Origin of the sequence: Bacillus sp. FSL R5-0654, assembly GCF_038008745.1 — a bacterium.
Taxonomy (GTDB): Bacteria; Bacillota; Bacilli; order Bacillales; family Bacillaceae; genus Bacillus; species Bacillus safensis.
In genome coordinates this window covers 516,225-630,572 of record NZ_JBBOZV010000001.1, presented here as the reverse complement: position 1 = coordinate 630,572, position 114,348 = coordinate 516,225, and the positions used below count along the sequence as shown (strand labels likewise).

Genomic DNA, 114,348 nt, shown 5'->3' with positions numbered 1-114,348 from the left:
CTCGAAAAAATGATGGGATATGCATGTACCCTTCCTCCTTTTTGATCAGCTCAATGTTTTGGTCATAATGAAATCCATTTGCTCTTCGTCCCCCATGAGAAAGGCGTGCACCCCTGTTCGAACAAACCCAAGCTTTTGATAGAAAGCGATGGCCGCACTATTGTGCTCCCACACCCCAAGCCAAACATCCCGTTTATGATGATTTTTCGCAATTTCAATGGCTTGATCGATTAAATATCTGCCTAATCCTTGCTTTTGAAAGGATTGCTTAATATAAATTCTTTCAATCTCTAACGCTTCACTCCCCATCTCTTCTGATTGGGCATCATCCATATTGATCTTCAAACATTGAAAAACCCCACTCCTGTTTTGAAGTGGGGTTTTAACTTGTTCCTTAATTATCACGCTTTTTCGACCCAAACAATCCGAACACGACCCCCAGTGCAACAATTATCGCCACCCAATTTCTCAGGCCCACATGATCACCGCTTTTCTTTTTAATATGCTCTCTTATTAAAGAGTTTTTACAGTTGAGTAAAAGTAGGTCGCTTTTTACTACTCTCATTAATTATGATTCAAAAATATTTGTAAATCACTAAAACCTTTGTTTTGTATCTTTTCAATAAAGAGTTCAATACGTCTATTTTTTTGAATTTCATTTTCCATACAGTAATCAAGAAAACCTATTAACACTTCTCTTGTCATCATAATCCCCTCGATCTCTTTATTTACTAGTTTACTGCTAAGAGTTGTAATGGATTTAAGTTTTTTATCTCCTGATAACTTACCGGATGTGACATATCCATAAAAAGATAATTTCTTTCCTTCATATTGAAGGTAATTCGGAATATACTCTGAGGCCATATAATTAGCTAGATTTTGTGAAAGAGCAAAACCATTTGGATAATACTTTGTATCGATAATACCACATTTGTCCTCGTATTTTAGTAAGATTTCAATCTCTGTCTTTTTCCCATTTGCTTTTGGCTGATATAAGGCTTCAAAGCCGATAGCTTCAAAGATTTTCAATGTTTCTCTTTCAAATTCTGCTGGTGTTAGTTCACCAAGATATCTTTCCACAAACTCTTCAGGTATGCTTGCAAATTTGTATGTTTCAGAACGAAGCCTATCTACAGCTTTCCGAGCTTCATTCGGCCCTATAGCTGGAATAAAATACGAAAGCAGTTCTTCACGTACCAATTCAGATGCATTTGGAATACTATTTAGAACAGATTCAATTTTCCTCTGCATCTTGACATTGTTACTCGCAGGTTTCTCATCCCCAAAATCGCTCACTTTATAACTATCTACATCAAGTCCATTATTTTGTGCCATACGTTCGATTGAAATTAGATATCGTGTGTTATAAGGATACCGTCTATCATAGTAATTTAAAATACTCTTTGCTTCTCTCGCTAATGCAGGATCAGTCTTCAATAATGCCTCTCCACGTTGATACTCCACAAGCGCAGTGTACTCGCATAATAGCATAAACGTATGTGCAACATCAGAATGTGCCTGGTAATAATCACGTGCTGCTTTGTCATTTCTATCGCGATGGTCATATTCAACAGCAATCTTTTGCTTCATCATCTCCTTTTCATTCTCACATGCATTACGATAAGCAATAATCTTTTGAGCTGTTTCTTCTAGTTGACTGTCCTGCTGTGCCGTCAGAACAAAATAGGTGATTTCTTCTTTTGTCACCCGGTAATTTAAATCAGGCCGCTGCACAAGCTTAACCAAAAATCTAGCGGGACGTATGCGGAAGCTCTGATCGAATTTGGGACGGAAGCCAGCTTCCATAAAGTAAGCGTTTGGAATCTGAAGTGTTAAAATCTGCTTTTTTACGTTCTCATATTCTTTTATCCCTTTAATCATTGCCTGTCCCGATTTAGTTGGTTTAACTAGACCATCACTATTTATATAGCAGTAGGCAAAAGTCTTTAACATAGCACACCAAGTACGGCCTCCTGATCCATCAGCACTAATATTGTTCCTCTTTAATCCTTTTGAGGCTAATACCGCCTCATAGTGTTTATGTACTTCCCTATTTCCCTGCCATTTTACAGTAAACATTTGCGTTGCTTCAGCCAACGCTTTTATGGCTTCCGCATGAAATTGCGGATCTCTTTCTGGTCTGGTAATGAACCATACTTTTCGTTCTGCCAATTCCCCATCCTCCTTACAATTTTCATTGTAATGCACTTAGAATACCTTTTCTTGCTTTTAAGCTTTTTTGATCTATAACCTTTCCAATCTTTTAATTGTAAGTCTAATTATTTTTTTGCCTGCACAGTTAAACTTAGTTAATCTAATTTTAATACAATTCCTGAAGGACTTATATGGAAAAAAATAAAACACTGTATAATTATCGAACATAACACTAGTGTTATCGTATCTATGACAGCTAAATTGCCTCAACTTGAGTTTTATTCTTTAATAAATGAGTACATATCTAATGTAGTTTATTTATAGTAAAAAATCGCTAATTTTATAAAGCATTTCTTTAAGACTTTATTTTTTTTCTAAAACGTGTAAAATAAATAGCGTATTAGTATGCAAGAACATACTTTCGTAAAAACGTTGATTATATAAAAATACGAGAAGAGGTTTTGTTATGATTTTTAAAAAGGGAGAACTATTTAATGGACCCGGCGGCCTCAGTCTTGGCGCTAAATTGGCAGGATTTACACATCCTGAAACGGGCAAAGAATGGCGTATAGAGCATGTTTGGGCAAACGACTTTGATCCAAATGCATGTAGCACATTTCGTTACAATATTTGCGGTGATTTAGAAGATCAATCTGTCGTTTGCGGACCAGTTCAGCAACTTCCTATTGGCGATAAAACCGTTCTAGAGGAAATTGATTGTTTCGCGTTTGGATTCCCATGCAACGATTACAGCAATGTTGGTGAAAAGCAAGGATTAAACGGTACATACGGTCCTCTTTATTCTTACGGGGTAAAAGTGCTGGAAGAATATCAGCCGAAATTCTTTGTAGCAGAGAATGTTGGTGGACTCCAAAGCGCTAACGAAGGAAAAGCATTCATCAAAATCTTAACAGAGCTTGAGGAGTGCGGATACAAATTAACACCTCACCTGTACAAATTTGAAGAATATGGGGTCCCACAAGCACGGCATCGCATTATCATTGTTGGTATCAGAAATGACTGGGCTGCAAAAGGTGTAGAGTTCAGAGTGCCGGCACCAACTACACTAGCCTCTACAGACTATGTTACGTCTAAGCAGGCAATTACTGAGCCGCCGATTCCTGAAGATGCACCCAATCACGAAATACCTAAACACACTAAGAAGGTACAGGAAATGCTGAGCTACATTCCGCCCGGTGAAAATGCCTGGTATGCTGGAATTCCAGAAGACCTTCAGCTTAATGTAAAGGGAGCACGCCTAAGTTCAATTTACAAGCGTCTTGACCCGGATCGACCGGCTTATACAGTGACTGGCAGCGGGGGCGGCGGAACACATATGTATCATTGGAAAGAACTTCGTGCGCTTACAAATCGGGAACGTGCCCGCCTGCAGACATTTCCAGATGACTTTGTATTTCAGGGAAGCAAAGAAGCAGTAAGAAAGCAGATTGGCATGGCAGTACCAGTTAAGGGAGCAAAAATTGTATTTGAAGCCATTTTGAAATCATTCGCTAAAATAGATTATGAATGGATAGAGCCTGCGAAAAAGCTGCAGCTTGAAAATTTACGCGGACAGAGAAAGGTAACAATTGATGAAGTAGAGAATTCACAAGAAAAACCGGTTGGAAAATTAGATAACCAAATAGAACTGAATATATAACACAAAAAAGACGGCACCGATACTAAGGTCCCGTCTTTTGAGCTTGCCTTATAAATGCTTCAATTTCTCCGACTGTTTTATCGAAATTCTCCTTAAATTCATGTTCCCAGATCCTCTTATAATTCCATCCGCGTACCTTATAATAATCTCTTACCTCTTCATCTCGTTTCCTGTTTCGTTTGAGCTTTTTATCCCAGTATTCCTGATTGCTTTTTGGACGATTTCCGTGTATCTCGCAGCCATGCCAAAAACAAGAATCGATGAAAATAACAACCTTATATTTTTTTATGGAGATATCCGGTTTACCAAAAAGAGTCCGATCGTTTTTACGAAAACGTATACCTCTGTGCCAAATTTCTTTAGAAATTCGATTTTCTAATTTTGACTGAGAACGGATTGCCTGCATATTTTTCCGTCGCTGCTTCGGAGTTAAGTTATCTGTCACTCTAAAACCTCTTTTATATTGGATTTAAAGTTTAAACCATTCGCTCGAATTAAAAAAAATACCTGTTTTAATATTATTAACAACAAAAACCCCTATATTTCAAGGGGTTTTCGAGGGTGTTACATCATGCCGCCCATTCCACCCATGCCGCCCATATCCGGCATTCCGCCGCCTGAGCCGCCTTCTTCTGGTTTGTCAGCAACGACTGCTTCAGTTGTTAGAAGCATTGCTGCTACAGAAGCTGCGTTTTGAAGTGCAGAGCGAGTTACTTTTGTTGGGTCAACGATTCCTTTTTCGATCATGTTTACCCATTCGTTTGTTGCTGCGTTGAAGCCTACGCCAATTTCTTCGTTTTTCAAGCGCTCAACGATAACGGATCCTTCAAGACCTGCGTTGTGAGCAATTTGACGAATTGGCTCTTCAAGAGAACGTAGAACGATGTTCACACCTGTTTGAACGTCACCATCAGCTTCGATTGAAGCGACTTTGTTGTATACATTCACAAGTGCTGTACCACCACCAGATACGATACCTTCTTCAACTGCTGCACGAGTTGAGTTCAGTGCATCCTCGATGCGTAGTTTACGCTCTTTAAGTTCTGTTTCAGTTGCAGCACCAACTTTGATGACAGCGACGCCGCCAGCTAGTTTTGCAAGACGTTCTTGTAATTTTTCTTTATCGAATTCAGAAGTTGTTTCTTCTACTTGAGCACGGATTTGGTTCACACGTGCTGCGATTTGAGCAGAATCTCCTGAGCCCTCTACGATTGTTGTGTTTTCTTTTGTCACAACGACTTTAGAAGCGCGGCCAAGCTGACCGATTTCAGTTGATTTCAGGTCAAGTCCTAGGTCTTCTGTGATTAATTCTCCGCCAGTTAGAACAGAGATGTCTTCAAGCATTGCTTTACGACGATCACCGAATCCAGGAGCTTTTACTGCTACTGCGTTGAATGTACCACGAAGTTTGTTCACAACAAGAGTTGCAAGTGCTTCGCCTTCTACATCTTCAGCAATAAGCAATAATGGTTTTCCTTGTTGTACAACTTGCTCAAGTACAGGAAGGATTTCTTGAATGTTTGTGATTTTTTTATCAGTGATTAAGATGTAAGGATTTTCAAGAACTGCTTCCATCTTATCAGAATCAGTCACCATGTATGGTGAAGCATATCCGCGGTCAAATTGCATACCTTCAACCACTTCTAGCTCAGTTGTGAATCCTTTAGATTCTTCAATTGTGATAACTCCGTCGTTACCTACGCGTTCCATTGCTTCTGCGATTAGGCTGCCGACTTCTTCGTCTGCTGCAGAAATAGCTGCAACTTGAGCAATTGATTCTTTGCCTTCAATTGGTTTAGAAATCTCGTGCAAGCCTTCAAGTGCTACTTTCACTGCTTCTTCGATCCCTTTACGAACGCCAACAGGGTTTGCACCAGCTGTTACGTTTTTCAGACCTTCACGGATCATCGCTTGAGCTAGAACTGTTGCAGTCGTAGTACCGTCACCAGCTACGTCGTTTGTTTTGCTTGCAACTTCAGCCACAAGTTTTGCACCCATGTTTTCAAATGCATCTTCTAATTCGATTTCTTTTGCGATCGTTACACCATCATTTGTGATAAGTGGAGAACCGAATTTTTTCTCAAGAACCACGTTACGTCCTTTAGGTCCTAAAGTTACTTTTACAGCATCTGCAAGTGCATCTACACCGCGTAACATCGCGCGACGTGCTTCTTCACTGAACTTAATATCTTTTGCCATAATTACGAAACCTCCTCAGTCTTTTTAAAAATTTATCTCAATGTTTTTTATGTGATTAACCAATGACAGCTAAAATGTCGCTCTCACGAAGGATTAAATATTCTTTGCCTTCATATTTAACTTCAGTGCCTGCATATTTTGAGAAGATAATGCGGTCGCCTGTGCTTACTTCTAACGCAACGCGCTCACCACTTTCAAGTACACGCCCTGAACCTGCTGCAACAATTTTACCTTCTTGCGGTTTTTCTTTTGCAGAATCCGGTAAAACAATACCGCTAGCGGTTTTTTCCTCAGATTCAACGAGTTCAATGATTACGCGATCGCCTAATGGCTTTAACATAAGAAACAACCTCCTCAATTTTTATATGTAGTCTTTTTTAGCACTCATCACCAGCGAGTGCTAACACATTTATTATAATAAAGAATGTCTTCTGCAATTTCAAGTGAAAACCTTTAAAAATTTTTACGCTTTTACGATTCTTTTTTGGTCTCAGATTCTTTCCTTTTCATCGAAAAAGGAGACTTGTGTTACAATAAATCTAGTTCTTTTAGTAAAGGGGTTTTCGTTACTTGAAAAAACAATATTGGTACATCATCTTAACGTATATATTGGTGCAGGTTTCTGCGTTTCCTTATGTGCTCATTATGAAATGGCTGGGATTCATTCAATCACCGATGACTCAAACAGAGCTTTCAAAATTATCAGGAACGTGGACAATCATCAGTTTTTGTATCGGATTGATCATTATTCTGCTCATCCTTCGAACCGTCCCAAAAGCTTCACTGCGAAATGAAGCGCCAGTTTCAATCGGTTCTGCTATCGCATGGATCATTGGCGGTTTCTTTCTTTCTCTCTTTGCACAATCGATTGCGGGGGCGATTGAACAATATGCATTCGGCATTGGCCGTGAGTCAGAAAATACGCAAACCATTTTATCCATTATGGATGCCGTTCCTTGGCTTGTGATCGTCATCGCCCTGATTGGTCCAATCTTAGAGGAAATCATTTTCCGTAAAATCATCTTTGGTGTGATTTATGAAAAAACGAATTTCTTCATTGGAGCACTTGCCAGTTCAGTGGTTTTCGCTGCTGTACACTATGATTTTCCCCATATCTTGCTCTATACCGCAATGGGCTTTACCTTTGCCTTTTTATATGCGAAAACAAAACGAATCATTGTTCCAATCGGCGCTCATATGCTGATGAATTCACTTGTTGTTCTTGTGCAGATTGAGCCAGTGAAAAAAATGATTGAAGAACAATCTCAAACCATGCAAATGATTATTGGAGGCTTTTTCTCATGAGAAACCCAGTCGTATGGGGCATCATTTATTTTGCCGTAGGTGTCGCTTTCACCTATATGGCCATTCAAAACCCAGGTGACATGTGGTCATTTTACAGCATTTTGCTGATGGTGTTTGCGGCCTATAATATCAATATCGCGCTTAAAATGTTTGCCTTCTCTGTCAAACTCAAAAAACAGCAGCAAAAATAAATCAAAAACCATTTTCCGCGGTTGGAAAATGGTTTTTTTATGGAGGATGTATCTTTATGGAACATGAAAAACTTCGCATCTTCAATGATCAACATGAAACGATTGGAGCTGCCGCTCGTTCAGATGTCCACGCCCAAGGTCTTTGGCATGAAACATTTCATTTCTGGCTTCTTAAAAAAGAGCATGGCACCGTATATCTCTATTTTCAGCTAAGAAGTCCCGCAAAAAAGGATTTTCCTTCTCTGTTTGATATCACCGCAGCGGGCCATCTTCTCGCAGATGAACAGCCTTCTGGTGGCTTAAGAGAGGTAGAAGAAGAGCTTGGTCTTTCCATCCATTTTGAGGACCTCACCTTTGCAGGTGTCATACAGGATGAAATCCATATGCCTCCGTTTATCGACCGTGAGTTCTGCCATGTGTACCTTTATATGTATCAAGAAAAGTACATGGAAGTTTATCTACAGAAAGAAGAAGTCGCTGGTCTGTACAGAGCCAAGCTGCTTGATGCACAGCAGCTGTTGACAGGAACTTGTGAAAGAATTCGAATCGAGGGCTTTCAAGTTGATGCAAACGAAGAACGACGTGAAGAAAGCATCGAAGTGGGTGTTCATGATTTTATCCAGTATGAGCACGCCTATTATGAGCACCTCTTTCATGCGATCAATCAATTTCTTTCACAATAGAAAAAGCATCGTGATCCTCATTGGATCATGATGCTTTTTTATGAGACATAATGACTTTCTTTCTCCTCTGTTTGCTGCATTTTGCGGTAGGTCACTCTTGAAATGATAATGCTCACTTCATATAAAACGAGCATTGGCAAGGTGACCATGAGGTGAGAAACAAGCTCTGGCGGTGTAATGAGTGCGGCAATGACAAGGAGGACAAAATAGGCATACTTCCGTATTTTTGATAAAAACATCGGTGTGATGATGCCAAGTCTTGTGAGAAACATCAACACGACGGGCATCTGAAACAAAAAGCCAAATGGAAGTGTTAACTGCATCAGAAATGTAAAATACTCATGAATCCCAATGACTTGCTCTACATTTAAATCATTCGACATTCGCATCATAAAGTCGACGACAAACGGAAACAAAATAAAATAAGAGAAAGCCACACCGCTCAAAAATAAAAGCAGTGCAATCGGAATGTAAGCAAGTGTCACCTTTCTTTCTTTCTCATATAAGCCTGGACTCACAAACGCCCACAGCTGATATAAAATAACGGGACACGTCAAAACCAAAGCAATGACAAATGCGAACTGCATAAACACGTACAGTGGATCTGTAAGCTTAAATGCGTTCAGCGTAAGTGTTGCCGCTTCATCGGTATTTTGTAAATACACAATGACCGGCTTAGCGAGAAAAAAACCAGCCACCATAAAGGCGACAAAAAACATCGCAATGATCACTAAACGTTTTCGCAGTTCCACAATATGCTCCATAAGCGGCATATCTTTGACATTCATGAAGCTCATCCTATTCTACTGATCTTCTTTTTTCTTTTTTTCTTCCTGATCATCAGCTAAGCCTTTTGTGGCATTTTTGAATTCACGTAATGTATCTCCTGCTGCTCTTCCTAATTCAGGAAGCTTTTTCGGCCCAAAAATAATGAGCGCTACAATCGCAATCAGAATCAAACTCCCAGGACCGATCGGACCCATTTGCTCCACCCCCTTTACCCCTTTTCGTCAGTCCTCCTGCGTAACAGAGTAATGCTTTAAGAAATACACAAGAGACTGAAGTTCAACCGCCAAATCTATATGATGAATTCGAATGTGTTCCGGCACATTCAATCGAGCCGGCGTAAAGTTAAGGATTCCTTTGATGCCAAGGGCAATCAAACGATCTGTAATGGATTGAGCTGCTACGGCAGGTACTGTCAAAATCGCAACAGGGATATCTCCTACCTCTTGAACATGCTCTTCAAGCTTATCCAAATCATAGACAGGCACGCCGCCTATCTCACTTCCTATTTTACTCTCATTGACGTCAAAAGCCATTGAAATTTTTGTATTATTATTTTTTATGAAATTATAGTGTAAAAAGGCAGTCCCTAAATTCCCGACACCGATGAGCATGACATTGGTCATTTCATCTTGGTCAAGGGTCTTTCTGAAGAAGGTCAAGAGATAATCGACATTATAGCCGTACCCTTTCTTCCCAAGTGCACCAAAGTACGAAAAATCTCGGCGAATGGTAGCAGAATCCACTTTGACTGCATCACTAAGCTCTGCTGATGACACCCTTTGTTTTCCTGATGCATGCAGATTTTTTAAAAAACGGTAGTATAGCGGCAAACGTTTGGCTGTCGCTTGTGGAATTTTTGACTGATCTATATTCATATAAGGTCCTCCAACTTAAATATCAGATGCTCTGTGAAAATCACCGTTTTTCCCGCCTGTCTTTTCAATTAGATAGGTAGGACCGATGATCATGCCTTTATCAATCGCTTTGCACATGTCGTAAACGGTCAGTGCACATACTGAAGCAGAAGTGAGCGCTTCCATCTCCACACCCGTACTTCCTTTTGTTTTTACCTGCACTTGTATGTTCAGGATGTGCGCATTTCCGTCTTCCTCCCAATGAAAGGAGATATCCACGCCTTTTAGTGCAAGCGGATGACACATTGGAATGATGGTAGATGTTTGCTTTGCTGCCATGATGCCAGCAACCTGTGCAACAGACAGCACATCCCCTTTTCCAATTTCACGTTGCTCTATTTTATGAAACACTTCTTTTATCATACGAACACTTGAAACAGCAACGGCGGTTCTCACTGTAGACGATTTGTCACTAATGTCGACCATCTTTGCTCTTCCCTGTTCGTTAAAGTGGCTAAATTGACTCATCTTTCAACGCTCCCTCACTCAAATGATACACTATTTTTTCCTATCTGTCTTTCATTTGAATATGGCGATTGTATGTAACATTTGCCGGTTTACTGCTGATAAGCTACACTTAACATATTATAGCAGAGGTGAAGTTACATGATGATTCTACAAGTGAATCAGCTGTCCAAATCGTTTGGCGCTGATACCGTTTTAACGAATATAAAATTGGAAGTCAAAGCAAGGGATCGCATTGCCATTGTAGGTCGTAACGGCGCAGGCAAATCCACGCTTTTGAAAATCATTGCCGGTCAAATGTCTTACGAGCAAGGTGAGATCATCAAACCAAAAGACCTATCGATCGGCTATTTAGCACAGCATACCGATGTGACGTCTACACGTACGTTAAAGGACGAATTATTATCGGTTTTTGATCATTTAAAAGTGATGGAACAAGAGATGAGAACCATTGAGGAGAAAATGGCTTCTTCCACAGGTTCTGAGCTGGATGTCTTGATGAAAACCTATGACAGGCTGCAGCAGGAATTTAAAGATCAAGGCGGCTATCAATATGAAGCAGATGTCCGCTCCATTCTACATGGACTCGGCTTTAGTCATTTTGAAGATGAGACAACCGTCCAATCCTTAAGCGGCGGTCAGAAAACCCGTCTAGCGCTTGGAAAGCTCTTATTAATGAAACCAGAACTCTTAATTCTGGATGAGCCGACCAACCATTTAGATATTGATACCTTATCATGGCTGGAGCAGTATTTGCAAAATTATACAGGTGCCATTCTCATCGTGTCCCATGACCGCTATTTCTTAGACAAAGTCGTAAACCACGTCTATGAAGTCTCAAGAACTTCGATGAAAAAGTTTGCAGGGAACTATAGTAAGTATCTTGAGCTGAAAGCAGAGCAGCTCGAGCGGGATATGAAACTATACGAAAAGCAGCAAGAAGAGATCTCAAAGCTTCAGGATTTCGTGGATCGCAACCTGGCAAGAGCTTCAACCACAAAGCGCGCTCAAAGCAGGCGCAAGCAGCTCGAACGGATGGATCGTTTAGATAAGCCTTTAGGTGACGAAAAATCCGCAAACTTTCATTTTGATATTACGAGACAAAGCGGCAATGATGTGCTGAAGGTACATGATCTCGATATTCGTTATGATGAAAAAACACCGCTCCTATCCTCTCTTTCTTTTCAGATTAAACGCGAGGATAGTGTGGCACTCATTGGTCCTAACGGGATCGGGAAATCAACCCTTTTAAAAACGTTAACGAACACATTAACACCAGTAAAAGGCGACATCACTTTTGGATCTCATGTCACGATCGGCTACTATGACCAAGAGCAAGCCAAACTGACATCCTCGAAAAAAGTGCTCAATGAGCTTTGGGATGACTATCCTCATATGAATGAAAAAGAAATTCGGACATGTTTAGGAAACTTCCTTTTTTCCGGTGATGACGTTTTAAAGCCTGTCCATGCATTAAGCGGTGGAGAAAAAGCACGCCTTGCACTGGCAAAGCTGATGCTCCAAAAAGCCAATTTTCTTATTCTTGATGAGCCGACAAACCATCTGGACTTAGATAGTAAGGAAATTTTAGAGAATGCACTAATCGATTATCCAGGAACCATCTTATTTGTCTCGCATGATCGTTATTTTATCAATCGTCTTGCTACGAAAGTATTTGAGCTGTCGCCTACAGAAACAAGAGAATATCTCGGTGATTATGACTACTATCTTGAAAAGAAAAATGAACAATTAGAGCTGGAAGCACTTCAAGAAAATGAGCCGCTTAAAAAACAAGCTGCACAGCCAGCAGAAAAGGCAAAGCTTTCTTATGCGGAAGAAAAAGAACTGAAAAAGAAAGAAAGACAAAAGCAGCGCAGAATCGAAGAAATTGAAGAACGCATTGCTGTCGTCGAAGACAAGCTCGGTGAAAATGAACAGCTGCTATGTGATCCTAATATTTTTCAAGATCACGAGAAGGTCCAATCCATTCAAACAGAAAATGATACGCTCAATCAAGAGCTGGAATCACTTTTTGCGGAGTGGGAAGAGCTTTCAGAAGCTTAAAGAGTGCCCTAAAAGGTACTCTTTTTCTTTCAAAGAAAATTTATTATCCACAATGATACCCACAATAACTTCTTGATTATTCTTAAACACATTAGACTTATCCACTTTATCCACAGAGTTTTAATCACATATCCACAAAAAAGATCATATTTATACACATCCTCTTCATTTTAAAACAAAATTTTCTAACAATTGTGGATATATAACGTTTACATGTGAATAAATCGCTTTCATAAAAAATAAAAACCCCTGTCATCCACAGGAGTTTTTATTCATATGAGACTAGCGGCAATCCTGGCTGGCCATTCATCGCCATATCGCTTCTGATTCCTTTTTCAAACGCAATGGTTCCAGCGGCAGCGATCATGGCTGCATTGTCTGTGCAAAGAGATAATGGCGGAATAATGACTTTCACTTCTGGCAGCTTCGTAAATGCTGAGGTTAAAGCTTTTCTTAGTCCTTTATTGGCAGCGACTCCTCCAGCTAGAACGACCTGCTTCACGCCATAGGCTTCAGCCGCTTTCAATGTTTTCCCAACAAGCACCTCAATGACGCTTGCTTGAAAACTTGCGGCCAAATCCTCTGGGGCAATCGTTTCTCCCTTTTGTGACGCATTGTGTAAGGTATTGATCACAGCTGATTTTAAACCACTGAAGCTAAAGTGATAAGACCCTTCTTCAAGCCATGCACGAGGAAGCTTAATTGTCGGCTCTCCTTCATGTGCTAACCGATCAATATGAGGTCCGCCTGGGTACGGGAGACCCATCGTCCGGGCCACTTTATCGTACGCTTCTCCAGCTGCATCATCTAAAGTTTCTCCGATGACCTCAAAAGATCCATGCTCCTTCATTAAAACAAGCTCAGTATGTCCGCCGGAGACAACAAGAGCTAAACATGGGAACTCCAATTCATCAACAAGCTGGTTTGCATAAATATGCCCTGCAATATGATGAACACCAACAAGAGGAATTTGATGGGCAAAGCTCAGTGCCTTTGCTGCATTGACACCAATCAGCAAGGCACCCACGAGGCCAGGTCCTTCTGTGACAGCAATCGCATCTAAATCCTTAAAGCTCATACCCGCCTGTGCCATCACTTCTTCTAATACGATGGTGACTTGCTCCACGTGATGCCTTGAAGCAATTTCGGGTACAACTCCGCCAAATCGTTTATGACTGTCTATTTGCGAGGCCACCACATTCGCCACGATTTCATTTCCATTTTTGACAATGGACGCAGCTGTTTCATCGCAGCTTGTTTCTATACCTAATATGAATCGATCTGTTTGTTCACTCATTTATATTCACCCACATGACTAATGCATCTTCTCCATTATCCGTATAATAATTCTTTCGAATAGAAGCTGGTCTGAAACCGAGCTTTTCATAGAGGGATTGTGCTGGTGTATTTGAAACCCGCACCTCTAAAGAAAGATGATCTGTCTTTTTTTCTTTGCAAAATTCCATGACATATCGAAGCAATGCTTCCCCGTAGCCTTTTCCTCTATGTTCAGGGAGAATCGCAATGTTCGTAATTTGTGCATCGTCCATGACAATCCAGACCCCGCAATACCCAACAGGCTGCTTATCTTCTTCAATGAGGAAATAATGGCTGTATTGGTTATGAAGAATCTCATAGACAAACGATTCCTTTTTCCAAGGCGCTGTAAACGAATGCACTTCAATCGTATACACCTCTGGAATATCCGCTACTGTCATTTGTCGTATCTTTGCTATGTGAAGATTATTTTTGTCCTTCAAGCCATTTCACTTCCGCTTCTGCCAAACGAATATAGTTAGGAACAAGCTGATGGACATCTTCAGCAGGACGATCTGCGCCTAAAAATGCAAGCACTGAAGGTCTTGGGTTATGAAATGTCCCATCTGCCAGTACAGCCGTTTCTCCTAAAATAGAGCGAATGCTCTCTACATGAAGATGCACATCTTGTCCAAGAAATAGAACAGGCTTTCCTGCCTGCTTCAGTTCATGAAGCCAATCCGTGAGCAGGATATTTTGATCTGGTTCGACCTCTTTGATCTTACCCTTTTCAAACGAATAAAGTCCGGTATAAACTTGTCCTCTTCTCGCATCAAATAGAGGTGAAATATACCCATCAAAATATTGACCATTTGCCGCAAGTGTTTCTAAACTCGAAACAGCCGATATCGGGATAGACAGCGTCCAAGAAAGTGTTTTTGCTATGGTGACCCCGATTCTGACGCCAGTGTAAGAACCAGGTCCTTTTGCCACAACGATTTTGCTTAGTTCGCTTGGTGATACACCACATTCTTTCATCAATGCTTCAACAGTGGGCATCGCTCGGACGGAATGGTTCTTTTTTAAGTATGTGATGCTCTCGCCTATTACAGTGAAATCTCTTACAAGAGCAATTCCTAGTGTATGGTTTGATGTATCAATGGCCAGTATGGTCAAATTTTTTCATCTCCTTACAAAGGGTCTCATAACGCTCCCCTTTTGCATCAAACGTGAGATGCCGTTCTTCTTCACGTTCTGTTCTCAGCATTTCAATTTTTAAATAGGAAGAAGGCAATTGAGGTTCAATAAGATGTGCCCATTCAACCAAGCATACACCTTCACCCTCAAAATATTCTTCGAGGCCGATCTCTTCTTCTGCATCTTCCATGCGGTACACGTCCATATGATATAGTGGCAGTCTGCCATCGGTATATTCTTTAATAATTGTAAAGGTGGGGCTGTTGACGATACGGGTAATTCCTAAGCCTTCCGCAAAACCTTTTGAAAAAGTGGTTTTGCCTGCACCTAAATCTCCTTCTAATGTCAATACATCGCCTGGCATCACAAGTTTGGCCAATGCAGCGGCAATTCGTTTCGTCTCATCCGCACCTTTTGTCGTCCATGTTAATTTCACCGTTGATGTCACCTCATTTCTTAAAATGATTATATCCTTTTTTCATTAACATTGTTTGTTGATCATTGTCTTTTAACATAACACTGGCTGCTTGATCATCTTTGACTTGTCCAATACGTGTGACCTGAATGCCTTCTTTTTGACATTGCGATTCAAAGCTTTCCCAATCACATTCTGGTATCGTACCAGTTAAAACAAAATCTTCTCCACCAAACAACACCCATTCAAGCCAGTCTTTGCGCAGCACCTGTAAATCTGGATGAATTGGAAGCTTATCAGCTTCTATCTCGATCATCACACGGCTCGCTTCGGCTATCTCATTCAACTCACTCGCTAATCCATCACTCACATCATTCAAGGTGACCCGCGGGAAACTTGAACAAATGTGTCCAGCAGCAATATGAGGCTGAGGCATTTTATGACGCTTAAGAAAAAAATCAGCATCGACCGCCTTAGAAGGAGCTGCTTCGTTCATTAAGATTGATAACCCAGCAGCTGATGAACCGAGTTCACCTGTGACAAAGACAACGTCTCCAGTCTGAGCACTGTGACGATAACAAGCTGTTCCCTTTGAAACCTCACCAATGACCGTCACGGTAATGACAAAGTCACTGCGGGTGGCCACTGTATCTCCACCAATCAAATCCATATGATAAGAGTCAGCCAACGCTTTCATTCCCTCATAAAGCTCCGTAACAATTGTCTCATCACCATGAGGCGGGATCGCAATTGAAACAAGATAATATTTTGGGGTCCCTCCCATTGCAGCGATGTCACTAACATTGACTGCCAGTGCTTTAAAGCCAACTTCAAATGGTGTTGAAAAGTCAAAACGAAAATGAACATGCTCCACCATTGTATCAACACAAACGACCTCTTCACAATGTGAATGAGGTTGATAAACACTTGCATCATCACCGATGCCCATGATCAAAGAGCGCTGATATGTATCTTTTGGTGTGATTCGGCGAATAAGATCAAATTCATCCATAAAAAGACAGCCCCTTCTTGCAATCAATTGGTTAAGTAGACATGAGGTCAAACACAGTTAGTATTAGTGTAGCGAATATAAGTCTCAGTTCCAACTAAAAATGATATAAAGAAAGCCTGGTGTGAAAAAACCAGGCTGAGTTGAAGTAATCTATCTTTTCTTTCTTATAGTGTAGCCAAACACATATCATTTCATTGCATCTTGGGTACTTCTAGAAAGAAAAAGACATAAAAAAAAAACGAAACTATACGTTTTCGTTTACAAGTCATAAAAATGGCGGTCCGGACGGGACTCGAACCCGCGACCTCCTGCGTGACAGGCAGGCATTCTAACCAACTGAACTACCGGACCATTTTGGTTGCGGGGGCAGGATTTGAACCTGCGACCTTCGGGTTATGAGCCCGACGAGCTACCGAACTGCTCCACCCCGCGATGATATAAAGATAACAAGCTTGGCGGCGTCCTACTCTCACAGGGGGAAACCCCCAACTACCATCGGCGCTGAAGAGCTTAACTTCCGTGTTCGGTATGGGAACGGGTGTGACCTCTTCGCTATCGCCACCAAACCTGATGGAGAGAATGTTCTCTCAAAACTAGATAACAATGTTCATGCTTCACAATAGAATATAGGTTAAGTCCTCGATCTATTAGTATCTGTCAGCTCCACGTGTCACCACGCTTCCACCTCAGACCTATCAACCTGATCATCTTTCAGGGATCTTACTTCCTTGCGGAATGGGAAATCTCATCTTGAGGGGGGCTTCATGCTTAGATGCTTTCAGCACTTATCCCGTCCGCACATAGCTACCCAGCGATGCCCTTGGCAGAACAACTGGTACACCAGCGGTGCGTCCATCCCGGTCCTCTCGTACTAAGGACAGCTCCTCTCAAATTTCCTGCGCCCGCGACGGATAGGGACCGAACTGTCTCACGACGTTCTGAACCCAGCTCGCGTACCGCTTTAATGGGCGAACAGCCCAACCCTTGGGACCGACTACAGCCCCAGGATGCGATGAGCCGACATCGAGGTGCCAAACCTCCCCGTCGATGTGGACTCTTGGGGGAGATAAGCCTGTTATCCCCGGGGTAGCTTTTATCCGTTGAGCGATGGCCCTTCCATGCGGAACCACCGGATCACTAAGCCCGACTTTCGTCCCTGCTCGACTTGTAGGTCTCGCAGTCAAGCTCCCTTGTGCCTTTACACTCTGCGAATGATTTCCAACCATTCTGAGGGAACCTTTGGGCGCCTCCGTTACATTTTAGGAGGCGACCGCCCCAGTCAAACTGCCCACCTGACACTGTCTCCCTGCCCGATAAGGGCAGCGGGTTAGAAGGTCAATACAGCCAGGGTAGTATCCCACCGATGCCTCCACCGAAGCTAGCGCTCCGGTTTCCAAGGCTCCTACCTATCCTGTACAAGCTGTACCAACATTCAATATCAGGCTGCAGTAAAGCTCCACGGGGTCTTTCCGTCCTGTCGCGGGTAACCTGCATCTTCACAGGTACTATAATTTCACCGAGTCTCTCGTTGAGACAGTGCCCAGATCGTTGCGCCTTTCGTGCGGGTCGGAACTTACCCGACAAGGAATTTCGCTACCTTAGGACCGTTATAGTTACGGCCGCCGTTTACTGGGGCTTCAATTCGCACCTTCGCTTACGCTAAGCGCTCCTCTTAACCTTCCAGCACCGGGCAGGCGTCAGCCCCTATACTTCGCCTTACGGCTTCGCAGAGACCTGTGTTTTTGCTAAACAGTCGCCTGGGCCTATTCACTGCGGCTTCTCGGGGCTTTAACACCCTAAGAAGCACCCCTTCTCCCGAAGTTACGGGGTCATTTTGCCGAGTTCCTTAACGAGAGTTCTCTCGATCACCTTAGGATTCTCTCCTCGCCTACCTGTGTCGGTTTGCGGTACGGGCACCTCTCACCTCGCTAGAGGCTTTTCTTGGCAGTGTGGAATCAGGAACTTCGCTACTAAATTTCGCTCGCCATCACAGCTCAGCCTTTACGGGAAACGGATTTGCCTATTTCCCAGCCTAACTGCTTGGACGCGGATATCCAATACCGCGCTTGCCCTATCCTCCTGCGTCCCCCCATTGCTCAAATGGTGAGGAGGTGGTACAGGAATATCAACCTGTTGTCCATCGCCTACGCCTTTCGGCCTCGGCTTAGGTCCCGACTAACCCTGAGCGGACGAGCCTTCCTCAGGAAACCTTAGGCATTCGGTGGACGGGATTCTCACCCGTCTTTCGCTACTCATACCGGCATTCTCACTTCTAAGCGCTCCACCAGTCCTTCCGGTCTGGCTTCACAGCCCTTAGAACGCTCTCCTACCACTGTTCGTAAGAACAGTCCGCAGCTTCGGTGATACGTTTAGCCCCGGTACATTTTCGGCGCAGAGTCACTCGACCAGTGAGCTATTACGCACTCTTTAAATGGTGGCTGCTTCTAAGCCAACATCCTGGTTGTCTAAGCAACTCCACATCCTTTTCCACTTAACGTATACTTTGGGACCTTAGCTGGCGGTCTGGGCTGTTTCCCTTTCGACTACGGATCTTATCACTCGCAGTCTGACTCCCAAGGATAAGTCATCGGCATTCGGAGTTTGACTGAATTCGGTAACCCGGTAGGGGCCCCTAGTCCAATCAGTGCTCTACCTCCGAGACTCTTACCTTGAGGCTAGCCCTAAAGCTATTTCGGAGAGAACCAGCTATCTCCAGGTTCGATTGGCATTTCACCCCTACCCACACCTCATCCCCGCACTTTTCAACGTGCGTGGGTTCGGGCCTCCATTCAGTGTTACCTGAACTTCACCCTGGACATGGGTAGATCACCTGGTTTCGGGTCTACGACCACGTACTCATGCGCCCTATTCAGACTCGCTTTCGCTGCGGCTCCGCATCTTCTGCTTAACCTTGCACGGGATCGTAACTCGCCGGTTCATTCTACAAAAGGCACGCCATCACCCGTTAACGGGCTCTGACTACTTGTAGGCACACGGTTTCAGGATCTATTTCACTCCCCTTCCGGGGTGCTTTTCACCTTTCCCTCACGGTACTGGTTCACTATCGGTCACTAGGGAGTATTTAGCCTTGGGAGATGGTCCTCCCGGATTCCGACGGAATTTCACGTGTTCCGCCGTACTCAGGATCCACTCTGGAGAGAATAACATTTCAGTTACAGGGCTGTTACCTTCTTTGGCGGGCCTTTCCAGACCTCTTCGCTTATATCATTCCTTTGTAACTCCGTATAGAGTGTCCTACAACCCCAAGAGGCAAGCCTCTTGGTTTGGGCTGTTCCCGTTTCGCTCGCCGCTACTCAGGGAATCGCATTTGCTTTCTCTTCCTCCGGGTACTTAGATGTTTCAGTTCCCCGGGTATGCCTTCTCATACTCTATGTATTCAAGTATGGATACTACTCCATTACGAGCAGTGGGTTTCCCCATTCGGAAATCTCCGGATCAAAGCTTGCTTACAGCTCCCCGAAGCATATCGGTGTTCGTCCCGTCCTTCATCGGCTCCTAGTGCCAAGGCATCCACCGTGCGCCCTTTCTAACTTAACCATTTCTTACTTTAGAAAGAATCACTATGTGTGATGAACTTTGCATTGCATTCAATGTGAATGTATTACTTATTGTTATCTAGTTTTCAAAGAACAATCCTGTCTCGCTAGAGACATGTTTTGAAGGAATGATCCTTCAAAACTAAACAAGACGAAAACGTACGCTGCTCCATATATCCTTAGAAAGGAGGTGATCCAGCCGCACCTTCCGATACGGCTACCTTGTTACGACTTCACCCCAATCATCTGCCCCACCTTCGGCGGCTGGCTCCATAAAGGTTACCTCACCGACTTCGGGTGTTGCAAACTCTCGTGGTGTGACGGGCGGTGTGTACAAGGCCCGGGAACGTATTCACCGCGGCATGCTGATCCGCGATTACTAGCGATTCCAGCTTCACGCAGTCGAGTTGCAGACTGCGATCCGAACTGAGAACAGATTTATGGGATTGGCTAAACCTTGCGGTCTTGCAGCCCTTTGTTCTGTCCATTGTAGCACGTGTGTAGCCCAGGTCATAAGGGGCATGATGATTTGACGTCATCCCCACCTTCCTCCGGTTTGTCACCGGCAGTCACCTTAGAGTGCCCAACTGAATGCTGGCAACTAAGATCAAGGGTTGCGCTCGTTGCGGGACTTAACCCAACATCTCACGACACGAGCTGACGACAACCATGCACCACCTGTCACTCTGTCCCCGAAGGGAAAGCCCTATCTCTAGGGTTGTCAGAGGATGTCAAGACCTGGTAAGGTTCTTCGCGTTGCTTCGAATTAAACCACATGCTCCACCGCTTGTGCGGGCCCCCGTCAATTCCTTTGAGTTTCAGTCTTGCGACCGTACTCCCCAGGCGGAGTGCTTAATGCGTTAGCTGCAGCACTAAGGGGCGGAAACCCCCTAACACTTAGCACTCATCGTTTACGGCGTGGACTACCAGGGTATCTAATCCTGTTCGCTCCCCACGCTTTCGCTCCTCAGCGTCAGTTACAGACCAGAGAGTCGCCTTCGCCACTGGTGTTCCTCCACATCTCTACGCATTTCACCGCTACACGTGGAATTCCACTCTCCTCTTCTGCACTCAAGTTTCCCAGTTTCCAATGACCCTCCCCGGTTGAGCCGGGGGCTTTCACATCAGACTTAAGAAACCGCCTGCGAGCCCTTTACGCCCAATAATTCCGGACAACGCTTGCCACCTACGTATTACCGCGGCTGCTGGCACGTAGTTAGCCGTGGCTTTCTGGTTAGGTACCGTCAAGGTGCGAGCAGTTACTCTCGCACTTGTTCTTCCCTAACAACAGAGCTTTACGATCCGAAAACCTTCATCACTCACGCGGCGTTGCTCCGTCAGACTTTCGTCCATTGCGGAAGATTCCCTACTGCTGCCTCCCGTAGGAGTCTGGGCCGTGTCTCAGTCCCAGTGTGGCCGATCACCCTCTCAGGTCGGCTACGCATCGTCGCCTTGGTGAGCCATTACCCCACCAACTAGCTAATGCGCCGCGGGTCCATCTGTAAGTGACAGCCGAAACCGTCTTTCATCCTTGAACCATGCGGTTCAAGGAACTATCCGGTATTAGCTCCGGTTTCCCGGAGTTATCCCAGTCTTACAGGCAGGTTACCCACGTGTTACTCACCCGTCCGCCGCTAACATCCGGGAGCAAGCTCCCTTCTGTCCGCTCGACTTGCATGTATTAGGCACGCCGCCAGCGTTCGTCCTGAGCCAGGATCAAACTCTCCGAGGTATGCAGGATGCATATCACACATGCGTTGCTACACGATGTAGCGAACTTAGCATGTGATCACTTCCTGCCTCGCCAGTTTGACTGACTACCTATGAAGTATCATAGGGTTTTTTTATAAAAAATCGAATTAACAGGTACGTTTTGTCTTGTTTAGTTTTCAAAGATCATGTTCAAAAATGGAGCGGGTGATGAGAATCGAACTCACGACATCAGCTTGGAAGGCTGAGGTTTTACCACTAAACTACACCCGCGTGGTTTGTATTGGCGCGCCCGAGAGGAGTCGAACCCCTAACCTTTTGATCCGTAGTCAAACGCTCTATCCAATTGAGCTACGGGCGCTTAATCAGGCGACTTAATTATCTTAACATATCGTTTTTATTAAGTCAACATCTTTTTAAAATTTGTTTGCCGCATGCGTGTAAACGTCTGTGTTTCAAATACGTCATCAGCGACGAATAAAAATATACCACGGATCACATAAAAGGGTCAATACATTTTTCTAAAAAAGTTTCATGTTTTTTAAAATTGATTTTTTCTTAGATCAATAGACATGTAATAGCCCTATTTTCTTCTCTTTCTTCATAATTCCAATGATTCTTAAATAAAATCTTTCTAAATACAAAGGAGGACAAAACATGGCCACATAGAATTTTTATTTATTGGAAAATTCTTAATATTTTTCCAAGCATTTAAAGGAGGTAGGAGATGATGAAAAAGTTTATCGCTTTTCAAATCATGATCGCTTTGGTGATAGGAGCTCTTATCGGCCATTTCTTCCCTGACTTCGGAATGGCCCTCAGGCCAATTGGAGATGGATTCATCAGGCTGATTAAAATGATCGTTGTTCCAATCGTGTTCTCTACCATTGTTATTGGTGCAGCCGGCAGCGGCGGCATGAAGAAAATGGGCAGCCTTGGATTAAAAACGATCATTTGGTTTGAGGTCATCACAACCATTGTTCTTGGGATCGGGCTATTATTGGCAAATGGGCTAAAGCCTGGCGTTGGCCTCGATTTCTCTAAATTAGCTAAGAAAGATATTGGGGAATTAGATGGTTATACGGAGAAGGTCGTTGACTTTAAACAAATGGTATTAGATATCATTCCAACCAATATCGTCGATGTTATGGCTCAGAATGATTTACTTGCTGTCATTTTCTTCGCCATCTTATTTGGTGTAGCGGCAAGCGGCATCGGTAAAGCCTCTGCTCCTGTTCTCACCTTCTTTGAATCAGTGGCACAAATTATGTTTAAGCTCACACAGATGGTGATGGTGACAGCACCTATTGGGGTTCTTGCATTAATGGCTGCTTCTGTCGGCCAATATGGCATTGTTTTATTAATCCCAATGATGAAGCTTGTCGGAACAGTATTTTTAGGATTATTCATTATTCTCTTTGCTTTATTCCCTCTGGTCGCACTGATCTTCCGTTTTAACTACTTCGAAGTATTAAAAATGATTTGGGATTTGTTCCTTGTTGCCTTCTCTACTACGAGCACTGAAACTGTCCTTCCTCAATTGATGGAACGAATGGAGAAATACGGGTGTCCAAAAAGAATCGTTTCTTTTGTCATTCCATCTGGTCTTTCTCTCAATTGTGACGGATCAAGTTTATATTTATCGGTTGCCTGCGTATTCCTTGCACAAGCGTTTGGTGTCGACATGAGTCTGTCACAGCAGCTTTTAATGATGCTTGTTCTTGTGTTAACGAGTAAAGGTATTGCAGCTGTGCCATCCGGTTCACTCGTTGTTCTTTTGGCAACCGCTCATGCAGTAGGTCTTCCCGCAGAAGGCGTTGCCATCATAGCCGGTGTTGACCGAATTATGGATATGGCACGAACAGGCGTGAATGTTCCAGGGCATGCCGTTGCATGTATTGTCGTATCTAAATGGGAAAAAGTATTCCGTGAGTCGGCGTGGGAAGTTCCAAAAGCAGGTGAAGAAACAAAAGGGATGTAATGTGATATGAAGGAAAGGGTTCGCCCTTTCCTTTTTTATGCTAAAAATGTTTGCTTTAGTACGGCTTTTCCTTGAGGATGCAGCTGTACTTCTGCATATGCCCCATTAATCAGCGTCATTTGCGGCGGGACATGCCCACAATCTATGTCGTAAAAAATGGGGATTTGTAATTCCTTTTGTAATTCTTCATATACATCCTGATACTGATACCCTTCAACAGGCACATTTACTGCACTACGCCCAAACATTATACCTGAACAGTGATCAAACCAACCTGCTAGTTTTAATTGAACAAGCGATCTCTTCACGCTTGCAGCATTTAATTCGCAGTTTTCGAAATACCAGAGAATCGGTTCATCTTTTATGAATGTTTTTTGAAAAGTTTTGACGTCCCCATAAGGTGTCCCTGCTAAATGACGTATGACATCAATGCAGCCACCCAGCAGTCTGCCCTTTACCATCTTTTCTTGTTGATCAACCGTATGCCAAGCGGTCGGTTCTGTTAAATGAAAGACATGTTTAATCGGATCGTCACGCTGCCATTCCTTTTGATACATAGATGAAGAAAACTGGCTTATGTCCATTTCTTCTTTTGTTGAAAGTACTTCTTCCCACATAACAGTCGTTTGATCAAGCTCTTCTCCCTGAAGATCGACTAAGTTCGGTCCATGCGCTGTGGCAATGCCTGTTTTTAATGTCAACGCCAGCAGAAGTGCACTCGTATCAGAGTAACCAAGAATCCACTTTTTCTTCATCGATGAGAAATCCAGGTGCTCTAATACCTCCATAAGCAGCTGTCCTCCCCATGGCGGGATGATGTGATCAATCTCCTCACATGTCATCATGTACTGAAGTTCGTTTGCTCGTTCTATCGCAGGCGCAGATTTTGCCTTTTCCTGCTGCCAGACCGTCTCTCCACATATGACATCGTATCCTCTATGTTTCATTCGTTCACATGAAAGTTGAAACATGTTATGTAAAGATGGCTGTACACCTGAGGAAGGTGCTGTGACGCCAATTGTTTGTCCTTTTTGCAAATGCGGATATTGTATCATTCTGCTTCCCCCCAACCTCTACTCTCTTCCCTGTCCATTTTAAAGAAAATGCCCCTTTTATAAGGGACATCTCTTCTTATTCCTTTTGACGCAGTACAGTATAGACTCCTGCAAAGATACATAGAATTCCAATGAATGAGCGTATCCCCATCTCTTCACCTAAAAGCAGCCAGCCGAGAGCTGCCCCTACGATCGGTTGAAAGAAAAAGAACAGACCGCCGCTCGAGGCATCCATCAATTGAAGCCCTCTATTCCACAAAAAGAATGCTAGAGCTGTTGAGATGATGCCTAGATAGAGAATGCCGCCCCAAATCTCTGGCCTTGCCATCTGCTCCACATCTAGATGAGGTAGGCGAAATAAAGCAGCTGGTGTTAAGACAATGAATGCAATGATGATCGCATATGTGGTCGTCACGACTTGAGGGTATTTTCCTGGAACTCGTTTCAGCAAAACAGACATCAGTGCCCAAGTTAAAGCAGCGAAAACTAATGAAAGACCGCCAACAAATTCATCTGTTTGCACTGCGACTGGTCCAATCATGAGCCATACACCTGCTGTCGCAAGCAGGATGGATGCGCACTTTCGAACAGTCATGGCTTCTTTTAATAGAAAGAACGCAAACAGCACCATAAAAGCAGGGGTCGCAGATGTAATCACAGCCCCCATTTGTGCCGACGTATACATGGTGCCAATTTCTTGGGTCACAATTGATAGGAAATTTCCGATCAATCCGATCATGACAACAAGCGGGATATCTTTTTTATCTAATCGAAAGGAATAGCCCAAGCGCCAAATGGTGCACACCAGCACGATTCCTGCTACAGCATATCTCATCCATACAAGCTCAAGCGGCGGAACCACCGCTACTGTTACTTTGACAACAACGTACATGCCGCCCCAAATACTTGCAGCGATTGCTAGGTAAAGGGCGCCTATATATTTTTCCTTCATCTTTTCCCCTCCGTTACTGGATATATTGATCGCCATATCCACAAACGGAGATCACTCTCCGTTATGGACGGAGGGTGTTTGGTACATCATGTTCAAATAAAGGCTTCCATAGCATTGTCGTCACCTCATTTGTTTTTATTTTCAGACTACTTTATAACAAATTCTGGTTGACTTCAATCCTTTTTTGTCACCATTTTTCTTCATATAATAGAAGATAAACGGGTATTGACATGCTGAATTCGTTTTCATATAGTAAGTAAAACTATAGGTGGCCACGGAGAAAAGGAGTAGAGGACGTTGGATATTGAAGCGAGGAAACACATTCCCAGCACGGAACATGAACCGTTTCTCGAGGGAATAAAAGATTGTGTGCCAACCCTGCTCGGTTATATGAGTATTGGGTTTGCCTTCGGAATTGTTGGAATTAGCGCACAGTTAAGTATATGGGATATTGCGCTTTTATCAATTTTTATTTACGCAGGTGCTTCACAGTTTATTATCTGTGCACTGCTTGTGACAGGGAGTCCCCTTTCCGCTATTATTTTCACCACATTTATTGTCAATCTGCGGCATTTATTGCTCAGCCTGACGCTTGCTCCTCATTTCACACGCTACTCTGTGAAACAAAATATAGGATTCGGTCTATTACTGACTGATGAATCCTTCGGTGTAGCGATAAATAAATTAGCGCAGCAAGGAAAGCTGAATAACAGATGGATGCACGGGCTGAACATAACAGCGTATTTATGCTGGATTGCTGCCTGTGTACTTGGCGGCATTTTTGGACACTGGATCTCAAATCCTGAAGCACTTGGTCTTGATTTTGCTTTATCAGCGATGTTTGCTGCACTGCTAGTCCTTTCGTTACAGACAGTACCCAAAAATAAGTTAACTCATCGCCTGTCACTTGTGTTGTATATGGTCATTGCTATGTTTGTTCTGCTTCATTTTGTTCCATCACATGTGGCTGTTCTCATAGCAACTGTACTTGTCGCAACTATTGGGGTGGTGACAGATAAATGATTAGCAGCTTTATGTTATGGCTCATTGTTGGTTGTATGATCGTCACCGTCATTCCGAGAGTCGTACCCTTTATATTTGTACGGAGTATTCAGCTGCCTGAAGTGGTGCTGAAATGGTTATCGTTTATTCCTATTTGTATCTTTACAGCTTTGATTGCAGAGCATCTCTTCATCCATACATCAACAGGCACAGGCGTCACCATTCACTGGATGTATCTTGCTGTCTTGACTCCTACTGTACTCATTGCTGTTTGGACAAAAAGCCTGTCACTTACTGTTCTTGCCGGTGTCATGCTGATGGGCACTGCTAGATGGTTTTTCTAAAAGAAAAAGCTTAACCACATGTGGTTAAGCTTTGTTTCATTTGACGATTCCGTATACAAATCCATCATAACCTTTTTCCCCAACAGTTTGAATCGCTGTTGCCTCTATTCTCGGTTCTTGTTTGAGTAAATCGAAAAATTCACGAGTTCCTTGTACTCGTTCATCCTCATCTGAGTCATGAAGGACTGCACCATTTCTGACGACATTGTCTGCAATAATGACTGTTCCCTTTTTCGAGAAATGTAACGCCCACTTCAGATATTTCGGATTGTTCGGTTTATCTGCATCAATGAAAATGAAATCGAATGGAAGCGCAGCCTTCTCTTTTAACTGAGATAACGTATCTAATGCCTTTCCTTCCAAAATGCTCACCCGTTCTGATAAGCCCGCTCTGCTGATGTTTTGCTGTGCGATCTGTACATGATGGCTGACAGCCTCTAATGTGATGAGTTCCCCATCCTCTTCAAGAGCACGCGCCAGCCAAATAGTACTGTATCCACCGAGTGTCCCGATTTCTAAAATACGCTTTGCATTCTTCGTTTTTGCTAATAAATAAAGCATTTTCCCTTGGGCTGGTGACACATCAATTTCTGGCAGACCCGCTTGCTTATTATGAGTAAGGGCTTGCTCCAATACATCATCTTTAGGGATCAACTTGTCTGTGATATACTCGTCAACTTTTCCCCACACGTGCTCCATTTCATCCATCTCCCTTGATTATGTCTTCTCTCTCAAGTCTACATGATGATCGTGAGAGCGTATAATCAATTCTTTTCACACATCTATTCATTTTTTTGATGAAAGACATGTGATGAGGAATACATGAAGCAACGCACTGGTTTCGGTTCTACTGGTTCAGCTTATTTTTGACATCTCCTTTTTTATCTTGAAGCTTTCCTTTTGCTTGATCCTTTTTCCCTTCTGCTTTCAAGTTTTGATGATCGGTTGCTTCACCAAGCTTTTCTTTGACTTGACCTTTGACTTGATTTGTTTTTCCTTTCGCTTTATCCATATGTCCTTTTTCTTTACTCATTTGTTCCACCTCCACGTTTGATATTATTCATTTAGCCTTTTTGAAAGATACAAAACATCTGAGTGTGCGATGTACACGTTTCAGGTATGATAGACATATTAGAAAGAAGGGTTGGTGTTCTATTTCATGATCATCTCTGAAAAAATATTCACAGTTCGTGGGTTGACCTATCATATTCGGTCCGCTTTAGCGGCTGATGCCCAACAGTTATCAGCTCTCAGACTGAAAATCGATGGTGAAACAGAATATTTAGACCGTGAACCAGGCGAAGCCTTTCTTGATGAAAAAGCATTTGAGGTTTTGATTCAAGAGGATAGCAAGCAAAGCCGGCATTTATTTTTGGTCGCTGCTATTGAAGGAAAAATTGTCGGTTTTTCAAGATGCGAGGGCCATTCACTCAAGCGCTCTGCTCATAAAGTGACATTTGGCGTCGCCATCCAGAAAGATGCTTGGGGCTATCACAGCGGGAAAGAGCTTTTAGCTGCTTCAATCGACTGGGCAGATCAGCAGGGTATTCAGAAGATGTCACTTCAAGTGCTGGAAACGAACCAAAAAGCCATTCGGTTATATGAGAACCACGGCTTTTTGATTGAAGGCGTATTAAAAAACGATAAACGGCTGAGTGACGGATTATATTATGATACTGTTGTGATGGGCAGACAGCTGCCAAGCTCCTGACTACTTACATCACATAGCCCCATATCATCGAAATCGCACTGTATATCAGAAGCAGCCCCATCACATACTGGAACGGTTTTTCGTAAGCAGTCAAAAAACGCTTATACAAAGAGCCAAATAAGCTCCAGCTGAATGTACCGAGAAAGCCAATGAGTGCGAGAATCAGCGTCCATATGACATACTGCATATTAGATTGTCCATATGGCAAAACAAATGTTGAAATCACAGTCAATCCATACAAGATCGCTTTTGGGTTGATAAATTGCAGCATCATACCAGGGATAAAATGATTGTAGCGATCAAGTGTTTCGTCATTCCCGCCTTTACTTTTCATGATTTTGACCGCTAAATAAATCATGTATGCAGCTCCGATGAACGCCATGACCCAGCCTATTTTCGGCATCACTTGATAAAGAATGAGATTAAAGAAGCAGCTCAAACACAAAATGACGAGAAATCCGATACCTACACCTAAACAAAATCGAAATGTTTGCTTGACCCCATATTTATTCGTAAAGACCATGGCCATGATGTTGTTGGGCCCTGGGGTAAAGCTGCTAACAAAAGCATAGATCAACATGGATACAATCAAAATGCCGCCTCCCTTATACGTTATTTAGACTTTAATTACTTTATTGCGTATATTACGTTTTATTGTAACGTTCGGTCTTTATAAAGTAAATAGAGAAAGGAGCTTTTTTCATGGAAGACGTACAATCGATTATTTCGAAAAATGTGAGGCTTCTTAGAGATCAAAAAAAATTAAGCCTCGAAAAGATGGCAGAATTAACTGGTGTCAGCAAGACGATGATTGGACAAATTGAAAGAGGAGAATCGACCCCTACCATCACGACTTTGTGGAAAATCGCCAACGGATTAAAGGTATCTTTTAGTGAGCTCATTCACGCACCACAGCCTGAAATCAAGGTAGTACGCAAGGAAGATGCACAGGTTTTAACTGAAGATGATGGAAAATATCGTGTATACACGACTTTCCCTTTCGATGACCGGGGGAAATTTGAAATGTACCGAGTGGAAATTGATCGAGGCGGGTCGCTTCGTGCGAGTGAACACATTGGGGGAACAGAGGAATTGATCACTGTTTTTGAGGGAGTCCTTGATTTATCCATTGGTGATGAACAATACACCTTAAAAGCCGGAGACTCTATTCGTTTTAAAGCGGACCGGACGCACACGTATAAACAAACCGGAGAACAAATGGTACGGATGCAAATGATTCTTTATTATCCTCATGAAAAAAGCTGACAGGCTTGTCCACCTGTCAGCTTTACGTTTATTTAATTAAATGCCGGATCGCGTACCACTGTTCCAGTAAATGTGACTCTATATTTTCCTAATCCTAATTCTTCAATAGAGGTTTGTTTTAAAATCCCTACCCAGCCATCCTCTGCATATACAATACTTTCTGGGATGTTTGATGTCGTATATGTTCTTGTTACTGAAACAGTTCGACTGGCCTGAGCCGTTACTTCACTGTTTGTTTGCTCCTTTGCTTCCACTGGAGCAGTTGTGACCCCAGCACCCGTTAAGACAATTACTCCAACCAAAACAGAAGACATGACCTTTTTCACAAAAAAATCCCTCCCTTTTTTGTTGAACGTATAAACTATACCATAATTTAGAACTTTTGTAAGTTTATTTTTTCATTTTTTTGAAAATTATGATATCATTGTCTTATGCTGGATAGAGTGCGTTACATACTTCTATGCATTTATCCTCATCTCAATCTAGTGAAACAATTGTGAACGGAGGTGTTTTCATGAAAAAATGGCTCATCTGTTTTCAACTTGTTTTCCTCTTCTCCTTGGCAATCACACCATTTGCTTCTGCTGCCAAATGCCCTACAGTAAAACCATGTATCACTGATCCTTAAGCATAAGAAAAGGCCGATCAAGCCTATTCTCTTGATCGGCCTTTTTATTTATTTTTGCTCTGCTTCCCAGCGGGCAACTTCTTCTCTTACTTTAGGAGCCACTTCTTTTCCAAATAGCTCAATGGCTTTCAGCACTTGATCATGCGGCATTGAACCAACCGGTACATGAAGCATAAAACGTGTGATGCCTACATTTTTTCTAAGGTGAATGACTTTCTCTGCCACGGTATCTGGATCTCCTACATACAGCGCCCCTTCTAAAGTTCTCGCTGCGTCAAACGTAGAACGAGTATAAGGTCCCCAGCCTCGCTCTCTCGCTAATGTGTTCATCACATGCTGTGTGGATGGGAAAAATTGATCTGCTGCCAGGTCTGTTTCTGCCGCAACAAATCCATGAGAATGTGATGCTACAGTTAATTTTTCAGGATCATGTCCAGCGTGCACTGCCGCTTGCTTGTACAGCTGAACGAGCGGTGCGAACTGTCTAGGACTTCCGCCAATGATGGCAAGTACAAGGGGTAACCCTAGTAATCCAGCACGTACGACCGATTCACGGTTTCCTCCACTGCCGATCCAGATTGGAAGCGGATCTTGAACAGGTCTTGGGTACACCCCAACATCCTGAATGGATGGGCGATGCTTTCCGCTCCATGTTACACGCTCTGACTGCTGTAATTTCAGCAGCAAATCAAGCTTTTCTTCAAATAATTCTTCATAGTCGTCCAGGTCATAGCCAAAGAGCGGGAATGATTCAATAAATGAACCACGGCCTGCCATAATTTCTGCACGTCCGTTTGATAGTCCGTCTAAGGTTGCAAAATCCTGAAATACACGAACAGGATCTGCTGATGAAAGGACTGTCACTGCACTTGTCAGACGAATATTTTTTGTTTGTGTGGCTGCAGCCGCTAAGACGACTGCTGGATTCGATGCGGCGAAATCCTCACGGTGATGCTCACCTACGCCAAATACATCGAGACCGACTTGATCTGCTAAAATAATTTCTTCTACTACTTCTCGAATACGCTGTGCGTGACTGACTGTTTTTCCTGTCTGAAAATCAGGTGTTGTTTCGACAAATGTACTAATTCCTAGTTCCATGATTGGAACCCCCTGTCTTATAAATATGTCACAAATTCAGAAACTGGCTTTCTGTAGCCTCTCGCTTGTCTGCTCTCTACTTTTTCTTTTCCAAGTGTAATCATTAACACAGGAACCAAATCTGATTGAATGTTTAATACCTTTTTCAATGCTTCGGGATCAAAACCGATCATCGGGCAAGTATCCCAGCCTTTATTTTTAGCCGCAAGCATAAACAGCATGGCAGATAAGGAAGCATTGCGGATCGCCTCTTCCTTCTGGAAATCTGCTCCTCTCTGCTCATAAAAATTCACGGTCTCTCTGACCATTTCTTCATATTGCTGCGTATTTAAAATGCCTAGCATTTTCAGGCCTTCATATATGTTCCCTGCGTGCTCATAAGCATTTGGATCTCCGAGTACGATGATCGCTGCTGAAGCAGAGTGCACTTTATATTGTCCAAATGCCGCTTCTCTTACTTGTTCTTTCAGCTCTTCTGTTTGGACGACAACATATTGTGTATGCTGTAAGTTAAAAGCAGATGGTGCCAGCTTGACCTCTTCAAATATGCTGTTAAGCTCTTGTCTCGAAATCGAGATATTTGGCAAAAAATTTGATGCAGATCGTCTTTCACGTACCAATGTATCAAAGCTGAGTGTCATCTTGTTTCCCCTTTTCGCGAAGTTGTTTTGCACCTAAACCGATTTTTTTTAGTAATTCAATGAGCTGCTCTTTTTCTTCTTTTTCAATAAAGGCTAGATTTTGCGAAATGACCTCTGTGTGTTTAGGGAAAATATCGTCAAACAATTGCTTCCCTTTTTCCGTCAGCCGTACATGAAATACCCGCTTATCTGAAGGCGCACATTGCCTTTTCACCAGTTCTTGTTTTTCTAGTTTGTTCACGACATATGTCATGCTTCCACTTGGGATTGAGAGGATATCGCTAATTTTTTGAACAGGCTGAGGCCCTTTACTGTAGAGCAATTCAAGGATCTGAAAGTTTTCAAATCCGATATCATAACGTTCAATGTCTTTTTGGATATTTGTAAAAAGGGCTTGATAGGCTTTCATCCACACGCGGAATAGCCTTAAATCTAATTCATGATCATGCTGCACCATGGCAACTACTCCTTTTTCAAGAAATCCTAAAACTAGGATAAATTTATCCTAACACTAGGATATTTTCTTGTCAACGAGTTTATTTCATAAAAAAAAGACCACCTTGGTTCAGTGATCCTCTTCTTTTAAGATAAAATGCATTTCAGCAATTTGTTTATATTGATTTACTTCCTGTAATGAAAACTTGGATTCAAGATCCGCCGGCGAAAAGAGAGGAATTCCTCTTCCAATGATGACAGGTACGATTTGAAGAAAAAGCTCATCAACCAATCTTTCTTTTATGAAAGATTGAAGCAGTCCCCCGCCGCCGACAATCCAAATATTCCGGCCTGTTTCATTCTTTAATTTTTTCACAAATGATAAGACATCTTCGCGAATGATATGGGTTCCTTCCAGACTGTCTTGTAACGTACGTGACATGATATAACATGTCTTTCCTTCATAAGGAAACTCATCTGGTGACAGCTGAAGCACTTGTTCATATGTATTGCGCCCCATGATCAGCGTATCGACTGACGCATAAAAGGTGTCGTAGCTCGTTTCTTCTTCGCCCTCTGTCCCTATCAGCCAATCGAGCCGGTGATCCTCTCTCGCTAAATATCCATCGATACTCATCGCCCCATAAAAAAGCAGCTTCCTTTTCTCACTCACTCCCACCACTCCCTTACTTCAAATAAGAACATATATTCTATTTTATCAAAAAGGAAAGACAAAGGCTACATAACTTTTTACGATTCCTGTTCCACCTTGACGAGAAGCTCGTATAATTTATGCGCGAGCTTGCCGGCATCAATGGTCATTTCTTCGTGAATCCATTCCTCGAGTACACCCACGACACCAGACACGACAAAAGAGGCCTCTATTTGCTCATTCTCTGTAATCGGCCGCTGATCAAGCTGCCACTCTTTCATGATTTTTTCTTTGAAAAATGCTTTGAATTGGTTTGTCGTTGGACCATTTGGTTTTACAAATAACGTCAACATATATTGATTCTCTTTCAAATACTCCGTCGTTTTGTTTAAAAAGGAAAGCATATCAAGAGGGTCCTGACTTGGAAAGGTTTCATCATATAACCCCCCGAGCTGATCGAATAGTTCTTTCTCAAGCTGTTCATATAAATCAAACACATCTTGATAGTGCAAATAAAAGGTTCCCCTGCCTAAATCCGCTTTCCTTGATAGCTCTGATACCGTAATCTGCTGCACTTCCTTTTCCTTTAACAGCTCAAGGAAGCTTTCCCGAATGGCTCTTTTTGTTTTGATTGTTCGTCTGTCCTTCATGACATCCCCTCCATTGTTGAACAATCAGGCGCCAAATGTCTATTTATGAACAGGATCTCATCCATTGCCGATGTTCGATTGGTTTACTTCTTATTATACTCAGCACATGTTCAATAATCTATATGTGTTCAGTAAAGGAGGACCATTATATGTTTCATTTTAGACTTGCTAGAGAGGATGAACTGCCTCAAGTGGCAGAGTTGTTAGATGATTCGTTTCAGGACTATTCATTTTTTGACCTATTATGTGAAAAGGTCTCAAACCGGTCTGCTTTCGCTCGTCAGCTGCATTTGGTCAATACAAAGGTGTATTTTCAGCATCAAATCTGTTTGGTCGGGGTTGAAAACGAGAACATTGTGTCTGCTGCCCTTTTAAAGCATCCGCGTCTTCCTGAACCAGGCTTCATGGATTATGTGTTATCAGGTGGGTTAAAGCTGCTCTTCATTGGCGGTATATCGGCGGTTCAGCATGTGTTCCGTGTGTTAAAGGAGGCCAAAAAAGCATGTTCTTCCTTAAAGCAGCCTTACTGGTATTTAGAAGCACTTGTCGTGGCAAAAGACCAGCAAGGAAAAAAACTCGGAAGCCGCATGTTAAAGCAATGCCTTTTTCCCTTTATCGCCCGGCAAGGCGGCGGACTGTTCACACTGATGACGCACAACGAGGCCAATCGTCATTTCTACCGAAAAAATGGCTGGATGGAGTTTGATGAAAGGGTACTGCGCGGAAAGGAAATGTCCCTGGAAAGCTGGAGCTATAAAACCGTGATTAAATAAGGTATCCTCTTCAGGTGATGATATAATAGAGTCAGTTCAATCAATGATCATACTTGGAGGAGAGACTGATGATACGACGACTTGATCATATCGTGTTGACTGTACAACATATGGAGGACACCATTCGCTTTTATACAAACGTATTAGGGATGAAGGAAGAAACTTTTGGTGAAGGCCGTAAAGCGCTTCGTTTTGGTTTACAGAAGATCAACCTCCATGAAGCTGGTCATGAATTTGAGCCAAAAGCGGCTCATCCTCTTCCTGGATCTCATGATTTGTGCTTTATCACCGATTTAGACATGGACAGTTTGCTGCTGCACCTCCGGAAGCAAGTGGTCCCCATTGAAGAGGGGCCGGTCAGACGCACAGGTACATTAGGTCCAATTGAATCTGTTTATATCCGTGATCCTGATCTGAATTTAATTGAAATCTCTCGATATATAGAGGAGGGTGATCCGTCATGACTCGTATATTTTTGAGACCGATTGAAGAGCAAGATTATCCTGGTATTCAAAGAGGATGCCAGCATGCAGAAACACTTTATATGACTGGCACACGCAAAACGTTCACACTAGAAGAAATTCGCTCCGCCTATACCCGCTTTTTGCAGGATGACAGCAGACGAGATTTCGCCATTTGTCTACTAGACACGAAAGAGATGATTGGAGATGCGGCGATTGTGGACATTGATCCAATCAATCATACGGCAAGCTTCCGCATTGCGCTTCACGGGCCAGAGTATTTTCAAAAAGGCTATGGCACTGAAGCTGTTCGGATGGTTCAAGCATTTGCCTTTGACACATTAGAACTCAACCGTCTAGAGCTTGAAGTCTTTTCCCACAATCCAAGAGCCTTTCGAAGCTATGAGAAAGCCGGATTTCAATATGAAGGAAAAAGACGCCAAGCGCTCTATTTCAACGGTACATACTCAGATGTCATCATCATGGGCATCCTTCGTGAAGAATATAAAAACATGATGAATACAGATGCTCCTGCTTAAGAAGGGTCATCTTTTTTAAAAAATTGAATCCCAGTGACGATGATTAAACAAATGATGGAAGAGAGAACGATAGAGATACTCGCTAGACTAAGCACCATGCCTTCCCATCTGCCAATAAAAAAACTAACAATCAATAAAACCAAACCAAATAAAATCAAGCATATTGGGACAATGAACCCCGCATGGCGCTGCCGGCGTCTTTTCCCTGCCCACCATGAGAGACACAAGACAACGATCGTAAAAAAGGCGGTTTGCAGCCAGAACATGTGATATCAACTCCTAACCCATAACAATGGAGGTACTTCAAATGAACATTAGACCCATTGAGCAAAAAGACAACCCGTATATCGCAGCGATTATCCGCCAGTCACTAGAATCAGCGAATCTAGCGATTGAAGGAACAGCCTACACTGATCCCCAACTTGACCAGCTTTTCGAATACTATCAATCATTGACTCATGCAGCCTATTGGATTGCTGAAGAGCAGGGTGAGATTGTGGGCGGTGTAGGGATTGCTCCATTTACAAAGGGAGTATGTGAATTACAAAAGCTTTATTTAAGTCCAAAAGCACAAGGAAAAGGTGCGGGCAAAAAACTGATGGATACGGCGCTGGAGTATGCCTCTACATACTACGAAGCCTGTTATTTAGAAACCCGCCGGGAATTAACAGCAGCTATAGGCCTTTATCAGCGATATGGCTTTTCTCTTCTTTCAGAACCGCTTGAAGGCTCTGAGCATTCTGCAATGGATGCTTGGTATCTCAAAACCTTCTCATCTTGAACCATAAAACAATCGATAGGTTTTGAGCCTCTGAAAGCCTAACTTCTCTGCCAGTTTGATTGAAGCTAGGTGATGGACATCGCAATCCCAATGCGGTGTCCTCTTTTTTTCAAGACAGATGCTGATCATATGCTGAGCTGACAGCAGCGCTAAACCTTTTCCGCGATAAGACTCATCTGTCCAAATATCTATCTCCGCACGATCCATACTTGAAAAAATAGAGACGCATTCACTTACCACGTTCTCTCCATTTAAAATGGCAATCCCGATTCCCTTTGATAGAAAACGAGCTGTTTCTCCCCAATAGGCTTCGTAATAGCTAGAAGGGAAAGCACTGCTTGCTGTCATCACCTGCTCATTTGTCCGCTCTACTCTATAGCCTTGATGAGGCTGAGTGGCATGAGAATATGCCTGTGAATAAACGTACGCATGTCTTTCCATTTCATTCAGATGTAACCCAAGACATTTTTTCATCATTGCATCTGTTAATGGATTTGCTGAAAATAAGGTGAATCGGCCGATTTGTCTTTTCTGCCTTTCGTACACATTCACAATGAAGGCTGAGCAGCATAACAGCTCCGCTTCACTCCTTCCTGCCACATAATAAATGCCGCATGAAGCTTCGAGAAAATAAACAAGCGGATGCGCTTCATCATCGACATAAAGATGTCCTTGTATCATGCCATCCATGACCGCATCTACAAACACTGGATATGCCGGATCGATCTGTCTAATTCCTTTTTTCATTAATGGTGCCTTTTGCTGCCTCAATAGATGCACGATGCTCCCTCCTATCCTTCCATTATAAAGAAAAAGCAGCTGACATAGAGAATTCTTTGCCAAAAAAGGGATTTTTCATCAAAGACGCAATTTTTTTAAAAAAGAGACCTCATTTAAAAGGTCTCTTACATTCTGGATGATATTATTCTACTCATGCTTCTTCTGTCACTTTCCCCTTCCATATCAGGGTTAAGCGACTGTTTTTCGTCTCGTTCTGTTGATTTTACCGACAAACATATAGCCATATTTATAATGATTCGCTAACCATGACAATAGGATAGATCCAGCAATTGCTAGTGCTGATATTATGATTGTCCCTACAAAGAATGGATAATCTTTTAATTGTCCCCATAGCAACACAGAGATACCTAGAAAATACCCGTGAAGCAAATAGATGGTGAATGAATATTGACTAATGACAGCTACGAAAGGTGGAACGCTTTTCACTTTAGAAAACAAGAGAAAACATAAGAAGACAATACTGATTGTATAAAGAACAACGTCTGGCCTCTTAGAAGAAGGCTCGAAAAAGCCTACATATGAATTGCTTAGAAGGGTCGCTGCGGAAATGAAAACAAGTCCATACACGGCATACTTAAAACGATGAAGTCTTGTGATAAACTGCTGATAATTCACTCCACAATAATAGGCTAAACAAAAATAGAATAACCACCCTGGAAATGGAATCCATTCTAAGCCAAACATTGGATTAGGTAATTGAGGTTGTGGGATTTTGACGAGGTTCATGACACTTAAATAACCAACTGTGATGATAAAGGAGATCGGCAATACCCATTTGGCTGAGGTACGCTTAGCAATTTTGTGAAAAAACATATGCAAAAAGTAAAATTGAAAAATAATCAGAACAAAATAACCAATATAATTTCCCAATAAGACATTTGCTGAAGCTCTTTTAAAAAAGTCAGCTGCCCCTCCATTTAACGATGCCGAATGCATAAACCCATCGACAATCCCAATAAATACAAATGGGAAAAAGATGGCTTTCACTCTCTTCCACATAAATCCTTTAGGTGTACCATTTGGATAAGCATGCGCCAATAAAAACTCAGAAATGAAAATAAAACTCGGTGTACTGAACATGAGTAGTGCTACAAGAATAGATGATGAGTGAGGACTAGATAAAATGGCTATTGCATGAATGAGCACAACACTCAAACACGAGATACACCGAATAAAAAAAATCTCTTTAATTTGCATTGAAAATCCCCCTCCTGTATTTGGTAAAACATGTATTAGATTAACATGAATAACACCTTATCAACAGGGACCTTGTGATTATATTCAAAAATCTATCCAAAAGGAACAAAAAAAAGAGCCCTAGTTAGAGCCCCTAATCTAATCAGATTCAACCGTTGCCTTCCCCTTCCAAATAAGGGTTAAGCCTAATCCAAGAAATAAGACAACACCTGCGAATAAAAATGGGAAATGAATATTTTGATCGAATAAAATGCCGCCAAGTGCCGGCCCGAAAATCGTACCTAGGCTTGTGTAGGTAGAGTTCATCCCTGCGACAAATCCTTGCTGGTTGCCAGCGATTTTGGATAAGAAGGTCGTTAATGCTGGACGCAATAAATCAAACGCAAGGAAAATGACACATGTGACAATCAGAACAACCAAAAAGCCTGAAACAACGGTTGAAACGAAAGCAAGGACAGCCCCGATAATCAGACATAGCTGAATGACTCTTTTTTCTCCTAGGGCATTTACCAGTTTACCAAACACAAGTACTTGGATGATGACTGCCACAATCGAACTGACGGTAATGATGACGGCAATATCTTTTGGACCAAATCCAAACTTATGATTTGTGAACAAGCTAAAGACTGTTTCATATGCAGATAGTCCAAATGCGAGGACAAACACAATGATAAAGGCGATGAGGTAGCTTGGATGAATTGATTTTTTCAAATCTTTAAAGAAAGTCGATTCTTTCACTTCATTCATTTGCTTCTCTCGCTCTTCTTTTGTTAAAGGCTCCTTCAGCATAAACATAGACGAAATGACGGCAATAAACGCAATCCCTGCCGCAAAGAAGAATGGCAGGCGTACGCCGTATTCTGCTATAAACCCGCCAATTCCCGGGCCGATGATAAAACCGGTACTAATGGCCGCAGAGACATAGCCCATCGCCTTTGATCTTTCTTGAACGGTCGTAATATCTGCGACATATGCAGTGACAGCCGGCATAATAAATGCCGCACTAATACCGCCTAGAAGCCTTGCAACATACAGGACGTACACGTGTGTTCCAAGACCAAAAACGAGTTCTGATAACGCGAATAGAAACAGCCCAGACACAATCATAATCTTTCTTCCGTAGCGGTCTACCCATCTCCCTGCAATAGGTGATGCGATGAGCTGGGCAACGGCAAACGCCGCCACAAGGTATCCCATCGTACTCCCTGTTAGATGCATGACATTCATGAATAGCGGCATGACAGGAATTATGAGACCGATGCCTAAAAACGCAATAAATATATTACTTAATAAAATCACGAGTACTGCTTTTTGCTCACGAATCGGTTTTTGCATGATGTTTGTTTCCCCTTTACTGACTCACTTGTTACTCATGATGGTTGATTCCGTGAATAAACAATGAGATCGCCTCTTTTTGTAACTCTTTCTTCTGCTCAATGGTGTCATTTTTATATAACACGTCTAATCCATAAAAAACGGAAAGTAATATTTTCACTTTTGACTCCACATGCTGGATCGACCAGCTGCCATCTTTGTTTCCTTCAAGTAAGATATCTCTCATCACATCATCAAAATCGACATCAATCTTGTTCAGCCGCTCCATGACTTCGTCTGATGTAAAAGCACTGGCACAAAATTCCTCACTCGCTCTCATTAATGGGTAGTTAATGCCCATTTGACTGAGCATCTCTGCAAATGCAGCGAGCTTATCGACAGCCCGGTGCTGTGTTTTCTTCTCCTCATGCCATGTTTCCATCATCAAACGGTGATCCTCTTCCATAATATGAAGAAACAAAAACTCTTTTCCTTTGAAATGATGATAGAGATTGCCTTTACTCACCTCAGCAGCCTCTAAAATATCGCGCACGGATGTTTCTGAATATCCTTTTTTCGCAAATAAATCACGAGAAGCGGTGACGATTTTTTGCTTCGTCTTCTCACTCTTTCCAGCCCCGCTTTGTGTACTTGTCATGTGTCACAATCCCTTTCTACCCTGCATTTCTTCATACGGACAAAATAAAACCGACCAGTTGGTTTATTTTTTTATTATAAATGGATTTTCCTCATAATACAATGAAAAAGGCATTGACTTCATAAGGAGTGATTCATGTGAAAACAAACAGAACAGTCATTTGCGCTATCACCAAAAAGGACTTATACGTATTTTTCTTCTGCGACCTTTTCATGGCTACTTTGGCGTACTACGTGTTCAAATTCAAGCCAACGACATTTTATGAATGTGCGGGAATCATGGGAAGTATTCTTTGTCCCTTTTTGATGAAAAAGTGGATATACCGATGATCTCCCTTTCAGTATATCCGTCATTCATTTAACTTTTCTTTATATTTAACTTCACTTAAATATAAAGATTACCTATAATAGAAGAGAGGTGATGTCATTGGATGAGGAAATCATTCATTACGGTAAAAAGATCATTGAATACTCGAATGCACTAGGCTCAATTTATGTAGAAGAGTATCAGCGATTTTTAAAACATGAGTATGCAGATTTATCAGCCAAACAAGAGCTGACACTTGAGCTACTGCGCACAAAAACGAGAACAATCAATGAATTAGCTGATTACTTTTCGATTTCTGCCAGCGCAGCTAGCCAGCTTGTATCAAAGCTTGAGAAGCTCGGCTATGTCAAACGAGAAATTAATCCACATAACCGAAGAGAAATTATTGTTGATTTTGCTCAAAAGGGCCATGACTATCACAAGAATACGGAAGACATTCAACTGCACCTTATACAAAAATATTATGCAAAGCTTCCAAAAGAAGATTTAAAAACATTACTATCTCTATACGAAAAAATCTATCAGATTGCAAAAGAAACGCCTTAATACGGTGTTTCTCTCATCAACATTTAAGTTATCTAAAATATTAAGGGGATGAAAATATGCAAAGCATTCATTTACAAGATGGCCGTCACATCGGTTTGACTCAATACGGTGATCTTGAGGGGTTTCCAGTATTCTTTTTTCATGGGACACCTGGATCAAGAGTGATGTTTTTAGATGATGATCCAATCTCTCAAGAACTCGGCATTCGTCTCATCTGTTTGGATCGACCTGGATTTGGTTTATCTACCCCTCTACCTGACCGTACAATTTTAGACTGGGCAAAAGACGTGCTGGAAGTGGCAGATGATCTTGGTATTCAACATTTTTCAGTGATGGGTGTATCTGGAGGCGGTGCATTCGCAGCTGGTTGTGCCTATCAATTGCCGGATCGCATCCTTTCAGCCGCTCTGATCTCAAGTACAACCCATTTTCAGAACGGGAAACCGCCGAAAAACATGCTGAAAGAAAATAAATTAGCCTTTTTCCTTAGTAAGAAGTTTCCTTGGCTATTGAAAGCAAGCTATCGTTCCCAGAAGAAAATGATTGAGAACAAACCAGAGAAATTTAAGAAGCTGGCCAAAAACGGGAACAAGCATTTACATCCGTGGGATCGGCAATTCCTTCAAACCGATGAGCAGTTAGAGATGATGATGACACATTTATACGAAGCGACTCGTCAATCGGTGGATGAATGTATTCGTGAACCCATTTTACTCTCGAAACCATGGGCATTCGCTATGAAAGATATTCAAATCCCTGTTGATGTCTGGCACGGAAAAGAAGATACAATGGCTCCATTTGTAGAAATAGAAAAAATAGCTCAGGCGATTCCAAACGTCAAAACCCATTATATAGATCAAGCAGGGCACTTTCTTACTGATGTAGACGATATTTGGCGAGATATTTTACTCTCTTTAAAGGAGCGTGCTGAACATCAGGAACATGCATAAAAAAAGACCCAATATACCTCGGGTCTTTTTCTTCATTAATATTGTTCATAATACCTTTGCACTTTAACTGGATCTTTTGTCTTCGTCAGTGCCAGCATGAGCAGAATACGTGCTTTTTGCGGGTTTAATGAATCAGACGACACAAAGTGATGTTCATCATCCGTTTTTTCGTGGGTGACAATTCCATTACCCGTGCGGCTTGATCTCACAAGAACCACATCTTTTTTCACTGCATCTGTTGCCCCTTTGATGGCTTCTGTTGACATCGTTCCATTTCCTGCTGCGGCTACAACAATTCCTTTCGCACCTGCTTTTACTGCTGCATCATACAGATATTTTTGGTCATTTTGATAGCCGTATAAAATATCAACTTGTGGCAATTCTTTTATGTTTGAAACATCAAATTCACTTTCTGATGTATGTTTTCTGATCGGTTCGTTATAAAAGGAAACCACTTCACCCGCAACTTCTCCAATATAGCCATGTTCAAGAGACTTGAAGGCATCGGTTGTGGTCGTGTTTGTTTTCGTAATAAATCGAGCCGAAGCAATTCGATCATTTAATGTGACCATGACCCCTTTGCCCTTTGCTTCTTTGGTGGATGCAATTTTCACCGCATGATACAAGTTAAGCGGACCATCCGCACTGATAGCAGATGCTGGTCTCATTGAGCCAACGACAACAACAGGCTTATCACTTTTGACAACCAGGTGTAAAAAGTAAGCTGTTTCTTCAAGTGTATCTGTTCCATGCGTGATGACAATGCCATCTACTTGATCATCTTTTAATAGTTCATTCACTCGCTTGGCTAATTTTAAAAGAAGAGCGTTATCAACATTTTCACTGCCGACATTCACAACCTGCTCACCCGTGACATTTGCAATATCCTTCAGCTGTGGAACGGAAGCAATGACTTTATCAATGCCGAGTGAACCAGATTTATAGCCCGTCGTATCTGTATCACTGTTTGAACTGCCAGCAATCGTCCCGCCCGTGGCTAATACCTTAATATTTGATAAGGACTTATTCCCTGTTTCAACCGCCTTGTTTTTCTCTTTTGTTTCATTGGATACGTTTTCTTTTTCGCTTTGAGTATTCTCTTGAGTGCCTGTGTTCGCACAGGCTGCTGTCACCAATAATAAAACAGAAAGAAGGACAGCACCTAACCATTTTGTCATGTTCATTGGATCATCTCTTTTCCTCATTTGATGGATTTCATGGCTAAATCTCTTTCTATAGGCTTTACTTTATACCATACCTTCATTCATCGACATGAGGCCAAAGATATAGAACCAAATAAAGGTAAAAAGGGCGTTATATTAATGATTTATTCAATTCTTATTACCTAAATTTGCTGTAATTAAGTTGAGTATTGAAGGTGCCGTATTTTAAAAATAACCGACGCTTGATAATGAATTTATGATAAAATATAGTAAATTTTACAAAAAAGGAGTATACATTTTGCATTCGCTTCAAGCCTTTTACAAAATCCTAATCACACTATTCATCAGCTCTATTTTACTCGGCTTGTTTGTCTGCTTATTTCCACCTATTCAAGCTGAGCCTGCGTTTCTGATATTTTATATTCCTATCTTTTTTGTTTTTTATTTCGTCTTTGCGGTTCCTTTGCAGTTATTGTTTTCTTTTCAGCCAAAGGCTTTCCATCCTCTTTATTTAGCTGCGTACTTACTGATTGCAATGGTTATCATGCTCTTTTTCATCGATGGTATTGGGAGCCAGGCGTCTTTACCCATCATCATCATGAGCAGTCTTATCTACTGGACTTGTGATTCTTTGTTTTATCAAAGAATGTATGAAAAAAACACCTAATGCGAAGGTGTTTTTTCATCAGTTTCTTTAAAACATTTTTCTCATCAAATAATCGGTATCCATTTTGAGCGATCTCCCTAGGACGTACAAAATCCTCTTCTGTATAGTGGCGAAGGGCAAATTTTGTGTTGCTTAATAGCCTTCACTTGTACATTCCTCCTATGCTTGACCACACAGTCAATCACACCATAAAAAAATCACTGAGGATATCTACCTCAGTGATGGAATCTTTATTTCATAACTGTACCAGCGTGTGAAAAGATCGGATCTTTTAATTCAAATTCGAATGTCTTTCCGTCCACAATACCGACTGTTTTTTCACTGTCATAAAGCTCAAGCATACAAGCTGCCATTTCTTTTGATGTATGATATTTCTTGAAATTGCCTTCATATTCAAATTCGTCTACATCCAATGAACGCTTTGCAAATTCTGATTCTGTCGCGGATGGCGCTAATACTTTTGCCTGTAATTTGGCTCCTTTTCCTTTCAACTCTAGGGCCAGCCCTTCTGTAAAGGCGCTCACGTAAAACTTCGTTGCTGAATAGGTGACGGCATTGCCGACGACTGTATAGCCGGCTCGTGAAGAAATGTTAATGAGCTGCGCTCCCTCTACTTGCTCATAATCACGAACAAATAAGGTGGATAGAATCGTTAATGCTTCGATATTCAGATGAAGCATATCCCCAATTTTACTTAAATCTTGTTCTCCTATAGAGCCAAAATGACCAAACCCTGCATTATTAATGAACGTATCCAGCTCATAATCTGACAATGACTCATAAAATGAATTCACTTGCTCTATGTTTGTTAAATCGACTGACTGTATGACTACTTTGATATCGGGATATTGATCATGAATCTTCTTCTTCAATTCTTGGAGTTTATCAAGCCGGCGTGCAGCTAATATAAGATTTTTCCCTCGTGCTGCAAAGGCGAGAGCCGCCTCATATCCAATACCTGAGCTTGCTCCTGTAATGACTGTATAACTCATTTTATATCCCCCTATTCGCGTCTTCTAACTGGTTAAATTATAACGACAACGTTTCGCTCAAGTCAATTTTGAAGAGAGTCAATGATGGCATTATGTCTATCTTACATACAACTCCGCAGTCACTTCCTTTTGAATCATTTTGGAGGAGGTCATGTTGAGATTTTTTTGTTCATTTTTGAAAAACCAATTGGTAGGAATGTTCAATTAACTCCTCTACAAATGTCTGCATCAAGGTAAATGGAATTCCAATGAGTCTTATTCATATAGTAGCCAGGGATAATTCCTTGAGGAAAGATATCTGACCCTTTTTACATTCACTTTTCTTTTTCAGAAACAGTAATAAAAGCACAGGCCCGTTGTCTCCTGTGCTTTTGAATCACTCTGCTTTTTTATTCAAACGCCTTCTTTAGTTGATCCCCCATCAGATGCCAAGCTTCTTCAGCTATGGCTAAATCTCCGGCGTGCGTGAAGCCGTGAGGGACACCTTTAAATTGTTTGTACGTGACGTCTACCCCAGCTTCTTTTAACTTGGCAGCATATTGCTCGGCTTCTTCAGCCAGCGAATCCCTCTCTGCTGTGATGACGAGAGCTGGAGGCATTTGTGCTAAGGATGAACGATCTGCAAAAACCGGAGAAACGAGCGGATTGTGCGGATCTTGGCCTTGCAGATAGAAGGAATTAAAGAGTCTCGCCAATTCAACTGGGATCGCTTCTTCAAACGCTGGTTTTTGTGCTGGATCAGTGGCAAGATCAAGCGGCGGATAATCAAGCACTTGATAGGCAATTGGGAGTGTATTTCCTTTTTGAATATTCAATAGACAAGCAGCCGTTGCCAAATTTCCTCCTGCGCTATGTCCACCAATGGCTAATGCATTCCGATCGATTTGAAGCTCATCAGGATGTTCATACAGCCACTTCAGTACATCGTAGCATTCATGAAGAGCGGCTGAGAAAGGGTGCTCGGGTGCAAGCTGATACTCGACATTGACAACGATACATTGCGCCCGGTCTGCAATGACTGGACACCATGGATTATCCATTTCAGCACTGCCCATGATAAATCCGCCGCCATGTAAATTCACAAACACAGGAAACAGCTGTTTTGATGTGTTCACTGGCTTAAATACCCACACCTTTGTTTTGCCAGCACTTGTTGGAATGTCATATTCCATTTTGTTCACTTCGGGAGGATGGACTGGTTTTAGTTCCGATTGACTCGGTAATGAACCTTCAGCTGGCTGGCGTAATGACGCTGCGATTTTGATTTGCTCTTGTAAGTTCATGATCTCAGTCTCCTATCTTATTCATTTCTTAGTGACTCATTCGTTTCCTTTTCTTCATTTCCTCCTACTGAATCAGCAGCAATTTTCATTGGTCTTTTTACCTTTCTCCCCTTTTTCTCTCTCTTTGAAACAAGCATTGAGCAATTAAAAAAGCACTGCGGCGCTATGTCCACAGTGCTTTTCATTTCTCTTATGATACTTGCTGTTCTACCTTCACTCGTTTAATAAAGAAGGCAATAATCAAACCGATGATCGTCATGATCACTGCAAAGATAAATGCATGCTGGACGCCATTTGTAAAGGCGAGCAGCTGATTCATCGGATTTGCGGGATCAGACACATTTTCCATAAAGCTGCGGGCTCCTGATGAAAGGATCGAGATACCGATCGCAGTACCAATGGCTCCTGCCACCTGCTGCAATGTATTCATAATCGCTGTACCATGCGGATATAGCTCTGGCGGCAGCTGATTCAATCCATTTGTTTGAGCAGGCATCATGATCATCGCGATTCCGATCATTAATGCAATATGAAGGGTTACAATGAATCCAATCGACGTATTCACACTTAGATTCGTAAAGCCAAACATCGTCGCTGCGACAATGACAAGACCTGGAATGACAAGCCATTTGGGACCAAACTTATCAAATAGACCACCCATGATTGGAGATAGCAGTCCGTTGATAATTCCACCTGGCAATAGCATTAAACCTGCTGTAAATGTAGAAAGCGCCAAGGACGTTTGCAGATACAATGGCAAAATCATCATAGCAGACAGCATCACCATCATACACACTAAAATCAGAAGTAACCCAATGACAAACATCGGATATTTAAACGGGCTTAAGTTCAGCATTGGTTCTTTCATGTTCAACTGTCTTAAGGAGAACACGAGAATCCCTATGACACCAACGACAATTGCCACGATGACATGCATACTGCTCCAGCCGCCGCCTTCTCCGGCACTGCTAAAGCCATACACAATTCCGCCGAAACCAATGGTTGAAAGCACAATTGATAAGATATCGATTTTCGGTCTTGTTGGTTCTGTAATATTTTGCATAAAGATATAACCAAATACGAGTGCAGCAATTAATAAAGGAAGTGAAATCCAGAAAATCCAATGCCACGTCAGCGATTTCAGAATAAGACCAGAGACGGTTGGACCGACAGCTGGTGCAAACATGATCACAAGACCAATAATCCCCATCGATCTGCCTCGTTTATGAGGCGGGATGATGACCAAAATCGTATTAAACATCAACGGCAGAAGCAATGCTGTGCCGACTGCCTGCACGACACGTGCTACCATTAAAATACTAAAGACCGGCGCAACCGCCGCAATAAATGTTCCGATGATTGAAAAGACGAGCGATGTAATGAAAAGCTGTCTTGTCGTAAACCATTGAAGAATGAGTCCTGAAATCGGTACGAGAATACCAAGTGTTAATAAATATCCTGTTGTCAACCACTGAGCAGTCGTCGCTTCAATTCCAAAGTCTAACGTTAAACTTCTCAGCGCCATGTTTAATGCCGTTTCACTGAACAGGCCAATAAATCCAGCTGTGATAAAAGAAATAATAATGGGCAGCGTTCGAATTTCAGAAGCTGCTGCTTTCTGTTTGTTCATATTAAGTTGGCTCCTTTTCTTTTTCAATTTAGATGAACCTTAGGAAGTCAGGGTGGTCAGAAATGAGCCACTTTCATGTCTATTGAAAGACGGATAAAATCTGTTTTTCTGCAGCAAATTGAGCAATTTTTTCGATTGAATAGCCAGATTCATGTATATAAAACATGAGCTCAGGCGTCATTGGAGAGGACATACATAACGTTGTCAGTTCTATATCCTGTATGTTTGCTTCTCCCTTTTCTCTCGCTTCCTCAAGCAAATCACGAATGATTTGTCTAAGTGATTGACTGTAATGACTCTCATATACTTTACTTGTCTGCTCTAAATTCCCAGAGATTGTGAGCATCCGAATCCAGTCTAGATGGTGACCGACGATCAGATGAATTTCTTCGAGAACATAGCGCAAACGTTCACGAACCGGCTGATCACTTATTTTGCTCAAGTAAAGATACAAAGCTGGGATCAGCTGTTCAAATCTCTCCCCAAGGATAGAAAGGCACAAATCACTTTTATTGGCGTAGCGGCGGTATAAAGTGCCCTGCCCAACACCAGCTGTTTTCGCAATTTTATGCATGCTGACATTTTCTACACCAAATTCTTGAAACAAGGAGAATGCGATCTCTTCAATTTCCTCCCCAATATCCTTTTCCACCATGCTCACCTTCTTTACCTTCATCCACATTGCACGTATCTCTATGTGTTAAATCAAATTTCTTTGCTTCTCTTTAGGACAATTGTAACGGTATTATCTTACGGACAACTGTCCGCTTTGTCAATCATTCTTTTTTAATCGATATCATTTGACTGTATTTCTAAGTGTAACTATAATAGTTACATCAAACAATAGAGGTGATCTCATTGAATACATTCCTATTAGTTCATGGTGCATTTCAAGGCGGCTGGTGCTGGGACCAAATAACACCTGCTCTTCAACAAAAAGGTCATAAAGTAGTTGCTATTGATTTACCTGGCAGCGGCGAAGATGTTACGCCTCCACAGGACGTATCACTAAAAAGCTATGTAAAAAAAGTTGTTTCAACAAGTGAAAAAATAGACCAGCCTGTCATTTTAGTAGGACACAGTATGAGCGGAATGGTCATATCACAAGCAGCAGAGGAAATACCAGAGAAGATCAAAAAACTTGTATACGTCTGCGCCTTTGTCCCAGAGAATGGACAAGCCGTCAGTGATATTGCATCAGGTGGTCCTAAAGCAGCGTTGAACGAAAAGGATCAGACCCTTACATTAATAGAAGAATTCATTGCAGAGGATATGCTCAACGAAAGTTCGGAGGAAGATCTGCGATTGTTCAAAAGGAATATACGCCCACAGCCTGTTCAGCCTTTTGAAGATAAGGTCTCTCTAACAAATATACGCTTTGGACATGTGCCTAGCGTATATATTGAAACAACAAAAGACCGCTCCATTCCGATTGACTTGCAAAGACAGATGTATGCCACTAGATCTTTTGAGCGTATTTATACCCTTGATGCTGATCATTTTCCTTTCTACTCGCGAAAGAAAGAGTTTGTGGAGTGCCTAGTTGACATTGCCCAGCCACAGTAAAACATGAAATAGCATACAAAAAAGGCCTTAGACAATGACCTTTTCAGATATTTGATGAAGGGCTAAATAATCTTTATTTTAGCCCTTTGTCTTATTCTCATATTCAACCAACCATGTGATGAGCTCCTCCTTATGAAGCTGTTCCCCATACCTTACTGCTTCTTCTATCAGATGGTGATCATGGTTCTGTCTGATAAGAATGAGTGCCTGTTGATAATCTTCAGTCACAGGCTGTTGAAATGAAGCTCTATTTATTTTTTGAAACACGCCAATCATGATACTTGCTTCGTGATAGCATTGTCTTGCCACTAATGAAAGAATGATTCCTATTAATCCACGAGTGAAAATCCACGCACCTTGATACATTAATCCCAGCATCAGGACCTTTTTAAAATACAAAATAGATTGTTTAGTATGACCTTGTTTCAAAGCTAGATAACCTAGGTTCTCATATGGTGCTGACAGCTCCCACTTATCGTTTACTTCTTCAAAGTACTCAATACTGCTCTTGAACAGTTTAGCTGCTTGCTCATCATTTCCTTGCTTCATTTGAATCAAACCATACGCATTATAAGAACTAGCTATATTCCATACATCCTTTGCCCTTGTAGCTACCTCTATGCTTTCTTTAATATAACGTTCGGCTGTCTCTAAGGAGTGAGTCTTTAAAGATATATAGGTCATTAAGCGCAGAGAAGATGAAATATAAGAAGACATTTTATATTTCCGGGCTATTTTTAAACTTTTAGATGCACTGATCAGTGACTGATGATCCTGCCCCAAAATAAAGAGCAGGACGCCTTGTCCATGATATACTTTTGCCAGCAATGAATCATGCCCATCACCTGCTGGCAGTACACTAAGAAAACGCTCAAACCAAAGGGCTCCTTCATCTGTGCTGCCTTCATGCACCCAAAACCAATACATCGCCCCAATTATACTCAAACCTATTCTCTTCTCTTGTTCATTAGTCTGTGCATAGCAGGATGTGAGGATATGAAGAACATGAGCATATTCATCTCTGATGGATGCTAGAATAATATCTCGGCTTGATGTTCTAAACTTCTTATCCATTTCAAGAACAAACTGTTGATAGTACGTCACATATTGAAAACGAATGACTTTTCTACATTCCTCACTTTCTAATGCATTGAACTGCTCTTGTGCATATTGTTTAATTCCTTCTAATAAAAAGTACCTCACTCGACGACCGTCAATTGACTGTTCAATCGAAAGCAATGACTTATTCACTAAGCTAGAAACCAAATGTAACACTTCGTCACTCTTTCCCTCTATTAGAGAAGATGATCCGCAAACCTCTTCAACGGCCTCTAAAGTAAAACTACCTACAAACACACTTATTTTTCTAAGTAATTTTTGCTCCTCTTGTGTCAGCAATTGATAACTCCATTCAATCGCAGCCTTTAAAGTCTGTTGACGCGGGGCTGCCGTTCGTTTTCCTTGTGTTAGGAAGGAGAGCAATTGATCTAACCTCTCTAGGATCTGTTCTAGTGTCAAAATATTCAGACGGGAAGCAGCTAATTCAATAGCTAATGGTATCCCGTCCAGCCTAGTACATATATCAGCGATGAGTTGTATATTGTGTTGAGAGATAACGAGATCAGGAACAATGGATTTCGCACGTTCAATAAAAAGACGAACCGCTTCAAATTCTAGTAGATGTTCCATCTGATAGCTTTCATCTTTCTTTGGTTTTGTTAATGGAGAAAGCCGATATACCCGCTCTCCCTGAATATTTAACGGCTCCTGGCTCGTTGCGATAATACTGATATTTGGTGCAGCAGACAGAAGCTGATCAATGAGTTCCGCACATTTTTGAATCAGGTGTTCACAATTATCAAAAATGAACAATAGTTTCTTATGCCCGATAAACTCGAGGATTGATTGTAATTCTGGCTGATTGGATCTTTCTTTTATTTCAAGCTGTGAATAAAGGAAATGTGTGAATAAAGCTGCATCTTGAAGTGAGGAGAGCTCCAATACATACATACCATCTTCATATAGATTTGACAGAGTTTGTGCTGTTTTCATCGCTAAAGATGTCTTGCCAATTCCTCCAGGACCTACAATCGTTACACATTGAGGCGTCGCTAGAAAACGATGTAGATCCTCTATTTCCTTGTTTCTGCCGATAAAGTGGTCCATTCTTTTTCCCATCACAGTTTGTAATGAAGCTGTATGTAAAGTCTCCGTTGGCGTGTCAATCAGGTTCAGATCACTTATCTCAGGCTGAGTGAGCAGATGATCAAACCAAACATCATCGAATGAAGGAAAGGAGCGGTTTGATAAAGAATTTGCCTCAAACGCTCGTTTTGCTGCTCCCCAAAGGTGTTGAGCTTCTTGTTTTTCTTGACCCTCTATAAACTTTTCTTCTATCAAAAAGGTATAAATGAGCTTTTTTAAGTTCGTTACACTTGGCATACGGTCACCGTTTTCCCATAACTGTACAGTTCTAGTATCTACACCGATCAACCTTGCTAAATCGATCTGCCTCATTTTTGTACTGGCATTACGGGCCGGTCTTGTCCTTAATTGTTTTATGAGTTGATCAATCCAAGCTTCATGGTTTGTCATTTTATCACCCAGATTCAATTTTCTTTTATTCAGACGAACAAACACGAACTAACCTACATTCTTAAAATTCCTCTCTAGCGGTAACATCATCATGTACCCATCAAACAAATAGGAGTGATGAATATGCCTTTAACCCGTGTATCTATGATCAAAGGTCGTTCCCTTGAGGCTAAAAACGAAATAAGAGACATAATTGGACAGGTCATTGTTGACCATCTAAAGGTTCCTAGTGATGATCGTTTTTTAATTATAGAGGAACTCGAGAAAGAAAACTTCAATTTTCATCCGACTTGTTTAGAAATTGAACGATCTGACGAATTGTTGATCGTACAAATATTTTTAAATATTGGCCGTCCAACAGAAATGAAAAAAGAATTTTATAAAGAATTAAGCAAACAATTGCACCAATCCGCCAACGTAAGAACAGAAGATCTATTTATCAATTTGATCGAAGTAACCCAGGATAACTGGTCTTATGGAGACGGAATTGCACAATTTGCTCTTTAAACTACATTTGAAAGGAAGAGAAACATTATGAGTACCCTTTTATATATTACCGCACACCCAAGCAGTCCTTCTGAATCATACAGCTTAACTGTTGGAGAAGCATTCATCAGCGCCTATCAACAAGCACATCCAGAAGATCGAGTGGTTCGACTTGATTTATATAAAACAGACATCCCGCAAATTGATCAAGATGTGATTGAATCTTGGGCAAAGCTGCAATCTGGACAATCATTTGACGAATTACAGCCAAATCATCAGAAAAAACTAGAGGCCCTTGCACATTTGCTTGATCAATTCTGTCAGGCCGATAAGTACGTGTTCGTCAATCCTATGTGGAATTTTTCACATCCACCTGTCATGAAAGCCTACATTGATGCCATTTGTATGCGTGGTAAAACCTTTCAATATACGGAACATGGACCTATTGGACTATTAAATAACAAAAAAGCAATTCACATTCAGGCATGCGGGGGCATCTATACGACCGGACCCCAGCAGGACAAGGAAATTGGCAGCAGACACTTACAAACCGTTTTAAACTTCATCGGTGTAACTTCCTTTGACAAGATCTTAGTAGAAGGCATGTCTTACACACCCCATTTAGCCGAAGAGATTAAAACAGCGGCAGTTGATCAAGCTAAAGAAAAAGCAAAAGTTTTTTAAAATAAAAAAGGCCAAAAACTCAACTATCCTTTATGAGTTTTTGGCCTTTTTCTGTTTATACCATTCTCTTTCATAACTTCTCATGAAAGAAGAGAAGAATCTATCAAAAAGTCTCTTTTAATATCATATATTAGACCGATTTTCCCTTTTGAAAGAATCATGTATGATCAATAAAGAAAGCGCTTCCATAAAAGGAGAGGAGAATGCGAATATGTACCGTATGAAACGAATGTTAATGCTGCTTGTCACTGGATTAGTCTTGAGTTTGTCCACATTTACAGCGGGTGCCTCGGCACAAACGGGTGGATCGTTTTATGAACCTTTTAATAACTATAATACGGGGTTATGGCAAAAAGCCGATGGATACTCGAATGGAAACATGTTTAACTGTACGTGGCGTGCAAATAACGTGTCGATGACATCATCAGGTGAAATGCGTTTATCGCTTACAAGTCCCGCCTATAACAAGTTTGACTGCGGAGAAAACCGCTCCGTTCAAACGTACGGCTATGGGCTATATGAAGTCAACATGAAGCCAGCCAAAAATGTGGGGATCGTCTCTTCTTTCTTCACTTATACGGGACCGACTGATGGCACGCCTTGGGATGAGATTGACATTGAATTTCTAGGAAAAGATACGACAAAGGTACAGTTTAACTACTATACCAATGGTGTAGGAAATCATGAAAAGATCGTCAACCTTGGTTTCGATGCAGCGAACTCTTATCACACGTATGCATTTGACTGGCAGCCAAACTCTATCAAATGGTATGTCGATGGACAATTAAAGCATACCGCCACCACTCAAATTCCTCAAACACCAGGGAAAATTATGATGAACCTGTGGAATGGTGCAGGTGTCGATGAATGGCTTGGCTCCTACAACGGTGTTACCCCGCTCCACGCACATTATAACTGGGTGCGTTACACAAAAAGATAACTCTATCAAAAAAACCTGTGACAAGTCACAGGTTTTTCTTCGTTTAATTAGAATGAGTTTTCAGCTGATGAGCGAGTTTTTTCTCATGATTGTGGATAATATCTTCATAACTTTCTATTTTGAAATCCAACCGTTTAATGGTCTCTTCGATTTCCTTTTGTTTTTGGACGAGTCTTTCTCGTTCATTGACCAAAATGTTTTTTCGCGAAGATAACGTATGATCATCATCCTCAAAAAATAAGGCTGTATATTCTCTAAGCGCATCAATCGAGAGCCCTGCATTTCTCATACACTTGATAAATTCAATCCATTGAAGATCATCCTCTGTATAATCACGAATCCCATGATCGTCACGCTTGATTTCCCTAATCAAACCAATATTTTCGTAATATCTAAGTGTCGCAGTGGATAAATCGAGCTGTTTTGCTGCTTGTGCTATTTTCATTGTACCCTCCTTCTTTCTCTTACCTTCCGATCTCCCTTTCCTCATCATCTCCATTTTGAAAAAGAAAGCAAGATGCTTTTGGCTCAATTCTTATATTAAAAGCCTGGAGAGGGTTTTCTATTGACTTAGAGTTCACTTTAAGACGTACAGTATAGAAGAAAGAATCGAATCTTATTTTTGAAAGGATGATCAAGAATGTGTCAGACGCACCAATCAAACGTTTTAAGTGTATCACACGCCAAAGCAAACTTTGAACGGACGACCATTGAACGAAGAGCACTTCGTCCACATGATATTTTAATTGATATTCAATTTAGCGGGATCTGTCATTCAGATATCCACAGCGCTTTTGATGAATGGGGCGGCGGCATTTTCCCGATGGTTCCAGGTCATGAGATTACTGGGGTCGTTGCAGCTGTAGGGGATGATGTGACGAAGTTTCAGATCGGAGACCGTGTAGGCGTTGGCTGCTTTGTGGATTCCTGCGGCACCTGTGAATATTGTCAAAATGGAGACGAGCAGTACTGCACAAAAGGAGTCGTCCAAACGTATAACAGCCGTGACTATGACGGGGAGCCGACTTATGGCGGCTACAGTCAAAAAATTGTCGTGACTGAACGATTTGTCGTCAGCATTCCTGATCAACTGCCCCTTGATGCCGCAAGTCCTCTTCTCTGTGCTGGCATTACAACTTATTCACCATTAAAGCACTGGAAGGCAGGCCCTGGCAAAAAGGTTGCTATCGTCGGAATGGGCGGGCTCGGCCATGTTGCTATTCAATTCGCGAGTGCTCTAGGCGCTGATGTGACGGTATTGAGCCGCTCTTTGAATAAAAAAGAAGAGGCGCTGTCATTTGGCGCAAAAGACTACTTTCCTACAAGTGATCCTGATACGTTTCAGACACTAGCCGGTCAGTACGACCTTATTCTCAATACGGTCTCTGCCAACATTAACGTGGATGCCTATTTGTCCTTACTCCGTGTAGATGGAACCTTGGTGAACGTCGGTGCACCGCCTAAGCCGGATCAATTCCACGTCTTTTCATTAATTTCCGGCCGCCGCAGCATTGCTGGTTCACTCGTTGGCGGCATCCAAGAAACACAAGAAATGCTCGATTTCGCAGCTGCTCACAACATCACACCACAAATTGAAGTCATCAACGCTAATCAAGTTGATGAAGCGTATGAACGGGTGCTGAAAAGTGATGTGCGTTACCGGTTTGTGATTGATATTTCGACGTTATGATTGATATTCTTTGAAATGGCAGTATTTTATTACTTTATGACTGACCGAAGAGAATTCTATGATTTTTGATCAAACGTAAAAAAGCCACTTCTCTATTGAGTCGTGGCTTTTTTATGGATCGCTATATGCTAACTCCTTTTTCTTTATGATGACCTCGCATAAATGTAACGACCATACTGGACAAGCTAACCAAAAAGCCTAAAATTGAAATCAAAATAGTCATTCCCCCGTTTGGAATAAAAAAGCCTATAGGGATTAAGACAAGGAATGAGAACACAATAAAACATTGATAGATTCCAGATATTACTCTAACCACAATATGATCAAAAAACGACATCACCAAAGGAGGAATAAATAAGAAAACCACCATCCCTACTGACAGCATAAATGGTAATGGGTCATCTAACGAAATCGTGTTCTTCCCAGGTGAATCCTTTGCGGCGATAAATAATACTGCAATCGCCATGAGGAGCGTTGAAAAAATAAATAAGAATCGTTTTAGCATTTCAATATCTCCTTAAGTTGTCTTACATAGTCCACTAATAAACCTTTACCACTTTAGATTTGCTCTTATTTCCGGCAGCATCCTTTAAATAAACGGTTATCAATGCATTTTTCTTCTGTTTTTTTATTTTCACTTTAAATTGTCCATTTTTATTTAATTTTGCAGTTCCTAACTTCTTGTTTTTATGATAAACGTACACTGTAGCATATTTTTCACCTTTACCTGTTATAACCGTTGTATTTTTTGTGATTTTATTAACACTTGGTATAGCGGGAGGCGTTCTATCTAACACTTTTATTGTTTTACTGCCACTTCTCGCTCCATTAGAATCTACTAAATACACAGTGATTAAAGTTCCAGCTTTTTGTTTAGGAATTTTGATTGAATATTTCCCTTTTTTTGCATTTGTAGAGCCTAATTTTTTTTGACCAATATATGCGAAAACTTTGGCATTCGTTTCCGCATTACCTACGATATTTGTTGATTGATCAGTTACTGTGTTTATGCTTGGTGTTTTATCTGGATAAGATGCTTTTAAACGATATGTTTGACTGGATACACCATCCCAATGTCTAGGCTCAACAACAATATAGTATTTGCCCTTTTTTAGATTTAAATCAATAACTGGACTTGTCCCAAAGATATCAGGTAAATATTCCCTAGTGATTTCATTACCGTTCTTGTCGTATAAAGCGATAGAGGCTCCTTCTGTTATTTTATCTAGATTAATCTTTACTTTTCCATCTTTCACTGTTGAAAATTGATATACGTCTCTATCCAAATCCGATTCGTGCTTTGATTTGTAATATTGATTTGAGATGAGCGGAATTGCTGTTTCAAACGTGTCGTTTGGTTCGTAAGTATTTAAATCTCTTTTAAAAGAACCTGGATACGTCACTTTAAGTCGGTACTTAGCATTTGATATTCCTTCCCAATTAGAAGTGTATGGTTTTATTTTGACATAATAGGTTCCTTTTTTTATATTTTCGTGAATGACAATATTCTCTCCAGCATTCCACGTATAGTCAGATACAATTTCATTTTTGTTCTCATTATAGACAGTGACTTCTAATTCAGATGTTTCCTGATCTAAAGTAAGATATAACTCACCATCTTTGTTGGAAGTGAACTGATAAACATCCTTATCAATTTCACTATCAATCGTTGATTTATAATAGGTACCATTAGATACCTTCATGCTTGTTTGAAAAGTGTCGTTTGGTTCAAAGGTTGTTAAATTACGCTTAAAAGCACCTGGATATGTCGCCTTTAGTTGATATGTACCTTTAGTTACGCCTTCCCATTCACTGGGCATAACTTCAATATAATAATTCCCTTTTTTCAATTTATTATCGATAACCAGAGTTTCACCAGGAAATGAAGATTCATTAGAATCTATCTTATTCCCTTTCGAATCATATAGAGTAATACTAAAAGAGGCAGATGCCTTATCTAGCCTGATGTATACTTCTCCATCAGCATTCGTTGTAAAATTGTATCGGTTCATTGAACTTTTGGATTTCAATTCTCCATTTATGGAGACTCCAGATGACATGTTCACCTCTTCTGCACTTACGAATAAAACAAAAGAAAAACTGAAGATAAATATAAAAACAAAAGATCCCAAAATACGTTTCAATATATTCACCACATTTCCAATTTTTATAGAAAGAACATAATGATTTTACCATATTCCACTCCGGAAAAATATTCATTTAATTGATTAATAAGTAAATTATGACTTCATTTCAATCTTTCTTAATAACAGAATGACTGAACAGTCCGCTTTATAAAGAAAATAAAAGAAATTAATTTATGGAAATTCCGCATATTGTCAATCCAGTATGTTATACTAAACTAACCTTTGAAGCATGAAATTTTTACGAATACCTTGTACCATCTCCCTACTTGTACGTTGAGTAGGGTTTTTTCATGCAAAAAAAACAGGCTCTCCGTAGAGAACCTGTTTTAAGAATGAAGATTAAGCAATTTTTTGAACGTTAGCAGCTTGAGCTCCACGAGAACCTTGCTCTACGTCAAATGATACTTTTTGACCTTCGTCTAAAGATTTGAATCCGTCGCCTTGGATAGCTGAGAAATGTACGAATACATCGTCGCCTTCTTCACGTTCGATAAATCCAAAACCTTTTTCTGCGTTAAACCATTTTACTGTACCTTGTTCCATGATTGTTGCCTCCTCGTGCGTTTACCACACAATGTATTATACTATCCTTGCCCAAAGTACCCTCAAGACGAAAAGTCAATCTTCATACTATCCTTTACGCCGAACAAAAATAATTACTTTTCATTATAGCATGAATCGGTAATAATTGCAATTTGTTGATTAGAAAGAAGAAACTCTTCTTTGCAGCGATTTTTCTTGTGCATAAAATCAATTTTTTCAGCACCTAAAGAGAACCTTTATCTAAAATCGACTTAACAAATTCTGTTTTTCCCTCTGCATATTTGTGTTTGTCATTTTTATTTACATTTGCTAGGTTAAGTTTAAGCTGTTGGTACTCACTTCTTGCTAGTTCGTTACTTCTCAGGTAATCCCTAAAATTTATTTGTTCGAGTAGATATCTATTGCCCGTTTGATACATATGGATTTGATGTGTACGTGGTTCTCCTTTACTGAAATAGTGTCTTTCAGGTAACACATTGATCCCTCTATAAGAATAACCCAGCCCTTGCAAAGCTGTTACGCACTGTTCTCCGTCAAGAAAATGATTGATTTCGATCGCTATATCAATAATGGGTTTCGCACTCAAACCATTTACTGCTGTACTTCCTATATGGTGGACATTCACTATGTACTGACCGATAACTTCTACTATTCGTTTCTTTTCCATATCAAATTCTTTGACCCATTCAGCAAACCAAGGAACTAAAAAAACTTCCCCTCTTGGTAATCCAAGCATTTACTCAACCCCACTTTATGATTTTGTTGTTCAGTTGGAAATTTTAAATAACTAAACAGAGAACAATCTCAAACAAAAATTCCACTTACTTAAGATGCACCTTCATATTCTAAAGAATCGATCAAGTATCTGCTACAATAAATTGACAACGAACAGTATGAACTAAATACTCTCCATACACGCTAAAATATAAAATTCCGAGAGGAGAAATGAAATGAACCCTTTATTGTTAGATATTCCTTTACAGTTAGAAACAGAAAGACTCATTCTTCGAGCACCACACCAAACAGGAGACGGGAAAATTGTAAACCAAGCAATAAAGGATTCCTTTTCTGAATTAAAAGCGTGGTTGCCATTCGCTCAAAAACTTCCTACTGCTGAAGAAACAGAGATCAATTTAAGAAATGCTCATATCAATTTTTTAAAGAGGGAAAGTTTCCGTTTTCTTATTTTTGATAAAAACAGCAATCACTTCATTGGGACAACTAGCCTTCAGAGGATTGACTGGACCATTCCTAAATGTGAGATTGGGTATTGGGTAAATACTAAATTTAGTGGGAATGGATATATGACAGAAGCAGTGGAGAAATTAGCTGACTTCGGATTAAACAATATCAAATTTAGAAGAATTGAAATAAGGTGTGAATCTACAAACCTTAAAAGTCGGGCTATCCCAGAAAAACTTGGCTTTGTATTTGAAGGCACTTTAAGAAATGATGATTTATCCGCAGATGGCAACAAGCTGACTGACACTTGTTTTTATTCCATCATAAGATAACCTTATGTAGCAATTAAAGTAATGGGTGCATTAGTGTAACAAGAAAAAACATAGCATATTAATTATATGCTATGTTTTTTAATTTTGGCCTTGATAAGTGGGTCTACTCCTCTAACTTTGTCCTTATTGCCTTTACTTCTTCATAATCTGGTGTTTTCATTAATAAACTCTGACAGAAAGTTTTCAGCAGCAGGCTCCCAACACAAGACCACAATGTAACTGCAATCAGCTTCGACCGGTCACGAGGTGCTTTTTGTTTTTCTTTTATGGAGCAATTCGATTCACTCTCCATTCATAGATTTCTAAGCAATTTCCCCCTGGTTAGCTTTCATGTTTCTTGTCATTTTTCATAGTTCGGTCTGTTTTAATTCCGTCACCATCACTTCTACTGGTTTACCTTAATTCCAACGACCTCAACACTCTGTTTATGAAAGGACTCGTAACCTTTTTATTTCAAAAAAAGATGCTACATGTTGAAACACCTTGTTTGTATTGACAGCTCTCATTAGCAGGGTAATATTACACTTGATTATTTAAACAAGAATTTTTATACAACCAGTTTATAGCATCATTAAGGTCATTGGCTATATAATCTATTTTAATCCCACTTAATTTATCAAAGTGTTCACGAAGTGAATATTCACCAGCCCCAGTTCTAACCAAAATTTTAATACTTCCTACTTTATCAGCTGCAACAATATCACTCCAACGGTCCCCAATTACGACGCAATTTTCGAGAGTTAAATCGTGTTTTTGTTGAGCTTCCATTAACATTCCTATGCCAGGCTTCCTACAAGAGCATCCATCATTATGACCGTGTGGACATATATATACTTCATCAAAACCAAAACCTTTCAATTCCTCTTTAAAATCTTCTACTTTAGCAAATCCACTTGATATACCAGGTTGATTTGTAAAAGAGAATATTTTCACATTATCTTTTTTTAGTTTATTGATTTGAATTGCTGTATAAGGAAAGAGTTCAAATTTTCCGGGATAATGAATAGTATCATCACCACCAATTGTTCCATCTCTATCTAAAAAAATTGCTTCTATCTGTTTCATGTTATACCTCCATTATCTAGCAACTGCTCCTACGTTAAGATTCATTTCAATTAGAAAATTTTGATGACATCAGTTTATCATAAATATTTATTATCAAAGTCCCCTAATACAATTAAAATCTTTTCCACTCTTCTTCTTTTCAATTTGTTTCATTCTTTCCAAGATAAAAAGGACGCTACACGAAGTAACACCCTTTTATCTTTTGCTTCTCAATATAAATTTTTAAGCTCGTCATTAGACCATCCAGCAAATAACTTGTCTTGTAAAATGTGTAACGATATTCAGCAAACTCTTGTGACAAAATAGACCACGATAGATATAAGAAAGAAATTGATGTCAACAAAGCCTCAACATTTATTAATGGAGAACATCATGTACTAATAGAGCCCAAAACAAAGAAAATAAGGCTAGGCTGCATGATCTTAGGCTCTCTCATGTTGCTTTATTAATTTCAAGAAGAAGAATATTATACAATCAAAGAAAGAGGACATGCCTCTATTCGGACAACAATAGACGTATATGTTCACTTATTTCCTAACAAACAAAAGGCTATGGCTGAAGAAAAATTGGATGACATTATATAAAAATATCAACCTCAAACAAAAAAAGCCCACTTACTTAAGATCAGTGGACAGATTCATTTAGAAGTTATAAAAAATAAAAAAACCAAAGGTCTACCACCTTTGGTTTTTTAGATGCGGCCGAGAGGACTTGAACCTCCACGGGTTATTCACCCACTAGGCCCTCAACCTAGCGCGTCTGCCATTCCGCCACGACCGCGTGTATGATGTGCTCATATATTCATAAGTGCACTGTTTGAAAAAACAATGCGGGTGAAGGGACTTGAACCCCCACGTCATAAAGACACTAGATCCTAAGTCTAGCGCGTCTGCCAATTCCGCCACACCCGCGTGACAATGGTGAGCCATGAAGGACTCGAACCTTCGACCCTCTGATTAAAAGTCAGATGCTCTACCAACTGAGCTAATGGCTCATCTGCTATGCAGAAAAACATATATAAAAAATGGCTGGGCTAGCTGGATTCGAACCAACGCATGACGGAGTCAAAGTCCGTTGCCTTACCGCTTGGCTATAGCCCAACGAATCAAAAAACAAAACATGACCCGTACGGGATTCGAACCCGTGTTACCGCCGTGAAAGGGCGGTGTCTTAACCGCTTGACCAACGGGCCATACAATAATGGCGGAGAAGGAGGGATTTGAACCCTCGCGCCGCTTACGCGACCTACACCCTTAGCAGGGGCGCCTCTTCAGCCACTTGAGTACTTCTCCATTATGGCTCCGCAGGTAGGACTCGAACCTACGACCGATCGGTTAACAGCCGATAGCTCTACCACTGAGCTACTGCGGAATAATAAGACATGTTTCATTATATCTATGCCAGAAAAATGTGTCAAGAATTTTTAAGTGTTTCATTCCTGTCTCATTAGCGACGGCTTTTATAATTTAACATATACTAATATAACAGTCAAGCCTTTCTTCCTTCCTTTTTGTTTTCTGTTTAGACATGACAGAAAGACCCCGACCTCTAACTGAAAGACCAAGGTCTCCTTGCTGCTGCGCTCCCTATAGGTTCATGACAGCTTATACTTTCGCATCCACTTATAAAAGGTGCTTCTTGGCACCCCTGCTGACCTCGCTGCTTCTGACACATGACCTTTTGTTTTGTGCAGTGCTTCTATCACTGTTTGCTTTTGAATGCGTTCCCTAAACGTGAGCTCTTTTGGAATCTCGGTACATTCTACTGGAGGCAGCTTCTGCTTTTTCTGATCCATCGCCTCTAATACCGCCGCATATTGCGATTCACCAATCCATCCTCCTTTAGGAAACAGTACCCTTATATGTTCAAACAGATTAAAAAGCTCTCGTATGTTTCCAGGCCAGTGGTACGCTTCCAGCTTACGAAAAAATGATTCAGGAAATGCTGCATTCCATTGGTGTTTCTTTTGGTAGTAACGATATAAATCAACAATGTCTTCTTTTCTTTCTCTAAGCGGCGGGATGTTGATTGGATAGACATGAAGACGGTAATACAAATCTTCACGTATTTTTCCTTCTTTCAGCAGTTCGTTCATATTCCGGTGTGTCGCTGTAATGATTCTAATATCCAAAGGGATTTCGTGTGTCCCACCGAGCGGTACGACTTTCCTTTCTTCAATGACCCTAAGAAGCGCCACTTGCATCGCATAAGGGATTTCGCCAATTTCGTCTAAAAAGAGCGTTCCTTTTTGCGCCTGTTCAAATTTCCCCTTTGCTCCATGACGTTTTGCCCCTGTAAAAGCTCCTTCAGCATAACCAATTAGTTCGCTTTCTAACAGGCTTTCAGGTATGGCTCCACAATTCACGGCAATAAACGGTCCTTTATGTCTTTCACTAGCTAAGTGAATCGCTCGAGCGGCCAGTTCTTTCCCTGTACCAGTTTCTCCCCAAATATAGACATTTGCATCTGTTTGTGCCGCTCGTTTCAATTCGCTGAGCGTCTGCTGAAAGGCCGTACTTGTTCCAGATTCCCCGAGAAATTGAGCAAAAGAAACGGTTATATTGCTCTTCTCTGCTTCTTCAAGAGAAAAAGACATCCCAAGCAGCTTTCCTTCTTGTTCTGACTGAATGATCTGCTTGTCCCGTGTAACAAATGTATCGTCCATGAGCAGCTCAACATCCATTCCGTACCAGTCTGAAAATCGGTCTCTAATCAGCTTACTTGCCAAAACAATCTGCTTTTTCTCATTACAGACAACATACGGCTCGTCCGCTTCTACCTGCTGGAGACAATGACTGATCAGCTCCATCTCTTTCCTTTTTTGCTGGACCTGAATTTCTCTCTCGATGGCATATGCAACTGTTGAAGCCATTCCAAGCATAAAAGGATGATTTTGATCCGCCATACAGGAGATATCAATGACTCCTATGATCGTGCCGTCTGCATCACGAATAGGGGCCGCTGAACAACTCCAATGGTGGGAAGCGACTGAAAAATGCTCAGTTCCGTTGATCGCTACGGCTTCCCCAATGACCAGTGCCGTTCCAATAGCGTTCGTTCCCACATCGGCTTCGGTCCAGCGCGCGCCCTCCATAAAATTTATTTTTTTCGCTTCTACCAGCGTCCTTTGGCTTCCTGTCAGACTTAGCACATAACCATCTGCATCGATAAGTAATGCCATCATGTCCGATTCTTTTAATTGCTGACTGATTTTATTTAAGTAAGGAAGAGCGGCATTTAGGAATAGTGAATACTTCTTTTTTTGAACACTGAATAATTCCTTTTCTAACAACGACTGTCCTTTATCTAAATACGGGTTCACATTTGCCTGTTTACATCTGTGCCATGACTCCATCACTCTCTTATCCAGACGAGACCTATCAAGCAAACCTTCACGAACAAAACGTTTCCAAGTATTTAAATAGCAAGGCGTCGGATTCATTCCATCCTCTCCTCTGGGGGCTTTTTATCCATTATAGATAATTATAAAAGCGCTTTCAATTATTGGCTGACCCAGGAAGTCATTCGGATAGAAAGTTTATCTATCAGCAGTGCACCGCTCGCCCATTTGTTTGCAGCAAGGCTTCGTGTATCGCCTCAGAGAGTGTCGGATGTGCCGCAATAAACTGCTCTAATGTATCAGCTGTCAGCTCTGTATGCATCATCACCGCCGCTTGTCCAATCAGTTCTGTTGCATTCGGCCCGATAATGGATACACCTAAAATTTCTTGATATTGCGGTTCGACAATGACCTTTACTTGACCAGCTGGCTGATTTAAAATTAATGCTTTTCCATTTGCAGAAAATGCGAATTTCCCTATTCGAATCTCCCCATATTGTTTTCTAGCATTCTCTTCATTTAAACCGACACTAGCGATTTCTGGAGACGTGTAGATGCACCTTGGAATCACTTGTTCATTGACCTTTACATCTTCACCTGATGCATGTGATGCCGCAATCGTTCCTTCATGAAAAGCAGCATGAGCAAGCTGAACGCCGCCTGTCACATCACCGCACGCATAGATATGCGGCAGATTGGTTTGCATATGTTCATTGACACAGATGCCATTCCTATCAAATTCAATGCCGATCTGCTCAAGATTCAGCTCTCCCAGCCTCGGTTTTCTACCAATTGCGACTAAACAATGATCAGACTGGATGTCACAGCGCTCCCCATGATCCTTCTCAACCACCACTTTTTTTGAGCTTGCATCAAGCTGTTTGACTGCTGCTGATGTCAAAATTTCTACACCTGCTTTTTGAAGCTGATCGTAAAGACAGTTAGCTGTATCGTAATCTTCTTCAGGTAAAATGTGTGCTGCCTGTTCCACCATGACAACCTTTGATCCCATTCTGCTAAAGATGCTTGCAAACTCACAGCCGATCACCCCTCCACCAATGATACAAAGCGAATCTGGTATTGAAGGGAGCGTCATGGCATCCTTACTATCAATGATCCACTCTCTGTCAAATGGGGCGAAAGGTAAAGCAGCAGGTTCTGATCCTGAAGCAATAATGATTTGTTTTGCCTGGATGATTTCAGATTTCCCTTCACTTTCTATCAATAGCTCATGTGCTGAAAGAAATGATGCCTTCCCATTTAACACGCTGATTTTGTTTTTATTCATCAAATAACGAACGCCATCAGTCAGCTGCTTGACGACTGACCGCTTCCGCCTTTGAACGGCATCCCAATGAATGACAGGCTCCTTCCCTGGAAGCTCAATTCCAAAATGTCCAGCTGATTTCACATGCTCGTACATATCAGCGCTTTGCAAAAGTGCTTTCGTTGGAATACAGCCTTCATTCAGGCAGGTACCTCCTAACAGGCCTTGGTCGATTAGTACAACCTCTCTTTCAAAACGGGCGGCTGTTATTGCCGCCACATATCCTGCTGGCCCGCCTCCTATAATGACAAGCGTCATTCATTTCACCTTCTTCCTATAAAAGAATGGATACTGGATTTTCTAAATACGCTTTAACAGTTGATAAAAATTGTGATGCCGGCGCCCCGTCCAGCACGCGATGGTCAAATGTCAGACTGAGTGGCAGGATCGTCCCTTTACATAATTCATTCCCATGATATACAGGCATGTGATCCGCTTTGCCAACGCCAAGAATACCTGCTTCCGGCGGATTCAAAATCGGTGTAAAATGTTCCACACCATAGGCGCCTAGGTTAGTGATTGTAAAGGTAGAGCCTTCAATTTCATCGTGGAGAAGTCTGCCTTCACGTGCTTTTTTGCCATACGATTTGATGCTCTTCGCCAGCTCAATAAGTGAAAGTTTTTCCGCGTGCTGAATAACAGGCACTGCCAGACCGTGATCTAAAGCAGCAGCGATTCCAAGATGAACATACTCAAAAGTTTCGACTCTATCATTCTGATATTGACTGTTCATTGCAGGATGCTCTAGCAGGGAAAGAACCACTGCTTTGGCTACAAAATCGGTCATAGTTAATTTTATATCGTGTCGTGCTGCGGCTGTTTCGTTCAACTCAGACTGTAATGCTGTCAGCTTTGTCACATCCGCTTTCATCGTTATTGTTAATTGTGCACTTGTTTGCAGGCTCTCCATCATTCGCGAGGCAATGGTTTTCCGCATCATGCTGACTGGCTGAGGCTTTGTTGGTTCATTGTGTTGTTTTTCTTTTTCATCAGGAAGTGCCCGAAGCACATCCGCTTTCGTGATTCTCCCATCTGGACCTGTTCCCACTAAAGTATGAATGTCCAGATTAGCGCTTTGAGCAATCTTACGTGCCACAGGGGAGATTTTCTTTCTCTCTTTCTTTTGTTTTGGCGTCAGGTCTTTTTCCTTCTTTTCCTCGATCTGTTCATTTCCTTCACCGATATAGCAGATGACCGTGCCAGGCGGAACACCTTCTCCCTCAGGCACTTTTATATCCAATATGGTTCCTTCAGCAGGTGATTCGATCTCCATTTCAATTTTTTCAGAGTTGATGCTTGCAATGCTTTCCCCTTTATTTACGGTTTCTCCGACCTCTTTATTCCAGACAGATACCGTTCCTTCTTTCATTGACATGCCCAATTTCGGCATCACAACCTCGACAGCCATCTCCCTCTCTCCTTTCTTTAGTTCAAGATCTTGTCATGACTCTTTCCAACCATCTCTAATACGGTGTTCACAACCTTTTCAGGTGTCGGCAAATAGATATCTTCAAGCGGTGGTGAAAACGGAACCGGTGTATGAGGAGCCGTCACTTTTTTGATTGGAGCGTCAAGTAAATCGAACCCTTTATCCGCAACCAGAGAAGAAATATCTGCGGCAATTCCGCACCTCGGATTTGCTTCATCTACAATGACAAGCCGATTTGTTTTTTCTACTGAAGTTAGAATGGCCTCTTCATCGAGCGGTGACAAGCTTCTTGGATCAATCACCTCTGCTTCAATTCCTTGGGCAGCTAATTGCTCGGCCGCTTCGAGTGCTGTATGAACTTGTTTGCCTACTGCAAAAATGGTCACATCTGAGCCTTCTCTTTTCACATCTGCTTTGCCAAGCGGCAGCGTGTAGTATCGCTCTGGAACATCTCCTGTGATATTGTAAAGCGTTTTGTCTTCAAAAAAGATGACAGGGTCCTGATCCTCGATGGCTGCCAGCAGCAATCCTTTGGCATCGTATGGTGAAGAAGGCACCACTACTTTCAATCCAGGGATGCTTGTAAATAGCGCATACAAGCTTTGCGAATGCTGAGCAGCTGCTCTAAAACCCGCCCCATGTGTCGTTCTGATCGTGATCGGTACCTCTGCTTTTCCGCCAAACATATATCGGAATTTTGCTCCTTGATTCAGCACTTGATCCAGACAGGTGCCGATAAAATCATTAAACATGAGTTCTGCAATTGGTCTTAGCCCTGTGGAAGCTGCTGCCATGGCCGCACCTACATAGCCAGCTTCACTAATCGGTGTGTCAAGAACTCGCTCACGCCCAAACTCCTGAACGATTCCTTTCGTTACACCAAGCACACCGCCCCATGCTTCATCATCTTGTAAGTGATCGACATGAGCACCTCCAGCCACATCTTCCCCCATTAAAATGACATCCTCGTCTCTTCTCATGGCAAGTTTAATCGCTTCATTTAATGCACTAGACATGCTGATTTCTCTTGTCATTTTCCTCTCCCCCTTTGATTTATTGATACGAAACATACACGTCGGTCAATAATTCGGTCTGATCTGGATATTCACTTTCTTCACTGAATGTAACGGCTTCATCTATCGCTTCTGCTACAGCCGCTTCAATATTTGATAGCTCCCCATTCGTCAGCAGCTGCTGCTTGATCAATTCATTTTTAAAAAGAGCGATCGCATCTCTCTCTTCTTGGTGTTCTGCTTTTTCTTGATTGGTTTTGTAACGCTGGGCGTCTCCTTCGAAATGGCCATAATTCCGATATGTCATGCATTCAATTAATGTCGGACCTTCTCCATTTTTTGCTCGTTCAATTGCTTGCTCTGCGGCTTGATAAACGGCCATCACATCTTTTCCATCTACTTGAATCCCAGGAATGTCATAGCCGGCCGCTCGATCTACGATTGATTTGCAGCTTGAAGCATAAGAAAATGGTGTAGCTTCCCCGTACCCATTGTTTTCTGCAATGAAAATGACGGGCAGTTTCCAGATGGCCGCGAGATTGATTCCTTCGTGGAAAGTCCCTTGATTGTTTGCACCATCCCCAAAAAAGCAAACGCTTACATTTTCTGTCTTTTTATATTTAGCTGTGAGGGCTGCCCCGCACGCAAGAGGAAAGCCCCCTCCAACAATTCCGTTAGCACCAAGCATTCCTTTATCAAAATCTGCAATGTGCATGGATCCGCCTTTGCCTTTACAGAGACCTGTTGCTTTCCCATAGATTTCTGCCATCATTCCTTTTAGATCACAGCCCTTCGCTATACAGTGGCCGTGGCCCCGGTGTGTACTTGTAATACTGTCTTTTTCATTCAGATGAGCACAGACTCCTACGGCAACAGCTTCTTCGCCAGCATAAAGATGGACAAACCCCGGCAAAATTCCTTTTGTAAAAAGGGTGTGCACCCGGTCTTCAAATTGGCGGATTTCCTGCATTTTTTGATACATCCATACGGCTTTTTCTTTAGTCAATGCCATTTCCATTTGGTAAAACCTCCTATCTTTTTTGCTTGCACTTCTATACAAGCAAAAATCGTGCCAACATGACGACGCATGAACACTTAGGTTTTGAACGAATCATACCGATAAAAAAAGAGACAAAATGAGACATGCGTCTCTTTTTGTCTCAATATGTCCACACATCTATTGGAACAAAAAAAACATCCCCATAGAGGAATGCTTATCACAATGAATCGGTTGTGCGCAGCCACTTTAATTTCCCTTTGCAGACGCCGCATACATAACGAGAGGTATCAAACCGTCTTTTCCTTATAAAAGACCGGCCGCATCCTGTGCAAATATATTCATGTCGTTTCTCCGCACGGCGCTTATTTTGTACGGTTTTTAGCGGTGTACAAAAACGCGGGGCTCCTACTTGTTTTAATAAGGATTTAAAATCACGGTCGCGATGCTGATAGCCCTTTCCCTCAAGGTGCAGATGATAATGACACAGCTCATGCTTGATGATCCCGATTAATTCTTCTCGTCCATGCTCCTCTAGGTATCGGCGGTTCAGTTCGATGTTGTGTGTACCAAGTAAATATCGCCCGCCTGTCGTTTTTAGACGGTCATTAAAAACAGCCTGATGGCGGAATGCCTTGCCAAAGAACTGCTGGGAAATGTGCTCTGTTAACTGCTGTAACTCTCTCTCGTTCAATCAAGATCGTTCCTTTCTATAAAAACCTCGAACGGGACAATTTCCCCTATGCATACATTGAAGGTACATCCACTGTTTCGATCAAAGGAGGAATGGGCGATGCCCAACTGGCTGAAAAATCAGATGCAGAAGGCATTTTATGAGAAAAATCATTATCAAATCAAATTGCTAAATCAATGCTGGTACTTTTATAGAAAAAAACATTCAGTCACATCAAGGCACACCCCATCCTAAGGTGCGCCTCGTTTTTTTGTTACTCTGGTTTCAGCATGGAGAGGGCAACGCGGCCTTTTGCCTGGTCAACGGAGTCCACCCATACGGTCACAATGTCACCAACTGATACAACGTCAAGCGGATGCTTCACAAAACGATTGCTTAGCTTGGAAATATGCACAAGCCCATCCTGCTTTACACCAATATCAATGAATGCACCGAAGTCCACAACGTTTCTCACCGTTCCTTGCAGCTCCATTCCTTGCTTCAAGTCTTCCAATTTCAACACATCTGTTTTGAGCAGCGGTTTTGGCACTTCATCCCGCGGATCACGCTCAGGTCTTGTCAGCTGATCAATGATATCTTGAAGTGTAATTGTCCCAATGTCCAGCTGCTGGGCTGCTTCGTCCAGTTTCACTTCAGCCATTTTCTCTTTTAACTGCTCTGTGCCAAGATCGTCTGGCGTCATGTTGATCATGCGTAAAAACTGTTTTGTTTCTTTATAGCTCTCAGGGTGAATACCTGTACGATCAAGCGGGTCTTGTCCGTCTGTAATGCGAAGGAAACCGATACACTGCTCATATGTCTTAGCACCGAGCCTTGGGATATCTTTCAATTCTTTTCTGCTTGTGAATCTCCCAATCTCTTCGCGGCGCTTGATGATATTCCCTGCGACGGCTTTTGAAAGGCCTGATACATATTGCAGCAGCGCCTGTGAGGCGGTATTGACGTTTACACCAACTTGGTTGACGACTGTTTCTACCACAAAAGTTAACGAGCTGTTTAATTGCTTCTGGCTGACATCATGCTGGTATTGGCCCACACCGACAGACTTCGGATCAATTTTCACGAGCTCTGCTAAAGGATCTTGTAATCTTCTAGCGATTGAGATGGCGCTTCGCTCTTCGACTTGCAGATCTGGAAACTCTTCTCGTGCCAGCGCTGATGCGGAGTAAACACTTGCTCCAGCTTCATTCACAATCAAATAAGAAACCGGCTGATCCAGCTCTTGAATCAAGTCTGCAATGAATTGTTCTGTCTCTCTTGAGGCTGTTCCGTTTCCAATCGCAATCACTTCAATGTTTGATGATTGAATGATCTCTTTGACTTTTTGTTTCGCTTCCGCTTTTTTCTGCACGGGCGGATGCGGGTAAATGACGCCAATATGATGGACTTTGCCTGTATCATCCACGACAGCTAATTTACAGCCTGTCCGAAATGCGGGGTCGACTCCAAGTACACGTTTCCCTTTCATCGGCGGCTGAAGCAGCAGTTTTCTTAAGTTTTCAGCAAAAATATGAATCGCTTGTTCCTCTGCTTTTTCTGTCAGCTCTTTTCGTATTTCTCGCTCGATGGAAGGCTGAATGAGGCGTTTATACGCATCATCGATTGCCGCTTCAATAAACGGCCTCGCCGTCGTCTGTTTGCCTTTTAGAACTTGTTTGTCGAGATAGAAGCGAATATTTTCAGCAGGTGGTTCGATGGCTGCCTTTAAAATGCCCTCTTTCTCCCCGCGGTTGACCGCTAGTATACGGTGCGGGACAATCTTTTTGATTGGCTCTTGATAATCGTAATACATTTCATAGACGTTTTTCTCATCGCTTTCGACGTCTTTTCCTGATGTGACCAGACTGCCCTTTTGGTACGTTTCACTGCGAATCCATTTTCGCATATCAGGATCATCTGCCAGCTGTTCAGCAATGATGTGCTGCGCACCTTCAAGTGCCTCTTCTACATTTGTCACTTCTTTTTCTTCGTTAATAAAAGCAGCTGCTTTCTTCTCGATCTGATCGCTTGGCAGCGTGAGTAAATATTCCGCCAGCGGCTCCAGCCCTTTTGCTTTGGCTACATTCGCCTTTGTTTTGCGCTTTTGTTTGAATGGCCGGTATAAATCTTCGACCTCTTGCAGTTTATGAGCTTGTTCAATTTTCTGTTTTAATTCATCGGTCAGTTTGTCTTGTTCAGCAATTAAGCGAATGACTTCTTCTTTTCGGTTCGTGACATTTTGGATATATGTATAGCGCTCTGAAATGGTTTGAATTTGCACCTCATCCAGTGAGCCTGTCTGCTCTTTCCGATAACGGGCAATAAACGGGACGGTGTTGCCATCCTCTAAAAGCTTGATCACACTTTCAATTTGTTTTGTTGAAAGCTTTAATTCTGTCGCAATTTGTTTCAATAAAAAGTCAGATGTCTTCATACTTTGCATCCTCTCACTGTGTCTTCTCTTTTAGTGTATCAAAAAAACCGGCAAAACAGAAAAAAGGTCAGCTATTTTACGTGAGCTGACCAAGTACATAGGTGAGATCGTCCTTTTTGTCTTGTGTGTATGTTTCAAGCTGTTTGGCGATGTCTTCAACTGAATGTCCATGCTTTAAACACATGCGCATGTTTGGCACATTCAGTCCGTCTGAATACATAATGAATATCGATCCTTTTTCGTAGGAATAGGTGTAAGTTTTATATTTTCTAGGTTTCCCTGATAAGTATCCTGATGTCGGAAGTGGATAAATATAGTCGCCAGAAGGTGCATTCAAGATAAACCGAATATTACCAACCGAACAATAGGTAAATTGCTGCTGGGAAAAATTCACCTTTAATATGGCCACAGTGGCCCCGCGTTTATTTTTCATAGCCTGATTGCATCTGTCGATGAGGGCCGCCACATCCTCATGTCCATATTCTTCGACAATTTCGCTGACTAAAGAAGATGATTCATTGGCGTACTGGCCGCTGCCTAATCCGTCTGCTACAGCACAAATTAGTTCTTCATCATCTGCTTTAATAAAAAAACTGTCCCCGCAGCATGCTTTTCCTTCTTTATTCGATTGATAGATAATGGCGTTTACATGCTCATGCTGTTCAATCTGCTTCATTACCCTAGCTCCATAGACGCATCTTCTGATAATGCATCTCGCAGTTTTTTCACTGCCTTTCGCTGCAGTCTCGATACATGCATTTGGGATATACCAAGCAAATCGCCTGTCTCTTTCTGACTCTTATTTTGCAAGTAAGTCAGATTGATAATCTCTTTTTCTCTATCCGACAGCACATGAAGCACACTCTCAAGCATCAATTTTTGGTTCACACGTTCGTAGCCCTCTTCCTGTGAGCCGACAACGTCTAAAATCGTCACAGTACTTCCTTCAGAATCAGCCTCTACGCCTTGGTCAACAGACAGTGCTTGATAGCTTTTGCCCATCTCCATGGTTTCAAGTACTTCTTCTTCTGTTACATCTAGGTATTCTGCAATTTCTTGGACTTTAGGTGATTTCTGTGTCTCTGTTGTCAAATGATCGACTGCCATTTTAATTCTCGGTCCAAGCTCTTTAATCCGCCTTGGTACATGGACACTCCATGTTTTATCTCGTAAAAAGCGTTTGATTTCCCCGATGATGGTTGGAATGGCAAAGGCTTCAAATGATTTACCGACGAGCGGGTCGTATCGTTTAATGGCGCCAAGTAAACCAATCATTCCAACTTGTCTAAGGTCCTCATGAAAGCTTTTTCCTTTAGAATATTTTTTCGCCAGCATATCAACCAAGTTTGTATAGCATTCGACCAGCGTGAGCTGCGCCTGCTCGTCTTGATTGGTTTGATAGCTTTGGATGAGGCGGTCTACTTCATCTTTAGTTAGTTTCATAGTTTTGGATGGTTGTGTCATGGTCAACTCGCTCCCTGTTTAAAAACTTTGTCATCGCCACGGTAACTCCGGAGTTTGCTTGCACCTCGACTTCATCCATCAATGTTTGCATTAAGTATAAACCAAGACCTCCTTCTGCCAATTGATCCACCGTATGAGCAGATGTGTACGGTCCGAGGTCTTCCTGTTTTTGCTTAAAGTCAAAGCTACCGCCTTTGTCAGCGACAATGATTTCTAGACGATCCTCGTAGACAAGAAAGCGAACAGCCACCTCTCCATCTTCGCCGTCTTCACCTTTGTAGGCATGCTGAACTGCATTTGTACAGGCCTCACTGACGGCAATTTTTAAGTCCTCAATCTCTTCATAGGCATAGCCCATCCGGCTCGCTACGCCTGACAGAGTCAAACGAATGATGCCTACATATTCTGGTTTCGCCGGTATTTTCATCTCGATTAGATCTACTGATTCGTTCATTGTACCCCACCCTCTGACTTTGCAGAAATGTCAATGATGTCCTTTAATCCAGTGATTTCAAACAACCTTACAAGCCGTTCTGACAAGTTCTCAAGCTTTAATGTGCCACCTGCTTTTTGAGCCGCTTTAAACAGCCCAACGAATACACCTAAACCTGTACTATCCATATACGTAACATCCTTTAGACAGATTTCAAGATGCTCTCCCGCCTCAGCTTTAGGCATGAGCGTTTCTCTTAGCTCAGGAGCGGAGTACACATCAATTTCTCCGCTGACACTGATTTTCGTTTTTTGATCTATTTGATGCTCTTTTACAGACATATTCATTATGCATTCACCTCGAAATTCTTGTTTCCTAAAGTTTTATATACCCGCATGTTCACTTTCTAAACCTTTCTTTTGAGAACAAGTAAAGTAAAGTCATCGTGCAGCTGAAAATCCTGCAGTTTGAGTAAGCTGGCGTAGATGGCATCCACCATTTCTTGAGCTGAGTAGGATAGGTGCTCAGATATGAGTGTTTTGATGTCCTCCCGCTCTAAGAAACCATCCTCTGACTTGGATTCTGTGACCCCATCAGAGAATAAGATCACCATGTCTCCTGCGTCCAAATGCTTCTCGTACTGTCTGTAGTCAAAGTCTGGTGCGATCCCAAGGACAAGCCCTTTTGCATCTAAATCGTAAAATGTGTTCTCTTTTTTGCAATAGAAAAAGCCCGGCTCATGACCAGCCGATGCGTATTTAAACTCATGCGTTTCTTTATTATAGCTGCCATAGAACATCGTGATAAACATACTTGGGTCTACGTTTTGCTCGACTACACGATTCAGGGTTTTCAGCACCTTTGTTGGGCCGCTCCCTGACTCTGGCAAGGAATCCATCGCATATTTAATCATCGACATACAGAGCGCAGCCGGGATTCCCTTTCCAATGACATCTGCGATCGCGATATTGATTGTATCGTGATCCGTCACAAAGTGGTAATAATCTCCACTCATCTGTTTTGCCGGTACACTAATCGCACCAATATCAAAGGTATCTCCTTCTGGAATTTTCGTTTCCAGAAGGGTTTGCTGAACATTTGCAGCAATTTCGATTTCAGATTTTATTTCTTGCTGGATGCCTCTGAGTGTTAAATGTTCTTGGTAGGCAAGTCCGTACCCAATCATGACTTCAATTAAGAAGTCTAGTGAATGAAAAACATCTTCCGGCAAATCAGGGTAAAGCTCCTGAATCACTTTTCGGTGAACACTCACTATTTCTTCAGGAGGTATTTGATGCTCAATGGTTTTACGGCTAAATTTTTGAGCTTGATAAAGCGATGTTTCAGTTAAATCACTGATATAACGACTGAGCAGCTGATGGTACCGCTGCTCCATTACCTCCTTAAAATCCATGGTTTCCCTCCTAGCGAAGCCACTTAACAGCTTGTATCTCCGTTCCTTGTTCTGGTGCAGAATCTAATTTAAATTCATCCATCAGTCGTCTGACGCCCGGAAGACCTGCTCCGAGCCCGCCTGATGTTGAAAATCCGTCTTCCATTACTTTACGTATATCCATGATACCTGGCCCCTCATCGGCTGCGATGACTTTGAGTCCACGCTTTCCGCGCTCCATCACTTCATCTATACAAATCTGACCTTTACCAGCGTATAAATAGATGTTTCGAGCTAATTCTGAAATGGCCGTCGTAATTCTTGCTTGGTCAACTGTTCCAAATCCAAGTTCTTTTGCAACATTGCGCCCCAATTGTCTTGCTGCGACTATGTCCCATTCCGTCAATATTCTTACACAGGATTGGTCTTTCATATCTATTCCCCCAATTCCCGCTTCAGTGTCTCAAGCCCTTGTTCAAGATCTAGTGCTGTCTGAATTTCTTCAAGCGATATTCCAAGTTCAATCAGCGTCACAGCGACTGCCGGCTGTATTCCTGTTAATACAACTTTTGCCCCCATGAGCTTGGACATCGTGATCACATCACCTAATACCTTTGCAATAAAGGAATCAATCATGTCAACGGATGTGAGGTCAATGACAACACCGTTTGCTCCTGTTTCATGAATTTTATTCAGCAAGTCTTCTTGAAAGTGGAGAGCTGTTTGGTCATCAAGCTCCCACTGTATCGAAATCAGAAGACAGTTATATAGTTTTAAGATTGGAATCTTCGGGTGATTTCTCACTGGGTTATCCCTCCAATGAAACAATTTTTCGATTTGTCATTTCCAAAGCAGTTTGAATTCCTTTTTGAAGGGTATTCTTTGTTGTAACTTGAGATAAATCAATTCCAAGGTTCACAATGGTTTGGGCTATTTCTGGACGAATACCGACAAGCAAGCACTTCGCACCTACTAATCTCACAGCCTCTGATGCTTGAATGATATGATGCGCCACCATTGTGTCAACGACAGGTACACCCGTAATATCAATTAAGACGACTTGTGAGCGATGTTTGACGACACCGTTGAGCAGATTCTCCATAATTTTTTTGGCACGTTCTGTGTCAATTGTTCCAACAAGCGGCATGACGGTAATGTGCTCAAATACTGGGATCAGCGGGGCAGAAAGTTCCTGCAGCGCGATTTTTTGAAGGTTGACTGTTTTCTCCCATGAGATGGAATACTGGTTTAAGATCTCGTTATGAATAGGTGTGATGAATCGATCAATTTGCCAGATGAGGTCATGACTTTCTTCTGTTGTATCTTTGTCATCGTTCATTTTTTGATATAAATGTGAACGGATTTCTGTTAGACCATTTGCCAGTAACTTAAGTGATATACCCATTTGAACAATTTTTAAAGCAAAAGTTTGTACTTTTTCTTCAAAATCTTCAGCATACCCTTCTGAAAGAGATGTAATGATTAATTGAACATATTCCGAACAGATGGTTTCATACATATTGTCGTTCAGCATCATGTCCGTTTCTTTTTCTCCGAGTCGTCTAAAAATGTCCGTCCACTCTTTTTGTAATTCCTCTCGATGCTCTCTTGCAAAAGCTAACACGATATGATTCGACATGTTTTACCCCCTACGTACATAAACAGCACTTCTTTTAGTCTTTCTTCATTATAACGTTAATAAAAATTGAACACAAAAAAAAGTTGCTCCCAAGAGAGCAACCAAATCTCACCATATTAAAAATCAATAAGAGCCAAACTAACTTGTAAGGCTTCATCAACCTTCTCCATCATCTCATCATCAAGATGTGTGATTTTATCTGTCAATCTTTGTTTATCGATTGTACGAATCTGCTCCAAGAGAATGACAGAATCTCGCTCAAAGCCGTAGCGCTTTGCATCAATTTCGACGTGAGTCGGTAATTTCGCTTTTTGTATTTGGGCTGTTATGGCTGCAACGATAGCAGTCGGGCTGAAGCGATTTCCAATGTCATTTTGAATCACCAATACTGGGCGAACCCCGCCCTGCTCGGAGCCAACAACAGGAGATAAATCAGCAAAGTAAACATCACCGCGTTTAACAATCAAATGTTTAACCCCCGCTGACTAATCGCTCAACTGTATTCTCAGCCTCAAATTCTGCGTATTGTGCCTCTGAAGAGATATTCAGATTAATTTTCGCCATCTCCATGTAGCCGCGTCTCATCGATTCACGATTTTGTCGAATATTACGTTCACGAATATACGTTTTTGTCGCTCGGTAGATCAATTCATTTCTTGTTACCTTATCCTGCTCTGCTACTCGTTCGATTTCAGACATCAAAGCCTCCGGTAGTCGAATCTTCATTTCGTTTGTTGCGCTGGATTCAGACAAAAAACATACACCTCCACAAAACTTACGGATACCGTTTCGATCCATTCCAAGACTAATCATACCATTATTCAATGCGCAAGCAAAGCTGTTTTTTCATGATTTCTTATTAGAACATGAAGCGGCTGTTCACCCGTAAATCAAAGATGATAATGGAGTTCCTCTTTCACATTATACGCTTTTTTCCGAAAATCATACGGTATTTCCAAAATCTCTAAAAAAGGGAGAATGTTTACCCCTTCTTTGTAGAATAAAAAGGAACGATGTCAGTTTGACGATCGTTCCTGTGAAAGCTGCTTAGAAAAAGCTTGGCCCGCCTTGAAGCAGCGGATTCCGCACATGTACCCTTTTGCCGTCCTCTATATATACTCTTGGGACGCGGTGTCCAATGGAGCATGTGACTTCATAGTTAATGGTTTCAAGCCTTTTTGCAATTTCATCGACTGATACCATTTCTTCACCTTGTCCACCAATCAAAACGACTGGCTCCCCTATTGGAAGGTTCTCTTTCAGTTCAACCATGAATTGATCCATACATACCCTTCCGGCAATCTTCCGGCGCTTTCCGCCAACAAGTACTTCCGTGCCTGCCAGCTTCCGGATCCACCCGTCTGCATAGCCGACTGGTACCGTACCGATCCATGTATCTTGATTAGCTGTATACGTCGCCCCATAGCTGACACTCTCACCCTTTTGAATGAGCTTCACATGGGCAAGCTTTGTATGAAGAGACATGGCTTCTTCCAGCTTGAAAGGAAGTTCATCTTTGATTTCCTCTGATGGTGACAGCCCGTACATACTGATGCCGAAGCGAACCATATTAAACAACACTTCTTTAAACCTTAAACCCGCTGCACTATTGGCACAATGAACGAGCAGCTTTTCCGTATGAAGCGGCTGAAGCAGGGTTTGAAAGGTGTCGACCTGCCGATCAAAATAGTTCTCATCCTTTTCATCCGCGGTCGCAAAGTGAGTAAATACACCTTCCAGCTGTAAATAAGCATGCTCGCTGACAAGCTTCTTTACTTCGCTGACTTGCTCCAACGTTTTCACACCTAAACGGTTCATTCCGCTGTCTATTTTCAAATGAAAACGAATGGGTTGTCCCATCTGCCCCATATGGGTGACTTCCCTCAGCCACTCTATGGAGTAAGCGGTCATGATCACATTGTATCGAACAGCGGTTTTGACATACTCCGGCGGTACTGCGCCGAGTACAAGAATCGGTGCTTTAATGCCTTGATTTCTTAAAGAAATGGCCTCATCTAAAAAGGCGACAGCTAACAAGTCTGCTCCTGCTTTGAGTGCAGCTCTTGCCACTTCTATATCTCCATGTCCATATGCATTGGCTTTCACAACAGCCATCAATTGAACATTTTGACCGATATGATCTTTCATATGTGAAACATTGTGCTTGATTGCGGTTAAATTAATTTCTGCCCATGTGTCTCTATAAAAGGCATTTGTGTCCATCAGTCACACTTCCCTATTGAATGATTCAATCCCTTCATATGATACTAAAAATCAAGAATAATGTGAAACAAATCAAAGAAAATCAGCCCTTGCACAGGGCTGATGCTTCATTTATCAAGGCTTTCCGCCTGAGAATCTCATTTATTTAGCTGACTGGCCTTCTACACTCTTTGCGACCATCAAAAGCTCTTCTTTCGATAGATCACTTGAGGAAATTAAGTAGTCAACTCCGTCAGATGTCCATGAGAGGGATTGATCTGTCAGAACCCCTACTGTCATACCAAGATCGACCGGCTCGCCGTTCATCGTGACAGGCGTAGATGCTTCAGCTACTCGCGCTTTTTCCTGAATGAGTGTGAAGGATTTCTTGCCGCCGTACGTAATTACATAACGCTTCCCAGCATCTGTCGTCATTTCTTTCTCTTCCATCTTCTTCACGCCTTCTGGCATATCAACTGGTGTTTTCACCGCAAAGCTGTCAGATGGGTCTGCACTTGTGGCAACATCCATTTGAGAGAGTGTCATGTTTTTCTTCTCATCAAATGCATCTTTGTCAAAGGATTTATTGAATTCAAAGTGAGAGAATTCCACTTTCACCATTGGCTTTTTGTCGCTATCCAGCACTTTCACACTGGCAGGCGCCATTGTTTTCTTATGAAAGGTAATCTCTTGGGTAGGCAGCATTTGGTTGTGCTGATAATTGGTCTTCGTTTCGAACACATACTTTGACTCTTTCGCTTTGAACTGAGCTGCGCTGTCATTTTTAATATCCTTCACAAGTGATTCGAATAAATAGACCTGACTGCTATTATTCGGCCAATCACTATGGAAACGGAAGCTCTTGTTCAATGAAGGTGTCAGCACAAACACACCATTGCCATTTCTTAAAATGACTTGACTCTGATCCTTTTTCGGATTTTCTAAATAGACACGGTAAAGCTCCGGCTTTTTGTACCAAATTTCTACCTGGTACTCCTGCGGGTCATTTCCTGTCTCAATGGTCATTTTTGCTTTGGCTTTGTATGATGTCATTTCCTCTGCCTTTTTGTTTAAATCTCCAACGATATCTTGCTGAGATTTTTGACCGCATGCGGAGAGAATCAGTACAAAAAGGATTCCCGTTACAAGCAAAACAAAGCTTTTTCTCACCCTTTTCAACCCCTTCGTTAATTGTGTTAAAAGGAAGAAACCGCTTGTTTGACTTTAACAGTACGCCTCAAGAGTTAACTGCGTACCGCGAACCATCAAAGCCTGTTAGCAACTCGCCCTTCCTTATCGCACTACCCAATATATGAAGGGGGGACAAACAATATGCAGACTAGCTTGACAACCTTTCAATTAAAACTTGTGCAGCAGCATATTCCTTTGTATGGGTAATGGACACATGAACCTGATCTCCCTCTGCTTTCTTGCTTTTGATGAAGGGTTTTCCCTTATCGTCTTTTTGAATGTCTATGTCATGAAAGCTTAAATGCTGACCGATTCCTGTTCCGTATGCTTTAGCGAAAGCTTCCTTTGCCGCAAAGCGCCCTGCCAAAAATTCCAGCTGTCTTTTTTCACTCAGTGTACGAAAGACGTCCTGTTCACTTAAAGTCAAAATGCGTTCCGGTAAACGAGGCTGTCTGCTGAGCACTCGCGAAAGACGGTCGATCTCTACAATATCAATGCCTATTCCTTTAATCATGAGGTACCTCCTATGATACTCGTACTAATTTAAGTGTTCGCTTCATAAACGTGTTACTATAAACTTACCATTATCTAGTCAAAAGGGGTTTGTTATGTTTATTCGAACGGAGAGCTTTCAACAATTTATTAGATCGTATCCAATCGTAACAGCGATCCTTGCTTTACAAATTGGCCTGTGGCTTATATTTGCGGTTCCTATCCCTCTTATACAGCTTGGACAGGATCATCTCGTCGGTTTCAATTATGGTGTAGCGGCTGGGGAATGGTGGCGGCTCGTTACACCTATTTTTCTTCACGGAAGTCTCACGCATATTTTATTTAATTCCATGTCCCTTTTCTTATTCGCCCCAGCGCTTGAACATTTGCTTGGGAAGGTTCGATTTCTGATCATTTATCTTGGTGCAGGATTCATTGGCAATCTCGGAACCTATTGGGTGGAGCCTTTAGAGTATGTACATGTTGGCGCTTCTGGTGCGATCTTCGGTTTGTTTGGGGTTTATCTATACCTTGTCCTGTTTAAACCGCACATGATGGACCGCGGGAATTCACAAGTGATTTTAACGATTCTTGCTGTTTCTGTCATCATGACGTTCGTCAATTCAAACATCAATATCATGGCTCACTTATTTGGATTGATCGGCGGTATGCTTCTAGCACCGATTACGCTGCTTTTCCATTCGAAAAAAAGACGCTATTAATCTCATAAAAAATGTCGATCCTCCTTAAGCTGGAGCTGATCGACATTTTTCGTTTAAGACGATTGATTTTTTTCATATGAATACCAATCAAATACACGTGCCGCATCTTCTTCCTCAAGGTGATGCACACCAAAGGAATCAAGCAGCGCAGAGGATTTCACAAAGGTGTGAATACTTGCGACCCGGCCTTTCTTTTGGAAAAAAGATTGCGTCATCGTATAGTTTTGCATTCGTTTTCTAAGGACAATGCCAGTGGTCTTGCCAATGCCTCTTGATGTCATTTGAATCAATGAATCTTTGATTGTATATCCTGATTGTTTATAAGCTAAGTAGCCGAAGAATAGAGCAAGCGGTAACGGAATGAGTCCCAAATACCCCCATGGCGGAAAGCGTACCGACAGGATGACACCTGCAAGTAACGGCACAAAGCCATATGAGATCAGGTAGCGTTTGAGTGAACGCTTTGGCACCTTTTTCAGCTCTGTTTCTGGTGCTACATGATAATGATCGGTGAATTGTGACAGCAATTCATTTATTTTTTTCTTCCGAATGAGCGGAAATAAGACGGAAGAGGTTTCTTTCTCTGTAATCGAACCTCCTGCACTAACAAGCATCACTGTCGCAAAGCCAAAAGGCTCACGGATAATATTCTCTTTGATTTTCACTGCTTGAATTCTCGCAAGTGGAATGGTCATTTGATGTCTCTCGATGAGCCCTCTTGTAATGATGATGTCATTCCCTTTTCGTTTTGCAGCAAAATTCGCATACTGAAGTGCTGTTACCCCAACACTCAAGATCCAAGCGATCAATACGGCAAGAAATATCAAAATCGCATAGATTTCAATGCTCGCATGGCTTAAAAAAGAGAACTGCTTGAAGAACCCGTCCAAAGGGAGAATTTCATCTATTTGCGTGTAGATGGCGAGACACCCTGAGATAATGACACCGATACCGCTTGAAGTGGTCGCAGCCAAAAGCAATTCTGGCACACCCATACGATAGGAGACATTGATTTCTTCCTGCATAGGTTTTTGCGCAGTCAAATGGCCATTCAGATCACCTGCTTCATCCGTCATTTCTTCTTCCTGCAAGCTTTTCTTCCGGTTGAAAATCGACTGCTTTAATTGTTCCGCTTCTGCTTTTGTAATCGCGGTCAGGCTCACTTCTGGACCATCCGTTCCGCCTGCCGTTTCGATTTGAACCCGCACTAAACCGAAAATCCGCTGGAAAATGCCTTCACTTGTATTAACCGTTTGAATTCGTTCTAACGAAATATATTTTTTCTTTTTCGTAATCACACCCGATTCCACACGAAATTCATCGTCTTCCATCCGGTAAGTGAATCGTCTCCATTCTAAAATGGTAAAAACGGCTTTCCACAAAAGAAGCACACCAAGAATGATAAATGCATAAAAGCGAATGCTCGAATTCGAGTTCACAAAAATCAACACGAAAAAAGGGATAATGAAGTTTTTGATCATGGATACAGCATCTGATATAAAATCAATGAACATCGAAATGGGATGTACACGTTTTGGTTCAGACATCATCTTCCGTCACCCTTGCTAAACGAGATATGTAATCACGAAGCTCATCTGCCTCTTCTAATTCTAGCGCCGGTATATCATGAACTGTGGCAGCAGTCGAAATTTGAACAGAGGCCAAACGGTAGCGCCTTAAAAGCGGCCCTTGCGATGTATCAACATGCTGAACACGAACCATTGGCACAATGACACGTGTGACGCGAATGAGTCCATGCTGTATTTCAATTTCATTTTCGAATACTTCGTAGCGCCAGATGTGGTGGCGGATTTTTGGTATGAGCCAAATGCCAAAAATGACCTGTAAGACCCATAAACCAGAAAGGATCGCTCCAATCCAATATGGCCATTGAAAATAGTAGCTGGCAACAAATACCCCAATGATGATGAGTAAGAAAATCAATGAGATAATTCCATTTTGAAGACGCCATACCTTTAAACCATTTAAACTAATTTGACGTTGCGGCTGTTTTCTCACATTCTTCCCCCATTCTCTTACTTTTCTATCAATATATTACGTAACAAAGCCTAAAAAGTTTCAATTTTAAAAAAAGCGAACCCTGCAAAGGATTCGCTCTTGTATGTTAGTTGTTATAAGATTTCTTTTGACGACGATCGTTAGAAGAACGATTGCGGTCATTTGAAGAACGCTTTTTATCACCATAAGATGAACGGCTGTTCTTGCCTTTTCCACGGTAGCCTCCGCCACCGCCGCCGTCTCTGCGTTTAGAAGAGCTGCGGTTGTTACGATGACGTTTAGAAATCATCGGTGCTTCATCTGTTAAACGAACAGGCGTTGCATCCGGCTCTTTTGTCATCATTTTGATCGCAGCTGCAACCACTGTTACAGAATCATGATCTTCCAACAATTCAGCAGCAGCTGTCATGTAGAAGTTCAAGTTGTTTTCACTGATGATTGTGCGTAGACGGTCAACTGTTACTTGCTGTTGTCCTTCAATCGCCTCATCTAGTGTAGGTTCTTTCATACGATCCATTTTACGTTTAGTCGTTTGCTCAATCGCACGAAGCATATCTTTTTCACGTGGTGTGATGAATGTCATCGCCATACCTGTACGTCCAGCACGTCCTGTACGTCCAATACGGTGCACGTAGCTTTCTGGATCTTGCGGTACGTCAAAGTTATACACGTGTGTTACGCCTGAGATATCAAGTCCACGTGCTGCAACGTCTGTTGCGACAAGCACATCGATTGAACCCTCTTTGAATTTACGAAGCGCAACCATACGTTTTGCTTGAGTCAGGTCACCATGAATTCCTTCAGCTGTATAACCTCTAAGGTTAAGTGCTTCAGTCAATTCGTCAACACGGCGTTTCGTACGGCCGAAGACAATTGAAAGCTCAGGTGATTGAATGTCAAGAAGACGAGTCAATGTATCAAACTTTTTACGTTCGTGAATATCCAAATAGAACTGTTGGATGTTAGATACAGTCATTTCTTTCGCTTTTACTTTTACGTGTTCTGGGTTTGTCATGAAACGCTCTGCAATGCGCTTAATTGGTGCAGGCATTGTCGCAGAGAATAAAAGTGTTTGGTGTTCACTTGGTACATTTGAAAGGATCGCTTCAATGTCTTCGATGAAACCCATGTTTAGCATTTCGTCTGCTTCATCTAGCACAACTGTTTCAACGTTTTGAAGACGCATTGTACGACGGTTAATGTGATCGAGTAAACGTCCTGGAGTCCCTACGATGATATGAGGATTTTTCTTGAGCGAACGGATTTGACGGCCGATATCTTGTCCACCGTAAATAGGAAGTACGCGTGCACGCTTGTCTTGGCCGATTTTATATAGCTCTTCAGATACTTGAATCGCTAATTCTCTTGTTGGCGCAATGATAATCGCTTGGATATTTGGAGACGCTGGGTCGATTTTTTCAACCAGAGGAATACCAAATGCTGCAGTTTTTCCTGTTCCTGTTTGTGCTTGTCCGATGACATCTTTATTTTGAAGACCGAGAGGAATCGTTTCTGCTTGAATCGGTGTTGCTTCTTCAAATCCCATGCGGTTAATAGCCTTCATGAGACTTTCGCTTAATTGAAAATCTTGAAACGTTATAGTCAATTTATTCAAACTCCTTCTAATTGCTGTTTCAGTAATCTCGTGAATGATCATTAAAAACTGCCCTTTTCTGAAAGGACAGGTCCATTATATACAAAGCCCGAATTACCCTACCTTATATCTTACCATTACACTATTTGTTTTTCAACAAGACAGAAATGGATATATCTACTGTTCTACAATGACAGATTCACCTTCACTTTGATCTCCGTCCATCCATTTCCACTTTTCAAACAGTTGAATTTTTCCGTTATCCAGCTGCTTTGGAGTGGAATTGCAAGTCCCGCTTCTCATACTGCCGTCCTTGCTTACATGGTGGTATCTAAAATGAAGTGTTCCATCCTCATTCACAGTTCCTACAAGTACGCCAGATATAATACTGCCGCCTTGATATGTGCCCGTTAATATATTCCCGTCCTGACGATATTGAAATATGGTTCCTGCTGATACTTCTCCGTTACTCGAATTAGACTGCGGGATAAAGGTTTTTCCGTCATATTGAAACAACCGAATCAACCACCTTTTCTTTCCTATTGTACCATATGCCTGTCACTCATTCGACAAAAATGATGCAAATTTTAACAAGTGGGATTCAATTTATATTAGTTTAGCCACAATTTAGCTTTTCTATATATTAAATTGCTTTTTTTAGAAAATGTTCTACTTTCTCAAACAATTGCTGGGCACATGGCTCATGACAAACATGATGTTTACAATCGGGCAAATAAAACATTTCTTTCTGGCGAGACGGGACTTTATGATAAATAAATTCTGCACTTGAAGCAGGTACAATTCCGTCGCTTTCACCTTGAACAATTAACACAGGCAGATGAAGCTTCTCAAGCGAATTCTTCGTTTGCTTGACCAGCTTCATAAATTCTATCGCGGCTGACAGCGGCGTGCTTGTGAGCTTATGGCGATATCGATCATATAAAGGGTTTGTATCAATGATCCCTGACAGGGACTCCTTCACCATCTGCCTTGTATCTTGCATCATTTGTTTTGGGTTCACATATTTAGCCGAAGCACTTAATAGGACGAGACGGGCAACTGGGTACTTCGCTGCTAAGTAAGAAGCAATCATTCCGCCCATAGAAAAGCCGATCAAATACACGGTGTCACAAGTTCGATAAAGGGATAGAAGTTCGAGTTCAGCTGTCGCTATCCATTCTTGATAAAGAATGCCTTTTAACTGAAGCTCATCCCCATGCCCCGGAAGCGTGACAGACTGCACTTCCCAATCTGCCGTCTGTTTTAAATATTGCGCCAGCGGTTCTACTTCATAAGGGGCACCCGTAAAACCGTGGATACATAAACAGCCAATCATTCTGTCACCTTCTCACTTTTGTAGTGCAGTAATGACTTCTTCCAATTTCATACCGCGTGAGGCTTTGACAAGCACAACATCGTCAGGCCCTGCCACTTCAGCTAGTTTTTTCTTCAGGTCCTCTTTGTCCATAAAGGAGAATACGTGCTCAGCCCCGAATGATTTTTTCGCTCCTTCAGCAATGAATGCACCTAGTCGGCCATACGTCATGACATGATCAATAAATTCCGGCTTGATGTAACGGCCAAGTTCATAATGATACGTTTCTTCTTCGCTGCCCATTTCGAGCATATCTCCAAGTACAAGAATACGATTGGCGAAGCCGTCCATATCTCCCACAAGATCAATGGCTGCTTTCATAGAAGTAGGACTTGCATTATACGCATCATTAATGACAGTGATTCCTTTATCTGTTTTAAACAGCTCAAGACGCATCCCCGTCAACTTCGTTTGCATCAGTCCCTGGGCTATTTGTCTTTCATTCAGCCCAAAATGCTGGCCTATAGCAATAGCAGCAAGTGCATTCTTCACATTATGTTTCCCTAATACAGGAATGAGAAAACCTTGGGTATACCCTTCGACCTGAAATTCTGTTCCTTCTGCAAGCTGGTTGATGTGCGTTACCTTAATATCACAGTCCTCTGCTTCTCCAAAGGTTTTTACACGCTGAGAAAGTGAACTTGCTCTTTCGCGAAGCAAGGGCTCATCACCTAAGTAATAAAAGATGCCGTCTTCTTTTAACCCTTTTACGATCTCACATTTTGCATCAGCAATGGCTTCTCTTGATCCTAAATCTTGCATATGTGATTCCCCGATATTTGTGATGACTGCTGCATCCGGCTCAGCGAGGTCTGATAAAAATTCGATTTCGCCTTTTGCACTCATGCCCATCTCCAAAACCGCAATATCTGTTCCTTCAGGCATTGCCAGAATGGTAAGCGGAAGCCCGATATGATTATTAAAGTTACCGTCTGTTTTATGAACTTGATACGCTGTCTGCAAGACGGAATGAATCATGTCTTTCGTTGTGGTTTTCCCATTACTTCCTGTAATACCGACAACACGAGGGTTTTCTTCTTTTAAGTATGATTTCGCCAGCTGTTGAAGCGCAGCTAGTGTATCCTCTACAAGAATTACTGGAACGCCTTCTGGCGGATTGGCTTCTTTTTGATTCCAAAGAACAGCTGAGGCTCCAAGCTCCACTGCTTTTGAAGCAAATGTGTGACCGTTAAAATGTTCTCCGATAAGCGGGATAAACAGGGCGCCGTTTGATACTTTTCGTGTATCTGTTGTCACTCCGTGAATCTGTTCTTCGCCAAAAGCTTGATTAGATAGGGTTCCACCAGCCATTTGGGCGATTTGTTTCACTGTACGTTTGATCATGATTTTTCGCCTCTCTTTCTCATTTCACGTTTGAAGGAAAAGAGACACTACCTAAGGATAGTGTCTGCTTGCTGCTCACATTAAAAAGTTGTTTTAATGGTTTGTTTTTCTCGATGGCGTTCAATTGCAAGTGACACCAGCTTTTCAATTAACTCTGGATACTCTACACCAGTGTGCTTCCAAAGTAATGGGAACATACTAAATGGTGTGAATCCAGGCATTGTATTCACTTCATTGATCAACACTTCACCTTTTTCTGTAAGGAAGAAGTCTGCACGTACGAGACCAGATCCATCGAGGGCTTTAAATGCCTTAATTGCCATGTCATGAATCGTCTTATATTCATCCTCTGACACACTCGCCGGAATGATCAAATCTGTATCGCCATCTTCATATTTTGCTTTGTAATCATAAAAATCTGTTTTAGGTGCAATCTCACCAACGACAGAGCATTTCGGCTCATCATTGCCTAATACACCAATCTCGATTTCTCTTCCAACGACGCCTTCTTCTACGACCACACGACGATCATATTGGAAAGCGAGGTCAAATGCAGTCTGCAGTTCTTCTTTGCTGCGGCATTTGCTAATTCCAACACTTGATCCCATGTTGGCAGGTTTCACAAAGCATGGATAGCCCAGTACTTTTTCAACCTGTTCTAAGCTGTCTGGTGTCGCTTTTTCGTAGTCTTTTTTATTGAAAGAAAGGTGCTTTGCTTGTGCAAGTCCTGCTTGTGCAAAAACATCTTTCATCATGACTTTATCCATACCCGCGGCAGACGCGAGAACGCCGTTGCCGACATACGGGATATTTAACAGTTCAAGTAATCCTTGCATTGTGCCATCTTCTCCATTTGGTCCGTGCAACAACGGGAAGACAACATCAATTTTCTCATCAGCCGATGCAGGCTGTGGAAACATGCTTTCATTTAAAGAAGTTGGTAAAAACGTCTTTGCGGTCTGTTCAAATTGAAGCATTTTGACGTTTGATACTGGTTCAGTGAGTTTTTCTCCTCTTAACCATTCACCCTCTTCTGTAATATAAATTGGATGTATATCGAACTTCTCAGTGTTAAGTGCTTTTGTAACTGCAAGAGCTGTTTGCAGTGATACATTATGTTCGGCTGACTTTCCGCCGTAAATCAATCCTAAACTTATTTTCAATGGATACTCCCCCCACTAAAATTCATCTTTACTATCTTATCACTTTCAAGCAAAAATGCTCTAATTAATTTTTGTTGTTACGTAATTGAAATGATTTGTAAAGGTTGTAAGCGCCTCCCGAGCATTTGTATGTCATTCGACTTTATTTTATATTAAAATGACATTGAAAAGGAGTTGTGACAAATTGAAAAAAATCACAAGTACTGAACAATTCAATGAAATTATTCAATCAGACAAAGAAGTCATCGTTAAATTCTTTGCAACATGGTGTCCTGACTGTACAAGAATGGACATGTTCATTCCAGACATCCTAGAAGCTTATGCTCACCATGAATGGTTTGAAATAAATAAAGATGATTTCCCAGAATTAGCTGAAACGTATCAGGTAATGGGCATTCCAAGCCTGTTAATTTTCAAAAATGGTGAAAAAACAGGTCATTTACACAGTGCAAATGCAAAATCGCCTGAAGAAGTGACAGAATTTCTTCAAGAGCACGTTTCTTAATTGATGAAACGAAGGACATCAGCAAACTCTTGCTGATGTCTTTTTTCTTTTTAAATCTCTTCATAAGACGAGCTGCACAGCCAAAACGTTTCAAATTGATGTCTCACTTACGACAAGTCATGACAAAATTATTTCCTGGGAAAGAATGCAGCGTCGAACCAGCTTGGAATATGTCGGTTACGTGAATTTTCTGAATTGAATCTTTACTTCTGACATTTGTCTTTGTATAATGGAATTGCTAATTGAAAATGATTATCAATTTCATCTATGTGAAATCCTATAGACGTCCATTCTTATTAAGGAGCGATGAGTCACATGTCTAAGAAGAAAATTAAAACCTACCAGCAATTGATTGAAGAGAACAAAAAGGCCATCATGCGCGATCCTCAAATGATGGAAAGTATATACGAAACCATCGACAAAAAACACCAGAAGCAGCTTGCAGCTGCTGGGCGTGAATCATAAGCACAAGAGGAGCAGTCATCGCTGGCTGCTCTTTTGTCTGCTTCAATAAAATAAAAAAAGCCGATAAAATCTGTTATTCGATTTTATCGACTTTTGTTTTAATTTGCTTTCGCTACACGGTCCTGCTTCATTCCTAAATAAATGAGCATATATGTGAGATAACCCATTGTCATCGTTAAACCACCGAAGAAAAATTGAGAAAAGACTGGTTCCTCAAATGTCGTGACGGCAGCAAGAACGATCCAGCTCGCATATAAATAGACCATGAACCATTTCATGTTTCTTTTAAGTGTATACAGAAAGAAAAGACCCGCTAACGAAAAGATCCCCAGCGCTAGTCTGAAATAAACAAGGTGATCAAACTGGAAGGCAAAAGACACAAACGAAAACGACAGCAGCAACAAAATTGGTAAAGCCGTAATGAAATTTTTCACGATAGTGCCACCTCCATGACTCCTTCTTATTATAAGACAAAATCAGCCGGTTATCGTGAAATACAGACTCGTTTTCACAAAGATGTCACGAATTTTTCTTGTTATTTGACACATTTTTTACACATTTACATCACGTTTCCAAAAAAGAATCCAAGCCGATCCAATAAAGAAAACAAAATGCGCCCCTACTATAAATAGAGAAAACAAAATGCTCATCCCATGAAAAGGCGGCGGTCCTTGAAAGCTGTACTGAGTAAAGTCCGTATTCGCGAAAAGGAGGATTTTCCCCCACTGATTTTCTAAGAGAGACATGATCGGTACAAGTGATTTCGCCGCATATAAAACAAAAAACGAGGTCACAAGGGCAACAAGACTGTTTCTAAACAAACTGGAACACATAAAAGCAAAGCTTGCCATCATGATCACTTCCACCCACTGAGATCCAATGGCGGCAAACGTATGCTGAAATAATTGCCCCGTTCTTTCATCAAAATCAGTACCGAAGAAAATAAGACCAAATATAAAAGCCAAAACATAATAAAAAACAAACAAATAAATGACTGTCAGCACAAGTGTGATGTATTTTGACAGAAAAATGTGCAGTCTTGTTTTTGGCCGGATCAATAGAAACTTGATCGTCCTTTTCTGAAACTCTGTTGAGATCAAGGTCGCGCCAATAACAACAGCAAGTACCTGCAAAATAAACACGACGTTCGTGGAATAAGCAAAATAGTTCGCGACTGTGTCTTGTCCACCAAAGCTTGATATGACTCGTTTCAAGGTTAGAGCCATGGCCAGTTGAAATACAACGATCAATAAAAGAGCAATGAATGTGATCTTTTTCTTCATGATTTTCTTATGCTCATTCTTGATGAGGTTAAGCATCTGTCGTCCCGCCTTCCGTCCATTTCATAAATGCCTCTTCAATTGACTGCTTTTGAGGCATCATTTCAAGTACATCAAACCCCGCCAGCACAAGCTGTTTGTTCAGCTCTGGCACACGTTCTTTGTTCAGTTGAAGCAGTACACGCGCTCCATTTCGTTCATATGTATAGTCGTGTGCGTCAAGCCATGAGACCGCCTTTTCTACTGGCTGAATATTCATCAGCACCTGCTCTTTCCCCTCCATATCCCGGAGATGAGTACTAGCTTTGATCTGTCCCTTTTGAATGATAATCATGCGGTCACATAGCTCTTCTACCTCATGCAATAAATGCGTCGCAAATAACACCGAGGTTCCTTCTTCCTTTACAAGCATTTGTAAGTGCTCCCGGAATTCCTTCATTCCTGCGGGGTCCAGTCCATTTGTCGGTTCGTCTAAAATGAGCAGGTTTGGCCGATGCAAAATAGCTTGTGCAATCCCAAGCCTTTGTTTCATCCCTAGTGAATACGTCTTGACCTTTTGATGAATGGCATCCTCAAGACGAACTCTTTCCACCACTTCCTGAATGCGTTCCTCCGTCACGCCATCGTGCATCGCTGCATACATTTCAAGGTTTTCAAAGCCTGTTAAATACGAATAAAATTCTGGGTTTTCTATGATCGCACCAACAGATGACATCGCTTTAAGAAAATCCTCATCTTGTGAATATCCATTGATCATGATGTTGCCATTATTTTTTTTCATCAAGCCAACGATCAATCGAATCAAAGTTGTTTTTCCAGACCCATTGGGTCCAAGTAATCCAACAATTTCTCCTTGCCCAATGTCTATAGAAATATCCTGCAAGATCATTTTCCGGCCAATTAGTTTATCGACTTTCTCTACTTTTAAAACAGCAGACTGCAAAGTGGTTCCTCCTTCTGATGTAAACCTATGGCGGCATGTATGGCCGCTCATTCTGTTAAAAGTATATCACGCAAGACAAATCAATCCATGAAAAAAAGGACTGACCCAGCCAGCCCTTCTTGCTTATTACAGTGATAAGTTAGGTGTCGGCGCTTCTTTCTCGTGTTTCTTTTCGGTTTCAGAAACAATCACCGCACATGCTGCGTCACCTGTAATATTAACTACGGTTCTTGCCATATCTAATAAGCGGTCTATGCCAAGGATCAGCGCTATTCCCTCAACAGGAAGATTCACGGAATTTAACACCATGGCCAGCATGATGAGCCCTACCCCTGGGACACCTGCTGTACCGACACTTGCTAAAACAGCTGTTAAGACAACCGTCAGCATTTGAACAAGCGTCAGTTCAACCCCATACACTTGAGCGATAAAAATGGTCGCAACACCTTGCATAATGGCTGTGCCATCCATATTAATGGTTGCACCCAGCGGCTGCACAAAGCTTGAAATCGGCTCTGGCACCTTTAAACGCTTTTGCGCTGTTTCCATTGATACCGGCAGTACTGCGTTACTGCTTGATGTACTAAACGCAACAACCATCGCTGGTGAAAATCCTTTAAAGAATGCCATTGGATTCCGTTTAGCTAAGATAGCAATGGTTGATCCATATGTCAGGAAGAAATGCAGGATAAGCGCAATTAACACGACCGAGAAGTAAAGTCCCATCGCTTTCATGGCATCCAGTCCCTGACTGCCGATCGCGGTTGCAATCAAACCGAATGTCCCGTACGGTGCAAATTTCATTACAACACCGACAAGATACATCATTAATTCATTTCCTTGTTCAAACAGCTTCAGCAAGCCTTCCGTTTTTTTACCAAGCATGGCTATGCCAAGACCTAAAAATACGCAGAAGACGATAATTTGAAGCATGTTTCCTTCAACTAACGATTGGACTGGATTGGTTGGAATAATGTTGAGTAGTGTTTCTGCCATTGATGGGGCTTCCTCTGCGGAATAATCAGCCGCTTTTGTATCAAAATTACCGAAGGCTCCGGGTTTAATCAATAAGGCTAATGAAATGCCAATGATAATGGCGAAAGTCGTAGTGAGCAGGAAATAAGTAATGGTTTTTACGCCGATTCTGCCTAGCTTCTTCGGATCACCAAGGCCTGCTACACCGAGCGTGATCGAAAAGAATACAATGGGTACAACCAGCATTTTAATCAGGTTTAAGAAGATTTGACCTAGAGGTGTAAATAAATAAGGGTCTAACACTTTGAATACATTTGGAGCAAAAAGGTTAAGCAGCAATCCTGTGATTGCACCTACAAACAAGGCAATAATAATTTTTGTCGCCAGCTTCAATAAAATCTCCCCTTCCTCGTCAAAAAGACCCACGAGAGAGTTTTCTCGTGGGCCTGCGTGTCCATACGTGTACCACTGTCTACTCTCTTCACGCTGATGAGGTTAGCTGACGGGTTAGGACGAAGAGATGTCCTTTTTTCTCAGATAAGAAAAATTCACCCCAAAAACATGGGTCCCCCATTCCTTTAGAAGGATTAAGCGTGTGGATATATGATATTTTCATACCATTTATACCTTATTTTTAGAAAATTGTAAACAGGTTCATATGAACTTTTTAATTACTTTCTTCCCTATTTGTCACTTCAAGAATATCTAAAATAAACACAAAGATTGGGATACCGATAATAAGTCCCCAAATGCCAATATAGTGTTCAGAGAAGATCAGCACAATAAACGTGAAGAAAATAGGGAGTTCTGTTTTAGCTGACATGAGCTTCGGATTCAAGAAGTATGCTTCAATAGCATGGATAATCACAATCACCAGCACAATATACAGGACATACATTCCGCCTCCGAGTGTATACGCAATGATGCTGAGTGGAATAAGAGAGATAACCACACCCGCTACTGGGATTAAGCCTAGCAAAAAGACCATGACCGCTAATCCAAATAACTGCGGGAAGCCCATAATGCCTAGCGCAATGGTCGTTAGCACACAGTTAACGGTTGCAATAATAAACTGTGCTTCAAGTACTTTTCCAAACGTTCGGGAAAATTTACGTCCAAAGAAGGCAATTTCATGATAGAACACGGAGATTTTACTCGTTTTGAACTTGTTCATGAATTGAATGAGGCGTTCTTTTTCGAACAGGAAGAACATGCTTAATATTAAGGACATAATGACCTGGATACTGAACGTGCTGAAATCGGTTATGTATGTATAGAGGAAATTAAACCCTTTCTCAAAGAAAGCTGATATTTTGAAATCTCCGAATACGTTCGTGATGACGTCAAAGAAGGGTAAATCTTGTGGGTGATCTGCAATTTTCTTTCCTAAACGGAATAGCTGCTCTACCTGTTTGGCGATGATTGGTACAAAAACGAATCCGCCAAATGTTAATCCACCAGCCAGAAGAATATACAAAATGGTAATGACCGATTTCTGTCCTATTTTCAGGAAGCGATTTAAAAAGCCTCTAATGACCTCTTCCAACCGATTCATCAAAAAGGTGAAAATGAAGGTCAAAAGAATTAAATTCATCATTCCTCTTAATAGATATAATGCTGTGGCTAATACTACAAATACTGAAAACCGCTTAACACCAGGTTTTTCGAACAATTTTAAAAATGCCGTCATTACGTTACACACCTGCCAGGACTAAAGTCTATTTTTCATCGTATCTGATATACATTATATCGGATCTTTCTGTAAATTATATAATAAAAGGTCAAAGAGGTCTTACGATTTGTATTAATTTTATTGGTTTTTCTTTTTTACACAAAAAAACCGAACCCATGTAGAACATAAGGTTTCGGTTTTTGGTTGTTTTTATACTAAACAGCCTGCTTCATATTCCGCATTTCCTGAAGTGCTGTTTTGCTCTTCGCTTCGTCAAATTCACCTTCACTCTTCGCGACAACAATTGTTGCGATTCCATTTCCAATGAGGTTTGTAATCGCTCTTCCTTCACTCATGAAGCGGTCAACCCCAAGCAGCAGTGCTAGACCCTCTAACGGAATGACCTGTAGTGCCGCAAGAGTAGATGCAAGCACGATAAATCCGCTTCCTGTCACCCCAGCTGCTCCCTTTGATGTAAGCATCAGCACAAGGATAATAGTGATCTGCTGACCGATCGACAGGTCTACACCAAACACTTGCGCCAAGAAGACGACGGCCATTGATAAATAGATGGAAGTTCCATCTAGGTTAAAGGAATAACCTGTTGGAATGACAAGACCGACAACAGACTTAGAGCACCCGTAGCGTTCCATTTTATCCATCATTCTTGGCAGCACGGATTCTGAAGAACTTGTGCCAAGTACAATTAAAATTTCATCTTTGATAAACCGCAGATAACCGAGCAGGCTGAAGCCATACATTTTACAAATGATGTTCAGTACAACGAAAATGAACAAGAACATGGTCATATAAACGGAGAGCATCAGACTCGCCAGCGGTTTAATCGATGCCAAACCAAAGTGTCCGATCGTATAAGCCATCGCGCCAAATGCACCAAGAGGCGCAGCACGCATGATATAACCAATGATTTTAAAGAAAACAAGTGACAGCTTATCAAGCCATTCGATGATGCCTTTCCCCTTCTCGCCAAGAGCAGCGAGCGCGACACCGAATAGAATAGAGAAGAATAAGACCTGTAAAATATCACCCTTTGCGAAAGCATCAACCATGTTAGATGGCACGATGTGTGTAACAAATTCCATCCAGTCTATACCCTGTCCGCCATTTTGGGTATACTGTGAAACGTCCCCTTTTTCAAGCTTGCTATAGTCAAGACCTGCACCTGGCTTCATGATATTCACCACAAAAAGACCGATGACTAGAGCAAGTGTCGTGACAACTTCAAAATAAATAAATGCTTTTCCCCCAACTTTCCCAACCTTTTTCATATCACCCATCTTGGCAATACCAAGAACAATGGTTAAGAAAATAATTGGTGCAATGACCATTTTAACGGCATTGATAAAGGTATCACCAAGCGGCTTCATTTCTTTTCCAACGTTTGGCCAAACCATCCCGACAATGATCCCGATAATGACAGCTGCAATTACCTGAAATGTCAGGTTCTTCAAAATCCTTTTCATAAAAAATCAACTCCCTCACCCTTTGATGTAAACGCTTAACTATTATCTGTAGATAAATGATAGCGATTTCATCAAAGGCTGTGAAGCTTATGGACATATCGTACATTTTGGTCTTTTTGGTCTTTAGTCAGAATGTACGATATATTTATTCACAGGCCGTCCTACCCCGCCATATTGCATATCTAATTTCAGCTCGCCTTCTTTAACGAGAAAGTCTAAATACCGGCGTGCCGTGACGCGGGCAATGCCAAGTGCATTGGCGACTTCTTCTGCAGACTGCGCGCCTTCCTGCAAGCCCATATACGCTTTAATTTCGTTCATCGTATGCACATTCAGCCCTTTAGGAAGCCAAGTATCTTCCTGCTTAACAGCAGGCTTTCGTATGATATCATCGAGCATCTCCTGAGAGAATTCTGCTGCAGTTTGGATTTTTGATTTAAACGCCTTATAGCTTTCAAGTGATTCTTTCATTCGTTCAAATTTGAATGGTTTAATAATATAATCCCGCGCACCATTTTGAAGCATGATGCCGATGGTCTCTTTGTCCTTCGCTGCAGAAATGACAATCACGTCCACTTTCATCTTCTGTTTTCTGATGTCTTGCAGCGTTTTGACGCCATCCTTTTTTGGCATATAGACATCAAGTACCACGAGGTCTGGACGAATCTCTTTGATTAGCTGGATGCCCTGCTCCCCATTTCCAGCGACAGCTGCGACTTGAAAGCCAGGGACACTCATAATGAACTCTTTATTCACTTCTTGCACCATTGGGTCATCTTCAATTAACAGCACCTTAATCTGAGTCATCTGTCTCTCTCCTCTATGGTCATTGGGAATTCGATTGAGAAGGTGGTACCAATACCGATGCTTGATGTGACCTCTACATTTCCCATCCCTTTGTCGATAATCGTTTTTACAATGTACAGGCCATAGCCTGTTCCGCCCTCTTTGCCATGTGTGAAGCCTTTATCGAAAATAGAAGGAATCATTTCCTCTTCGATCCCGGAGCCATTGTCTTCAATTAAAATCGCGATGACATCCTCCGTTTGATCGATACTAATGGAAATGACTTTTGTGTCTCTTTCTACAGTATCATACGAAGCAAAGGCGTTCTCAATGAGATTTCCGAGCAGCTTTGTCATATCATGCTGATCAAGCCGTTCAGGGAAATCACGCAGACAGCTATGTTCATCTACTTCGACCATGATACCAAGCTCCTTGCCCCTTCTGATTTTGCTCATCAATAACCCTGCGACAGCATCATGCTCTATGACGCGATGAAGAAAGTCCGTCACATGTTCCTGCTCTTCTGTTGTTTGAAAGGCTAGATCGAGCGCCTGATCGGCTTTACCAAGCTGAATCAGCCCGGCAATCGTATGAAGCTTATTCATATGTTCATGGTTTTGCACCCGCAAACCGTCCACAAAGTTCTTAACCCCTGTGAGCTCCTCCGCCAATTTTGCCGCTTCTGTCCGGTCCTGAAAAATGGCGACCGCTCCGATGATCTTCTTTTTCATGACTATCGGAATCCGGCTGCTCATGATCCGCTTTCCGCTCATATGGATTTCTTCATTGTAGACGGGTTCTGCGCGATCAATAATCTCAGGAAGTCTCGTATCAGACAGCACACCCCAAATATTCCGGCCCACGACATCACCTGTTACGCCAAAAATCTGCTTCGCCTTCTCATTAAAAATGGTGATCATGTGCTGATTATCAATGGCGATGACCCCTTCATTAATAGAGTGAAAGGTTGCAGTGCGTTCCTCTAGCATTCTGACAATCTCATGCGGCTCCAGCTTAAACATTTGCTGTTTAATATGACGGGCGAGCAAAAATGAACCCACAAGCCCAAAGCTGAGCGTCAGCAGGAGGATCATGAGGATATCCTGCTTCATTTCTCCTAATATATCTGCCATACTTGGCAGAGTTCTTCCTACAAGCACAACCCCTGTTTGATTAAATTGATCATCCTTGACTGGATAAAAAGCTCTGATGGCTGTTCCAAGCTCTCCCTCTGCTTCTGAGAAATAAATATGCTCTGCAAAAGCCGGCTCTTCATCAGTTCCTTCTGAGCGCTGGCCAATCCTTGTTTTCACTGGATGCGTTAATCTCACATGATCCATATCCATCACGACAATATAGTCAGCGTCTTGAATAATCCGAATCTCTTCGATTGCATGCTGTAATTGATCACGATCCTTTGTCTGATCAGCTAACGCCTGCTTCACCTCATTCATCTCAGCCACGGTTCTCGCCGTGTTCATGAGTCTTTTTCGAAGCTCCCGTTCCTCTGTTTGCTGAATTCCCCCAACAAGGATAATCCCTCCGATTAAAAGGGCGAAAATGACAACGAAATATGTGAGGATGGTAAGCTTCCATCTAATAGATAATTGTTGTAATTTCAATCGATTTCTCATCATTTTTTCACCTGTATCTTTACGGATTCTTCCTCTGTCAAGTATGCTTGACATAAGGGGGATCTGACGCATGAAGAATTTACTCGCTTATACACTATTGCTCATGATCGGTTTTGTAACCGCTTTATACTTTGGTTTTTATCATATGATGCCAAAATCAGCGACAACCTTTGATGATGAACAGACTGGACTGAAGGACCAGCTTGTGTTCAAATTCAGCCATGTCGTGGCAGACAATACACCTAAAGGACTTGCCGCAAAGAAATTTGCTGAGCTCGTGCACGAAAAATCCGATGGAAAGATCAGCATTCAAATTTTCTCCAACGGAAGCCTTTATTCTGATATTGAAGAAATAAATGCACTCAAAGAGAATCAAGTTCAATTTATTGCTCCGTCTACCTCGAAGCTCGGCATGCTGTCCCCTGAGTGGCTGGCACTTGATCTTCCCTTTGCTTTTTCAAATTACAATGCGGTTCAAGAAGGCCTGCAAGGTGCAATTGGACAAAGGTTGTTTGGCACGCTGCAAAAAGATGGGTTAAAGGGAATGGCTTATTGGACAAATGGCTTTAAGCAAATTACCTCTAATAAAGGGCCCATCAAACAGCCGGCTGATTTAAAAAACCAGTCTCTCCGCATTATGCAAAGCGACATGATTGAAAAACAATTCAAACTTCTTGGCGCAAAGCCCTATCAGGAATCATTTAATTCAACGTTTCAGCTATTAGAATCAAAAAAAGTAGACGGTGAAGAAAATACCATTTCAAATATTTATTCAAAAAAATTCTATCATATACAAGACTATATGACGATCAGCAATCACGGGTATTTAGGCTATGTGGTCTTAACAGATCAATCCTTCTTTGACCGCCAGACACCCGAAACGAAACGGATTTTACTTGAGGCCATGGAAGAAACTACGGCTTGGAATGAAAAGCATGCAGAACAGATGAACAAAGATCAGCTGGAGGACATTAAACGTGAATCGCCGATTGCCATTCATGAATTGACGCCAGCTGAAAGACAAAAATGGATGAAAGCCCTGGATCCTTTGTATGATGAAGCCGAAAAAACGATCGGCTCCACCCTCATCAAACAGATCCGCGAACTGCGTGCACGTTATGAACACTCACCTATTCATGCTTTTCAGGAAGAGGATGAGAGCAAATAAAAAATCCCTTTGATATGGGATTTTTTTATGCGCCGGACTCACTCTGTTCTTGCTGCGTGAGCTCTTCTAATCTTGTTAAAATTCTTCGCTTTCGGTATTGCATCATGCCGGTTTCGGCAATTCCTTTTAATTGTGAGCGGTTCGAAACGGCACCAAACAAAATCCCAGCGATGGGAACAAGCTGAAATAGTTTCTTCCAGCCGAACGAATCCCGGTAATTATAGACGACCTCACGCCACCCTTGGATTTGGGAAATCATGTTTTCATGCTTCCCTTCGGATGCATGATAGCTTTTGAGTTCTTTTAGAATCGATTTCTTTCCAACGACATCCGCAGAGTTCAGCTGCAAGCATTTAATGATGAAGACCCGCTCCTCTTTGTTTTTAGGATCATAGCCATAGGTGACGGCAATATCCTGTAATGTTTTCAGAGAGAGGCCCAGGACCGCAGGAATATCAGCAGCTAGCGTAAACATTCCGCCGACACCAGTTGTCGCCCCTTGCACAGTCGCGAGATTCGTTCTGTTTTTCCCCATATGTTCACTAATGGCATCCATCATTTCGATTGGGGCCTTTCCAATATCCTCTATGCGCTGAATGGATTCGCCCTCACACTTCTTTTGAAATTGATGAATGATGCCTTTTTCCGATGTCAAATAGGCACCGCCAGATTGAATGTAATGACCCATTTCATCAAGCAGCACACCGATTTTTTTCTGAATAAAAGCAGGCGTCAGCTTGTCCAGCATTTGAAATGGAAGGCGGCTGAGTTTCTCCCAAAACCATACCTTTTGCTGGTCTTTCTCCCACTTTTCGATCTCCTTTAATTGTGCTTTTAGCCATTCTCTTTCCTCCATGCCATATGCCTCCTTAGATGCCGCTGAAGTATTTGTCTGTTATTATACACAATCCTTGTCCATCATACGTATAGAACATTGAAGCGGTTCCGAAAGGTTTTAATCTTTTTCAAAACGGTTATTGCTTAATAAACAAACAAAAGAGGAGTGATCAACATGTTAGGATTTCTAATTTCATTAGTTGTGGCGATTGTCATTGGTCTCATTGGGAGTGCACTCGCTGGAGGCAGTGTACCAGGAGGATGGATCGGTTCAATGATTGCAGGACTTGCAGGTGCTTGGATTGGTCATGGATTGCTTGGAACGTGGGGTCCTAGTCTGGCAGGCTTTGCGATCATTCCAGCGATCTTAGGAGCAGCCATCTTTGTCATTATTTTAAGCCTGATCTTCCGCAGCGTGGGATCAAGGGTATCTTAAAAAAACAAATAAAAGAGGAAGCAGTAGGGACACCGTCTAAGGGACGGTGTTTTTTATGTTGCGCGTTGACAAGGTATCTATTTTTTTCACTTACATATGATAAACAAACCTATTAGTTCAGATAGTTGACTTTTCATGAAGATGGGCATATGATGATTAAAAATTGCATGAAGGAAACTTTTTGTGCCCAAGCAAAACTTTGTAGAATCTAGGTGATGACATATGACAAACAAATACATCGAGGCACAGGCACACATGTCAGCGGCAGCTGAGCGTGCACTTGAAGGTAAGGTCAAAGGATTTAGAAGGCTTCTTCCTTTTCTAGGCCCTGCTTTTATCGCAGCCATTGCATATATTGATCCAGGGAATTTTGCCACCAACATTGCGGCTGGCTCTAAATATGGATATCTTCTCTTATGGGTCATTCTCATATCAAATCTCATGGCGCTGCTCATCCAATCCTTATCCGCAAAGCTTGGAATAGCGACAGGGAAAAACTTACCTGAAATCGCACGTGAAGAGTTTCCAAAACCCGTCTCCATCGGTTTATGGATTCAGGGAGAACTCGTTATTATTGCCACAGATTTAGCTGAGTTTATTGGAGCGGCACTTGGTTTATACTTGCTCTTTCGGATTCCTTTGCTTGAAGCATCTATTATTGCAGCCATCGGATCATTTGCGATTTTAGAATTGCAAAGACGTGGATATCGAGCATTAGAAGCCGGCATCACCGGCATGCTGTTCGTTGTCGTGATCGCTTTCGCTGTGCAAACCTTTGTCGCCAAGCCTGATATAGGAAGTGTCGCAGGCGGGCTTTTCATTCCAAAATTTGAAGGCACAGATAGTGTACTGCTTGCAGCTGGAATTTTAGGTGCCACTGTGATGCCGCACGCGATCTATTTACATTCAGCATTAACCCAAAGAAGAGTCGTCGGCAGAACGGAAAAGGAGAAAAAACAGATTTTCCGCTTTGAGTTTTTAGATATCCTCATTGCGATGCTAGTCGCTGGAGCCATCAATGCCAGTATGTTGATTGTGGCAGCCGCTCTATTTTATAAAAATGGTCTCTTTGTTGAAGATCTGGATGTTGCGTTCCAGCATTTTAGCACACTCGCAGGTCCTGTATCAGCTATCTTATTTGGTGTAGGCCTGCTTGTAGCCGGACTATCCAGCTCTTCTGTCGGTACATTGTCAGGCGATATCATTATGCAGGGTTTTATTCAATACCGCATTCCACTGTATGTCCGCCGGCTGATTACTATTATTCCCCCTATTGTGATCATTGCATCTGGGGTGAATCCGACATCCGCACTTGTGATGAGTCAGGTGGTCTTATCCTTTGGTATTGCCTTTGCTTTAATTCCGCTCATTTTATTTACAAGTAAAAAACGAATTATGGGCGAATTAACGAATGCCCGCTGGGTAACAGGAATATCTTGGGTGATAGCAGCTCTTGTTGTCGCACTCAATCTCTTTTTAATTGTGGATACATTTATGTAAAAGACAGTAGTGATGCTGTCTTTTTCTTTTCATATGGTTATGGTAAAATTCCCCTGAGAGGATGTGGGCACATGTTTTTTTATCAAGATCAAGAGATATCCATGCGGCTGCTTGAGCCAAGAGACGCACGAAGTCTATATTTGCTCATTCAGCGGTCAAGAGAGCATTTACGTGAATGGATGCTTTGGGTGGATTCAACGAAAACAGAAGAAGACAGCATGGCGTTCATTCAAGGCGCAATGCAGCAAGCCATGCAGAACAACGGTTTTCAAGCGGGCATCTGGTCACATGGAGAACTTGTCGGGATCATCGGCACCCACCAAATTCATTGGATCGACAGAACTGTTTCAATTGGCTATTGGCTCGGAGAAGGCTATCAAGGAAAAGGCATTATGACAAAAGCGTGCAAAGCAGTCATTCATTATTTATTTGAAGATTGTGGACTGCACCGCATTGAAATCAGGGCTGCTGTCGATAACCTGAAGAGCAGACGCATCGCAGAGCGATTATCCTTTTCGCTTGAAGGCATTTTGAGACAATGTGAATGGCTGGGCGACCGCTTTACGGATCATTGTGTATACGCCCTTTTGCAGCCTGAATATATGAAAGAAAAAACGCATTCTATGAATCAGCCCACGTAATTGTGTCGATTGCATGAATTATTTTACAAAGTGAAGCTTTGTAGTATCGATTGCGATCAGCATCTGATAAAATAGAAGGAAAAATCGAGGTATGAAGTATGTCTCTTATTATTTTATTTTACTTATGGATTGTCCCATTATTATTTGGCATTTTCTTCTCATTCTTAACAAAGAAAGCCACATACAAACGCCGCTTTGTCCCATCATATAGCATGGCAGGACTCAGCATCGTTTTTCTTATTCTGGCACTTGTCTTTTCAGCCAGTCATTTTCTATTCATTTGCGGTATGTTCCTATTTGCCACCACCCTTGTCGGCACAGGCATCCCTTTATTTTTAGCCTTTACAAAAACACCATCATAAACAAAAACCACCTTTTCGCAATGGAAAGGTGGTTTCTTTTTTATTGATTTGGCATTCTGTAAGTCGCGGTGGCATCTTGATTGGCTTCAATTGTTTTCACAATGTCTTCAAGGATCTCTGCTGCACGATCGTTTGAGTCATACTTACCGAGCGTCTTGACCCAAGTATCGCTTCCTGCGATCATCCCTTCAATCTTTTTGCCGGCTACTGTGATTTCGTGGACATGAACGAAACTTTGCTGGTTTTGTGTGAAAATCCATAGCATGGTTTTAGCTCCTTTTTATTGGTTTATTTTAACACATTAATTTCTGACGGGAATGGAATGGCTTGTGCAGGTAAAAATCAAGGTGACTGTTTCATTCAGGTTTGTTGTATTTTTTAGCATCTTTTTAATTTATCGTCTATCATAATCGTAATTCCTTCTACGAGTTCACCAGTATTTTCATTTTCAAACTTCTCAGACAGGATGCTTATTTTATGGTCACTCATTGTTTTCTCCTCAATTGCTTTCGAGATCTAACAAATCTACTTTATTTTTTATCATACCAATCTCTTTACCAGCAAAGAATGAAAGAAAACGATGGACCATTAGTCCATCGTTCTATTAAACTCTCTAGTTATAAAATCAATTCCTTTTCATCTTCTAAAAACTCTTCTACAAGTTCTTTAATTGTATTTTGTGAATCGTGAGGGTAATAAAATGCGTCTGAAACTTTTCTAAAAAAATCATACATATTTTCGGGTGTATTAAAGATTGAAAAAATATTTTCAATTTCTTCAAATATGTTTTCATCAGTTGAATTAGTATAAACTTCTTTCATAGTGCTATATAGCCACTTATGATACTCTCTCTTCATGTCTTCCGATGATTTGTCAGAGACTATGCTTTCAAGTATATGATCTACTTTAACTTCTTCTTGTTCCCAAGCTAATTCAAGGATTAATTCATTGTTAGCATTAGGGTTGTTTTCTAGATATTTAACAGCATAGTTTGTTACTTCTATTGCCGAAATTAAATTAAACTGTCTACCAACAAACAGTGTAGACCAGTTACAATCAAAACCATTTTTCGTGATTATATCCGTTTTATACAATTTTCTATTTCCCCCATTGATTTATTTTTCCTGTCACTTTGCCACCAGGTATAAAAGTTCTATGGGTTACTGTATTCGTTGTTGGATCTACCACCCATTCAAACACGCCATTCCTTATTTCTTTCGACTGTAACATTTCTGGGGCGTTGTTCTTTACTTTTACATATTTGGTTTCGTACTTAACCACCGAGCCCTCTATTTGATACAACGAATCCATATGGCCTTTTCTATTTGGTAAATCAAATCTCTTAGAATGAACTGCGTAGTTGTCAATTATATCATTAAAGCTATGATAAAAATCATCTTTTAAAGCACTACCTACTCGTGGATTATCTAAAACTGGATGCTTAAGTTCTCTCGTACTCCTAATCCCCATCTTCCCATGAAACCCTTTAGCCCCAAACGGCAAAAGCATTCCAAGAGCCGCATTCATACTCGCTTCCTGCTGTTCTTTTGAGATCTTGTTTCCAAACATGTCTCGGCCTGTAATTGCTTCGCTGAATCCGTTGGTTGCAGTGAGGCCATATAGTCCTTTTTGAGATGTTTTTAAGGCGTCAAAGGATTTTTGCGATGTCTTGTAGATGTCGACTGCCCTGACTGCAGCTGATGTGGCTTGGGTGGTTTTATAGACAGCTTTTCCGCCTTTGAAAATACGGCCTGCCCAGCCGACGATTGGGATGTAGCCTGCGGCTGCCATGCCTCCTGCGGCGACTCGCTGTCCTGCCGTGAGCTCTTCGCCTGTGATTGGATCAACGCCTGTTGCGGCACGTTTTGCATCGTTCACACCAGTCAGTTCATTCACGATGTTTCCACCATAATCGAGTGCTTTTTCATACCAAGGGCGGTTGGCGAGTGCTTCTTGTTCCTTTGCGATTTCGCGGGCTTCTTCTTGTTCTTTTTTGATGTTCAGATATTCAGAAGTTTGCTTCTCAATATCACTTTTTGCCTTGTAGATTTCGCTATTTTGATCAAGCTGCAATGCTTTTCGATTGCTTTATTGTCTCTTTCGAAACAGAACACTGTTAGCTGAATAAACACCACCTTACGCTATTCGCTTAAATAGATTTTGAAATGATGACTACACTCCGAGAGGATGCCAATTACAGTCAATCATCAATTGAAATGAAAAACTGTCCTCGATACGGCTGCCGCAGACCAGCTGCTATTCAGGCTCAGAATGTCCCTCTCGTATAGCCACATTCCTCAACACTTTTGTTCCAGATACGCCATTGATAAGGGAGAGGCGCGTCTCCCAATAAAAAAGGGGACACCAACCAAGGCACTTAGAGTGCTCAATACGTTCGTTTTGCTTGTCTCTATCATACGATGAACCACTCAGGAAAAAGATTCCCATTTTATCGGTTTTTTCTCGGTATGAAAGCCAATAAACACAAAAACCTTGAAAGGCATATAGCCAGTCAAGGTATGATAACAATAACATTATATTTAGAAGTATCAACTACTTCACCTACTGATTTATCTGAGAGAATATCATAATTGTTTTATATTTCTTTCTAATATAATAAGGCTATTTTAAAGTAACTCCACTCCAACTTGTTTATAAAATTTAACTTTTAGCTTCTCTTCTTCGCCCACATTCATTACCATAGCATTGTCATCTTTTTTTATACTTGTTACATTATTAAAATCACCTGTAAATACTATAGAATCATTAAATGTAATACTTAGACTACTCGTTTGTTTATATACATCTAAAGTTAAAATCACCTTGAAATTTTGGTCATCTTTGTAAGTATAGATTAATTCTCCATCATCTATATTGCCTGTTATACTCACCGGCTCACTTTGAAAAAGTTCTAATAGATCATATTCATCATACTTGATAAACATTCGTATTCATCCTTTTATTAATTATTTCGGTATAACTGTGATAACATCGCCAGCTTCATTTATAATTACTTTGACATCCATTGTTTCATGAACAAACGTTCCGCTTCTATTACCAGGTATCTTTTTCGTATTCATTATAGCGTCTTCAATAACTGAAGGTGGAATATTTCTTGGATCAACATATTTTTTGATGAAATCACTAAATTCTTTTGTTTGTGGTTTAAATCCTAATTCTTCAGCTTTTTTAATTGCTCTACTTGTTAAAGTAGCTTGTACTTCAGGAATATCAGGTGCCATTCTTTCCAAAGCATGCTGAGAATACTTTCTTCCATTTATTTCTCCTCCACCTTTTGACATATTCCAACCAATTTCACCCGTACCCTTAATCCCCATTTTACCATGAAACCCTTTCGCTCCAAACGGCAAAAGCATTCCCAGCGCCGCATTCATACTTGCTTCCTGCTGTTCTTTTGAGATCTTATTTCCAAACATGTCTCGGCCTGTAATCGCTTCGCTGAAGCCGTTGGTGGCTGTGAGACCATATAAACCTTTTTGAGATGTTTTTAAGGCGTCAAAGGATTTTTGTGATGTCTTGTAAATGTCGACTGCCCTGATCGCGGCTGATGTGGCTTGGGTCGTTTTATAGACTGCTTTTCCGCCTTTAAAAATGCGTCCTGCCCAGCCGACGATAGGGATGTAGCCGGCTGCTGCCATGCCACCTGCCGCGACTCGCTGTCCTGCGGTGAGTTCTTCCCCTGTGATTGGATCAACGCCTGTTGCGGCACGTTTTGCATCGTTAACACCAGTCAGTTCATTGACGATGTTTCCACCATAATCGAGCGCTTTTTCATACCAAGGGCGGTTGGCGAGTGCTTCTTGTTCCTTTGCGATTTCGCGGGCTTCTTCTTGTTCTTTTTTGATTTTCAGATATTCAGAAGTTTGCTTCTCAATATCGCTTTTTGCCTTGTAGATTTCGCTATTTTGATACGCTTTCTTGTCAAAATTCATAGGCGAAATCGCTTTTCCGTCATTTGTTGCATTCATCATTTCAGCGTACAATGCCATTGTAGCTTGCTGTTCCGTTTCTGACAAAGCATATTCATCTTTTAAATTTTGATCAAGCTCTCTCAGATCTTTGACCGTCTTTTTTCGTTCATCTTCCGCATCTTCTATTTTTTCATCAAAGGTTTGGCTATCAAATACCTCTAGGGAAATGAGGTCATCAATGTCTTGAAAAATGGTTTTGAGTGCCTTTTTTTGATCCTTCACAATGCTTTTGGCATTCTTGATACCCATATGTACCGCATTATCTAAAAAGTGTTCTTCTACAAAGGTATCGCCGCCAAAGGTTGTATCATCCAGTGTCCCAGAAACACCTTCATGAAAGGCTTTTTGCTTATCAATGAAGCTGATAAACATGTCTACATTTCCGGCGAGCTCTTTATAGAAGCTTTTAATGTTATCGGCACCTTTCCCAGTAAAATCATCACCGAGGTTGGCAACACCTTGTAATGCCTTTTTTAAATCTACCATTTGTTCACGGAGTTCCTGATAGTGTTTTGCCCTTGTGTCCATAGCACTTGTTAGTGCTTTTGCATCAAGTATCTTGCCCAGAAGAAGTCACTCCCTCCATTATTGATCATAAAGTCTATTTTACCTTTCTCAACGAATTGGAAAAATAGGCTTTAAGTTACAAAAATAATTTCCATATATTTTTAGAGGCAATAAAACAAGTGATAATTGAAATGTTTTTTCCTTTCATCACAAAAAAGTCAGTCCTCTTTTGAGAGGACCGACTACATTTAGTTTAGAAAAAGCGTTTTAAACTTTTCTTGAGTGGAGGGATATCCAGCTCGCCTTTTTCAAAGAATTTTTTCAGTAAGTACTTACTAAAACCAGCTGCTTGTGTGTACGTAATTTTCCCAGGTAACGGCGGTTCATTGGTGACAGCAACATCAATAATGACGGGTTTATCTGATTGAAGGGCTGTATCAAAGGCTGGAGCTAGTTCTTCATGTGATGACACGGAGATTCCTTTGCCGCCACATGCTTCTGCGAACTTAGCAAAATCAATATCTTCCAGCTCTATACCATAATTGATGTTTCCTTTTACCTGTTGTTCATATTCGATCATTCCAAGGTTGTTGTTGTTTAAGATCACAACAACGATCGGTAGTTTATATTTTACCGCTGTCACAAAGTCTTGCATGACCATTGTGAAGCCACCATCGCCGCAGACAGCAACCGCTTGACGATTCGGTTCATTTAACTTAGCAGAGATCGCTCCAGGCAAACCACAGCCCATTGTGGCAAGCCAGCTGGAGATGATGAAATCCTGCTGTTTCATTTCGAAATGGCGGGCCATCCATACCGTTACATTCCCTACATCAACAGAAAGAATGGCGTCGTCTTCAACTGCTTCTTCTAGTCTAGCAATAACTTGCTGCGGTTTAAGTGGTGATGTGGCAACGGATTTTTCCTTATCCATTTCTTCTCGCCATTTCATCATATGCTCTGTACAAGCTTCAAGGAAACCACGCTGCTCTTTATATTCAATGTAGGAGGTCAGTTCCTGCAAACCACTCTTGCTGTCACTCACGATTCCTACGTCTACTGGATATCTTTTACCGATTTGATCTGGTTTAATATCCAGTTGAATGGCAGGTGTGTCCTCTGGTAAGTAGTCTCTATATGGAAAGGAGGTTCCAAGCATAATTAAAAGATCACACTCTTCCATCGCTTCATAAGCTGGCTTCGTTCCAATTTGACCTAGGTTTCCTAAAAAGTATGGATGCCTGTCTGGCACAACCCCTTTTGCAGGAAGTGTGATGACGATAGGTGCAGCAGCCTTTTCTGCAAATGAAAGAAGCTCTTCTTTTGCATTTCGTAATCCTTTACCTGCTAAGATGACTGGCTTCTTCGCATTGTTAATTAGCTGTGCTGCCTTTAGCAGTTGATCTTTCTTTGGACGTACTTCTCCCTCAACATAAAGAGGAGATGTATAAACTGGCTTACGCTTAATTTTTTGAGAAAATAAGTCATCTGATACGGTGAGAACAGCCACCCCTTTATGGGTATAAGCTGCTTTAATGGCTTGATTCAATAAATCAGGCAGCGCTTCTGCTGTTTGTACCTGCTGATTAAAGACAGCGACGTCGTCAAACATCCGCTCTAATTTGATTTCTTGAAATGTGTCTCTTCCTACTTCATTCGACGCAACCTGCCCTGCAATTGCTAAAACGGGTGCGCCATCTGCTTTTGCATCGTATAGTCCATTTAATAAGTGGACAGCACCCGGTCCAGCGATGGATAAGCAGACACCGAGCTTACCTGTTAGTTTGGCATCAGCCGCCGCTGAGAGTGCCGCCACTTCTTCATGTCTCGTTTGTATAAATTGTATTTGGCTTGATTCATGCCTAAGCTCTTCAATCAATTCGTTTATGCTGTCGCCGGGCATTCCATAAATATGTTTTACGCCCCACTCTTCCAGTAGCGCTGTTACTTCTTTTCCTGCGGTTCTTTGCGGCATGTGAGAAAACTCCTTTTTTCTTACTCCATACCACCGCACCCTTTTGATCAAACGTTTCAACTTGCTGCTACTTTTTAAAATGATATGGAAGGGTGGCGACCACAATATCCCGTTTCCATAATAGACGGAATCTTAATAAAAAGGCAGATTGGTTATGCAAGATCGTATGCCATCTTTTTTTCGGGATAAATTGAGGCACAAGCACCATCACTTTATATTGATGCGCATTTGCTTTAGCCTCAACCGTTTCAAGAAATTTATCAAGCGGATGAATAAGACTTCGATAAGACGAATGCAATATCACAAGCCGCACACCGCTGTTCAGTTTTTCCCAATCCGCTTCAATTTTCTTATCTTTTTCTTTATCAAAAGATACATGAACTGCTATGACTTGCTCTGATAAGGATTTTGCATATTGAACAGATTGCTCGACGACACGTGTTACTCCTGCTATTGGCACGATGACCACATTTCCTTTAATCTCAACAGGCTCTGTTTCATTCATTAAACGCAGTTGTTCTCCGACAGACAGATAATGCTTTTTTATGGAATGAAAGATCAATAGCACAATTGGCATGAAAACAAATACTGGCCATACAAGATGGAACTTGGTCAAAATGAGAATCATGAGAACCGTGAAAGAAATCAGTGCTCCGACTATATTGATAGGCATTTTCGTTTTCCAGCCCTGCGGTTTTTCACGAATCCACTTCACACACATACCGGTCTGTGACAAGGTAAATGGAATAAATACACCGACAGCATATAGCGGAATGAGGTGTTCCGTTTTCCCATCAAACAACCAAATGAGCAGCATGGAAGCTACACCTAAAAAGATAATGCCATTAGAATAACCAAGTCGATCCCCTCTTACTGTAAACATGCGCGGCATATATTTATCCTTTGCTAAGTTGACCGCCAATAAAGGAAAGGCGGAAAAGCCGGTGTTTGCCGCTAATATCAAGATTAAAGCTGTGACAGCCTGAATGACATAATAGAAAAATGTACGTCCAAATGTATCTGATGCAATTTGTGATACAACCGTTTCTTCTGGCTTTGGTGAGATGCCAAAACCAAACGCAAGCAATGTCACACCCACAAATAAAACAGCTAGTAATCCACCCATCATCAATAATGTTCTCGCTGCATTTTGTGCAGCTGGTTTTTTAAAGGATGGAATGGTATTTGAAATGGCTTCTACCCCAGTCAGTGCTGAACAGCCAGACGAAAATGCTTTTAATAAAAGAAATAATGTAATGCCAGGTACATGTGTGCCGATCGCTGTATGCTCAGGTGCTGGAGGCACACCTCCTGTTAATAATTTAAAGCCGCCGACTCCAATTAATATAAGGAGTGATATGACAAACAAGTATACGGGATAAGCCAAAATAGATGCTGATTCTGTCAATCCACGAAGGTTGAGCACCATAATCAAAATGACCAATACAATTGAAATCAACACATGATATGGGTATAGTGCCGGAAAAGCCGATGTGATGGCATCGGTACCCGCTGATATGCTCACTGCTACAGTCAGAATATAATCTACAAGCAATGATCCGCCAGCGACCAGTCCTGGCTTTTCACCTAAGTTTCTGCTAGAGACGACATAAGCCCCTCCGCCTTCTGGATAAGCATAAATAATTTGGCGGTAAGATAAAATTAACGCCATTAAAAGAATTAATACACAACCTGCAATCGGGAGTGAGTACCAAAATGCTGCTGCACTAACAACGGAAAGAACAATTAAGATTTGTTCTGTACCATATGCAACGGATGACAATGCGTCTGATGACAATAATGCCAATGCTTTGATTTTTGATAGTTTTTGTTCTCCTGCTGCCTGTGATTTTAATGGTTTCCCAATTAAAATACGCTTCATCAAACTGTACATGTGATGCCCGCTCCTTTAGTGTCAAACGATTTAAGTTACAAAAGATGGATCGCCAAAAAGACACAGAGGCAATAGAATGCCCCTGCGTCTATTGTTTAGATCACAGGTTGGTCTTTGCTCTCTTTAACGCTTACGAGGTTAGCTGACGGATTCGGGCGCATGAGACTTTGCCCTACCTAAAAAGGATTCACCCCACGTGGTGTCCTGCACCACTAATGGTTCCCCCGCTCATTGAAATGATTCAGCGATTGGTCTTTTATAAAAGAGATCATACTCCCGTTTGACACCAAAGTAAAGACATTTTTTCAAGGTCTTTTGATCGTTTATCAATCAGTCTTTTTGCGGTTTTTTCGCACGAAATAAATAATCAGCCCGACCACAAAAATAATCAGCGCAGCGATACATGCAAAGTAAATCCAAGAATCATCGATGCCTTGCTTTTCATCTTTTTGGAGATCATTTGTTGTGCTGCTGACCGTTTGATGATTAGAGAACATGTCTTTGTTTTTGCTCTCGATTGCGACTGTTGCCGTTTCCGTATTTGTTTGCAGGAAATGAAGCACTTCATGTGAAAGTTCAGCGTCAGCTGCATTCATTCCTGAAAAGACGGTCATTGTCTGTTCTTTATTCCATACAGATGGCTGCGTCCATACGATACGAGCAGTCGTTTCGTTGATCATGCCAAAGGAGGATACATCATACTGATCCTTTTTCACTGGAACGATGAGATCGTCTGCCTTTTCTTTTAAAAGAGAGAACGTTTGAATGCCCCCGATGAAAATGAGAGAGTGATCTTTCAATTGATCATTTGTCACATTTGAAGCTTTGATCAAATGATATTGGGCAGCTTCCGGCTGACTAAATGATTCTGTCAGCATCGCCATTTGATTGATCGTTTCTTGCTTGATTTGATCTGGAATGACGATCAATATTTTTCCTTGCTGCGTTTTTGATGTGAAAGGAAGCGGCCATGCGGCTAAATCCGGTGTATCACTAGTCGTACCTTCTGGTATTTGAAGAGAGCTGTTCTTATCAATGTAAATCCAGCCTTCTTCATCCGTATGTCTGCAGGATTCCATGTTTTTAAAGCCTGTAGTAACAAATTGCAAATCAATATATTCGTTCTTTTGGAGTACTTGTGAATCTACTGGAATTGACACATGATAGAATCCATTCTCATCTTTGTTTCCTAGTTTTGTTAATGGTACATCGTGTGGTTCGTTATTGATCATGACTGTTAAGCGTTCCGCTTTGTTCGCTATATCAGATTTTTTAAATGATAGATTTAGCTTTGCACCTGATTTTTGATTAGCGATCAATGCCTTCGGATAATAGTAATGTTCAGACGACGTTTTCTTGGTTCCAACTGTGACATCCTCTCCACCGAAATCTTTTAAACGAATTTGATGAGATGGTTTTGATGCTTTAGCCGTAACCTTTTGAAGCAGTAAATCGCTACCAGTGAGCTGACCAGTCAGTTCTGGTTGAGTTAGGACATTGATTTTTTCAGCAATTGTTTTTGGCTGCTTAGCAGTGACAAATAAAATAGGCTGTTCTTTTTTCTTTCCTGTCAAGGTTCTCACCGCTAATGTGAGCTGATTGCTTGCTGTTTTCATTTTCGCAGCTTGCTCGATCGATTTCACTCGTCCATCCCAGTTTCCTTTTGCTCCCACAGCAATGGTTGGATGCGCAATTTGCTTGATGTCCTTTTCTTGGACAATTTTGAGGTCTGCTTGGCGGTCTTTG

The 114,348-nt window shown here is 41.6% G+C and carries 118 protein-coding genes, 11 tRNA genes, 3 rRNA genes, 5 pseudogenes and 2 riboswitches (2 of these 139 running past the window's edge); of the genes and pseudogenes, 33 read left to right on the top strand and 104 right to left on the bottom strand.

Going from position 1 to position 114,348, the window contains the following annotated elements; all coding sequences use genetic code 11:
* The 3 genes from NSS76_RS03145 to NSS76_RS03135 all read right to left on the bottom strand — a co-directional run.
* Positions 1–25: the beginning of an FMN-binding negative transcriptional regulator gene (locus NSS76_RS03145; RefSeq protein ID WP_024424472.1), read on the bottom strand. The gene continues 581 nt to the left of window position 1, outside the view; only the first 25 of its 606 coding nucleotides appear in the window; the start codon lies at positions 23–25; its stop codon lies beyond the left edge, outside the window.
* 20 nt (positions 26–45) lie between these two features.
* Complete coding sequence (locus NSS76_RS03140; protein WP_445662180.1) at positions 46–405, bottom strand: GNAT family N-acetyltransferase; 360 nt, start codon at positions 403–405, stop codon at positions 46–48.
* A gap of 159 nt (positions 406–564) precedes the next feature.
* Positions 565–2,172, bottom strand: coding sequence for an AlwI family type II restriction endonuclease (locus tag NSS76_RS03135; protein WP_024424470.1), 1,608 nt, complete (start codon positions 2,170–2,172; stop codon positions 565–567).
* A gap of 448 nt (positions 2,173–2,620) precedes the next feature.
* Here NSS76_RS03135 and NSS76_RS03130 point away from each other — a divergent pair, with 448 nt between their 5' ends.
* Entirely contained in the window at positions 2,621–3,814 is a 1,194-nt protein-coding gene (locus NSS76_RS03130) for a DNA cytosine methyltransferase (protein WP_024424469.1), read from the top strand.
* A gap of 22 nt (positions 3,815–3,836) precedes the next feature.
* On the opposite strand, the gene NSS76_RS03125 is transcribed toward NSS76_RS03130, so the two are convergent.
* From NSS76_RS03125 to groES, 3 genes are all read right to left on the bottom strand, one after another.
* On the bottom strand, positions 3,837–4,259 hold the full coding sequence (locus NSS76_RS03125) for a very short patch repair endonuclease (RefSeq protein ID WP_024424468.1): 423 nt from the start codon (positions 4,257–4,259) through the stop codon (positions 3,837–3,839).
* Positions 4,260–4,378: 119 nt separating this feature from the next.
* A complete protein-coding gene (gene groL / locus NSS76_RS03120; RefSeq protein ID WP_024424467.1) occupies positions 4,379–6,013 on the bottom strand; it encodes a chaperonin GroEL in 1,635 nt (544 codons plus the stop codon).
* 55 nt (positions 6,014–6,068) lie between these two features.
* The gene (groES, locus tag NSS76_RS03115) at positions 6,069–6,353 is read right to left on the bottom strand and encodes a co-chaperone GroES (RefSeq protein ID WP_024426730.1); all 285 of its coding nucleotides are present in this window, start codon (positions 6,351–6,353) and stop codon (positions 6,069–6,071) included.
* 230 nt (positions 6,354–6,583) lie between these two features.
* On the opposite strand from groES, the gene NSS76_RS03110 reads away from it, so the two are divergent.
* From NSS76_RS03110 to NSS76_RS03100, 3 genes are read left to right on the top strand one after another with little or no spacing between them, the layout of a single operon-like run.
* Complete coding sequence (locus tag NSS76_RS03110) at positions 6,584–7,318, top strand: CPBP family intramembrane glutamic endopeptidase (protein WP_024424466.1); 735 nt, start codon at positions 6,584–6,586, stop codon at positions 7,316–7,318.
* Positions 7,315–7,509: a YdiK family protein gene (locus NSS76_RS03105; protein WP_003213897.1), complete on the top strand. Its 195-nt coding sequence runs from the start codon at positions 7,315–7,317 to the stop codon at positions 7,507–7,509. The genes NSS76_RS03110 and NSS76_RS03105 overlap by 4 nt, the downstream gene beginning before the upstream one ends.
* Before the next feature lie 56 nt (positions 7,510–7,565).
* A complete protein-coding gene (locus NSS76_RS03100) occupies positions 7,566–8,192 on the top strand; it encodes an NUDIX hydrolase (RefSeq protein WP_024424465.1) in 627 nt (208 codons plus the stop codon).
* Positions 8,193–8,230: 38 nt separating this feature from the next.
* On the opposite strand, the gene tatC is transcribed toward NSS76_RS03100, so the two are convergent.
* The 4 genes from tatC to moaC are packed head-to-tail and all read right to left on the bottom strand — an operon-like array spanning position 8,231 to position 10,363.
* Positions 8,231–8,989 carry a twin-arginine translocase subunit TatC gene (gene tatC, locus NSS76_RS03095; RefSeq protein WP_073204051.1) on the bottom strand — a complete coding sequence of 253 codons (759 nt, stop codon included), beginning with the start codon at positions 8,987–8,989 and terminating at the stop codon, positions 8,231–8,233.
* Between the two features lie 6 nt (positions 8,990–8,995).
* Positions 8,996–9,175 carry a twin-arginine translocase TatA/TatE family subunit gene (locus NSS76_RS03090; protein ID WP_008355689.1) on the bottom strand — a complete coding sequence of 60 codons (180 nt, stop codon included), beginning with the start codon at positions 9,173–9,175 and terminating at the stop codon, positions 8,996–8,998.
* A gap of 27 nt (positions 9,176–9,202) precedes the next feature.
* Positions 9,203–9,856, bottom strand: a complete 654-nt coding sequence (locus NSS76_RS03085) for a redox-sensing transcriptional repressor Rex (RefSeq protein ID WP_008355687.1) — start codon at positions 9,854–9,856, stop codon at positions 9,203–9,205.
* A gap of 15 nt (positions 9,857–9,871) precedes the next feature.
* Positions 9,872–10,363 carry a cyclic pyranopterin monophosphate synthase MoaC gene (moaC, locus tag NSS76_RS03080; protein WP_024424463.1) on the bottom strand — a complete coding sequence of 164 codons (492 nt, stop codon included), beginning with the start codon at positions 10,361–10,363 and terminating at the stop codon, positions 9,872–9,874.
* Positions 10,364–10,501: 138 nt separating this feature from the next.
* Here moaC and NSS76_RS03075 point away from each other — a divergent pair, with 138 nt between their 5' ends.
* The gene (locus NSS76_RS03075) at positions 10,502–12,424 is read left to right on the top strand and encodes an ABC-F family ATP-binding cassette domain-containing protein (RefSeq protein WP_056767476.1); all 1,923 of its coding nucleotides are present in this window, start codon (positions 10,502–10,504) and stop codon (positions 12,422–12,424) included.
* Between the two features lie 268 nt (positions 12,425–12,692).
* Here the strand turns inward: NSS76_RS03075 and tsaD are convergent, their stop codons facing one another.
* From tsaD to NSS76_RS03015, 12 genes are all read right to left on the bottom strand, one after another.
* Entirely contained in the window at positions 12,693–13,721 is a 1,029-nt protein-coding gene (tsaD, locus tag NSS76_RS03070) for a tRNA (adenosine(37)-N6)-threonylcarbamoyltransferase complex transferase subunit TsaD (RefSeq protein ID WP_024424461.1), read from the bottom strand.
* The gene (gene rimI / locus NSS76_RS03065; protein ID WP_024424460.1) at positions 13,714–14,142 is read right to left on the bottom strand and encodes a ribosomal protein S18-alanine N-acetyltransferase; all 429 of its coding nucleotides are present in this window, start codon (positions 14,140–14,142) and stop codon (positions 13,714–13,716) included. The genes tsaD and rimI overlap by 8 nt, the downstream gene beginning before the upstream one ends.
* Before the next feature lie 25 nt (positions 14,143–14,167).
* The gene (tsaB, locus tag NSS76_RS03060) at positions 14,168–14,857 is read right to left on the bottom strand and encodes a tRNA (adenosine(37)-N6)-threonylcarbamoyltransferase complex dimerization subunit type 1 TsaB (protein WP_270125909.1); all 690 of its coding nucleotides are present in this window, start codon (positions 14,855–14,857) and stop codon (positions 14,168–14,170) included.
* Complete coding sequence (gene tsaE / locus NSS76_RS03055) at positions 14,838–15,314, bottom strand: tRNA (adenosine(37)-N6)-threonylcarbamoyltransferase complex ATPase subunit type 1 TsaE (protein WP_034622161.1); 477 nt, start codon at positions 15,312–15,314, stop codon at positions 14,838–14,840. The genes tsaB and tsaE overlap by 20 nt, the downstream gene beginning before the upstream one ends.
* Positions 15,315–15,327: 13 nt before the next feature.
* Positions 15,328–16,305, bottom strand: coding sequence for a thiamine-phosphate kinase (gene thiL, locus NSS76_RS03050; protein WP_247721764.1), 978 nt, complete (start codon positions 16,303–16,305; stop codon positions 15,328–15,330).
* A gap of 274 nt (positions 16,306–16,579) precedes the next feature.
* Positions 16,580–16,656 (bottom strand) — tRNA-Asp (locus tag NSS76_RS03045).
* A gap of 4 nt (positions 16,657–16,660) precedes the next feature.
* Positions 16,661–16,737, bottom strand: a tRNA-Met gene (locus NSS76_RS03040).
* 18 nt (positions 16,738–16,755) lie between these two features.
* A 5S ribosomal RNA gene (rrf, locus tag NSS76_RS03035) occupies positions 16,756–16,871 on the bottom strand.
* A gap of 61 nt (positions 16,872–16,932) precedes the next feature.
* Positions 16,933–19,863, bottom strand: a 23S ribosomal RNA gene (locus NSS76_RS03030).
* A gap of 182 nt (positions 19,864–20,045) precedes the next feature.
* Positions 20,046–21,594 (bottom strand): 16S ribosomal RNA (locus NSS76_RS03025).
* Together the 16S, 23S and 5S rRNA genes with 4 tRNA genes alongside form the textbook arrangement of a ribosomal RNA operon.
* Before the next feature lie 177 nt (positions 21,595–21,771).
* Positions 21,772–21,845: transfer RNA gene (locus tag NSS76_RS03020), tRNA-Gly, on the bottom strand.
* Positions 21,846–21,856: 11 nt separating this feature from the next.
* Positions 21,857–21,933 (bottom strand) — tRNA-Arg (locus NSS76_RS03015).
* Between the two features lie 369 nt (positions 21,934–22,302).
* On the opposite strand from NSS76_RS03015, the gene gltP reads away from it, so the two are divergent.
* Complete coding sequence (gene gltP, locus NSS76_RS03010) at positions 22,303–23,553, top strand: glutamate-aspartate/proton symporter GltP (protein ID WP_024425437.1); 1,251 nt, start codon at positions 22,303–22,305, stop codon at positions 23,551–23,553.
* A gap of 35 nt (positions 23,554–23,588) precedes the next feature.
* Here the strand turns inward: gltP and NSS76_RS03005 are convergent, their stop codons facing one another.
* Complete coding sequence (locus NSS76_RS03005) at positions 23,589–24,608, bottom strand: S66 family peptidase (RefSeq protein ID WP_341080672.1); 1,020 nt, start codon at positions 24,606–24,608, stop codon at positions 23,589–23,591.
* 76 nt (positions 24,609–24,684) lie between these two features.
* Positions 24,685–25,560 (bottom strand): DMT family transporter, encoded by an 876-nt coding sequence (locus tag NSS76_RS03000; protein WP_341080669.1) that lies wholly within the window; start codon positions 25,558–25,560, stop codon positions 24,685–24,687.
* A 297-nt stretch (positions 25,561–25,857) separates the two neighbouring features.
* On the opposite strand from NSS76_RS03000, the gene NSS76_RS02995 reads away from it, so the two are divergent.
* Both NSS76_RS02995 and NSS76_RS02990 read left to right on the top strand, forming a co-directional pair.
* Positions 25,858–26,583, top strand: coding sequence for an AzlC family ABC transporter permease (locus tag NSS76_RS02995; protein WP_234107606.1), 726 nt, complete (start codon positions 25,858–25,860; stop codon positions 26,581–26,583).
* The gene (locus NSS76_RS02990) at positions 26,580–26,906 is read left to right on the top strand and encodes an AzlD domain-containing protein (RefSeq protein ID WP_025093547.1); all 327 of its coding nucleotides are present in this window, start codon (positions 26,580–26,582) and stop codon (positions 26,904–26,906) included. Before NSS76_RS02995 ends, NSS76_RS02990 begins: the two co-directional genes overlap by 4 nt.
* Positions 26,907–26,942: 36 nt before the next feature.
* Here the strand turns inward: NSS76_RS02990 and NSS76_RS02985 are convergent, their stop codons facing one another.
* Together NSS76_RS02985 and NSS76_RS02980 are read right to left on the bottom strand one after the other, a co-directional pair.
* Positions 26,943–27,605 (bottom strand): O-methyltransferase, encoded by a 663-nt coding sequence (locus NSS76_RS02985; RefSeq protein WP_044335146.1) that lies wholly within the window; start codon positions 27,603–27,605, stop codon positions 26,943–26,945.
* 148 nt (positions 27,606–27,753) lie between these two features.
* A complete protein-coding gene (locus NSS76_RS02980; RefSeq protein ID WP_024425431.1) occupies positions 27,754–27,939 on the bottom strand; it encodes a CsbD family protein in 186 nt (61 codons plus the stop codon).
* 126 nt (positions 27,940–28,065) lie between these two features.
* Here NSS76_RS02980 and NSS76_RS02975 point away from each other — a divergent pair, with 126 nt between their 5' ends.
* A complete protein-coding gene (locus NSS76_RS02975; RefSeq protein WP_234107605.1) occupies positions 28,066–28,617 on the top strand; it encodes a GNAT family N-acetyltransferase in 552 nt (183 codons plus the stop codon).
* A 4-nt stretch (positions 28,618–28,621) separates the two neighbouring features.
* Here NSS76_RS02975 and NSS76_RS02970 read toward each other — a convergent pair whose 3' ends face one another.
* Complete coding sequence (locus NSS76_RS02970) at positions 28,622–29,209, bottom strand: LysE family transporter (RefSeq protein ID WP_234107604.1); 588 nt, start codon at positions 29,207–29,209, stop codon at positions 28,622–28,624.
* A gap of 110 nt (positions 29,210–29,319) precedes the next feature.
* On the opposite strand from NSS76_RS02970, the gene NSS76_RS02965 reads away from it, so the two are divergent.
* Positions 29,320–29,883 (top strand): helix-turn-helix domain-containing protein, encoded by a 564-nt coding sequence (locus NSS76_RS02965; protein WP_024425428.1) that lies wholly within the window; start codon positions 29,320–29,322, stop codon positions 29,881–29,883.
* Between the two features lie 32 nt (positions 29,884–29,915).
* On the opposite strand, the gene NSS76_RS02960 is transcribed toward NSS76_RS02965, so the two are convergent.
* The 6 genes from NSS76_RS02960 to NSS76_RS02935 all read right to left on the bottom strand — a co-directional run bounded on the left by NSS76_RS02960 (position 29,916) and on the right by NSS76_RS02935 (position 33,990).
* Positions 29,916–30,209 (bottom strand): hypothetical protein, encoded by a 294-nt coding sequence (locus NSS76_RS02960; RefSeq protein ID WP_270125915.1) that lies wholly within the window; start codon positions 30,207–30,209, stop codon positions 29,916–29,918.
* A 350-nt stretch (positions 30,210–30,559) separates the two neighbouring features.
* Positions 30,560–31,612, bottom strand: a complete 1,053-nt coding sequence (locus NSS76_RS02955; RefSeq protein WP_024425426.1) for an LLM class flavin-dependent oxidoreductase — start codon at positions 31,610–31,612, stop codon at positions 30,560–30,562.
* 17 nt (positions 31,613–31,629) lie between these two features.
* Positions 31,630–32,253, bottom strand: coding sequence for a nitroreductase family protein (locus NSS76_RS02950; RefSeq protein ID WP_283859901.1), 624 nt, complete (start codon positions 32,251–32,253; stop codon positions 31,630–31,632).
* Complete coding sequence (locus tag NSS76_RS02945; RefSeq protein WP_041116800.1) at positions 32,237–32,710, bottom strand: MarR family winged helix-turn-helix transcriptional regulator; 474 nt, start codon at positions 32,708–32,710, stop codon at positions 32,237–32,239. The genes NSS76_RS02950 and NSS76_RS02945 overlap by 17 nt, the downstream gene beginning before the upstream one ends.
* A gap of 108 nt (positions 32,711–32,818) precedes the next feature.
* Positions 32,819–33,361 carry a dihydrofolate reductase family protein gene (locus tag NSS76_RS02940; protein ID WP_024427796.1) on the bottom strand — a complete coding sequence of 181 codons (543 nt, stop codon included), beginning with the start codon at positions 33,359–33,361 and terminating at the stop codon, positions 32,819–32,821.
* A gap of 77 nt (positions 33,362–33,438) precedes the next feature.
* Positions 33,439–33,990: a TetR/AcrR family transcriptional regulator gene (locus NSS76_RS02935; RefSeq protein WP_048240359.1), complete on the bottom strand. Its 552-nt coding sequence runs from the start codon at positions 33,988–33,990 to the stop codon at positions 33,439–33,441.
* Positions 33,991–34,139: 149 nt separating this feature from the next.
* Between NSS76_RS02935 and NSS76_RS02930 the strand changes: the two genes are divergently transcribed.
* From NSS76_RS02930 to NSS76_RS02920, 3 genes are all read left to right on the top strand, one after another.
* Positions 34,140–34,763, top strand: coding sequence for a GNAT family N-acetyltransferase (locus NSS76_RS02930; RefSeq protein WP_197172254.1), 624 nt, complete (start codon positions 34,140–34,142; stop codon positions 34,761–34,763).
* A gap of 68 nt (positions 34,764–34,831) precedes the next feature.
* The gene (locus tag NSS76_RS02925) at positions 34,832–35,227 is read left to right on the top strand and encodes a VOC family protein (protein WP_024425420.1); all 396 of its coding nucleotides are present in this window, start codon (positions 34,832–34,834) and stop codon (positions 35,225–35,227) included.
* Positions 35,224–35,763, top strand: a complete 540-nt coding sequence (locus NSS76_RS02920; protein ID WP_024425419.1) for a GNAT family N-acetyltransferase — start codon at positions 35,224–35,226, stop codon at positions 35,761–35,763. Before NSS76_RS02925 ends, NSS76_RS02920 begins: the two co-directional genes overlap by 4 nt.
* On the opposite strand, the gene NSS76_RS02915 is transcribed toward NSS76_RS02920, so the two are convergent.
* On the bottom strand, positions 35,760–36,029 hold the full coding sequence (locus NSS76_RS02915) for a YesK-like family protein (RefSeq protein WP_024425418.1): 270 nt from the start codon (positions 36,027–36,029) through the stop codon (positions 35,760–35,762). The two genes, NSS76_RS02920 and NSS76_RS02915, sit on opposite strands and share 4 nt — an antisense overlap.
* A gap of 41 nt (positions 36,030–36,070) precedes the next feature.
* Here NSS76_RS02915 and NSS76_RS02910 point away from each other — a divergent pair, with 41 nt between their 5' ends.
* Positions 36,071–36,544: a GNAT family N-acetyltransferase gene (locus tag NSS76_RS02910; RefSeq protein WP_024427799.1), complete on the top strand. Its 474-nt coding sequence runs from the start codon at positions 36,071–36,073 to the stop codon at positions 36,542–36,544.
* Here NSS76_RS02910 and NSS76_RS02905 read toward each other — a convergent pair.
* The 4 genes from NSS76_RS02905 to NSS76_RS02890 all read right to left on the bottom strand — a co-directional run bounded on the left by NSS76_RS02905 (position 36,536) and on the right by NSS76_RS02890 (position 40,514).
* A complete protein-coding gene (locus tag NSS76_RS02905; protein WP_286098937.1) occupies positions 36,536–37,324 on the bottom strand; it encodes a GNAT family N-acetyltransferase in 789 nt (262 codons plus the stop codon). The two genes, NSS76_RS02910 and NSS76_RS02905, sit on opposite strands and share 9 nt — an antisense overlap.
* Before the next feature lie 189 nt (positions 37,325–37,513).
* The gene (locus NSS76_RS02900; protein ID WP_034622718.1) at positions 37,514–38,542 is read right to left on the bottom strand and encodes an acyltransferase family protein; all 1,029 of its coding nucleotides are present in this window, start codon (positions 38,540–38,542) and stop codon (positions 37,514–37,516) included.
* A gap of 138 nt (positions 38,543–38,680) precedes the next feature.
* Positions 38,681–39,877, bottom strand: coding sequence for an MFS transporter (locus NSS76_RS02895; protein ID WP_034622721.1), 1,197 nt, complete (start codon positions 39,875–39,877; stop codon positions 38,681–38,683).
* A gap of 31 nt (positions 39,878–39,908) precedes the next feature.
* Positions 39,909–40,514, bottom strand: a complete 606-nt coding sequence (locus NSS76_RS02890) for a TetR/AcrR family transcriptional regulator (protein WP_024427803.1) — start codon at positions 40,512–40,514, stop codon at positions 39,909–39,911.
* A 420-nt stretch (positions 40,515–40,934) separates the two neighbouring features.
* Here NSS76_RS02890 and NSS76_RS02885 point away from each other — a divergent pair, with 420 nt between their 5' ends.
* Both NSS76_RS02885 and NSS76_RS02880 read left to right on the top strand, forming a co-directional pair.
* Positions 40,935–41,387: a MarR family winged helix-turn-helix transcriptional regulator gene (locus NSS76_RS02885; RefSeq protein WP_073204011.1), complete on the top strand. Its 453-nt coding sequence runs from the start codon at positions 40,935–40,937 to the stop codon at positions 41,385–41,387.
* Between the two features lie 56 nt (positions 41,388–41,443).
* Positions 41,444–42,337 (top strand): alpha/beta fold hydrolase, encoded by an 894-nt coding sequence (locus NSS76_RS02880; RefSeq protein WP_073204008.1) that lies wholly within the window; start codon positions 41,444–41,446, stop codon positions 42,335–42,337.
* Between the two features lie 35 nt (positions 42,338–42,372).
* Here the strand turns inward: NSS76_RS02880 and NSS76_RS02875 are convergent, their stop codons facing one another.
* On the bottom strand, positions 42,373–43,521 hold the full coding sequence (locus NSS76_RS02875; protein WP_073204005.1) for a type II asparaginase: 1,149 nt from the start codon (positions 43,519–43,521) through the stop codon (positions 42,373–42,375).
* A 277-nt stretch (positions 43,522–43,798) separates the two neighbouring features.
* Between NSS76_RS02875 and NSS76_RS02870 the strand changes: the two genes are divergently transcribed.
* Complete coding sequence (locus tag NSS76_RS02870) at positions 43,799–44,167, top strand: hypothetical protein (RefSeq protein WP_341080637.1); 369 nt, start codon at positions 43,799–43,801, stop codon at positions 44,165–44,167.
* A 230-nt stretch (positions 44,168–44,397) separates the two neighbouring features.
* Here NSS76_RS02870 and NSS76_RS02865 read toward each other — a convergent pair whose 3' ends face one another.
* The 5 genes and pseudogenes from NSS76_RS02865 to NSS76_RS02845 all read right to left on the bottom strand — a co-directional run bounded on the left by NSS76_RS02865 (position 44,398) and on the right by NSS76_RS02845 (position 48,727).
* Positions 44,398–45,159 carry an SDR family NAD(P)-dependent oxidoreductase gene (locus NSS76_RS02865; RefSeq protein ID WP_073203999.1) on the bottom strand — a complete coding sequence of 254 codons (762 nt, stop codon included), beginning with the start codon at positions 45,157–45,159 and terminating at the stop codon, positions 44,398–44,400.
* A 169-nt stretch (positions 45,160–45,328) separates the two neighbouring features.
* A pseudogene (locus tag NSS76_RS02860) lies at positions 45,329–45,446 on the bottom strand (MmcQ/YjbR family DNA-binding protein); the annotation flags it as partial.
* A 102-nt stretch (positions 45,447–45,548) separates the two neighbouring features.
* Positions 45,549–46,442 carry an alpha/beta hydrolase gene (locus NSS76_RS02855; protein ID WP_341080634.1) on the bottom strand — a complete coding sequence of 298 codons (894 nt, stop codon included), beginning with the start codon at positions 46,440–46,442 and terminating at the stop codon, positions 45,549–45,551.
* Positions 46,443–46,632: 190 nt separating this feature from the next.
* Positions 46,633–48,072 (bottom strand): DHA2 family efflux MFS transporter permease subunit, encoded by a 1,440-nt coding sequence (locus tag NSS76_RS02850; RefSeq protein WP_197172282.1) that lies wholly within the window; start codon positions 48,070–48,072, stop codon positions 46,633–46,635.
* Positions 48,073–48,151: 79 nt separating this feature from the next.
* Positions 48,152–48,727, bottom strand: a complete 576-nt coding sequence (locus tag NSS76_RS02845; protein ID WP_258011213.1) for a TetR/AcrR family transcriptional regulator — start codon at positions 48,725–48,727, stop codon at positions 48,152–48,154.
* Between the two features lie 203 nt (positions 48,728–48,930).
* On the opposite strand from NSS76_RS02845, the gene NSS76_RS02840 reads away from it, so the two are divergent.
* Positions 48,931–49,638, top strand: coding sequence for an alpha/beta fold hydrolase (locus NSS76_RS02840; RefSeq protein ID WP_341080631.1), 708 nt, complete (start codon positions 48,931–48,933; stop codon positions 49,636–49,638).
* Positions 49,639–49,716: 78 nt separating this feature from the next.
* Here NSS76_RS02840 and NSS76_RS02835 read toward each other — a convergent pair whose 3' ends face one another.
* Complete coding sequence (locus NSS76_RS02835) at positions 49,717–52,233, bottom strand: helix-turn-helix domain-containing protein (protein ID WP_175580542.1); 2,517 nt, start codon at positions 52,231–52,233, stop codon at positions 49,717–49,719.
* 123 nt (positions 52,234–52,356) lie between these two features.
* Between NSS76_RS02835 and NSS76_RS02830 the strand changes: the two genes are divergently transcribed.
* The 3 genes from NSS76_RS02830 to bglS all read left to right on the top strand — a co-directional run bounded on the left by NSS76_RS02830 (position 52,357) and on the right by bglS (position 54,343).
* The gene (locus tag NSS76_RS02830) at positions 52,357–52,740 is read left to right on the top strand and encodes a tautomerase family protein (protein WP_008346751.1); all 384 of its coding nucleotides are present in this window, start codon (positions 52,357–52,359) and stop codon (positions 52,738–52,740) included.
* 27 nt (positions 52,741–52,767) lie between these two features.
* Complete coding sequence (locus NSS76_RS02825; RefSeq protein ID WP_341080621.1) at positions 52,768–53,403, top strand: FMN-dependent NADH-azoreductase; 636 nt, start codon at positions 52,768–52,770, stop codon at positions 53,401–53,403.
* Between the two features lie 211 nt (positions 53,404–53,614).
* Positions 53,615–54,343: a beta-glucanase gene (gene bglS, locus NSS76_RS02820; RefSeq protein WP_025093569.1), complete on the top strand. Its 729-nt coding sequence runs from the start codon at positions 53,615–53,617 to the stop codon at positions 54,341–54,343.
* 43 nt (positions 54,344–54,386) lie between these two features.
* On the opposite strand, the gene NSS76_RS02815 is transcribed toward bglS, so the two are convergent.
* Positions 54,387–54,788, bottom strand: coding sequence for a MerR family transcriptional regulator (locus tag NSS76_RS02815; protein ID WP_008346757.1), 402 nt, complete (start codon positions 54,786–54,788; stop codon positions 54,387–54,389).
* Between the two features lie 195 nt (positions 54,789–54,983).
* Here NSS76_RS02815 and NSS76_RS02810 point away from each other — a divergent pair, with 195 nt between their 5' ends.
* A complete protein-coding gene (locus tag NSS76_RS02810; RefSeq protein WP_034622739.1) occupies positions 54,984–56,033 on the top strand; it encodes an NAD(P)-dependent alcohol dehydrogenase in 1,050 nt (349 codons plus the stop codon).
* 121 nt (positions 56,034–56,154) lie between these two features.
* Here NSS76_RS02810 and NSS76_RS02805 read toward each other — a convergent pair whose 3' ends face one another.
* The 4 genes from NSS76_RS02805 to NSS76_RS02790 form a co-directional block, all read right to left on the bottom strand.
* Positions 56,155–56,538: a hypothetical protein gene (locus tag NSS76_RS02805; RefSeq protein WP_034622752.1), complete on the bottom strand. Its 384-nt coding sequence runs from the start codon at positions 56,536–56,538 to the stop codon at positions 56,155–56,157.
* A gap of 34 nt (positions 56,539–56,572) precedes the next feature.
* On the bottom strand, positions 56,573–58,186 hold the full coding sequence (locus tag NSS76_RS02800; RefSeq protein WP_240503411.1) for a PPC domain-containing protein: 1,614 nt from the start codon (positions 58,184–58,186) through the stop codon (positions 56,573–56,575).
* A 333-nt stretch (positions 58,187–58,519) separates the two neighbouring features.
* The gene (cspC, locus tag NSS76_RS02795) at positions 58,520–58,723 is read right to left on the bottom strand and encodes a cold shock protein CspC (RefSeq protein WP_008346765.1); all 204 of its coding nucleotides are present in this window, start codon (positions 58,721–58,723) and stop codon (positions 58,520–58,522) included.
* A gap of 223 nt (positions 58,724–58,946) precedes the next feature.
* Complete coding sequence (locus NSS76_RS02790) at positions 58,947–59,459, bottom strand: GrpB family protein (RefSeq protein WP_008346767.1); 513 nt, start codon at positions 59,457–59,459, stop codon at positions 58,947–58,949.
* A 214-nt stretch (positions 59,460–59,673) separates the two neighbouring features.
* Between NSS76_RS02790 and NSS76_RS02785 the strand changes: the two genes are divergently transcribed.
* Positions 59,674–60,237, top strand: coding sequence for a GNAT family N-acetyltransferase (locus NSS76_RS02785; protein WP_008346769.1), 564 nt, complete (start codon positions 59,674–59,676; stop codon positions 60,235–60,237).
* A 187-nt stretch (positions 60,238–60,424) separates the two neighbouring features.
* On the opposite strand, the pseudogene NSS76_RS02780 reads toward NSS76_RS02785, so the two are convergent.
* The 3 genes and pseudogenes from NSS76_RS02780 to NSS76_RS02770 form a co-directional block, all read right to left on the bottom strand.
* A pseudogene (locus tag NSS76_RS02780) lies at positions 60,425–60,502 on the bottom strand (hypothetical protein); the annotation flags it as partial.
* Positions 60,503–60,756: 254 nt separating this feature from the next.
* A complete protein-coding gene (locus tag NSS76_RS02775; protein ID WP_008346879.1) occupies positions 60,757–61,302 on the bottom strand; it encodes an HAD-IIIA family hydrolase in 546 nt (181 codons plus the stop codon).
* 149 nt (positions 61,303–61,451) lie between these two features.
* Positions 61,452–61,591: pseudogene (locus tag NSS76_RS02770) on the bottom strand (hypothetical protein); the annotation flags it as partial.
* A gap of 120 nt (positions 61,592–61,711) precedes the next feature.
* Between NSS76_RS02770 and NSS76_RS02765 the strand changes: the two are divergent.
* Positions 61,712–61,886 (top strand): annotated as a pseudogene (locus NSS76_RS02765) (tyrosine-type recombinase/integrase); the annotation flags it as partial.
* A gap of 112 nt (positions 61,887–61,998) precedes the next feature.
* On the opposite strand, the gene NSS76_RS02760 reads toward NSS76_RS02765, so the two are convergent.
* The 13 genes from NSS76_RS02760 to NSS76_RS02700 form a co-directional block, all read right to left on the bottom strand.
* Positions 61,999–62,082, bottom strand: a tRNA-Leu gene (locus NSS76_RS02760).
* Between the two features lie 48 nt (positions 62,083–62,130).
* Positions 62,131–62,213, bottom strand: a tRNA-Leu gene (locus NSS76_RS02755).
* Between the two features lie 7 nt (positions 62,214–62,220).
* Positions 62,221–62,296: transfer RNA gene (locus NSS76_RS02750), tRNA-Lys, on the bottom strand.
* A gap of 31 nt (positions 62,297–62,327) precedes the next feature.
* Positions 62,328–62,402 (bottom strand) — tRNA-Gln (locus tag NSS76_RS02745).
* A gap of 20 nt (positions 62,403–62,422) precedes the next feature.
* Positions 62,423–62,494 (bottom strand) — tRNA-Glu (locus NSS76_RS02740).
* 9 nt (positions 62,495–62,503) lie between these two features.
* Positions 62,504–62,594, bottom strand: a tRNA-Ser gene (locus NSS76_RS02735).
* Positions 62,595–62,598: 4 nt separating this feature from the next.
* Positions 62,599–62,673, bottom strand: a tRNA-Asn gene (locus tag NSS76_RS02730).
* A gap of 223 nt (positions 62,674–62,896) precedes the next feature.
* The gene (locus tag NSS76_RS02725; protein ID WP_341080607.1) at positions 62,897–64,744 is read right to left on the bottom strand and encodes a sigma-54-dependent Fis family transcriptional regulator; all 1,848 of its coding nucleotides are present in this window, start codon (positions 64,742–64,744) and stop codon (positions 62,897–62,899) included.
* A 103-nt stretch (positions 64,745–64,847) separates the two neighbouring features.
* A complete protein-coding gene (gene lpdA / locus NSS76_RS02720; protein WP_341080605.1) occupies positions 64,848–66,227 on the bottom strand; it encodes a dihydrolipoyl dehydrogenase in 1,380 nt (459 codons plus the stop codon).
* Between the two features lie 16 nt (positions 66,228–66,243).
* Positions 66,244–67,377, bottom strand: a complete 1,134-nt coding sequence (locus NSS76_RS02715; protein WP_034622617.1) for a dihydrolipoamide acetyltransferase family protein — start codon at positions 67,375–67,377, stop codon at positions 66,244–66,246.
* A 17-nt stretch (positions 67,378–67,394) separates the two neighbouring features.
* Positions 67,395–68,432, bottom strand: a complete 1,038-nt coding sequence (locus NSS76_RS02710) for an alpha-ketoacid dehydrogenase subunit beta (protein ID WP_034622614.1) — start codon at positions 68,430–68,432, stop codon at positions 67,395–67,397.
* A gap of 19 nt (positions 68,433–68,451) precedes the next feature.
* Positions 68,452–69,429, bottom strand: coding sequence for a thiamine pyrophosphate-dependent dehydrogenase E1 component subunit alpha (locus tag NSS76_RS02705; RefSeq protein ID WP_034622611.1), 978 nt, complete (start codon positions 69,427–69,429; stop codon positions 68,452–68,454).
* 199 nt (positions 69,430–69,628) lie between these two features.
* Positions 69,629–70,102: a SprT family protein gene (locus NSS76_RS02700; RefSeq protein ID WP_024425397.1), complete on the bottom strand. Its 474-nt coding sequence runs from the start codon at positions 70,100–70,102 to the stop codon at positions 69,629–69,631.
* Positions 70,103–70,201: 99 nt separating this feature from the next.
* Between NSS76_RS02700 and cmpA the strand changes: the two genes are divergently transcribed.
* The gene (gene cmpA / locus NSS76_RS02695; RefSeq protein WP_008346893.1) at positions 70,202–70,336 is read left to right on the top strand and encodes a cortex morphogenetic protein CmpA; all 135 of its coding nucleotides are present in this window, start codon (positions 70,202–70,204) and stop codon (positions 70,334–70,336) included.
* A gap of 19 nt (positions 70,337–70,355) precedes the next feature.
* Here cmpA and NSS76_RS02690 read toward each other — a convergent pair whose 3' ends face one another.
* The 14 genes from NSS76_RS02690 to acpS all read right to left on the bottom strand — a co-directional run bounded on the left by NSS76_RS02690 (position 70,356) and on the right by acpS (position 81,351).
* Complete coding sequence (locus tag NSS76_RS02690; RefSeq protein WP_341080600.1) at positions 70,356–72,515, bottom strand: Tex family protein; 2,160 nt, start codon at positions 72,513–72,515, stop codon at positions 70,356–70,358.
* 76 nt (positions 72,516–72,591) lie between these two features.
* On the bottom strand, positions 72,592–73,191 hold the full coding sequence (locus NSS76_RS02685; protein WP_024427379.1) for a PP2C family serine/threonine-protein phosphatase: 600 nt from the start codon (positions 73,189–73,191) through the stop codon (positions 72,592–72,594).
* Positions 73,191–73,979, bottom strand: a complete 789-nt coding sequence (gene sigB, locus NSS76_RS02680) for an RNA polymerase sigma factor SigB (RefSeq protein WP_024425394.1) — start codon at positions 73,977–73,979, stop codon at positions 73,191–73,193. Before sigB ends, NSS76_RS02685 begins: the two co-directional genes overlap by 1 nt.
* The gene (gene rsbW, locus NSS76_RS02675; protein ID WP_024425393.1) at positions 73,945–74,433 is read right to left on the bottom strand and encodes an anti-sigma B factor RsbW; all 489 of its coding nucleotides are present in this window, start codon (positions 74,431–74,433) and stop codon (positions 73,945–73,947) included. Before rsbW ends, sigB begins: the two co-directional genes overlap by 35 nt.
* Positions 74,430–74,759 carry an anti-sigma factor antagonist gene (locus NSS76_RS02670; RefSeq protein WP_024425392.1) on the bottom strand — a complete coding sequence of 110 codons (330 nt, stop codon included), beginning with the start codon at positions 74,757–74,759 and terminating at the stop codon, positions 74,430–74,432. Before NSS76_RS02670 ends, rsbW begins: the two co-directional genes overlap by 4 nt.
* Before the next feature lie 59 nt (positions 74,760–74,818).
* On the bottom strand, positions 74,819–75,826 hold the full coding sequence (locus NSS76_RS02665; protein ID WP_024425391.1) for a PP2C family protein-serine/threonine phosphatase: 1,008 nt from the start codon (positions 75,824–75,826) through the stop codon (positions 74,819–74,821).
* 10 nt (positions 75,827–75,836) lie between these two features.
* Positions 75,837–76,238 (bottom strand): anti-sigma regulatory factor, encoded by a 402-nt coding sequence (locus NSS76_RS02660; RefSeq protein WP_024425390.1) that lies wholly within the window; start codon positions 76,236–76,238, stop codon positions 75,837–75,839.
* A gap of 2 nt (positions 76,239–76,240) precedes the next feature.
* Positions 76,241–76,609, bottom strand: a complete 369-nt coding sequence (gene rsbS / locus NSS76_RS02655; RefSeq protein ID WP_003214235.1) for an RsbT antagonist protein RsbS — start codon at positions 76,607–76,609, stop codon at positions 76,241–76,243.
* A 4-nt stretch (positions 76,610–76,613) separates the two neighbouring features.
* On the bottom strand, positions 76,614–77,444 hold the full coding sequence (locus NSS76_RS02650) for an RsbT co-antagonist protein RsbRA (protein WP_098677664.1): 831 nt from the start codon (positions 77,442–77,444) through the stop codon (positions 76,614–76,616).
* Positions 77,445–77,560: 116 nt separating this feature from the next.
* The gene (gene ndoA / locus NSS76_RS02645; protein WP_024425388.1) at positions 77,561–77,911 is read right to left on the bottom strand and encodes a type II toxin-antitoxin system endoribonuclease NdoA; all 351 of its coding nucleotides are present in this window, start codon (positions 77,909–77,911) and stop codon (positions 77,561–77,563) included.
* Between the two features lie 4 nt (positions 77,912–77,915).
* The gene (locus NSS76_RS02640) at positions 77,916–78,197 is read right to left on the bottom strand and encodes a hypothetical protein (RefSeq protein ID WP_003214273.1); all 282 of its coding nucleotides are present in this window, start codon (positions 78,195–78,197) and stop codon (positions 77,916–77,918) included.
* A 294-nt stretch (positions 78,198–78,491) separates the two neighbouring features.
* Positions 78,492–79,667, bottom strand: a complete 1,176-nt coding sequence (gene alr, locus NSS76_RS02635; protein WP_103132680.1) for an alanine racemase — start codon at positions 79,665–79,667, stop codon at positions 78,492–78,494.
* A gap of 141 nt (positions 79,668–79,808) precedes the next feature.
* Positions 79,809–80,825, bottom strand: a complete 1,017-nt coding sequence (locus NSS76_RS02630; protein ID WP_087975235.1) for an outer membrane lipoprotein-sorting protein — start codon at positions 80,823–80,825, stop codon at positions 79,809–79,811.
* A gap of 160 nt (positions 80,826–80,985) precedes the next feature.
* Entirely contained in the window at positions 80,986–81,351 is a 366-nt protein-coding gene (gene acpS / locus NSS76_RS02625; RefSeq protein ID WP_041089202.1) for a holo-ACP synthase, read from the bottom strand.
* 94 nt (positions 81,352–81,445) lie between these two features.
* On the opposite strand from acpS, the gene NSS76_RS02620 reads away from it, so the two are divergent.
* On the top strand, positions 81,446–82,051 hold the full coding sequence (locus NSS76_RS02620) for a rhomboid family intramembrane serine protease (protein WP_103132679.1): 606 nt from the start codon (positions 81,446–81,448) through the stop codon (positions 82,049–82,051).
* 53 nt (positions 82,052–82,104) lie between these two features.
* On the opposite strand, the gene NSS76_RS02615 is transcribed toward NSS76_RS02620, so the two are convergent.
* The 7 genes from NSS76_RS02615 to NSS76_RS02585 form a co-directional block, all read right to left on the bottom strand.
* The gene (locus tag NSS76_RS02615) at positions 82,105–83,601 is read right to left on the bottom strand and encodes a PH domain-containing protein (RefSeq protein ID WP_034622599.1); all 1,497 of its coding nucleotides are present in this window, start codon (positions 83,599–83,601) and stop codon (positions 82,105–82,107) included.
* A complete protein-coding gene (locus NSS76_RS02610) occupies positions 83,591–84,070 on the bottom strand; it encodes a PH domain-containing protein (RefSeq protein ID WP_024425383.1) in 480 nt (159 codons plus the stop codon). Before NSS76_RS02610 ends, NSS76_RS02615 begins: the two co-directional genes overlap by 11 nt.
* Before the next feature lie 106 nt (positions 84,071–84,176).
* Complete coding sequence (cshA, locus tag NSS76_RS02605) at positions 84,177–85,676, bottom strand: degradosome RNA helicase CshA (RefSeq protein ID WP_024427371.1); 1,500 nt, start codon at positions 85,674–85,676, stop codon at positions 84,177–84,179.
* 165 nt (positions 85,677–85,841) lie between these two features.
* Positions 85,842–86,180: a glutamate synthase gene (locus NSS76_RS02600; protein ID WP_046313963.1), complete on the bottom strand. Its 339-nt coding sequence runs from the start codon at positions 86,178–86,180 to the stop codon at positions 85,842–85,844.
* 127 nt (positions 86,181–86,307) lie between these two features.
* Positions 86,308–87,000 carry an alpha/beta hydrolase gene (locus tag NSS76_RS02595; protein ID WP_122631448.1) on the bottom strand — a complete coding sequence of 231 codons (693 nt, stop codon included), beginning with the start codon at positions 86,998–87,000 and terminating at the stop codon, positions 86,308–86,310.
* A 12-nt stretch (positions 87,001–87,012) separates the two neighbouring features.
* Complete coding sequence (locus NSS76_RS02590) at positions 87,013–88,383, bottom strand: UDP-N-acetylmuramoyl-tripeptide--D-alanyl-D-alanine ligase (protein WP_341080583.1); 1,371 nt, start codon at positions 88,381–88,383, stop codon at positions 87,013–87,015.
* A gap of 80 nt (positions 88,384–88,463) precedes the next feature.
* Positions 88,464–89,546: a D-alanine--D-alanine ligase gene (locus tag NSS76_RS02585; protein ID WP_024425379.1), complete on the bottom strand. Its 1,083-nt coding sequence runs from the start codon at positions 89,544–89,546 to the stop codon at positions 88,464–88,466.
* 184 nt (positions 89,547–89,730) lie between these two features.
* Between NSS76_RS02585 and NSS76_RS02580 the strand changes: the two genes are divergently transcribed.
* Positions 89,731–90,051, top strand: coding sequence for a thioredoxin family protein (locus tag NSS76_RS02580; RefSeq protein ID WP_012008983.1), 321 nt, complete (start codon positions 89,731–89,733; stop codon positions 90,049–90,051).
* A 315-nt stretch (positions 90,052–90,366) separates the two neighbouring features.
* Positions 90,367–90,516, top strand: a complete 150-nt coding sequence (fbpB, locus tag NSS76_RS02575) for a Fur-regulated basic protein FbpB (protein WP_065215285.1) — start codon at positions 90,367–90,369, stop codon at positions 90,514–90,516.
* Between the two features lie 98 nt (positions 90,517–90,614).
* Here the strand turns inward: fbpB and NSS76_RS02570 are convergent, their stop codons facing one another.
* The 8 genes from NSS76_RS02570 to NSS76_RS02535 all read right to left on the bottom strand — a co-directional run bounded on the left by NSS76_RS02570 (position 90,615) and on the right by NSS76_RS02535 (position 99,293).
* Positions 90,615–90,950 (bottom strand): hypothetical protein, encoded by a 336-nt coding sequence (locus tag NSS76_RS02570; RefSeq protein ID WP_024427366.1) that lies wholly within the window; start codon positions 90,948–90,950, stop codon positions 90,615–90,617.
* 117 nt (positions 90,951–91,067) lie between these two features.
* A complete protein-coding gene (locus NSS76_RS02565) occupies positions 91,068–91,835 on the bottom strand; it encodes an ABC transporter permease (protein ID WP_341080582.1) in 768 nt (255 codons plus the stop codon).
* Complete coding sequence (locus NSS76_RS02560) at positions 91,828–92,739, bottom strand: ABC transporter ATP-binding protein (protein WP_024427364.1); 912 nt, start codon at positions 92,737–92,739, stop codon at positions 91,828–91,830. The genes NSS76_RS02565 and NSS76_RS02560 overlap by 8 nt, the downstream gene beginning before the upstream one ends.
* Before the next feature lie 126 nt (positions 92,740–92,865).
* Positions 92,866–94,107 carry a dicarboxylate/amino acid:cation symporter gene (locus tag NSS76_RS02555; RefSeq protein WP_166644710.1) on the bottom strand — a complete coding sequence of 414 codons (1,242 nt, stop codon included), beginning with the start codon at positions 94,105–94,107 and terminating at the stop codon, positions 92,866–92,868.
* A 77-nt stretch (positions 94,108–94,184) separates the two neighbouring features.
* Positions 94,185–94,318: riboswitch (cyclic di-AMP (ydaO/yuaA leader) on the bottom strand.
* A 63-nt stretch (positions 94,319–94,381) separates the two neighbouring features.
* Positions 94,382–95,404 carry an AI-2E family transporter gene (locus NSS76_RS02550; RefSeq protein WP_041107476.1) on the bottom strand — a complete coding sequence of 341 codons (1,023 nt, stop codon included), beginning with the start codon at positions 95,402–95,404 and terminating at the stop codon, positions 94,382–94,384.
* A 197-nt stretch (positions 95,405–95,601) separates the two neighbouring features.
* A complete protein-coding gene (gene dctP / locus NSS76_RS02545; protein WP_133744976.1) occupies positions 95,602–96,870 on the bottom strand; it encodes a C4-dicarboxylate transporter DctP in 1,269 nt (422 codons plus the stop codon).
* 123 nt (positions 96,871–96,993) lie between these two features.
* Positions 96,994–97,677, bottom strand: a complete 684-nt coding sequence (locus tag NSS76_RS02540) for a response regulator (protein WP_024425373.1) — start codon at positions 97,675–97,677, stop codon at positions 96,994–96,996.
* Complete coding sequence (locus tag NSS76_RS02535) at positions 97,674–99,293, bottom strand: ATP-binding protein (protein WP_427305608.1); 1,620 nt, start codon at positions 99,291–99,293, stop codon at positions 97,674–97,676. The genes NSS76_RS02540 and NSS76_RS02535 overlap by 4 nt, the downstream gene beginning before the upstream one ends.
* A 67-nt stretch (positions 99,294–99,360) precedes the next feature.
* On the opposite strand from NSS76_RS02535, the gene NSS76_RS02530 reads away from it, so the two are divergent.
* Positions 99,361–100,458 carry a DctP family TRAP transporter solute-binding subunit gene (locus NSS76_RS02530; protein WP_133744979.1) on the top strand — a complete coding sequence of 366 codons (1,098 nt, stop codon included), beginning with the start codon at positions 99,361–99,363 and terminating at the stop codon, positions 100,456–100,458.
* Between the two features lie 25 nt (positions 100,459–100,483).
* On the opposite strand, the gene NSS76_RS02525 is transcribed toward NSS76_RS02530, so the two are convergent.
* Positions 100,484–101,314 (bottom strand): EcsC family protein, encoded by an 831-nt coding sequence (locus tag NSS76_RS02525; protein WP_073203922.1) that lies wholly within the window; start codon positions 101,312–101,314, stop codon positions 100,484–100,486.
* Between the two features lie 156 nt (positions 101,315–101,470).
* On the opposite strand from NSS76_RS02525, the gene NSS76_RS02520 reads away from it, so the two are divergent.
* The 4 genes from NSS76_RS02520 (at position 101,471) to NSS76_RS02505 (ending at position 104,234) form a co-directional block, all read left to right on the top strand.
* A complete protein-coding gene (locus tag NSS76_RS02520; protein ID WP_003214275.1) occupies positions 101,471–101,731 on the top strand; it encodes a GlsB/YeaQ/YmgE family stress response membrane protein in 261 nt (86 codons plus the stop codon).
* 222 nt (positions 101,732–101,953) lie between these two features.
* Positions 101,954–103,231 (top strand): Nramp family divalent metal transporter, encoded by a 1,278-nt coding sequence (locus NSS76_RS02515; RefSeq protein WP_122631451.1) that lies wholly within the window; start codon positions 101,954–101,956, stop codon positions 103,229–103,231.
* 71 nt (positions 103,232–103,302) lie between these two features.
* Positions 103,303–103,872 carry a GNAT family N-acetyltransferase gene (locus NSS76_RS02510; RefSeq protein WP_024427358.1) on the top strand — a complete coding sequence of 190 codons (570 nt, stop codon included), beginning with the start codon at positions 103,303–103,305 and terminating at the stop codon, positions 103,870–103,872.
* A 98-nt stretch (positions 103,873–103,970) separates the two neighbouring features.
* A complete protein-coding gene (locus NSS76_RS02505; protein ID WP_008346966.1) occupies positions 103,971–104,234 on the top strand; it encodes a hypothetical protein in 264 nt (87 codons plus the stop codon).
* Between the two features lie 40 nt (positions 104,235–104,274).
* Here the strand turns inward: NSS76_RS02505 and NSS76_RS02500 are convergent, their stop codons facing one another.
* The 8 genes and pseudogenes from NSS76_RS02500 to NSS76_RS02465 form a co-directional block, all read right to left on the bottom strand.
* Positions 104,275–104,499, bottom strand: a complete 225-nt coding sequence (locus tag NSS76_RS02500) for a hypothetical protein (protein WP_073203917.1) — start codon at positions 104,497–104,499, stop codon at positions 104,275–104,277.
* A 352-nt stretch (positions 104,500–104,851) separates the two neighbouring features.
* Positions 104,852–105,328, bottom strand: a complete 477-nt coding sequence (locus NSS76_RS02495; RefSeq protein WP_212049115.1) for a DUF2247 family protein — start codon at positions 105,326–105,328, stop codon at positions 104,852–104,854.
* A gap of 4 nt (positions 105,329–105,332) precedes the next feature.
* Positions 105,333–106,295 (bottom strand): annotated as a pseudogene (locus tag NSS76_RS02490) (pre-toxin TG domain-containing protein); the annotation flags it as partial.
* A 566-nt stretch (positions 106,296–106,861) separates the two neighbouring features.
* Positions 106,862–107,179: a hypothetical protein gene (locus NSS76_RS02485; protein WP_025093598.1), complete on the bottom strand. Its 318-nt coding sequence runs from the start codon at positions 107,177–107,179 to the stop codon at positions 106,862–106,864.
* A gap of 21 nt (positions 107,180–107,200) precedes the next feature.
* Positions 107,201–108,754: a ribonuclease YeeF family protein gene (locus NSS76_RS02480; RefSeq protein ID WP_151863164.1), complete on the bottom strand. Its 1,554-nt coding sequence runs from the start codon at positions 108,752–108,754 to the stop codon at positions 107,201–107,203.
* 232 nt (positions 108,755–108,986) lie between these two features.
* Positions 108,987–110,708 carry a pyruvate oxidase gene (locus tag NSS76_RS02475; protein WP_044335042.1) on the bottom strand — a complete coding sequence of 574 codons (1,722 nt, stop codon included), beginning with the start codon at positions 110,706–110,708 and terminating at the stop codon, positions 108,987–108,989.
* 67 nt (positions 110,709–110,775) lie between these two features.
* Positions 110,776–112,602 carry an APC family permease gene (locus NSS76_RS02470; protein WP_025093601.1) on the bottom strand — a complete coding sequence of 609 codons (1,827 nt, stop codon included), beginning with the start codon at positions 112,600–112,602 and terminating at the stop codon, positions 110,776–110,778.
* A gap of 112 nt (positions 112,603–112,714) precedes the next feature.
* A riboswitch (cyclic di-AMP (ydaO/yuaA leader) is annotated at positions 112,715–112,859 on the bottom strand.
* Between the two features lie 69 nt (positions 112,860–112,928).
* Positions 112,929–114,348 carry the 3' portion of a cellulose biosynthesis cyclic di-GMP-binding regulatory protein BcsB gene (locus tag NSS76_RS02465; RefSeq protein WP_341080560.1) on the bottom strand. Its footprint extends 668 nt past the window's final position, so 1,420 of the gene's 2,088 nt are visible here — the last part of the coding sequence; its start codon lies off the right edge, out of view; it ends in the stop codon at positions 112,929–112,931.

Coding starts and splice junctions, on each gene's coding strand:
- NSS76_RS03130 (WP_024424469.1), top strand. CDS start 2,621: ATGATTTTTAAAAAGGGAGAACTATTTAATGGACCCGGCGGCCTCAGT.
- groL (WP_024424467.1), bottom strand. CDS start 6,013: ATGGCAAAAGATATTAAGTTCAGTGAAGAAGCACGTCGCGCGATGTTA.
- groES (WP_024426730.1), bottom strand. CDS start 6,353: ATGTTAAAGCCATTAGGCGATCGCGTAATCATTGAACTCGTTGAATCT.
- NSS76_RS03105 (WP_003213897.1), top strand. CDS start 7,315: ATGAGAAACCCAGTCGTATGGGGCATCATTTATTTTGCCGTAGGTGTC.
- NSS76_RS03100 (WP_024424465.1), top strand. CDS start 7,566: ATGGAACATGAAAAACTTCGCATCTTCAATGATCAACATGAAACGATT.
- tatC (WP_073204051.1), bottom strand. CDS start 8,989: ATGAGCTTCATGAATGTCAAAGATATGCCGCTTATGGAGCATATTGTG.
- NSS76_RS03090 (WP_008355689.1), bottom strand. CDS start 9,175: ATGGGTCCGATCGGTCCTGGGAGTTTGATTCTGATTGCGATTGTAGCG.
- NSS76_RS03085 (WP_008355687.1), bottom strand. CDS start 9,856: ATGAATATAGATCAGTCAAAAATTCCACAAGCGACAGCCAAACGTTTG.
- moaC (WP_024424463.1), bottom strand. CDS start 10,363: ATGAGTCAATTTAGCCACTTTAACGAACAGGGAAGAGCAAAGATGGTC.
- NSS76_RS03075 (WP_056767476.1), top strand. CDS start 10,502: ATGATGATTCTACAAGTGAATCAGCTGTCCAAATCGTTTGGCGCTGAT.
- tsaD (WP_024424461.1), bottom strand. CDS start 13,721: ATGAGTGAACAAACAGATCGATTCATATTAGGTATAGAAACAAGCTGC.
- rimI (WP_024424460.1), bottom strand. CDS start 14,142: ATGACAGTAGCGGATATTCCAGAGGTGTATACGATTGAAGTGCATTCG.
- thiL (WP_247721764.1), bottom strand. CDS start 16,305: ATGGATGAATTTGATCTTATTCGCCGAATCACACCAAAAGATACATAT.
- gltP (WP_024425437.1), top strand. CDS start 22,303: ATGAAAAAGTTTATCGCTTTTCAAATCATGATCGCTTTGGTGATAGGA.
- NSS76_RS03005 (WP_341080672.1), bottom strand. CDS start 24,608: ATGATACAATATCCGCATTTGCAAAAAGGACAAACAATTGGCGTCACA.
- NSS76_RS03000 (WP_341080669.1), bottom strand. CDS start 25,560: ATGAAGGAAAAATATATAGGCGCCCTTTACCTAGCAATCGCTGCAAGT.
- NSS76_RS02990 (WP_025093547.1), top strand. CDS start 26,580: ATGATTAGCAGCTTTATGTTATGGCTCATTGTTGGTTGTATGATCGTC.
- NSS76_RS02985 (WP_044335146.1), bottom strand. CDS start 27,605: ATGGAGCACGTGTGGGGAAAAGTTGACGAGTATATCACAGACAAGTTG.
- NSS76_RS02980 (WP_024425431.1), bottom strand. CDS start 27,939: ATGAGTAAAGAAAAAGGACATATGGATAAAGCGAAAGGAAAAACAAAT.
- NSS76_RS02975 (WP_234107605.1), top strand. CDS start 28,066: ATGATCATCTCTGAAAAAATATTCACAGTTCGTGGGTTGACCTATCAT.
- NSS76_RS02965 (WP_024425428.1), top strand. CDS start 29,320: ATGGAAGACGTACAATCGATTATTTCGAAAAATGTGAGGCTTCTTAGA.
- NSS76_RS02955 (WP_024425426.1), bottom strand. CDS start 31,612: ATGGAACTAGGAATTAGTACATTTGTCGAAACAACACCTGATTTTCAG.
- NSS76_RS02950 (WP_283859901.1), bottom strand. CDS start 32,253: ATGACACTCAGCTTTGATACATTGGTACGTGAAAGACGATCTGCATCA.
- NSS76_RS02945 (WP_041116800.1), bottom strand. CDS start 32,710: ATGGTGCAGCATGATCATGAATTAGATTTAAGGCTATTCCGCGTGTGG.
- NSS76_RS02935 (WP_048240359.1), bottom strand. CDS start 33,990: ATGAAGGACAGACGAACAATCAAAACAAAAAGAGCCATTCGGGAAAGC.
- NSS76_RS02930 (WP_197172254.1), top strand. CDS start 34,140: ATGTTTCATTTTAGACTTGCTAGAGAGGATGAACTGCCTCAAGTGGCA.
- NSS76_RS02925 (WP_024425420.1), top strand. CDS start 34,832: ATGATACGACGACTTGATCATATCGTGTTGACTGTACAACATATGGAG.
- NSS76_RS02920 (WP_024425419.1), top strand. CDS start 35,224: ATGACTCGTATATTTTTGAGACCGATTGAAGAGCAAGATTATCCTGGT.
- NSS76_RS02915 (WP_024425418.1), bottom strand. CDS start 36,029: ATGTTCTGGCTGCAAACCGCCTTTTTTACGATCGTTGTCTTGTGTCTC.
- NSS76_RS02910 (WP_024427799.1), top strand. CDS start 36,071: ATGAACATTAGACCCATTGAGCAAAAAGACAACCCGTATATCGCAGCG.
- NSS76_RS02900 (WP_034622718.1), bottom strand. CDS start 38,542: ATGCAAATTAAAGAGATTTTTTTTATTCGGTGTATCTCGTGTTTGAGT.
- NSS76_RS02895 (WP_034622721.1), bottom strand. CDS start 39,877: ATGCAAAAACCGATTCGTGAGCAAAAAGCAGTACTCGTGATTTTATTA.
- NSS76_RS02890 (WP_024427803.1), bottom strand. CDS start 40,514: ATGACAAGTACACAAAGCGGGGCTGGAAAGAGTGAGAAGACGAAGCAA.
- NSS76_RS02885 (WP_073204011.1), top strand. CDS start 40,935: ATGTCATTGGATGAGGAAATCATTCATTACGGTAAAAAGATCATTGAA.
- NSS76_RS02880 (WP_073204008.1), top strand. CDS start 41,444: ATGCAAAGCATTCATTTACAAGATGGCCGTCACATCGGTTTGACTCAA.
- NSS76_RS02875 (WP_073204005.1), bottom strand. CDS start 43,521: ATGAACATGACAAAATGGTTAGGTGCTGTCCTTCTTTCTGTTTTATTA.
- NSS76_RS02865 (WP_073203999.1), bottom strand. CDS start 45,159: ATGAGTTATACAGTCATTACAGGAGCAAGCTCAGGTATTGGATATGAG.
- NSS76_RS02855 (WP_341080634.1), bottom strand. CDS start 46,442: ATGAACTTACAAGAGCAAATCAAAATCGCAGCGTCATTACGCCAGCCA.
- NSS76_RS02850 (WP_197172282.1), bottom strand. CDS start 48,072: ATGAACAAACAGAAAGCAGCAGCTTCTGAAATTCGAACGCTGCCCATT.
- NSS76_RS02845 (WP_258011213.1), bottom strand. CDS start 48,727: ATGGTGGAAAAGGATATTGGGGAGGAAATTGAAGAGATCGCATTCTCC.
- NSS76_RS02835 (WP_175580542.1), bottom strand. CDS start 52,233: ATGACAAACCATGAAGCTTGGATTGATCAACTCATAAAACAATTAAGG.
- NSS76_RS02830 (WP_008346751.1), top strand. CDS start 52,357: ATGCCTTTAACCCGTGTATCTATGATCAAAGGTCGTTCCCTTGAGGCT.
- NSS76_RS02825 (WP_341080621.1), top strand. CDS start 52,768: ATGAGTACCCTTTTATATATTACCGCACACCCAAGCAGTCCTTCTGAA.
- bglS (WP_025093569.1), top strand. CDS start 53,615: ATGTACCGTATGAAACGAATGTTAATGCTGCTTGTCACTGGATTAGTC.
- NSS76_RS02815 (WP_008346757.1), bottom strand. CDS start 54,788: ATGAAAATAGCACAAGCAGCAAAACAGCTCGATTTATCCACTGCGACA.
- NSS76_RS02810 (WP_034622739.1), top strand. CDS start 54,984: ATGTGTCAGACGCACCAATCAAACGTTTTAAGTGTATCACACGCCAAA.
- NSS76_RS02805 (WP_034622752.1), bottom strand. CDS start 56,538: ATGCTAAAACGATTCTTATTTATTTTTTCAACGCTCCTCATGGCGATT.
- cspC (WP_008346765.1), bottom strand. CDS start 58,723: ATGGAACAAGGTACAGTAAAATGGTTTAACGCAGAAAAAGGTTTTGGA.
- NSS76_RS02790 (WP_008346767.1), bottom strand. CDS start 59,459: ATGCTTGGATTACCAAGAGGGGAAGTTTTTTTAGTTCCTTGGTTTGCT.
- NSS76_RS02785 (WP_008346769.1), top strand. CDS start 59,674: ATGAACCCTTTATTGTTAGATATTCCTTTACAGTTAGAAACAGAAAGA.
- NSS76_RS02775 (WP_008346879.1), bottom strand. CDS start 61,302: ATGAAACAGATAGAAGCAATTTTTTTAGATAGAGATGGAACAATTGGT.
- NSS76_RS02725 (WP_341080607.1), bottom strand. CDS start 64,744: ATGAATCCGACGCCTTGCTATTTAAATACTTGGAAACGTTTTGTTCGT.
- lpdA (WP_341080605.1), bottom strand. CDS start 66,227: ATGACGCTTGTCATTATAGGAGGCGGGCCAGCAGGATATGTGGCGGCA.
- NSS76_RS02715 (WP_034622617.1), bottom strand. CDS start 67,377: ATGGCTGTCGAGGTTGTGATGCCGAAATTGGGCATGTCAATGAAAGAA.
- NSS76_RS02710 (WP_034622614.1), bottom strand. CDS start 68,432: ATGACAAGAGAAATCAGCATGTCTAGTGCATTAAATGAAGCGATTAAA.
- NSS76_RS02705 (WP_034622611.1), bottom strand. CDS start 69,429: ATGGAAATGGCATTGACTAAAGAAAAAGCCGTATGGATGTATCAAAAA.
- cmpA (WP_008346893.1), top strand. CDS start 70,202: ATGCCCAACTGGCTGAAAAATCAGATGCAGAAGGCATTTTATGAGAAA.
- NSS76_RS02690 (WP_341080600.1), bottom strand. CDS start 72,515: ATGAAGACATCTGACTTTTTATTGAAACAAATTGCGACAGAATTAAAG.
- NSS76_RS02685 (WP_024427379.1), bottom strand. CDS start 73,191: ATGAAGCAGATTGAACAGCATGAGCATGTAAACGCCATTATCTATCAA.
- sigB (WP_024425394.1), bottom strand. CDS start 73,979: ATGACACAACCATCCAAAACTATGAAACTAACTAAAGATGAAGTAGAC.
- rsbW (WP_024425393.1), bottom strand. CDS start 74,433: ATGAACGAATCAGTAGATCTAATCGAGATGAAAATACCGGCGAAACCA.
- NSS76_RS02670 (WP_024425392.1), bottom strand. CDS start 74,759: ATGAATATGTCTGTAAAAGAGCATCAAATAGATCAAAAAACGAAAATC.
- NSS76_RS02665 (WP_024425391.1), bottom strand. CDS start 75,826: ATGGATTTTAAGGAGGTAATGGAGCAGCGGTACCATCAGCTGCTCAGT.
- NSS76_RS02660 (WP_024425390.1), bottom strand. CDS start 76,238: ATGAAAGACCAATCCTGTGTAAGAATATTGACGGAATGGGACATAGTC.
- NSS76_RS02650 (WP_098677664.1), bottom strand. CDS start 77,444: ATGTCGAATCATATCGTGTTAGCTTTTGCAAGAGAGCATCGAGAGGAA.
- alr (WP_103132680.1), bottom strand. CDS start 79,667: ATGGACACAAATGCCTTTTATAGAGACACATGGGCAGAAATTAATTTA.
- acpS (WP_041089202.1), bottom strand. CDS start 81,351: ATGATTAAAGGAATAGGCATTGATATTGTAGAGATCGACCGTCTTTCG.
- NSS76_RS02620 (WP_103132679.1), top strand. CDS start 81,446: ATGTTTATTCGAACGGAGAGCTTTCAACAATTTATTAGATCGTATCCA.
- NSS76_RS02615 (WP_034622599.1), bottom strand. CDS start 83,601: ATGATGTCTGAACCAAAACGTGTACATCCCATTTCGATGTTCATTGAT.
- NSS76_RS02595 (WP_122631448.1), bottom strand. CDS start 87,000: ATGATTGGCTGTTTATGTATCCACGGTTTTACGGGTGCCCCTTATGAA.
- NSS76_RS02590 (WP_341080583.1), bottom strand. CDS start 88,383: ATGATCAAACGTACAGTGAAACAAATCGCCCAAATGGCTGGTGGAACC.
- fbpB (WP_065215285.1), top strand. CDS start 90,367: ATGTCTAAGAAGAAAATTAAAACCTACCAGCAATTGATTGAAGAGAAC.
- NSS76_RS02565 (WP_341080582.1), bottom strand. CDS start 91,835: ATGCTTAACCTCATCAAGAATGAGCATAAGAAAATCATGAAGAAAAAG.
- NSS76_RS02550 (WP_041107476.1), bottom strand. CDS start 95,404: ATGACGGCATTTTTAAAATTGTTCGAAAAACCTGGTGTTAAGCGGTTT.
- dctP (WP_133744976.1), bottom strand. CDS start 96,870: ATGAAAAGGATTTTGAAGAACCTGACATTTCAGGTAATTGCAGCTGTC.
- NSS76_RS02540 (WP_024425373.1), bottom strand. CDS start 97,677: ATGACTCAGATTAAGGTGCTGTTAATTGAAGATGACCCAATGGTGCAA.
- NSS76_RS02535 (WP_427305608.1), bottom strand. CDS start 99,293: ATGATGAGAAATCGATTGAAATTACAACAATTATCTATTAGATGGAAG.
- NSS76_RS02530 (WP_133744979.1), top strand. CDS start 99,361: ATGAAGAATTTACTCGCTTATACACTATTGCTCATGATCGGTTTTGTA.
- NSS76_RS02525 (WP_073203922.1), bottom strand. CDS start 101,314: ATGGAGGAAAGAGAATGGCTAAAAGCACAATTAAAGGAGATCGAAAAG.
- NSS76_RS02520 (WP_003214275.1), top strand. CDS start 101,471: ATGTTAGGATTTCTAATTTCATTAGTTGTGGCGATTGTCATTGGTCTC.
- NSS76_RS02515 (WP_122631451.1), top strand. CDS start 101,954: ATGACAAACAAATACATCGAGGCACAGGCACACATGTCAGCGGCAGCT.
- NSS76_RS02510 (WP_024427358.1), top strand. CDS start 103,303: ATGTTTTTTTATCAAGATCAAGAGATATCCATGCGGCTGCTTGAGCCA.
- NSS76_RS02505 (WP_008346966.1), top strand. CDS start 103,971: ATGTCTCTTATTATTTTATTTTACTTATGGATTGTCCCATTATTATTT.
- NSS76_RS02500 (WP_073203917.1), bottom strand. CDS start 104,499: ATGCTATGGATTTTCACACAAAACCAGCAAAGTTTCGTTCATGTCCAC.
- NSS76_RS02485 (WP_025093598.1), bottom strand. CDS start 107,179: ATGTTTATCAAGTATGATGAATATGATCTATTAGAACTTTTTCAAAGT.
- NSS76_RS02480 (WP_151863164.1), bottom strand. CDS start 108,754: ATGGACACAAGGGCAAAACACTATCAGGAACTCCGTGAACAAATGGTA.
- NSS76_RS02475 (WP_044335042.1), bottom strand. CDS start 110,708: ATGCCGCAAAGAACCGCAGGAAAAGAAGTAACAGCGCTACTGGAAGAG.
- NSS76_RS02470 (WP_025093601.1), bottom strand. CDS start 112,602: ATGTACAGTTTGATGAAGCGTATTTTAATTGGGAAACCATTAAAATCA.